The 113,467-nt window shown below is 72.3% G+C and carries 103 protein-coding genes, 2 tRNA genes, 1 pseudogene and 1 riboswitch (1 of these 107 only partly in view); of the genes and pseudogenes, 20 read left to right on the forward strand and 86 right to left on the reverse strand.

What is annotated here, in order from left to right:
* The 3 genes from ACIQFX_RS17460 to ACIQFX_RS17470 all read right to left on the reverse strand — a co-directional run.
* Nucleotides 1-838 carry the 5' portion of a phosphotransferase family protein gene (locus ACIQFX_RS17460; protein ID WP_402463947.1) on the reverse strand. The gene continues 251 nt to the left of window position 1, outside the view, so only the first 838 of its 1,089 coding nucleotides appear in the window; it begins with the start codon at nt 836-838; its stop codon lies off the left edge, out of view.
* A gap of 10 nt (nt 839-848) precedes the next feature.
* A complete protein-coding gene (locus ACIQFX_RS17465) occupies nt 849-1,985 on the reverse strand; it encodes a hypothetical protein (RefSeq protein ID WP_402463949.1) in 1,137 nt (378 codons plus the stop codon).
* Nucleotides 1,986-2,219: 234 nt separating this feature from the next.
* On the reverse strand, nt 2,220-2,516 hold the full coding sequence (locus ACIQFX_RS17470; protein WP_402463951.1) for a hypothetical protein: 297 nt from the start codon (nt 2,514-2,516) through the stop codon (nt 2,220-2,222).
* Between ACIQFX_RS17470 and ACIQFX_RS17475 the strand changes: the two genes are divergently transcribed.
* Complete coding sequence (locus ACIQFX_RS17475; RefSeq protein WP_402463954.1) at nt 2,494-2,835, forward strand: hypothetical protein; 342 nt, start codon at nt 2,494-2,496, stop codon at nt 2,833-2,835. The genes ACIQFX_RS17470 and ACIQFX_RS17475 overlap by 23 nt on opposite strands.
* Here the strand turns inward: ACIQFX_RS17475 and ACIQFX_RS17480 are convergent.
* From ACIQFX_RS17480 to ACIQFX_RS17490, 3 genes are all read right to left on the reverse strand, one after another.
* Entirely contained in the window at nt 2,798-4,024 is a 1,227-nt protein-coding gene (locus ACIQFX_RS17480; protein WP_402463956.1) for an acyl-CoA dehydrogenase family protein, read from the reverse strand. The genes ACIQFX_RS17475 and ACIQFX_RS17480 overlap by 38 nt on opposite strands.
* Before the next feature lie 174 nt (nt 4,025-4,198).
* Nucleotides 4,199-4,345, reverse strand: a complete 147-nt coding sequence (locus ACIQFX_RS17485) for an SCO1431 family membrane protein (RefSeq protein ID WP_376489491.1) — start codon at nt 4,343-4,345, stop codon at nt 4,199-4,201.
* 75 nt (nt 4,346-4,420) lie between these two features.
* The gene (locus ACIQFX_RS17490; protein WP_402463958.1) at nt 4,421-5,815 is read right to left on the reverse strand and encodes a peptidase C39 family protein; all 1,395 of its coding nucleotides are present in this window, start codon (nt 5,813-5,815) and stop codon (nt 4,421-4,423) included.
* Nucleotides 5,816-6,051: 236 nt separating this feature from the next.
* On the opposite strand from ACIQFX_RS17490, the gene ACIQFX_RS17495 reads away from it, so the two are divergent.
* Nucleotides 6,052-6,681 carry a uridine kinase gene (locus tag ACIQFX_RS17495; protein ID WP_402463960.1) on the forward strand — a complete coding sequence of 210 codons (630 nt, stop codon included), beginning with the start codon at nt 6,052-6,054 and terminating at the stop codon, nt 6,679-6,681.
* A gap of 330 nt (nt 6,682-7,011) precedes the next feature.
* Entirely contained in the window at nt 7,012-8,925 is a 1,914-nt protein-coding gene (locus tag ACIQFX_RS17500) for an AAA family ATPase (protein ID WP_402464617.1), read from the forward strand.
* A gap of 3 nt (nt 8,926-8,928) precedes the next feature.
* On the opposite strand, the gene ACIQFX_RS17505 is transcribed toward ACIQFX_RS17500, so the two are convergent.
* The 10 genes from ACIQFX_RS17505 to ribD form a co-directional block, all read right to left on the reverse strand.
* Complete coding sequence (locus ACIQFX_RS17505; protein ID WP_402463963.1) at nt 8,929-9,975, reverse strand: hemolysin family protein; 1,047 nt, start codon at nt 9,973-9,975, stop codon at nt 8,929-8,931.
* Nucleotides 9,972-11,348, reverse strand: a complete 1,377-nt coding sequence (locus ACIQFX_RS17510) for a hemolysin family protein (protein WP_402463965.1) — start codon at nt 11,346-11,348, stop codon at nt 9,972-9,974. The genes ACIQFX_RS17505 and ACIQFX_RS17510 overlap by 4 nt, the downstream gene beginning before the upstream one ends.
* 240 nt (nt 11,349-11,588) lie before the next feature.
* Nucleotides 11,589-12,041, reverse strand: a complete 453-nt coding sequence (locus ACIQFX_RS17515; RefSeq protein ID WP_402463967.1) for a PH domain-containing protein — start codon at nt 12,039-12,041, stop codon at nt 11,589-11,591.
* Between the two features lie 41 nt (nt 12,042-12,082).
* Nucleotides 12,083-12,931, reverse strand: coding sequence for an ATP phosphoribosyltransferase (gene hisG, locus ACIQFX_RS17520; protein ID WP_017242191.1), 849 nt, complete (start codon nt 12,929-12,931; stop codon nt 12,083-12,085).
* Nucleotides 12,932-12,981: 50 nt separating this feature from the next.
* Nucleotides 12,982-13,254 (reverse strand): phosphoribosyl-ATP diphosphatase, encoded by a 273-nt coding sequence (locus ACIQFX_RS17525; protein ID WP_030551960.1) that lies wholly within the window; start codon nt 13,252-13,254, stop codon nt 12,982-12,984.
* Nucleotides 13,255-13,289: 35 nt separating this feature from the next.
* Nucleotides 13,290-13,775 carry a 6,7-dimethyl-8-ribityllumazine synthase gene (gene ribH / locus ACIQFX_RS17530; protein WP_402463969.1) on the reverse strand — a complete coding sequence of 162 codons (486 nt, stop codon included), beginning with the start codon at nt 13,773-13,775 and terminating at the stop codon, nt 13,290-13,292.
* Between the two features lie 29 nt (nt 13,776-13,804).
* On the reverse strand, nt 13,805-15,082 hold the full coding sequence (locus ACIQFX_RS17535; protein ID WP_402463971.1) for a bifunctional 3,4-dihydroxy-2-butanone-4-phosphate synthase/GTP cyclohydrolase II: 1,278 nt from the start codon (nt 15,080-15,082) through the stop codon (nt 13,805-13,807).
* Nucleotides 15,079-15,717, reverse strand: coding sequence for a nicotinamide riboside transporter PnuC (locus ACIQFX_RS17540; RefSeq protein ID WP_402463973.1), 639 nt, complete (start codon nt 15,715-15,717; stop codon nt 15,079-15,081). The genes ACIQFX_RS17535 and ACIQFX_RS17540 overlap by 4 nt, the downstream gene beginning before the upstream one ends.
* On the reverse strand, nt 15,714-16,322 hold the full coding sequence (locus tag ACIQFX_RS17545) for a riboflavin synthase (RefSeq protein ID WP_402463975.1): 609 nt from the start codon (nt 16,320-16,322) through the stop codon (nt 15,714-15,716). The genes ACIQFX_RS17540 and ACIQFX_RS17545 overlap by 4 nt, the downstream gene beginning before the upstream one ends.
* A 2-nt stretch (nt 16,323-16,324) precedes the next feature.
* A complete protein-coding gene (gene ribD, locus ACIQFX_RS17550) occupies nt 16,325-17,413 on the reverse strand; it encodes a bifunctional diaminohydroxyphosphoribosylaminopyrimidine deaminase/5-amino-6-(5-phosphoribosylamino)uracil reductase RibD (RefSeq protein WP_402463977.1) in 1,089 nt (362 codons plus the stop codon).
* Nucleotides 17,414-17,586: 173 nt separating this feature from the next.
* A riboswitch (FMN riboswitch) is annotated at nt 17,587-17,716 on the reverse strand.
* A 273-nt stretch (nt 17,717-17,989) separates the two neighbouring features.
* Between ribD and ACIQFX_RS17555 the strand changes: the two genes are divergently transcribed.
* Together ACIQFX_RS17555 and ACIQFX_RS17560 are read left to right on the forward strand one after the other, a co-directional pair.
* Entirely contained in the window at nt 17,990-20,347 is a 2,358-nt protein-coding gene (locus tag ACIQFX_RS17555; protein WP_402463979.1) for a chitinase C-terminal domain-containing protein, read from the forward strand.
* 138 nt (nt 20,348-20,485) lie between these two features.
* On the forward strand, nt 20,486-21,226 hold the full coding sequence (locus ACIQFX_RS17560; protein WP_402463981.1) for an SDR family oxidoreductase: 741 nt from the start codon (nt 20,486-20,488) through the stop codon (nt 21,224-21,226).
* Between the two features lie 16 nt (nt 21,227-21,242).
* On the opposite strand, the gene ACIQFX_RS17565 is transcribed toward ACIQFX_RS17560, so the two are convergent.
* On the reverse strand, nt 21,243-22,370 hold the full coding sequence (locus tag ACIQFX_RS17565) for an ROK family transcriptional regulator (RefSeq protein WP_402463983.1): 1,128 nt from the start codon (nt 22,368-22,370) through the stop codon (nt 21,243-21,245).
* Nucleotides 22,371-22,488: 118 nt separating this feature from the next.
* Here ACIQFX_RS17565 and ACIQFX_RS17570 point away from each other — a divergent pair, with 118 nt between their 5' ends.
* The 3 genes from ACIQFX_RS17570 to ACIQFX_RS17580 all read left to right on the forward strand — a co-directional run bounded on the left by ACIQFX_RS17570 (nt 22,489) and on the right by ACIQFX_RS17580 (nt 26,015).
* Entirely contained in the window at nt 22,489-23,703 is a 1,215-nt protein-coding gene (locus tag ACIQFX_RS17570) for an MFS transporter (protein WP_402463985.1), read from the forward strand.
* Between the two features lie 127 nt (nt 23,704-23,830).
* On the forward strand, nt 23,831-25,225 hold the full coding sequence (locus tag ACIQFX_RS17575; protein ID WP_402463987.1) for a uracil-xanthine permease family protein: 1,395 nt from the start codon (nt 23,831-23,833) through the stop codon (nt 25,223-25,225).
* A 73-nt stretch (nt 25,226-25,298) separates the two neighbouring features.
* Nucleotides 25,299-26,015 (forward strand): DUF5995 family protein, encoded by a 717-nt coding sequence (locus ACIQFX_RS17580; RefSeq protein WP_402463989.1) that lies wholly within the window; start codon nt 25,299-25,301, stop codon nt 26,013-26,015.
* Nucleotides 26,016-26,088: 73 nt separating this feature from the next.
* Here the strand turns inward: ACIQFX_RS17580 and ACIQFX_RS17585 are convergent, their stop codons facing one another.
* Both ACIQFX_RS17585 and ACIQFX_RS17590 read right to left on the reverse strand, forming a co-directional pair.
* Complete coding sequence (locus ACIQFX_RS17585) at nt 26,089-27,786, reverse strand: flavin monoamine oxidase family protein (protein ID WP_402463991.1); 1,698 nt, start codon at nt 27,784-27,786, stop codon at nt 26,089-26,091.
* Between the two features lie 56 nt (nt 27,787-27,842).
* Nucleotides 27,843-28,649, reverse strand: a complete 807-nt coding sequence (locus tag ACIQFX_RS17590) for a carbon-nitrogen hydrolase family protein (protein ID WP_402463993.1) — start codon at nt 28,647-28,649, stop codon at nt 27,843-27,845.
* A 291-nt stretch (nt 28,650-28,940) separates the two neighbouring features.
* Between ACIQFX_RS17590 and ACIQFX_RS17595 the strand changes: the two genes are divergently transcribed.
* Nucleotides 28,941-29,507: a Repetin gene (locus tag ACIQFX_RS17595; protein WP_402463995.1), complete on the forward strand. Its 567-nt coding sequence runs from the start codon at nt 28,941-28,943 to the stop codon at nt 29,505-29,507.
* A gap of 264 nt (nt 29,508-29,771) precedes the next feature.
* On the opposite strand, the gene ACIQFX_RS17600 is transcribed toward ACIQFX_RS17595, so the two are convergent.
* Nucleotides 29,772-30,227, reverse strand: coding sequence for an Lrp/AsnC family transcriptional regulator (locus ACIQFX_RS17600; protein ID WP_015032260.1), 456 nt, complete (start codon nt 30,225-30,227; stop codon nt 29,772-29,774).
* Between the two features lie 10 nt (nt 30,228-30,237).
* Nucleotides 30,238-31,719, reverse strand: a complete 1,482-nt coding sequence (locus ACIQFX_RS17605) for an amino acid permease (RefSeq protein WP_402463997.1) — start codon at nt 31,717-31,719, stop codon at nt 30,238-30,240.
* A gap of 604 nt (nt 31,720-32,323) precedes the next feature.
* On the opposite strand from ACIQFX_RS17605, the gene ACIQFX_RS17610 reads away from it, so the two are divergent.
* Nucleotides 32,324-33,352 carry a GDSL-type esterase/lipase family protein gene (locus tag ACIQFX_RS17610; protein WP_402463999.1) on the forward strand — a complete coding sequence of 343 codons (1,029 nt, stop codon included), beginning with the start codon at nt 32,324-32,326 and terminating at the stop codon, nt 33,350-33,352.
* A 523-nt stretch (nt 33,353-33,875) separates the two neighbouring features.
* On the opposite strand, the gene ACIQFX_RS17615 is transcribed toward ACIQFX_RS17610, so the two are convergent.
* The 7 genes from ACIQFX_RS17615 to fmt form a co-directional block, all read right to left on the reverse strand.
* On the reverse strand, nt 33,876-35,318 hold the full coding sequence (locus ACIQFX_RS17615) for a GuaB1 family IMP dehydrogenase-related protein (RefSeq protein ID WP_402464001.1): 1,443 nt from the start codon (nt 35,316-35,318) through the stop codon (nt 33,876-33,878).
* A gap of 105 nt (nt 35,319-35,423) precedes the next feature.
* Nucleotides 35,424-35,756: a barstar family protein gene (locus tag ACIQFX_RS17620; protein ID WP_402464003.1), complete on the reverse strand. Its 333-nt coding sequence runs from the start codon at nt 35,754-35,756 to the stop codon at nt 35,424-35,426.
* Nucleotides 35,746-36,240, reverse strand: a complete 495-nt coding sequence (locus ACIQFX_RS17625; RefSeq protein WP_402464005.1) for a ribonuclease domain-containing protein — start codon at nt 36,238-36,240, stop codon at nt 35,746-35,748. Before ACIQFX_RS17625 ends, ACIQFX_RS17620 begins: the two co-directional genes overlap by 11 nt.
* A 55-nt stretch (nt 36,241-36,295) precedes the next feature.
* Nucleotides 36,296-37,345, reverse strand: coding sequence for a sugar-binding transcriptional regulator (locus ACIQFX_RS17630; protein WP_402464619.1), 1,050 nt, complete (start codon nt 37,343-37,345; stop codon nt 36,296-36,298).
* Between the two features lie 134 nt (nt 37,346-37,479).
* The gene (gene rpe / locus ACIQFX_RS17635; protein WP_041128223.1) at nt 37,480-38,163 is read right to left on the reverse strand and encodes a ribulose-phosphate 3-epimerase; all 684 of its coding nucleotides are present in this window, start codon (nt 38,161-38,163) and stop codon (nt 37,480-37,482) included.
* A 118-nt stretch (nt 38,164-38,281) separates the two neighbouring features.
* On the reverse strand, nt 38,282-39,694 hold the full coding sequence (locus ACIQFX_RS17640; protein WP_402464008.1) for an RsmB/NOP family class I SAM-dependent RNA methyltransferase: 1,413 nt from the start codon (nt 39,692-39,694) through the stop codon (nt 38,282-38,284).
* 72 nt (nt 39,695-39,766) lie between these two features.
* Nucleotides 39,767-40,699, reverse strand: coding sequence for a methionyl-tRNA formyltransferase (gene fmt, locus ACIQFX_RS17645; protein ID WP_402464010.1), 933 nt, complete (start codon nt 40,697-40,699; stop codon nt 39,767-39,769).
* A gap of 227 nt (nt 40,700-40,926) precedes the next feature.
* Here fmt and ACIQFX_RS17650 point away from each other — a divergent pair, with 227 nt between their 5' ends.
* Nucleotides 40,927-41,445, forward strand: a complete 519-nt coding sequence (locus ACIQFX_RS17650) for a hypothetical protein (RefSeq protein WP_402464012.1) — start codon at nt 40,927-40,929, stop codon at nt 41,443-41,445.
* 76 nt (nt 41,446-41,521) lie between these two features.
* Here the strand turns inward: ACIQFX_RS17650 and ACIQFX_RS17655 are convergent, their stop codons facing one another.
* The 14 genes from ACIQFX_RS17655 to pyrR all read right to left on the reverse strand — a co-directional run bounded on the left by ACIQFX_RS17655 (nt 41,522) and on the right by pyrR (nt 58,157).
* Nucleotides 41,522-43,651, reverse strand: a complete 2,130-nt coding sequence (locus ACIQFX_RS17655; RefSeq protein ID WP_402464014.1) for a primosomal protein N' — start codon at nt 43,649-43,651, stop codon at nt 41,522-41,524.
* A gap of 93 nt (nt 43,652-43,744) precedes the next feature.
* Nucleotides 43,745-44,953, reverse strand: coding sequence for a methionine adenosyltransferase (metK, locus tag ACIQFX_RS17660; protein ID WP_402464016.1), 1,209 nt, complete (start codon nt 44,951-44,953; stop codon nt 43,745-43,747).
* A 260-nt stretch (nt 44,954-45,213) separates the two neighbouring features.
* On the reverse strand, nt 45,214-46,479 hold the full coding sequence (gene coaBC, locus ACIQFX_RS17665; protein ID WP_402464019.1) for a bifunctional phosphopantothenoylcysteine decarboxylase/phosphopantothenate--cysteine ligase CoaBC: 1,266 nt from the start codon (nt 46,477-46,479) through the stop codon (nt 45,214-45,216).
* Nucleotides 46,480-46,546: 67 nt separating this feature from the next.
* Nucleotides 46,547-46,819 carry a DNA-directed RNA polymerase subunit omega gene (rpoZ, locus tag ACIQFX_RS17670; RefSeq protein WP_017242218.1) on the reverse strand — a complete coding sequence of 91 codons (273 nt, stop codon included), beginning with the start codon at nt 46,817-46,819 and terminating at the stop codon, nt 46,547-46,549.
* Between the two features lie 63 nt (nt 46,820-46,882).
* Nucleotides 46,883-47,470: a guanylate kinase gene (gene gmk / locus ACIQFX_RS17675; RefSeq protein ID WP_402464021.1), complete on the reverse strand. Its 588-nt coding sequence runs from the start codon at nt 47,468-47,470 to the stop codon at nt 46,883-46,885.
* Between the two features lie 49 nt (nt 47,471-47,519).
* A complete protein-coding gene (locus ACIQFX_RS17680) occupies nt 47,520-47,843 on the reverse strand; it encodes an integration host factor (protein ID WP_362572758.1) in 324 nt (107 codons plus the stop codon).
* Between the two features lie 352 nt (nt 47,844-48,195).
* Nucleotides 48,196-49,032, reverse strand: a complete 837-nt coding sequence (pyrF, locus tag ACIQFX_RS17685) for an orotidine-5'-phosphate decarboxylase (protein ID WP_402464024.1) — start codon at nt 49,030-49,032, stop codon at nt 48,196-48,198.
* The gene (locus ACIQFX_RS17690; protein ID WP_402464621.1) at nt 49,029-50,138 is read right to left on the reverse strand and encodes a quinone-dependent dihydroorotate dehydrogenase; all 1,110 of its coding nucleotides are present in this window, start codon (nt 50,136-50,138) and stop codon (nt 49,029-49,031) included. The genes pyrF and ACIQFX_RS17690 overlap by 4 nt, the downstream gene beginning before the upstream one ends.
* A 76-nt stretch (nt 50,139-50,214) precedes the next feature.
* Nucleotides 50,215-53,523, reverse strand: a complete 3,309-nt coding sequence (gene carB, locus ACIQFX_RS17695; protein WP_402464026.1) for a carbamoyl-phosphate synthase large subunit — start codon at nt 53,521-53,523, stop codon at nt 50,215-50,217.
* Entirely contained in the window at nt 53,516-54,664 is a 1,149-nt protein-coding gene (gene carA, locus ACIQFX_RS17700; RefSeq protein WP_402464028.1) for a glutamine-hydrolyzing carbamoyl-phosphate synthase small subunit, read from the reverse strand. The genes carB and carA overlap by 8 nt, the downstream gene beginning before the upstream one ends.
* Nucleotides 54,661-55,239 (reverse strand): hypothetical protein, encoded by a 579-nt coding sequence (locus tag ACIQFX_RS17705; RefSeq protein WP_402464030.1) that lies wholly within the window; start codon nt 55,237-55,239, stop codon nt 54,661-54,663. The genes carA and ACIQFX_RS17705 overlap by 4 nt, the downstream gene beginning before the upstream one ends.
* Entirely contained in the window at nt 55,236-56,522 is a 1,287-nt protein-coding gene (locus tag ACIQFX_RS17710; protein WP_402464033.1) for a dihydroorotase, read from the reverse strand. The genes ACIQFX_RS17705 and ACIQFX_RS17710 overlap by 4 nt, the downstream gene beginning before the upstream one ends.
* 2 nt (nt 56,523-56,524) lie before the next feature.
* Complete coding sequence (locus tag ACIQFX_RS17715; RefSeq protein ID WP_402464035.1) at nt 56,525-57,505, reverse strand: aspartate carbamoyltransferase catalytic subunit; 981 nt, start codon at nt 57,503-57,505, stop codon at nt 56,525-56,527.
* 85 nt (nt 57,506-57,590) lie between these two features.
* Nucleotides 57,591-58,157, reverse strand: a complete 567-nt coding sequence (gene pyrR, locus ACIQFX_RS17720) for a bifunctional pyr operon transcriptional regulator/uracil phosphoribosyltransferase PyrR (RefSeq protein WP_402464037.1) — start codon at nt 58,155-58,157, stop codon at nt 57,591-57,593.
* A gap of 246 nt (nt 58,158-58,403) precedes the next feature.
* Between pyrR and bldD the strand changes: the two genes are divergently transcribed.
* A complete protein-coding gene (gene bldD, locus ACIQFX_RS17725) occupies nt 58,404-58,904 on the forward strand; it encodes a transcriptional regulator BldD (RefSeq protein ID WP_017242229.1) in 501 nt (166 codons plus the stop codon).
* 300 nt (nt 58,905-59,204) lie between these two features.
* Here the strand turns inward: bldD and nusB are convergent, their stop codons facing one another.
* The 15 genes from nusB to ACIQFX_RS17800 all read right to left on the reverse strand — a co-directional run bounded on the left by nusB (nt 59,205) and on the right by ACIQFX_RS17800 (nt 72,935).
* Nucleotides 59,205-59,642, reverse strand: coding sequence for a transcription antitermination factor NusB (gene nusB, locus ACIQFX_RS17730; RefSeq protein WP_402464039.1), 438 nt, complete (start codon nt 59,640-59,642; stop codon nt 59,205-59,207).
* Nucleotides 59,643-59,644: 2 nt separating this feature from the next.
* Nucleotides 59,645-60,211, reverse strand: a complete 567-nt coding sequence (gene efp, locus ACIQFX_RS17735; protein WP_402464041.1) for an elongation factor P — start codon at nt 60,209-60,211, stop codon at nt 59,645-59,647.
* Nucleotides 60,212-60,261: 50 nt separating this feature from the next.
* A complete protein-coding gene (locus tag ACIQFX_RS17740) occupies nt 60,262-61,374 on the reverse strand; it encodes an aminopeptidase P family protein (RefSeq protein WP_402464043.1) in 1,113 nt (370 codons plus the stop codon).
* Between the two features lie 75 nt (nt 61,375-61,449).
* Nucleotides 61,450-62,520 (reverse strand): AAA family ATPase, encoded by a 1,071-nt coding sequence (locus ACIQFX_RS17745; protein ID WP_402464046.1) that lies wholly within the window; start codon nt 62,518-62,520, stop codon nt 61,450-61,452.
* A 113-nt stretch (nt 62,521-62,633) separates the two neighbouring features.
* Nucleotides 62,634-63,080 carry a type II 3-dehydroquinate dehydratase gene (gene aroQ, locus ACIQFX_RS17750; RefSeq protein ID WP_402464048.1) on the reverse strand — a complete coding sequence of 149 codons (447 nt, stop codon included), beginning with the start codon at nt 63,078-63,080 and terminating at the stop codon, nt 62,634-62,636.
* Nucleotides 63,077-64,171, reverse strand: a complete 1,095-nt coding sequence (gene aroB / locus ACIQFX_RS17755) for a 3-dehydroquinate synthase (protein WP_402464050.1) — start codon at nt 64,169-64,171, stop codon at nt 63,077-63,079. The genes aroQ and aroB overlap by 4 nt, the downstream gene beginning before the upstream one ends.
* The gene (locus ACIQFX_RS17760) at nt 64,168-64,689 is read right to left on the reverse strand and encodes a shikimate kinase (protein ID WP_402464052.1); all 522 of its coding nucleotides are present in this window, start codon (nt 64,687-64,689) and stop codon (nt 64,168-64,170) included. The genes aroB and ACIQFX_RS17760 overlap by 4 nt, the downstream gene beginning before the upstream one ends.
* Complete coding sequence (gene aroC / locus ACIQFX_RS17765; protein WP_402464054.1) at nt 64,686-65,870, reverse strand: chorismate synthase; 1,185 nt, start codon at nt 65,868-65,870, stop codon at nt 64,686-64,688. Before aroC ends, ACIQFX_RS17760 begins: the two co-directional genes overlap by 4 nt.
* 113 nt (nt 65,871-65,983) lie before the next feature.
* On the reverse strand, nt 65,984-66,211 hold the full coding sequence (locus ACIQFX_RS17770; RefSeq protein ID WP_402464056.1) for a hypothetical protein: 228 nt from the start codon (nt 66,209-66,211) through the stop codon (nt 65,984-65,986).
* Between the two features lie 44 nt (nt 66,212-66,255).
* A complete protein-coding gene (locus ACIQFX_RS17775) occupies nt 66,256-67,083 on the reverse strand; it encodes a shikimate dehydrogenase (RefSeq protein WP_402464058.1) in 828 nt (275 codons plus the stop codon).
* Complete coding sequence (gene mltG / locus ACIQFX_RS17780; RefSeq protein WP_402464060.1) at nt 67,080-68,903, reverse strand: endolytic transglycosylase MltG; 1,824 nt, start codon at nt 68,901-68,903, stop codon at nt 67,080-67,082. The genes ACIQFX_RS17775 and mltG overlap by 4 nt, the downstream gene beginning before the upstream one ends.
* 101 nt (nt 68,904-69,004) lie before the next feature.
* On the reverse strand, nt 69,005-69,469 hold the full coding sequence (gene ruvX, locus ACIQFX_RS17785) for a Holliday junction resolvase RuvX (RefSeq protein ID WP_402464623.1): 465 nt from the start codon (nt 69,467-69,469) through the stop codon (nt 69,005-69,007).
* 2 nt (nt 69,470-69,471) lie between these two features.
* Complete coding sequence (gene alaS / locus ACIQFX_RS17790; protein WP_402464062.1) at nt 69,472-72,141, reverse strand: alanine--tRNA ligase; 2,670 nt, start codon at nt 72,139-72,141, stop codon at nt 69,472-69,474.
* Nucleotides 72,141-72,491, reverse strand: coding sequence for a DUF6167 family protein (locus ACIQFX_RS17795; protein WP_402464064.1), 351 nt, complete (start codon nt 72,489-72,491; stop codon nt 72,141-72,143). The genes alaS and ACIQFX_RS17795 overlap by 1 nt, the downstream gene beginning before the upstream one ends.
* A 6-nt stretch (nt 72,492-72,497) precedes the next feature.
* A complete protein-coding gene (locus ACIQFX_RS17800; protein ID WP_402464066.1) occupies nt 72,498-72,935 on the reverse strand; it encodes a DUF948 domain-containing protein in 438 nt (145 codons plus the stop codon).
* A 169-nt stretch (nt 72,936-73,104) separates the two neighbouring features.
* On the opposite strand from ACIQFX_RS17800, the gene ACIQFX_RS17805 reads away from it, so the two are divergent.
* A complete protein-coding gene (locus tag ACIQFX_RS17805) occupies nt 73,105-75,333 on the forward strand; it encodes an ATP-binding protein (RefSeq protein WP_402464068.1) in 2,229 nt (742 codons plus the stop codon).
* A gap of 34 nt (nt 75,334-75,367) precedes the next feature.
* On the opposite strand, the gene rpsD is transcribed toward ACIQFX_RS17805, so the two are convergent.
* From rpsD to ACIQFX_RS17830, 5 genes are all read right to left on the reverse strand, one after another.
* Entirely contained in the window at nt 75,368-75,982 is a 615-nt protein-coding gene (gene rpsD, locus ACIQFX_RS17810) for a 30S ribosomal protein S4 (protein WP_015032311.1), read from the reverse strand.
* Nucleotides 75,983-76,382: 400 nt separating this feature from the next.
* A complete protein-coding gene (locus ACIQFX_RS17815; protein ID WP_402464625.1) occupies nt 76,383-77,738 on the reverse strand; it encodes a replication-associated recombination protein A in 1,356 nt (451 codons plus the stop codon).
* A gap of 42 nt (nt 77,739-77,780) precedes the next feature.
* Nucleotides 77,781-78,404 (reverse strand): vitamin K epoxide reductase family protein, encoded by a 624-nt coding sequence (locus ACIQFX_RS17820; protein WP_402464070.1) that lies wholly within the window; start codon nt 78,402-78,404, stop codon nt 77,781-77,783.
* A 141-nt stretch (nt 78,405-78,545) separates the two neighbouring features.
* A complete protein-coding gene (gene hisS, locus ACIQFX_RS17825; protein ID WP_402464072.1) occupies nt 78,546-79,808 on the reverse strand; it encodes a histidine--tRNA ligase in 1,263 nt (420 codons plus the stop codon).
* Between the two features lie 8 nt (nt 79,809-79,816).
* A complete protein-coding gene (locus ACIQFX_RS17830) occupies nt 79,817-80,524 on the reverse strand; it encodes an MBL fold metallo-hydrolase (protein ID WP_402464074.1) in 708 nt (235 codons plus the stop codon).
* A 164-nt stretch (nt 80,525-80,688) separates the two neighbouring features.
* On the opposite strand from ACIQFX_RS17830, the gene ACIQFX_RS17835 reads away from it, so the two are divergent.
* The gene (locus tag ACIQFX_RS17835; RefSeq protein WP_402464076.1) at nt 80,689-81,486 is read left to right on the forward strand and encodes a peptidylprolyl isomerase; all 798 of its coding nucleotides are present in this window, start codon (nt 80,689-80,691) and stop codon (nt 81,484-81,486) included.
* Nucleotides 81,487-81,684: 198 nt separating this feature from the next.
* Nucleotides 81,685-82,914: a DUF349 domain-containing protein gene (locus ACIQFX_RS17840; RefSeq protein WP_402464078.1), complete on the forward strand. Its 1,230-nt coding sequence runs from the start codon at nt 81,685-81,687 to the stop codon at nt 82,912-82,914.
* Nucleotides 82,915-82,978: 64 nt separating this feature from the next.
* On the opposite strand, the gene ACIQFX_RS17845 is transcribed toward ACIQFX_RS17840, so the two are convergent.
* The 16 genes and pseudogenes from ACIQFX_RS17845 to pgsA all read right to left on the reverse strand — a co-directional run bounded on the left by ACIQFX_RS17845 (nt 82,979) and on the right by pgsA (nt 98,858).
* Complete coding sequence (locus ACIQFX_RS17845; protein WP_402464080.1) at nt 82,979-85,462, reverse strand: RelA/SpoT family protein; 2,484 nt, start codon at nt 85,460-85,462, stop codon at nt 82,979-82,981.
* Nucleotides 85,463-85,670: 208 nt separating this feature from the next.
* Nucleotides 85,671-86,222 (reverse strand): adenine phosphoribosyltransferase, encoded by a 552-nt coding sequence (locus tag ACIQFX_RS17850; RefSeq protein WP_402464082.1) that lies wholly within the window; start codon nt 86,220-86,222, stop codon nt 85,671-85,673.
* The gene (gene secF / locus ACIQFX_RS17855) at nt 86,219-87,295 is read right to left on the reverse strand and encodes a protein translocase subunit SecF (RefSeq protein WP_402464084.1); all 1,077 of its coding nucleotides are present in this window, start codon (nt 87,293-87,295) and stop codon (nt 86,219-86,221) included. Before secF ends, ACIQFX_RS17850 begins: the two co-directional genes overlap by 4 nt.
* Nucleotide 87,296: 1 nt before the next feature.
* A complete protein-coding gene (gene secD, locus ACIQFX_RS17860; protein WP_402464086.1) occupies nt 87,297-89,051 on the reverse strand; it encodes a protein translocase subunit SecD in 1,755 nt (584 codons plus the stop codon).
* Nucleotides 89,052-89,195: 144 nt separating this feature from the next.
* Nucleotides 89,196-89,669, reverse strand: a complete 474-nt coding sequence (gene yajC / locus ACIQFX_RS17865; RefSeq protein ID WP_402464088.1) for a preprotein translocase subunit YajC — start codon at nt 89,667-89,669, stop codon at nt 89,196-89,198.
* Between the two features lie 165 nt (nt 89,670-89,834).
* Nucleotides 89,835-90,923, reverse strand: a complete 1,089-nt coding sequence (gene ruvB, locus ACIQFX_RS17870; protein ID WP_402464090.1) for a Holliday junction branch migration DNA helicase RuvB — start codon at nt 90,921-90,923, stop codon at nt 89,835-89,837.
* A 52-nt stretch (nt 90,924-90,975) separates the two neighbouring features.
* The gene (ruvA, locus tag ACIQFX_RS17875) at nt 90,976-91,608 is read right to left on the reverse strand and encodes a Holliday junction branch migration protein RuvA (protein ID WP_402464093.1); all 633 of its coding nucleotides are present in this window, start codon (nt 91,606-91,608) and stop codon (nt 90,976-90,978) included.
* Nucleotides 91,605-92,168 (reverse strand): crossover junction endodeoxyribonuclease RuvC, encoded by a 564-nt coding sequence (gene ruvC, locus ACIQFX_RS17880; protein WP_362564850.1) that lies wholly within the window; start codon nt 92,166-92,168, stop codon nt 91,605-91,607. The genes ruvA and ruvC overlap by 4 nt, the downstream gene beginning before the upstream one ends.
* A 110-nt stretch (nt 92,169-92,278) precedes the next feature.
* Complete coding sequence (locus ACIQFX_RS17885) at nt 92,279-93,031, reverse strand: YebC/PmpR family DNA-binding transcriptional regulator (RefSeq protein WP_367820379.1); 753 nt, start codon at nt 93,029-93,031, stop codon at nt 92,279-92,281.
* Nucleotides 93,032-93,093: 62 nt separating this feature from the next.
* Nucleotides 93,094-93,687, reverse strand: a complete 594-nt coding sequence (pdxT, locus tag ACIQFX_RS17890; protein ID WP_402464095.1) for a pyridoxal 5'-phosphate synthase glutaminase subunit PdxT — start codon at nt 93,685-93,687, stop codon at nt 93,094-93,096.
* Nucleotides 93,688-93,693: 6 nt separating this feature from the next.
* Nucleotides 93,694-94,608 (reverse strand): pyridoxal 5'-phosphate synthase lyase subunit PdxS, encoded by a 915-nt coding sequence (pdxS, locus tag ACIQFX_RS17895; protein WP_402464097.1) that lies wholly within the window; start codon nt 94,606-94,608, stop codon nt 93,694-93,696.
* Nucleotides 94,609-94,724: 116 nt separating this feature from the next.
* A complete protein-coding gene (locus ACIQFX_RS17900; protein ID WP_384897068.1) occupies nt 94,725-95,267 on the reverse strand; it encodes a hypothetical protein in 543 nt (180 codons plus the stop codon).
* Between the two features lie 11 nt (nt 95,268-95,278).
* Nucleotides 95,279-95,665, reverse strand: coding sequence for an MBL fold metallo-hydrolase (locus ACIQFX_RS17905; RefSeq protein ID WP_402464100.1), 387 nt, complete (start codon nt 95,663-95,665; stop codon nt 95,279-95,281).
* Between the two features lie 285 nt (nt 95,666-95,950).
* Nucleotides 95,951-97,102, reverse strand: a complete 1,152-nt coding sequence (locus tag ACIQFX_RS17910; protein ID WP_402464102.1) for a glycosyltransferase family 4 protein — start codon at nt 97,100-97,102, stop codon at nt 95,951-95,953.
* Nucleotides 97,103-97,299: 197 nt separating this feature from the next.
* Nucleotides 97,300-98,196: pseudogene (locus tag ACIQFX_RS17915) on the reverse strand (phosphatidylinositol mannoside acyltransferase); the annotation flags it as partial.
* Complete coding sequence (pgsA, locus tag ACIQFX_RS17920) at nt 98,193-98,858, reverse strand: phosphatidylinositol phosphate synthase (RefSeq protein ID WP_402464104.1); 666 nt, start codon at nt 98,856-98,858, stop codon at nt 98,193-98,195. The gene pgsA and the pseudogene ACIQFX_RS17915, both read right to left, overlap by 4 nt.
* Before the next feature lie 270 nt (nt 98,859-99,128).
* On the opposite strand from pgsA, the gene ACIQFX_RS17925 reads away from it, so the two are divergent.
* Complete coding sequence (locus ACIQFX_RS17925; protein WP_402464106.1) at nt 99,129-101,324, forward strand: elongation factor G-like protein EF-G2; 2,196 nt, start codon at nt 99,129-99,131, stop codon at nt 101,322-101,324.
* Nucleotides 101,325-101,512: 188 nt separating this feature from the next.
* On the forward strand, nt 101,513-103,168 hold the full coding sequence (locus ACIQFX_RS17930) for a hypothetical protein (RefSeq protein ID WP_402464108.1): 1,656 nt from the start codon (nt 101,513-101,515) through the stop codon (nt 103,166-103,168).
* A 27-nt stretch (nt 103,169-103,195) separates the two neighbouring features.
* On the opposite strand, the gene ACIQFX_RS17935 is transcribed toward ACIQFX_RS17930, so the two are convergent.
* Complete coding sequence (locus ACIQFX_RS17935; RefSeq protein ID WP_402464110.1) at nt 103,196-103,759, reverse strand: HIT family protein; 564 nt, start codon at nt 103,757-103,759, stop codon at nt 103,196-103,198.
* Between the two features lie 65 nt (nt 103,760-103,824).
* On the opposite strand from ACIQFX_RS17935, the gene ACIQFX_RS17940 reads away from it, so the two are divergent.
* The gene (locus ACIQFX_RS17940) at nt 103,825-104,526 is read left to right on the forward strand and encodes a potassium channel family protein (RefSeq protein WP_402464112.1); all 702 of its coding nucleotides are present in this window, start codon (nt 103,825-103,827) and stop codon (nt 104,524-104,526) included.
* 24 nt (nt 104,527-104,550) lie between these two features.
* Here the strand turns inward: ACIQFX_RS17940 and thrS are convergent, their stop codons facing one another.
* The 3 genes from thrS to ACIQFX_RS17955 form a co-directional block, all read right to left on the reverse strand.
* A complete protein-coding gene (thrS, locus tag ACIQFX_RS17945) occupies nt 104,551-106,527 on the reverse strand; it encodes a threonine--tRNA ligase (protein ID WP_402464114.1) in 1,977 nt (658 codons plus the stop codon).
* Nucleotides 106,528-106,665: 138 nt separating this feature from the next.
* Complete coding sequence (locus ACIQFX_RS17950) at nt 106,666-107,982, reverse strand: hypothetical protein (protein ID WP_402464116.1); 1,317 nt, start codon at nt 107,980-107,982, stop codon at nt 106,666-106,668.
* Complete coding sequence (locus ACIQFX_RS17955) at nt 107,982-108,548, reverse strand: DUF4365 domain-containing protein (protein WP_402464118.1); 567 nt, start codon at nt 108,546-108,548, stop codon at nt 107,982-107,984. Before ACIQFX_RS17955 ends, ACIQFX_RS17950 begins: the two co-directional genes overlap by 1 nt.
* A gap of 121 nt (nt 108,549-108,669) precedes the next feature.
* Between ACIQFX_RS17955 and ACIQFX_RS17960 the strand changes: the two genes are divergently transcribed.
* Nucleotides 108,670-109,398, forward strand: a complete 729-nt coding sequence (locus tag ACIQFX_RS17960) for a 3'-5' exonuclease (RefSeq protein ID WP_402464120.1) — start codon at nt 108,670-108,672, stop codon at nt 109,396-109,398.
* Between the two features lie 47 nt (nt 109,399-109,445).
* Here the strand turns inward: ACIQFX_RS17960 and ACIQFX_RS17965 are convergent.
* Together ACIQFX_RS17965 and ACIQFX_RS17970 are read right to left on the reverse strand one after the other, a co-directional pair.
* A tRNA-Val gene (locus tag ACIQFX_RS17965) sits at nt 109,446-109,517 on the reverse strand.
* Nucleotides 109,518-109,556: 39 nt separating this feature from the next.
* Nucleotides 109,557-110,054 carry an SRPBCC family protein gene (locus ACIQFX_RS17970; RefSeq protein ID WP_402464122.1) on the reverse strand — a complete coding sequence of 166 codons (498 nt, stop codon included), beginning with the start codon at nt 110,052-110,054 and terminating at the stop codon, nt 109,557-109,559.
* Between the two features lie 83 nt (nt 110,055-110,137).
* On the opposite strand from ACIQFX_RS17970, the gene ACIQFX_RS17975 reads away from it, so the two are divergent.
* Complete coding sequence (locus ACIQFX_RS17975) at nt 110,138-112,777, forward strand: SCO7613 C-terminal domain-containing membrane protein (RefSeq protein WP_402464124.1); 2,640 nt, start codon at nt 110,138-110,140, stop codon at nt 112,775-112,777.
* Nucleotides 112,778-112,829: 52 nt separating this feature from the next.
* On the opposite strand, the gene ACIQFX_RS17980 is transcribed toward ACIQFX_RS17975, so the two are convergent.
* Both ACIQFX_RS17980 and ACIQFX_RS17985 read right to left on the reverse strand, forming a co-directional pair.
* Nucleotides 112,830-112,904 (reverse strand) — tRNA-Val (locus ACIQFX_RS17980).
* 54 nt (nt 112,905-112,958) lie between these two features.
* On the reverse strand, nt 112,959-113,381 hold the full coding sequence (locus ACIQFX_RS17985; RefSeq protein WP_402464126.1) for a TIGR02611 family protein: 423 nt from the start codon (nt 113,379-113,381) through the stop codon (nt 112,959-112,961).
* Nucleotides 113,382-113,467: the final 86 nt, after the last annotated feature.

The following is a 113,467-nucleotide window of genomic DNA, read 5'->3' on the forward strand; positions in this document are numbered from 1 at the left end:
AGCCCACGGTGAGGTCCTGGAAGAAGCGGTGGAGGTAGACCGCCCAGCCGAGGTCGACCTCGCGCGGGACGCAGGCCGCCATCTCCCAGTCGAGGACGGCCGCGGGCGTGAACCCGTCGTAGACGATGTTCCCGATCCGGGCGTCGCCCCAGCCGAGCACGGCCTCGCCCTCGTCGGCCGGCCAGTGCGCCTCCAGCCAGTCGAAGGCCGACTCGATGAGCGGTGACGGGGCGAGCCCGTCCACCACCCAGGTGTAGTAGGCGCGTTGGGCGTCGACGTGTCGGCGCAGTGGGCTCCCGGCGCCCTCCGCAAGCAGGAACTCGGCCTCTTTCACCGGGAACTGGTCGTGCAGCCGCGCGAGGACGGCGACGGATTCCGCTTCGAGCCGGGCGCGTTCGGCGTCGGTGGCGGCGTGCAGCCAGTTCCCCTCGTACGTGTAGGGCATGACGTCCGGCGGCACCCGGCCCTCGGCGCGGGCCATCACGAAGAAGGGGGCGCCGAGCGGTTCCGGGTCCTCCTCCAGCCAGAGCACGCGCGGCACGGGGACGTCCGTGTGCTCGCCGACCAGGCGCATGACCCGGTGCTGACGGGCCATGTCGTACACGGGGAAGACGGTGTACGCGGCGGGGTCGGCGGCCAGCCGCAGCGCGCAGCCGCGCACGGGGGCGTCCGGGTGGTCGACGTCGAAGAGCAGGGTCTCGCTCGACATGCCGTTGGAGCCGGGGACGGCGAGGCCGGAGACCTCGGCCCCCGGCAGGTGCCGGTCGATCCAGGCGGCGAGCCGGCGGCCGAGCTCCTCGGGGTCACGGGTGGTGGTGCGGGGGCGCGGTGTGGTCACGTCGGCCTCCTCAGCGCGCCGTCGACGTGTGGTCGGCGAAGCCGCTGGGGTCGTGGCGGCCGAAGGAGCCGTGTTCGAAGATGCCGTAGCCGGTGTGGCCGTCGAGGGTGAAGCGGGCCGCGTGGTCGGTGACGCCGTACGCGGCCATGGGGTGGGCCGCGGGGTCCGCGAGGTCGTAGACGCGCCGGTCCGTCCAGCCCCGGCCCTGCCAACTGCCGTGCTGCCAGTCGGTGGCGGGCGGGTAGCCGGCGCCGACGGCGAGCGGGGAGGAGGCGAGGATCTCCACGCCGATCTCCAGGGGCTTTCCGGCCGGGTCCGCGAGGTGGACGACGGCCCGTTCCGGATGGCGGGTGCCGGGGCGGTACGTGATGTCGGTGCGAGGCCAGCCGAGCTGGGTGTCGCGTCGGCCGTTCCGTACGAGCAGGGCCTCGTTGAGCGTGCGGTAGCCGTCGGCGTCCTCCTGGGCGACGACCATGAGGAAGCGGTCCTCGAAGCGCATCGGGATCCAGAGCCAGTGGAACCCCTCGGGGCGGAACTCGGCGGCGCGGCCCGGCTCCTCGCCGGGAAGGGGGCGTACTCCCCAGCTGCGGTCGCGCGTGCCGGTCCACTCCCCCGCGGTGACCGCGAACTCCTCGCCGCCGGCCCTGATCGTGCCCTCGCAGTGTCCGGCCTGGACGAAGCGGCGGCCTTCGAGGGTGAGTCGGCCGCCGTGGCGCTGGGTGTGGTGGGGTTCCCAGACGGTGGGGAAGTCACCGGTCCAGACGAGGTCGAAGGAGAGCCCGTCGGGGTCGTCCGGATCGGCCTCGCACCGCAGGGTGAGCCGCTTGAGGGGTTCGTCGACGGTGATGGACAGGGGGCCGACGGAGAGGTCCATCCGGTCGTCGCCGAGGGCGTCGGAGGCCCGGACGGCGTGCAGCCGGTCGCCGGTGCGCAGGGTGGCGTAGGCGTCGACGACCCCGGTGTTGGGATAGACGCCGAGACCGGCGATGAGCAGCGCGCGGCCCTCGTGGTCGAAGACGTGGAAGATGCACCGGTCGTAGGCGTTGCGGTCGCCGCTGACGTGGTGCTTCATCGAGAGCGGTGCCTGGTGCACGGGGTACTCGTCGAGGGCGACGGGTCGGTCGTCGGCGTGCCGGTGCACGGACATGGCTGACCTCCTGGTCGGCGTGCGCGCTTCCGCGAGAAGATCTGACGGTACGTCAGTTGCGGGACGGGGGGCCAGAGTCGTGCACCGAGTACCGGGCGAACTGCCTCTCGAATCCGTCCGGCGGTGACCCTCACCGCCGGAGCGCGTTGGTCCCGGTATGACCAGGCTGTACACGACACCCAGCGGTTTCGGTCGGCACCGGCAAGCCGACCCGCACACTGAAGAATCGGTTCTTCACCCGACGCAGGCCCCCGCCGCGGCCCCGCCCGCGCCCGCCGCGTCGGCCCCGCCGGCGGTCCCCGCCTCGACACCCACACCGACGCTCGTCCCGGAGGCGACGCCGCCGCCCGCACCTCCTGCGCCCACACCCGCGTCCGCACCTGCGCCCACACGGGCGCAGGTCTCCGCGCCGGTGCCGGTGCCCGTCCCCGCGCCGGTGTCCTCGCCCGCACGGGTGTCCTCGCCTGCGCGGGTGTCCTCGCCTGCGCGGGTGTCCTCGCCTGCGCCGGTGCCTCCGCAGACGCAGGTCATCGCGCCCCCTCCCGCGCCCGCACCCGTGCCGGACCCCGCCCCCACACCGCCGCAGACGCAGATCACCGCGCCCCCGGCCGCGCCCGTCCCGGTTCCCGTCCCCGTGCCCGTCGCCGCGCAGACGCAGGTCTCCGCACCCGTCCAGACCCCGCCGGACCCGCCCATCTACCAGGACGTGCTGTCGCTGTGGGCCAGCCACGGCCGCACCCTGCCCGGCCATCGCGACCAGGAGTGGATCCGGCTGGCCTCGGGACCCGTCTGGGTGGACCGGACCGTGCGGGTCAGCGGGATTCTGGTCCGACAAGGTGACGCGCGATGACCACCCGCTGGATCTGATTGGTCCCCTCGACGATCTGCAGCATCTTGGCCTCGCGCAGATAGCGCTCCACGGGGAAGTCCGCCGTGTAGCCGTACCCGCCGAGCACCTGCACCGCGTCCGTCGTGACCTGCATGGCGGCGTCCGTGCAGAAGAGCTTGGCCATCGCCGCGTGCCGCCCGAAGGGCCGCCCCTCGTCCCGGCGCCGCGCCGCCTCCAGGTACAGCGCCCGGCCCGCCTCGACCCGGGTCGCCATGTCGGCGAGCAGGAAGCGGAGTCCCTGGAAGTCGGCGATCGGCCGGCCGAACTGGCGGCGCTCCCCGGCGTACGCGACGGCCTCGTCCAGCGCGGCCTGGCCCAGCCCCACGGCACAGGCGGCGATGCCGAGCCGCCCCGAGTCCAGGGCGTCGAGCGCGATGGTGAACCCCTGTCCCTCCCGTCCCAGGCGCCGCGCGTCCGCGACCCGTACCCCGTCGAAGTGCAGCTGCGCGGTGGGCGAACCCTTCATCCCCATCTTCCGCTCGGGAGGAGCCGCGGTCAGCCCCGGCGCGTTCCCCGGCACCAGGAACGCGGAGACGCCCCGCGCACCGGGACCGCCCGTACGTGCCATCACCGTGCAGAAGTCCGCGATCCCGCCATGGGTGATCCACGCCTTGGTGCCGTCGATCACCCAGTCGCCACCGTCACCGGCACCCTCTCCCGCCCCGCCGTCCCCGCTCTCCCCGCCCTCCCCGCCTTCCCGGACGGCCCGGGTCCGCAGCGCCGCGGCGTCCGATCCGGCGGAGGGCTCGGAGAGGCAGTACGCGCCGAGCAGGCCGCCGCCGAGCATCGCCGGCAGGTGCGCCGACCGCTGCTCGTCAGTGCCGTAGCCGGCGAGCGCGTGGCAGGAGAGCGTGTGCACGCTGACGCCGAGCCCCACGGTGAGCCGGGCCGCCGCGAGCTCCTCAAGGACCTGGAGGTAGACCTCGTACGGCTGACCGCCCCCGCCGTACGCGGGATCGTAGGGCAGTCCGAGCAGCCCGGACCGGGAGAGCAGCGTGAACAGCTCGCGGGGGAAGTGCCCGGCCGCCTCCTCCTCCGCGGCGTGCGGGGCGATCTCCCTGCGCGCGATCTCGCGCACCAGGGCGAGCAGCTCCCGCGCCTCGTCGCTCGGCAATCGGCGTTCCACGCCGTCCGGTGTGCTCTCGGCCATCGCCGGACGCTCCTCCCTGCCGGGCGCGAGCGGTACGCGCGCGCGGGGTGCCGGAATCGCGGAGAGTATGCCCGTTCGCACCCCTGTCCTCACGCCGTCACGGCGGAATCACACGCCCGGCAGCGGAAGGCGCGCTCCCGTGCGGCGGGCCTCCGCCCACCGCACGCCCCCGTCTCACATGAGGCCGGCCCTCGTGACGAACACGGCGAGCAGGACGACCAGCGTCCAGCCCAGCACGTGCTCCAGGATCTTGGGGCCGTCGTCGCGGGGCCCGCCCGTCCGTGCGCGGGTCAGGAGGCGGGCGTACGTGGTGGAGGTCATGGCGACCACCTTGCGCCACGGGAGCGGCCCCGCGGTAGAGACGTCGGTCACGCCCCCGGAGCCGCCCCCGCCCCCTCACCCGATGCCGAGAGCCCCGAGCGCCTTGCGCTGCGCGGGCGAGGGCCGGTCGGGAAAGTAGAGGTAGCAGACCCCTCCTGTGCCGGAGACCACTTTGCCGCTCGCGTTGTAGCGCTTCGTCCGCAGCCAGATGTTCTCCCACTCGCGGCGCTGGTAGACGCGGCGGACGGCGGGGTTGGTGGGGGACGCGGGGTCGTTGGCGATGACGTCGCCGTCGGGGGTGAAGCCGATGACGGTCATGAGGTGGCCGGAGGTGCCGTAGCCGGCGCCGGTGAGTTCCTCCTTGCGGAAGGACTGGGACGTTATGGCGGGGATGCCGGCGCGGATGAGGGATTCGAGCTCGGTGAGGGAGCGGAGCCGGGTGACGACGGCGTTCATGTCGGGGTAGGTGGCGGCGTAGGCGGCGTTGAAGGGCCAGTTGCCGCAGCCCTGGTACTGGTGGTCGTAGGTGAAGCGGGCGGCGTGGCAGACCTGGGGGTCGGCGAAGGCGGGGTCGACCCAGGCGAGGTCGTCGGCGGAGGGCCGGCGGCCCCAGTACTCGACGATCATCTGGGAGGAGGTGGGGCTGCACCACGCCTCGCCGCCGTTGTCGTACTCGGGGTACTGGCCGATGTGGGTGTTCTGCGAGTAGCGCGGCACGATGAGCTCGTGGGAGAGGCCGGGCGTGGAGGCCGGGACGGTGAAGCGGTCGGGGACGTCCGAGGCCATGGCGCCGACGCGCCACACCATGGGGGTGAGGCCGCTGTCCGGGGTGCGGTAAAGCGTCAGGCGGAGGCGGTAGGAGAGCAGGCGGAGGCCGCTCGCCGTGTCGTCGATCGCGAACGTGTCCGTCCACACCGTGCTCCTGCCGTCGGTCTGGTCGTCGACCGAGGTGCGCCGGATGTCGCCGTCCCCGGACGCCCAGCGGCCCATGACGTACCAGGGGGTCGCCGTCCCGTCGGAGTAGGCGCCCGACAGTTCGACCTGGAGCCAGGTGCCGGGTGGCGTGCGGGCGTTCCAGGAGGCGATGACCTCGGTGGCCGGCACGGTCGCGGTGTGGACCGGGGAGGTCCACGTCGCGTACTCCCACGTGGCGGTCAGCCCGGTGTGCGGGTCCGTGTGGTCGACGCGCCCGGCGGCGGTGGCGAGGACCAGGCCGGGGCGGAGGCCGGCGACCGCCTTCGTGCCGGCCGAGGCGCCGCACCGCCAGTCCGTGTACGAGGACCAGAAGCGGTTGTCGACGAGCCCCTGTGCCGGTGCGTGGCCCCGGTCGGCCGTGTCGGCCGGCGACGCGTCCGGGCAGTCGGCCGTGGAGCAGTCGGACGCGGCGGCGGGGGCGGCGGCCGCGGCCGTTCCCGCGGCGGCCGCGAGAGCCGCGGCGAGGACGGTTCTGCGCGGGGTGGAACTGGTCATGGGCGGTGACCCCCAGTCGAGAACGGTGGGCGTACGGGCCTGTGGGCGCGCGGAGGAAACGGGGAGCGCTTGCCGGTCGGTGGGTGTACGGACGTGCCGCGCGGGCCCACTATCGCGGCTCGCGTGGGCTGTCCGCCAGCACTTCGGCTCGCGTCGCCGTACCAATATTGGTCTCGACCACTGGCGGCGGCACCTCGCTGACCTGCGGAGGTCGTCGCACCCCCTACGCTGGGGCCATGAACGACCTCGATCGCGCGGCTGACGCGCTGCTCCGGCTGCCGCCGTCCTGCGGGCCGGTCAGGCTGGTGGCGGTCGACGGGCACGCGGGATCGGGGAAGTCGACGCTCGCGGGTCGGCTCGCCGCCGCGCTGCGCGACGCGCCCGTCCTGCACCTCGACGACCTCGCCACGCACGAGGAGCTGTTCGCATGGACGGGTCGGCTGCGGGAGCAGGTGCTCGCGCCCCTGTCGCGGGGGGAGACGGCCGTCTACCACCGGTACGACTGGGGGGCGCGGCGCTTCGGGGAGGCCGTGGAGCTGGCGGCGGCCCCGGTGGTGCTCGTGGAGGGGGTCGGCGCGGGGCGGCGTGCGGTGCGGCCGTTCCTGGCGTGGCTGCTGTGGATGGAGCGGGGCGCGGAGGAGTCGTGGGAGCGGGGCCGGCGCCGGGACGGTGCGGAGCAGGCCGCGTTCTGGGACGGCTGGACCGTGGCGGAGACCCGCCATTTCGCGGAAGACCCTTCGCGCGCCGCCGCGGACACCTTGGTACGGGAGTGCGAGGAGGGGTACGACTGGCTCCCCGGGCCCGCTGTGACAGCGGTCGCGGACCAGATCATCACACACCGTGACGGCTTCATGTCCGTGAACTGAGCGGCCGGAAGTCCACTTCCGCAAGTGCCTCAACTCCGCTTGACCCAAGGGGCGTACTGGTCTTACGTTCTGAATGTGCGGCTTTTCGGAGCCGCCGCAGACACGAAGCCCCCGGTTGTTCCCCCGTGATCGGGGGCTTCGTTCTGCCCTCAAGGGCCTTCCGAGGCCCCTCCGAGGCCTCCCCGAGGGCCTTTCGCGACCCCTGATGCTCACCCAGGGTCACCGCTTCCGGATCATGTGCTTCTCCTTAAGCACACACCCCCTGCGCAGGTACGATGCCCGCAGGTGCGGTCAAATCCCGTCCATGCGATGACGGTTGTGGGGGACCCGATGGACATCGGCACGCAGGGCTCGCAGGCCCCGGCCGAGCTCGCCTGGCTGCGCGGAGTCGACGCCTACACGATGGGCGCCTATCCGCAGGCGGAGGACGAGTTCCGGACGGCGGTACGGATCGATCCCGGGATGGCGGACGCCTGGCTCGGGCTGCACGCGCTCCGGGTCGACACCACGACCGCGCTGCTGCGCATGTACCGCAACCGCGAGCGCTTCGGCGAGCAGCGGTCCCGGTACCGGCGCACCCTGAACTCCTGGTACTGGCTGGGCTGGTGGGTGCAGCCCGTCCTGGAGAGCCCGCGCGACCTGCTGCTCGCGCACGCCTCCCACTGGCTCGACGGGCGGCACGTACCGGAGTTGGACCGGGCCCTCGCGGGGCTCCCGCCGGTCGACACCGACCCGCAGGTCCGCTTCCTGCACGCCTGCCGCGCCTATCTCGTGAAGGACTGGGACCAGCTCGTCCGGCACACCGAGACCCTCGTCGACGACCCGCTGCTCGGCATCGAGGCGGGGCTCTTCGGGGGGATGGCCCGGGTGCGCCTGGAGATGTACAGCCAGGCCGAGCCGCTGCTCTCCGCCTCCCTGATGCGCTGCCGCAGCGAACAGCCGCAGCGCAAGGAGCTGCGCTACTGGCTGGCCAGGGCCCACGAGGGCACCGGCCGCAGCGCCGCAGCGCTGCCGCTCTACCGGGCCGTGCACCGGATCGACCCGGCGTTCATGGACACGGCGGCCCGGCTCGCGGCGATCGCCGAGTACGACGGTTTCGAGGGCTACGACGGCGTGGACGACCCGGCCGGGTTCGCGACGGTCGCCCTGGGCACCCTCGGCGGGGGCCTCGGCCAGGACGCCGGGGACACCGTGCCGGGCGCCGAGCCCGACGCCGGCGGTCTCGGCGACGGGCTGCGGCTCGCCCCCGAACCCGTACCTCCGGTCGCGCCGGTCACCCCGCCGGAGACCGTACGGCAGAAGGCGCCGGCCCCCCGCCGGCCGCAGCGCTTCCCGGCCGGACCCACCGATCCGGCGCTGCTCGCGGAGGCGCTCGCCGAGCTGGAGGGCATGGTCGGCCTCGAACCGGTGAAGCGGCAGGTCAAAGCGCTCTCGGCGCAGCTGGAGATGGCGCGCCTGCGCGCCGGGCAGGGGCTTCCGGTGCAGCCGCCCAAGCGGCACTTCGTCTTCTCCGGCCCCTCGGGCACCGGCAAGACGACCGTCGCCCGGATCCTGGGCCGGGTCTTCTACGCCCTGGGGCTGCTCGGCGGCGACCACCTCGTGGAGGCCCAACGGGCCGATCTGGTCGGCGAGTTCCTGGGGCAGACGGCCGTCAAGGCCAACGAGCTGATCGACTCGGCCGTCGGCGGCGTGCTCTTCGTGGACGAGGCCTACGCCCTCTCCAACACCGGCTACAGCAAGGGCGACGCCTACGGTGACGAGGCCCTCCAGGTGCTCCTGAAACGGGCCGAGGACAACCGCGACCACCTGGTGGTGATCCTGGCCGGCTACCCCGAGGGCATGGACCGGCTGCTCAACACCAACCCCGGGCTCTCCTCGCGCTTCACCACCCGGGTCGACTTCCCCTCGTACCGGCCCCTGGAGCTCACCGCCATCGGCGAGGTGCTCGCCGCGGCCGACGGCGACGCCTGGGACGAGGAGGCCCTGGACGAGCTGCGCTCCATCAGCGGGCACGTCGTCGAGCAGGGCTGGATCGACGAACTGGGCAACGGCCGCTTCCTGCGCACCCTGTACGAGAAGTCCTGCGCCTACCGCGACCTGCGGCTCTCCGGCTACCCGGGCACCCTGACGCGGGAGGACCTCGCCACCCTCCGGCTGCCCGACCTCATGCAGGCGTACGGCGAGGTCCTGTCGGGCCGCGGTCCGGTGGACCGCGGCCCGCAGCAGGAGCCACCCGGGTACTAGGCCCTAGGGCGCGGACACCGGCTGCTGTACGCGGTGGGCGGGGTCGCGGACCTCGCCCACCAGCATCTCCAGGACGTCCTCCAGGGCGACGAGGCCGAGGACGCGGCCGGAGCCGTCGGCGACCTGCGCCAGGTGGGTCGCGGCGCGGCGCATCACGGTGAGGGCGTCGTCGAGCGGCAGCTCGGCGCGGAGCGTCGCCATCGGCCGCCAGAGCCGCTGCGGCACCGCCCGCTCCCGCTCCTCCAGGTCGAGGACGTCCTTCACGTGCACGAAGCCCATGAAGGTGTGGTGGGTGCCGGCGCGGACCGGGAAGCGGGAGTACCCGGTCCGCACGGTCAGCTCCTCGATCTCGCGCGGGGTGACCGACGGCGGGACCGTCACGAGGGACGCCGGGGCGATGAGGACGTCCGTGACGGGGCGGGTGCCCAGCTCCAGCGCGTCCTCCAGGCGCTCCTGCTCGACGGGGTCGAGCAGTCCGGCCTGTCCCGCGTCCTCCACGAGCCGACCGAGCTGGGCGCTGGTGAAGACCGCCTCCACCTCGTCCTTCGGCTCGACCTTGAACGCCCGCAGGACCAGCCGGGCGCAGGCTCCGAGCGCGGTCGTCACCGGCCGGCAGAGGCGGGCGAAGCCGACCAGGCCGGGGGCGAGCCACAGCGCGGTCCGCTCGGGTGCGGCCATCGCCAGGTTCTTCGGGACCATCTCGCCGATGACGAGGTGGAGGAAGACGACCGCGGCGAGCGCGATGACGTAGCCGAGCGGGTGGATCAGCGCCTCCGGCACCCCGACCGCGTGGAAGACGGGTTCGAGGAGGTGGGCGACGGTCGGCTCGGCGACGGCGCCGAGCGTCAGCGAGCAGACGGTGATGCCGAACTGCGCCGCCGCCATCATCTGCGGCAGGTTCTCGAGGCCGTGCAGGACCTGCTTGGCCCGGGCGCCGCCGAGCGGCTCGATCTGGCTGCGCCGCACGGAGACGAGCGCGAACTCGGCCCCGACGAAGAAGCCGTTGGCGAGCACCAGGAGGACGGCGAAGAGGAGTTGGAGGGTGCTCATCGGGCGCCTCCCGAGACCAGCGGGGCGGTGGACGAGGACCCGGTGGGGTCCGCGTCCGGGCCGGTCTCCGTCCGTACGATCCGGACGCGCTCGGCGCGGTAGCGGTCGACCTGGCGCACCGAGAGCCGCCAGCCGGGGAGTTCGGCCCGGTCCCCCGGGGCGGGGATCCGCCCGAGGAGGTCGGCGACGAGCCCGGCGACCGTCTCGTACGGCCCGTCGGGCACGTCGAGGCCTATCCGGCGCAGGGTGTGGACCCGGCAGGAGCCGTCGGCGTCCCAGGCCGGGCGGCCGTCCTCGGCGGGGGCGGCGGCCAGTTCGGGGCGTCCGTCGGCGAGGGTGTCGTGCTCGTCGCGGACCTCGCCGACGAGTTCCTCGACGATGTCCTCCAGGGTGACCACGCCGGCCGTACCGCCGTACTCGTCGACGACCACGGCGATCGGCTGTTCGCGGCGCAGCCGCTCCAGGAGGGTCTGCGCGGGCAGTGTCCCGGGGACGAGGAGCGGCGGGACCGCGATCCGGCCGACGGGGGTGCGCAGCCGGGCGTGCGGGGCGACGGCGAGCGCGTCCTTGAGGTGGACCATGCCGACGACCTCGTCGATGCGGTCGCGGTAGACGGGGAAGCGCGAGAGGCCGGTGGCCCGGGTGAGGTTGAGGACGTCGGCCGCGGTGGCGTCCCACTGGAGGGCGCTCACCTTCACGCGCGGGGTCATGACCCGCTCGGCGGTGAGGCCGCCGAGGGACAGCGTCCGGACGAAGAGGTCGGCGGTGTCCTGTTCGAGCGTGCCGGCCAGCGCGGAGTGCCGGGCGAGCGAGACGAGCTCGCCGGGGGTGCGGACGGAGTCGAGCTCCTCGGTGGGCTCGACGCCGAGGAGCCGGACCAGCCGGTTGGCGACGCGGTTGAGCAGGGAGATCACCGGCCGGAACAGCGCGGAGAAGCGGCGCTGCGGGGTGGCGACGAAGCGGGCCACCTGGAGCGGCCGGGAGACCGCCCAGTTCTTCGGCACGAGCTCGCCGATCACCATCTGGACGGCGGAGGCGAGCAGCATCCCGATCACCACCGCGATCCCGGAGACGGCCCCTTCGGGCAGTCCGGTGGCGGTGAGCGGCCGGTGCAGCAGTCCGGCGAGCGCGGGCTCGGCGAGCATGCCGACGACGAGCGAGGTGATCGTGATGCCGAGCTGGGTGCCGGAGAGCTGGAAGGAGAGCTCGCGCAGCGCGGTGACGACGGTGCGGGCCCGCCGGTCGCCGGCGGCCGCGGCCCGCTCGGCCTCGGCCCGCTCGACGGTCACGAGGCCGAACTCGGCGGCCACGAAGAAGCCGTTGGCGAGGATCAGGAGGAAGGCCGCGAAGAGCAGCAGAAGGGAGATGATCATGCCGCCGCCTCCTGGGAGGGGGCGGCGCAGGTACTACCGGACGATCCGTCCATTGCTGGAGGGAGTCACTCCTCGGGTCGAAGGGTGGTCTCGCGGGCCGCGGTTGCGGCCCTGCACACGCGAGACGGTGGTGCCGCTGGGCACCACCGTCTCCAGAGTAGTCACGTGAACGCCCCGAGGGGCAGGGGGTCGGCCCCGGATGGGGGACGGATCGGGGATTCCCCCCGGTCTCCCCGGGACTCAGCGGGTTTCCGCACCCGATCCGCGGCTGTCCGCGAGGTCCCGCAGGGCGCGGGCGTCACGGATGGCCGCTTCCTTGGCGATGCCGGGCTGGATGCCGAGCGCGGGCAGGCTCGTGCCGTCGCTCAGGTCGAGGAAGACCCAGGGGTCGCCGGGGCGGAGGTTGACCTTGAGGATCTCCGCCCAGGCGAGGCGCCGGGTCCTGGTGATGTTGACGACCGTGACGCCCTGGTCGTCGGCGACGACCTTGGGCCGGCTCAGCAGGACGAGGACCCCGGAGAGCAGCGCGGCGGTGAAGACGAAGCTGACGCGCTCCCCCGGTCCCAGCCGCTCCAGCATCAGCGCGACGCCGGTGACGACCACGAACATCGCCGCGCTCATGGTCAGCAGGACGGCCCGGGTGCGCCCGGGACGGAAGGTGACCGGGAGGGCGGGCGTCGTCGGTTGGGACATCGGGGTTCCTCGGTGCCTGGTGGGAGGTGCGGGCCCGGCCGTCAGAGGCGGCAGGCGTGGATGGCGGTGGTGAGGATGGCGCGGGCGCCGATCTCGTACAGGTCGTCCATGATCCGCTGCGCCTCCTTGGCGGGGACCATCGCGCGGACCGCGACCCAGCCCTCGTTGTGCAGCGGGGAGACGGTGGGCGACTCCAGGCCGGGGGTGAGGGCGACGGCCTGCTCCAGGTGCTCGGCGCGGCAGTCGTAGTCCATCATCACGTACGAGCGGGCGACGAGGACGCCCTGGAGGCGGCGGAGGAACTGCTGGACCTGCGGGTGGTCGTCGGAGGCGCCGTGGCGGCGGACGACGACGGCCTCGGAGGTGAGGATCGGCTCGCCGATGACCTCCAGGCCGGCGTTGCGCAGGCTGGTGCCGGTCTCCACGACGTCCGCGATGACCTGGGCGACGCCCAGCTGGATCGCTGTCTCGACGGCGCCGTCGAGGTGGACGACGGAGGCGTCGATGCCCTGGTCGGCGAGGTGCTTGGCGACGATGCCCTCGTAGGAGGTGGCGATCGTCATGCCGCCGAAGTCCTCGGGTCCGTTCGCCGTGCCCGGGCGGGTGGCGTAGCGGAAGGTGGAGCGACCGAAGTTCAGCGGGAGGATCTCCTCGGCGCTGGCGCCGGAGTCCAGGAGCAGGTCGCGGCCGGTGATGCCGATGTCCAGCTTGCCGGACGCGACGTAGATCGCGATGTCCTTCGGCCGCAGGTAGAAGAACTCGACCTCGTTGTCGGGGTCGATGACCACCAGTTCCTTGGACTCTTTGCGCTGGCGGTAGCCGGCCTCATGGAGCATTGCCGACGCAGGTCCGGAGAGGGAACCCTTGTTGGGAACGGCGATGCGCAGCATGGGGTGAGCTTCCTTTGCCTGGGAGTTTTCGGGACGGTGGGGCGGTGTGCTCAGAGGTGGGCGTAGACGTCGTCGAGCGAGATCCCGCGGGCGACCATCATCACCTGGACGTGGTACAGCAACTGCGAGATCTCCTCGGCGGCCGCTTCCTTGCCCTCGTACTCGGCGGCCATCCAGACCTCGGCGGCCTCCTCGACGACCTTCTTGCCGATGGCATGGACGCCCTTGTCCACCAGCTCCGCGGTGCGGGAGGTGGCCGGGTCGCCGGTCTCGGCCTTGAGCTTGAGCTCGGCGAAGAGCTCTTCGAAGGTTTTGTTCGCCATGATGGTCCTAAGAGTACGGGGTGAGGGGGGCGTGCTCAGCGCCAGGGTTCGCTCACCGTGCGCAGCGTGGTCGCGGTGGCGACGGCGGCGGTGACGGCCTCGTGGCCCTTGTCCTCGGTGGAGCCTTCGAGGCCCGCGCGGTCCAGGGCCTGCTCCTCGGTGTCGACGGTGAGGACACCGAATCCGACGGGTACGCCGGTGTCGATCGAGACCTGGGTGAGGCCGTGGGTGACGCCCTGGCACACGTACTCGAAGTGCGGCGTTCCGCCGCGGATCACGACGCCGAGCGCCACGATGGCATCGTAGCCGCGCCCGGCGAGGACCTTCGCCACGACCGGGAGCTCGAAGCTGCCGGGGACGCGCAGCAGCGTCGGTTCGTCGATGCCGAGCTCGCCGAGGGCGCGCAGGGCGCCGTCGACGAGGCCGTCCATGATCTTCTCGTGCCACTGCGCCGCGATGACCGCGACCCGGAGGTCGCCGCAGTTCTTCACGCTGAGGACGGGTGCGCCCTTGCCGCTCATGATTCTCCTAGCCGGTCGTACGTACGTTCTTACTGGTTGCCGCAGGTGGAGGCCGGGGAGCCGTCCAGCCAGGGCAGGTCGTGGCCCATCCGGTCCCGCTTGGTGAGCAGGTAGCCGAGGTTGTGCTCGCCCGCCGTGACCGGCATGGGCTCGCGGCCCTCGACGGTGAGGCCGTGGCGGGTGAGGGCCTGGACCTTGTCGGGGTTGTTGGTCATCAGGCGGAGGCTGCGGACGCCGAGGTCGGCGAGGATCTGCGCGCCGGCCGCGTAGTCGCGGGCGTCGGCGGGCAGCCCGAGCTCCAGGTTGGCGTCGAGGGTGTCGCGGCCGCGCTCCTGGAGCTCGTACGCGCGCAGCTTGGACAGCAGGCCGATGCCGCGGCCCTCGTGGCCCCGCAGGTAGACGACGACGCCGCGGCCGGTCTCGGTGATCCGGTCCATGGAGGCGTGCAGCTGGGGGCCGCAGTCGCAGCGCTGCGACTGGAAGATGTCGCCGGTCAGGCACTCGGAGTGGACCCGGACGAGGACGTCCTCGCCGTCGCCGATCTCGCCGTGGACGAGGGCGACGTGCTCGACGCCGTCGACGGTGGAGCGGTAGCCGTACGCGGTGAAGTCGCCGTGCGCGGTGGGGAGCCGGACCTCGGCCTCGCGGCGGACGGTCGGCTCGGCGGAGCGCCGGTAGGCGATCAGGTCCTCGATGGAGATGATCGTGAGGCCGTGCTTGCGGGCGAAGGGGACCAGCTCCGGGAGGCGGAGCATGACGCCGTCCTCGCCGGCGATCTCGACGATCGCGCCGGCCGGGCGGAGGCCCGCGAGGCGGGCGAGGTCGACGGCGGCCTCGGTGTGGCCGTTGCGGACGAGGACGCCGCCGGGCTTGGCGCGGAGCGGGAAGACGTGGCCGGGGCGCACGAAGTCGGAGGGCTCGTGGCGGCCGCTCGCCAGCATCCGCAGGGTGGTGGCGCGGTCGGCGGCGGAGATGCCGGTGGTGACGCCGTGGGCCGGGCCCGCGTCGACGGAGACGGTGAAGGCCGTCTGCATCGACTCGGTGTTGTACGCGACCATCTGCGGGAGCTGGAGGCGCTCCAGTTCGTCGTCCTCCATGGGGGCGCAGATGAGACCGCGGCACTCGCTCATCATGAAGGCGATGATCTCGGGGGTCGCCTTCTCGGCGGCGATGACGAGGTCGCCCTCGTTCTCGCGGTCCTCGTCGTCGACGACGACGACGGGGCGGCCGGCCGCGATGTCCCTGATGGCCTGCTCGACGGGGTCGAGGGCGAGGTCGGTGTCGTCCCAGAGGTGGTGCGCGTTCATGCGTGTGCTCCTTCCAGGACGCTGGTGGTGCGGGAGCGCAGCCACCAGTCGCGCATGCCCCACAGGACGAGCGCGCCGTAGATGACGTAGACGAAGCCGGAGAAGGCGTAGCCGTTGGCGAAGTTCAGCGGGACGCCGACGAGGTCGACGAGCAGCCAGGCGAACCAGAACTCGACCATGCCGCGCGACTGGGCGTACATGGCGACGACGGTGCCGACGAAGATGTACGCGTCGGGCCACGGGTCCCAGGACAGGCTCGGGAAGGCGGTGAAGAGCATCGCGACGGCGACGGTGCCGAGGGCTGCGGCGGCGACCAGCAGGCCGCGCTCGCGCCAGCTGGCGAAGCGGACCGCGATGGAGCCGTCCTGGGCGTTCTGCCGGCCGCGGTTCCACTGCGCCCAGCCCCAGGCGGCGACGAGCATGACGACGACCTGCTTGCCGGCGCTGCCCGCGAGGTGGCCGGCGGCGAAGGCGACGAAGAGGATGACGCCGGAGAGGAACTGGGCGGGCCAGGTCCATATGGACCGGCGCCAGCCGAGCGCGAGGGCGATCAGACCGATCGTGTTGCCGATCATGTCGGACCACTTGATGTGCTGGTCGAGGACCGTGAACGCCTCGGAGTTGAGCCAGTTCACTTCTCATTCTCCTTGGCGTCGGCGCCGAGCAGCCGCTCGACGTACTTGGCGATGACGTCCACTTCGAGGTTGACCGGGTCGCCGGACCGCTTGATGCCGAGCGTGGTCAGGTCGAGCGTGGTGGGGATGAGGCTGATGGTGAACCAGTCGTCGGCGACCTCGACGACGGTGAGGCTGACGCCGTCGACCGTGATCGAGCCCTTCTCGACGACGTACCGGGAGAGGTGGGCGGGCAGGCCGACCTTGACGAGCTCCCAGTGCTCGGACGGGGTCCGGTCGAGGATGGTGCCCGTGCCGTCGACGTGGCCCTGGACGATGTGACCGCCGAGGCGGCCGCCGACGGCCATGGGGCGCTCCAGGTTGACCCGGGAGCCGACGGAGAGGGCGCCGAGGCTGGACCGCTTGAGGGTCTCGGCCATGACGTCGGCGGTGAACTCGCCGTCGCCGAACTCGACGACCGTGAGACAGACACCGTTGACGGCGATGGAGTCGCCGTGCTGGGCGCCTTCCGTGACCAGGGGACCGCGCAGTCGGAAGCGGGAGGCGTCCTCCAGCTGCTCGACGGCGACGACCTCGCCCAGTTCTTCGACGATTCCGGTGAACACGGTCAGGCTCCCTTGAAGGTGGCGGTGATGCGGAGGTCGGGGCCGATGCGGACGGTCTCGGTGATGTCGAGCCGCAACGCTTCGGTGATGGTGCCGATTCCCGCGGCGGCCAGTGCCTGGGGGCCGGCGCCGAGCAGGACGGGTGCGAGGTAGCCGACCACCTGGTCGACGGCGCCCGCGGCGACGAAGGCGCCCGCGAGGGTGGGGCCGCCTTCGAGGAGGACGGAGCGGACGCCGCGTGCGTGCAGGGCGTCCAGGAGGGCGGGGACTTCGATGCCGCGTTCGGCCCTGGGGAGGCGTACGACCTCGATGAGCGGGGTCTCGGCGAGCGGGGTCCCGGCGTCCTCGGCGACGGCGATCAGGGTGGGTGCGGCGTCGTCGAGGACCCGGGCGCCGGGCTTCACGGCGGTCGCCTCGGTGTCGACGACGACCCTCAGCGGCTGGACGGCCTCGTCGATCCCGCGTACCGCCAGATGGGGGTCGTCGGCGCGGGCGGTGCCGGAGCCGACGACGACGGCGTCGGCCTCGGCGCGCAGCCGGTGGACGTCGGCGCGGGACTCGGCGGAGGTGATCCAGCGGGAGGTGCCGTCGGCGGCGGCGATCCGGCCGTCGAGGGTGGCGGCGTACTTCCAGCGGACGAAGGGGCGGCCGTGGCGCACGGAGGTGAGCCAGGCGATGTTGCCGGCCTCGGCCTCGTCCTCCAGGAGGCCCTGGGCGACCTCGACGCCCGCGGCGCGCAGGGTGTCGGCGCCGCCGGTGGCCTGCGGGTTCGGGTCGCCGACCGCGTAGACGACCCGGCTGATCCCGGCCTCGACGAGGGCCTGGGCGCAGGGGCCGGTGCGGCCGGTGTGGTTGCAGGGTTCGAGGGTGACGTACGCGGTGCCGCCGCGGGCCAGGACGCCGGCCTCGCGCAGGGCGTGGACCTCGGCGTGCGGGCCGCCGGCGCGCTGGTGCCAGCCCTCGCCGACCGGGTGGCCGGAGGCGTCGGTGATGACGCAGCCGACGACGGGGTTGGGGCTGGTCGCGCCGAGTCCGCGTGCGGCGAGCTCGACGGCGCGTCGCATGGCGGTGATGTCGGCCTGCTGGGCCACCGGGTCCTCCTGCCTCTTCGGGCACGGACTCCGGGGCTGTCGATGACGACAGGGAGCGGGTGGGACGCCTCGCGCAGGGTGCGCCGGAGGCCGGGTCCTGCGGGTACGCCGATCCGTTGCGGTACGGCGACCAGCGGACGTACGGCCGGCACACCCCTGAGGGGGTTCACCCGCCGCGCACTGCCTCCCATCCGGACTTTCACCGTCGGTCCAGGAATCTCACCTGGTCAACCGGCCGCTGGCTGCGGACGGGTCGCGGACTATACCGCCGGTTCGGAATTACACCGACCCCGGAGTGCGCTGCTGCTGATACAGGGCCAGTGTGCCACGGACGCCGCGAGGCGTGTGGCCGAGTCCCTGTGGGCTGGCTCACAGCATCCCATGAACACCTTCTATGGTCCAGACCTATTGACGCACTGGTCTAGTCCTCTTAATCTCCGTGTCACCTCAGAGGTAACGGCCCGTCGGCGTGCGCACTCCACGGGCCCAACACGACCCACCCCCTTGTTCGTTGCCTTTTGCACTCCCCCAACGCCCGGAAGGCGCGGGGGGACTCCACCTCAGGAGGACCCGATCGTGTTGTCCCCCACCGCGAAGAGAGCGTCGCTGCTCGCTTCGGGCGCGGCCGTCGCCGGACTGCTGCTCAGCTCGCTCGCCGGCGGCGTCTCGTACGCCGCCGACAACGAGTCCTGTCGCCCCGACGGGCTCTACAAGACCCCGGGCGTCGACGTCCCGTACTGCTCGGTCTACGACACCGAGGGCCGCGAGAAGATGGGCGCCGACCACCAGCGCCGCGTCATCGGCTACTTCACCGGCTGGCGCACCGGCAAGAACGGCCAGCCCGCCTACCTGGCCAAGGACATCCCGTGGGAGAAGATCACCCACATCAACTACGCCTTCGGCCACGTCGGCGGCGACAACAAGCTGTCCGTGGGCACCGACGGCCCCGACAACGCCGCCACCGGGATGACCTGGCCCGGAGTCGCGGGCGCCGAGATGGACCCGGCGTACTCCTACAAGGGCCACTTCAACCTGCTCAACAAGTTCAAGAAGCAGCACCCGAACGTCAAGACGCTGATCTCGGTCGGCGGTTGGGCGGAGACCGGCGGCTACTTCGCGGACAACGGCGACCGGGTCGACTCCGGCGGCTTCTACTCGATGGCCACCAACGCCGACGGTTCGGTCAACCAGGCCGGGATCGACACCTTCGCCGCCTCGTCCGTCGACTTCATCCGCAAGTACGGGTTCAACGGCGTCGACATCGACTACGAGTACCCGACCACGATGAAGGACGCGGGCAACCCGCTCGACTGGCAGCTCGCCAACGCGCGCCGCGCCGGACTCGTCCAGGGCTACGCGGCCCTCATGAAGTCCCTGCGCGAGAAGCTCGACGCGGCGGGCGCCGCCGACGGCAAGCACTACATGCTCACCGTCGCCGCCCCCTCCTCCGGCTACCTGCTGCGCGGCATGGAGACCTTCCAGATGCAGAAGTATCTGGACTACGTCAACATCATGTCGTACGACCTGCACGGCGCCTGGAACGAGTACGTCGGCCCCAACGCCTCGCTCTTCGACGACGGCAAGGACGGCGAGCTCGCCGCCGCCAACGTCTACGGCTCCTCCCAGTACGGCGGCATCGGCTACCTCAACACCGACTGGGCGTACCACTACTTCCGCGGCTCGATGCCGGCCGGCCGCATCAACATCGGCCTGCCGTACTACACCCGCGGCCACAAGAACGTGCAGGGCGGCACCGACGGCCTGTGGGGCAAGGCCTCCGCGGCCACCTGCCCCGCCGGCGCCGGTCTGACCAAGTGCGGTGACGGCGCCGTCGGCATCGACAACCTGTGGCACGACAAGGACACCAACGGCGTCGAGTCGCCCGCGGGCTCCAACCCGATGTGGCACGCCAAGAACCTCGAGAAGGGGATCGTCGGCGACTACGTCACCCAGTACGGCTTCCCGGCGAACACCACGCTGACCGGCACCTACGCCCGCAAGTACGACTCGACCCTGGTCGCGCCGTGGCTGTGGAACGCGCAGAAGAAGGTCTTCCTCTCCACCGAGGACGAGCAGTCGGTGGCCGCCAAGGCCGACTACGTGGTCAGCAAGGGCATCGGCGGCACGATGGTCTGGGAGATGGCCGGCGACTACGGCTGGAACGCGACCAAGGGCCAGTACGAGATGGGCTCCACGCTCACCTCGCTGATGTACGACAAGTTCAAGGCGGCCGCCCCGTACGGCGCGAAGAAGTCCAACGCGACGCTGCCGACCCAGGCCGTGAAGATCGACACCCAGTTCACCGAGTTCAAGCTGGGCGACTCGAACTACCCGATCACGCCGAAGATCAAGATCACCAACAACACGGCGGCGACGCTGCCCGGCGGCACCGAGTTCCAGTTCGACTACGGCACCTCGGCCCCGGCCAACGCCTCCGACCAGTCCGGCTTCGGCACGAAGGTCATCAGCAGCGACCACACGGGCAGCAACGTCGGCGGCCTGAAGGGCGACTTCCACCGCGTCTCCCTGAAGCTCCCGGCCTGGCAGTCGCTGGCCCCCGGCGCGACGATCGACCTGGCGTTCAACTACTACCTGCCGGTGTCCACCCCCTCCAACTGGACGGTGAACATCAACGGCACGACGTACGCCCTCGCCGGTGACCTGGCGCGCGGCACGACGGTCGTGGAGCCCGGCTCCACCACGCCGCCGACCACGCCGCCCACCACCCCGCCGACGACTCCCCCGACCACGCCTCCGACGACGCCGCCCACCACGGGCTGCACCACCGCGGCGTACGTGGCCGGCAACGTCTACAACGCGGGCAACGAGGTCTCCCACAAGGGCCGCAAGTGGAAGGCCAAGTGGTGGACCCAGAACGAGGAGCCGGGCACGACCGGCGACTGGGGCGTCTGGCAGGACCTCGGCGCCTGCTGATCCCCACCCCCTGAAAGACCCCCCGGCGGCGGACGCTCACGGCCCTTGCCCGCCGCCGGGCTCCGTTCCGCGCCGCGCCCCCCCTGTCCGGGGCGCGGCGCGGACGCGTTCCCGCTCCCGGGCGGTCAGACTGAAGGCATGAGCACGATCCTGGTGACCGGCGGCACGGGAACCCTCGGACGGCCCGTCTGCGAGCGACTGCGCGCGGACGGCCACGAGGTCCGGGTACTCAGTCGGCACTCAACGCCCTACGCCGTCGACCTGCGGCGGGGCGGACCATTGCTCGACCGGGCGGTCGACGGGGTGGACGCGGTAGTCCACTGCAGCAACATCCTCCGCGGCGACAAGGACGCAGCCCGCGTCCTGATCGACGCCGCGCGGCGGGCTCGGGTGCCGCACCTGGTGTACATCTCGATCGTCGGCGTCGACCGGGTTCCCCTCGGCTACTACCGGACCAAATACGCCGTGGAGCGCATGATCCGCGCCTCCGGCATCCCGTGGACCCTGCTGCGCACCACCCAGTTCCACGATCTGGTCCTGCAGCTGCTCCAGGGCCTCTCCAAGCCGCCCGTGATGCTGCTCCCCAAGGACGTCCGGGACCAGCCACTGGAGGTCACGGAAGCGGCCGCACGCCTCGCCGAGCTGGCCGTGCGGCCGCCGGCGGGCCGGGTGGAGGACATGGGCGGTCCGGAGATCCTCGCCTTCACGGAGCTGGCCCACGCCTATCTGAAGGCGACCGGGCGCCGGCGCCGCCTCGTGGAGGTGCCACTGCCGGGCCGCGTGTACCAGGGGCTGCGCCACGGTCACCATCTGGCACCGGAACGGGCGGTGGGCCGAACGACCTTCGAGGAGTTCCTCGTGCGGCGCTTCAGTCCCTGACCCAGCCGGACGAGCCCTACGGGAACAGTTCCTCCTGGGCCGCGTCCCGTGCTCGGAGCAGGGCGCCGCGGAGGACCGCCGCGTCACCGAGGGCCGTGGCGCGGACCTCCGTGCGCAGGGGGGAGAGTGCCGCGAGGCCGGCCTCCACGCGCGCGGCGAGGCCGGGGCCGCCCGCGTGGCCGGTCTCACCGGCCAGGACGACGCAGCCGGGGTCGAGCACGGAGACGACGGCGGCCGCGCCGACGGCGAGGCGGCGGGCGAGGGCGTCGAGGAAGGGGCCGTGGCCGGAGGTGAGCGCGTCGGCCGGGTCGAGGCCGTGGGCGGCGGCGAGGGAGGCGACGGCGGCCGAGCAGGCCAGCTCGTGGAAGCCGCCGTCGCAGCCGGTGGCGGAGGGGAGGCCGGAGGTGCCCGGCACGGGGAGGAAGCCGATCTCGCCGGCGCCGCCGGAGGCTCCGCGGCGCAGTCGCCCGCCGAGGACGACGGCGGCGCCGACGCCCTGGCCGAGCCAGAGCAGCACGAAGTCGGCGCGGTCGCGGGCGGCGCCCTCGCGCAGTTCGGCGACGGCGGCGAGGTTGGTCTCGTTCTCGACCAGGACGTGGGCGGGGAGCCGTTCCTGGAGGACCGCGACGAGGCGGCGGTGCCAGGCGGGCAGCCCGGAGGAGTCGCGCAGTTCGCCGGTGGCGGGGTCGATGAGCCCGGGGGCGCCGACGGCGACGCTGTGCAGCCGGTCGGCGCCCGCCTCCGCGACGGTCCGCTCCAGGAGGGCGACCGCCCGCTCGACGGCCCCGTCGGTCCCGCCGCCGTCGTCCCCGACGGGCACGGAGGCCTCGGCGAGGGTGGTGCCGAGCAGGTCGGCGACGGTGACGGAGACCGAGCGGGTCCGTACGTCCAGGGCGGCGAGGTGGGCGCGGTCGGCGACGATCCCGTACAGCTTGGCGTTGGGGCCGCGGCGTTCGGCGCCGGACTCGCCGACGACGTGGACCAGGCCGGAGCCCTGGAGCCGCTCCACGAGGTCGGCGACGGTCGGCCGGGAGAGCCCGGTGAGGGTCTTCAGCTGAGTGGCCGTCAACGGACCTTCGTCCTGGAGCAGTCGCAGGGCGGACCGGTCGTTGATGGCCCGTGCGGTGCTCGGGGATGCGGCCATGCGGCGATCCTCTCAGACTCGTTCCCGGGTGCGTTCCGGCCCGGGCCTTCCCTGCGGACTATTTATCAGGCAGGGTTCCTGATAGTTTACGCGCCACACCACGACACCGGGAGGGCCCATGGCGGCGGAGACCGTCACCAGCACCGAACGCCTGCGGCGGGCGCGCTTCGCCATCGCCGCCGTCTTCTGCGTCCACGGCGCGGTCACCGGCAGCTTCGCGACCCGGATCCCCTGGATCCAGGAGCACGCGGGGGTCAGCGCCGGCCAGCTCGGGCTGGCGCTCGCCTTCCCGGCGCTCGGCGCCTCCCTCGCGATGCCGCTCGCCGGGGCCGTGTCCCACCGCTTCGGCGCCCGCACGGCGCTGCGCGGTCTGCTCTCGCTCTGGACGCTCGCGCTGATCCTGCCGTCGCTCGCCCCGAACATCTGGGGGCTGTGCGGCGCGCTCCTCGTGTACGGCGCCACCGCGGGCATGTCCGACGTGGCGATGAACGCGCTCGGCGTCGAGACCGAGACGCGGCTCGGCAAGTCCATCATGTCGAGCCTGCACGGCATGTGGAGCGTGGGCGCGCTGCTCGGCTCCGCGGCGGGCACCGTCGCCGCCCACCTCGGCGGCGACGCCCGGATCCACCACCTCTTCGCGGCCCTGATCCTCACCGCGCTCGGCCTCGTCTTCTGCCAGGGCGTCCTGGACGTGCGCAGCACCCCGGACGAGGAGCCGCCGCCGCGCTTCTCGCTGCCGCCGAAGTCGGCGCTGGTCATCGGCGCCATCGGCTTCTGCGGGGTGTTCGCCGAGGGCGCCAGCCTGGACTGGTCGGCGGTCTACCTGCGCGACGAGCTGGGCAGCTCGGCCGGGCTCGCGGCCGCCTCCACCACCGCCTTCGCCCTGACGATGGCCGTCGCGCGGCTGGTCGGCGACCGGGTCGTGGACCGCTTCGGCGCGGTCCGCACCGTACGGACCGGGGGCGCCGTCGCCACCCTCGGCGGACTGATGGTGGTCCTCGCCCCGCACGCCGCCGTCGCGATGGCCGGATTCGGTCTCATCGGGCTCGGGATCGCGGTCGTCGTCCCGCTCGCCTTCGCCGCGGCCGGACGCAGCGGGCCGAACCCCAGCCAGGCCATCGCGGGCGTCGCCACCATCACGTACACCTCGGGGCTCATCGCCCCCTCGGCGATCGGCGGCATCGCCGACGCCACCTCGCTCGTGGTCTCCTTCGGCCTGGTCACCCTGCTCGCCTTCGGGCTCGTGCTCGGCGCGGGCGTGCTCAGGGCCGGCGGGCGGGAGTCGGAGCCGGCCGCGCCCGTGCCGGCGAAGAGTGCGGGACCGGTCGGGTAGCCCGGGCGCCGTACGACCGCTCCCGGGCGGCGGTCGAACGTGCCCGTCCGGCGGCGGCGCATAGCATGTGGCTGATCTTTTGCGGTCGCGACACGGCCGCCGAACACCGGAGAACGGGAGCGACCTCATGAACCTCGGCGTGCGCTGGGCCCTGCACGGCGACGGGAGAACACCCGCTCCGGGAGCAGTCGTCCGGCCGGACGAGCGGCTCTCCTGGCCCCGTACGGTCGGGCTCGGCGCCCAGCACGTCGTGGCGATGTTCGGTGCGTCCTTCGTGGCCCCGGTCCTGATGGGCCTCGACCCGAACCTCGCGATCATGATGTCCGGCGTCGCGACCGCGATCTTCCTCCTGGCGACCCGCGGCACCGTTCCGTCCTACCTGGGCTGCTCGCTCTCCTTCGTCGGCGTCGCCGCCGCGATCCGCGCGTCCGGCGGCACCAGCGCCACCGTGACCGGTGCGGTCCTGGTCGTCGGAGCGGTGCTCTTCCTGGCGGGCCTGGCGGTACGGAAGTTCGGCGCGCGGATCATCCACGCGGCGATGCCGCCGATCGTGACCGGCGCCGTCGTGATGCTGATCGGCTTCAACCTGGCCCCTGTCACCGCCTCCACCTACTGGCCGCAGGACCAGTGGACGGCGCTGCTCGTGATGCTGTTCACCGGCCTGGCCGTGGTCTGCCTGCGCGGCTTCTGGTCCCGGATCGCGATCTTCCTCGGCCTGGTCTTCGGCTACGCCGTCTCGTGGATCCTCGACCTGGTCTTCGGCAAGATCCACTCGATGTCGCCGGCCGGGCAGGTCACCGACCACTGGCGGCTCGACCTCTCCGGCGTCTCGCAGGCCGACTGGGTCGGCCTGCCGTCCTTCCACGGCCCGAGCTTCGAATGGTCCGCGATCCTGGTCGCGCTGCCGGTGGTCATCGCGCTGGTCGCGGAGAACGCCGGCCACGTCAAGGCCGTCGGCGAGATGACCGGCGACAACCTGGACGACAAGCTCGGCACCGCCATCGCCGCCGACGGCGCCGCCTCCGTGCTGTCCACGGCCGTCGGCGGTCCGCCGAACACCACGTACTCCGAGAACATCGGCGTCATGGCCGCCACCCGGGTCTACTCGACCGCCGCCTACTGGGCCGCGGCCGGCTTCGCGCTCCTCTTCGGCCTCTGCCCGAAGTTCGGCGCCGTCGTCGCCGCCATCCCCGGCGGCGTCCTCGGCGGCATCACCGTGATCCTGTACGGCATGATCGGCCTGCTCGGCGCCCAGATCTGGATCAACGCCGAGGTCGACCTGCGCAACCCGCTCAACCTGGTCCCGGCCGCCGCCGGCATCATCATCGGCGTCGGCGGCGTGAAGCTGACCTTCACCGACAGCTTCGAGCTCGGCGGGATCGCCCTCGGCACGATCGTCGTCATCACCGGTTACCACGTGCTGCGGGCCTTCGCCCCGGCCCACCTGAAGGAGCAGGAGCCGCTCCTGGACTCCGGCACCAGCTCGTACGAGACGAACGCGGACGGCGCGTCGAAGAGCTGAGTGATTCGCCCGTTCTGGGTAAGCCGGGCCCGGGAGGTTCCCTCCCGGGCCCGGCGCCTGGGAGCCTGCCCCCATGGCGCAGACCCAGCAGATCGGACAGCAGACCGAGCGGATCGGGCCGTTCCTGGCGGTCGACCCGGTGGTGGACCGGATGCGGTCGCTCCGCTCGACCTGGCACCCGGCCGACGGGGTCGCCGTCTTCAACCGGGTCTACCTGACCGTCACCGAGGAGATCGGCCACGCCATCGAGGCCGGCACCTTCGCCGACCGGCGGGCCGCCGCCACGCTCGACGTACGGTTCGCCGAGCGGTACCTCGCGGCGGTCGACGCGGCCGCCACCGGCTTCCCCGCCCCCGCCTGCTGGCGGCCGCTCTTCCACTACCGGCGCCACCCCGGCGTACGGCCGCTGCAGTTCGCGCTGGCCGGGATCAACGCGCACATCGGGCACGACCTGGCGCTCGCCGTGGTCGACGCCTGCCGGATCCTGGACTGTGCCCCCGCCGACATCGAGGACGAGTTCGACCGGGTCGGCGACATCCTGGTCCTCCTGGAGGAGCGCATCCGGGAGGAACTGATGCCGGGCCCGGACCTCCTGGAGGTCGCGGACCCGCTGACGCATCTGCTCGGCTGCTGGAGCCTGGACCGGGCCCGGGACGGGGCCTGGCTCGCCGCGCGCTCGCTGTGGCAGCTGCGCGGGCTGCCCGACCTCGCCGCCGAGTTCACGGAGCGGCTCGACCGGTCGGTGGGCCTGGTGGGACGCATGCTGCTCACGCCCCTCGCCAGGCCCTGACCTCACCCCGCACGGGGGGGGATCGGGCCTCGGGCCGGATCGGTCCGTACCCCGGATCAGACCTTGCGCCGGATCAGTCCTCCGGCAGCTCGACCGGGGCGATCTCGTCGTACACGTCGCCCGGACCGGGGTTGGTGCCGTCGGTGCTGCCGCCGAAGTGGTGCATCACGCCCCACACCGCGTTGAGCGCCGTCTGCACCGCGCCCTCGGCCCAGCCGGCCGTCCACGAGATGTCGTCGCCCGCCAGGAAGATGCCCCGCTTGTCCTCGGGCAGCCGGTCCTGCATGAAGTGGGTGAACAGGCGCCGCTGGTAGCGGTAGTGGCCCGGCAGGTTGGCCTTGAAGGCGCCCATGAAGTAGGGCTCGTTCTCCCAGGAGACCGTCACCGGGTTGCCGATGATGTGCTTCCGGATGTCGACCTTCGGGTAGATCTCGCCGAGCGACTTCAGCATGACCTCCATCCGCTCGTTCGCGGACAGCGGCAGCCACTTCAGGCTGTCGTCGCACCAGGTGTACGACAGGCAGATCGTGGCCGGCTTGTCCGGGCCGTCGTCGAGCAGGTAGGTGCCGCGGGTCATCCGGTCGGTCAGCGTCATCGACATGACGTCCCGGCCGGTCTCCTCGTCCTTGTCCAGCCAGAACGGCCGGTCGACGGGCACGAAGAGCTTGGACGACTCCATGTAGTGGGTCCGCTCGATCGCCGTCCAGTGGTCGATCGGGAAGAGCGAGTCGTCGCAGGCGATCTTGGAGAGCAGCATCCAGGACTGGGCGGTGAAGATCGCCGCCGGGTACGTGCGGATGTCGCCGGAGGCGTCGGTGACGGTGATCCGGTTGCCGGCGGTCCGGTTCAGCCGGGTGACGGCCGGCTTCGGGGTGCCCTCGTGCAGGGAGCTCAGCGAGGTGCCCTGCGCCCAGTGGATGATCTTCTCCGGCTCGCGCTCCCACAGGCGCAGCGGCAGCTGCTGCGAACCGCCGACGATGCCGCGGTGGTGGTCGTCGGCCTCGGTGTAGACGACGCGGAGGATCTCCAGGATGGAGTTCGGGAAGTCGGTGTCCCAGCCGCCGGTGCCGAAGCCGACCTGGCCGAAGATCTCGCGGTGGCGGAAGGACTTGAAGGCCTCCGACTCGCAGAGGAAGCCGTAGAAGGTCTGGTTGTCGAGCTTCTCGACGAGCTTCGACCAGATCTCGCGGATGCGCGGGACGTCGCGCTCGCGCATGGCCTGGTTCATGTCGGAGAAGTCGGCGCCCTCGTCGAGGCAGGCGTTCCACGCGTTCATCACGTCGCGGTAGACCTGCGGCAGGTCGTCGACGGTGGTCGCGTAGTGCGACTCGCCCTTGAGGTCGACGACGGTCGACGGGGTCGACTCGGCCAGCGGGTTCGGGAAGGGCGTGGTCTCCAGACCGACCAGGTCGATGTAGTGCTGGAGCGCGGTCGAGGAGGGCGGGAAGCGCATGGCGCCCATCTCGGCGGTCAGGCCCTCGGTGGCGGTGCCCTCGAAGCCCACGGTGCGCAGCCGCCCGCCGATCTGGTCGGCCTCGTAGACGACGGGCTTGAGGCCCATCTTCATCAGCTCGTACGCGGCGATGATGCCGGAGAGACCGCCACCGATGACGGCGACCTCGGTGCCGTGCTCGGTGGCCGGTATCTGGCCGAGCCCGGCCGGGTGGGCCAGGAAGTCGTCGTAGGCGTACGGGAAGTCCGGACCGAACATGGTGATCGGCGGCTGGCCGTCGCTGTGCGGGACGGCGGTCGTGGGCACCGTGGACGTCATGGGGTACGGACTCCTTGCACGGAAAGAAGTGATGAGGCGGGGAGGAGGGGGCGGGCTCAGACGAGGGGGCCGTAGAGGCCCGGGCGCCGGTCGCGGAGGTAGGGGTTCTCCGCGCGGGAGGCCGCGAGGAAGGCCGGGTCGACGTCACCGAGGACCAGGTCCTCGCCGCGCCCGGCGCGGGCGCGGGCGGTGCCGTCGGGACCGGCGAGCGTGGAGAGGCCGACGAACTCGAAGTCGCCCTCGGGGCCGGTCCGGTTGGCGTACGCGATGTACAGCTGGTTCTCGAAGGCGCGGACCGGCACCACGGACAGGGGCACGATCTCGGCGGGGTGCATGAGCGCGGTCGGTACGAGGAGGAGGTCCGTGCCGGCCAGCGCGTGCGCCCGTACGTTCTCCGGGAACTCGACGTCGTAGCAGATCATCATGCCGACGGTGAGCCCGCCGAGCTCGGCCTGGACGACCGCCTGGTCACCGGGGGTGAACCAGGTCGTCTCGAAGCCGCCGAAGAGATGGGTCTTGCGGTAGTTCGCGAGCGGGACCCCGTCGGGGCCGATGAGCTGCGCCGCGTTGTACAGGACCCCGTGCCGCTCGGTGTCGCGCTCCGGGTAGCCGTAGCCCACGGCCAGTCCGTGGCGGACGGCGACGGCCGCGACGGCGCGGGCGGAGGGGCCGTCGGCCGGCTCGGCCAGGCGCGCCATGTCGGCGCCGATGGCGTACCCCGTGAGGAACAGCTCGGGGGCGAGCAGCAGGTCCGCCCCGGCGGCCGCGGCGCGGGCGGCGGCCTCGTCGAGGATCTTGAGGTTGGCGGCCACGTCACCGAGCTCACCGGAGCTCTGGAGCAGGGCGGTGCGCAGCGCGGGCATGGGCGATCCTCGGGGGGTCGGAGTACAAGGGGAAGACGTCAAAAACGGTACGGTTTCGCGCTCCTTCCGGACAAGGCGGGAGCGTTGCGGACCGACCGTCGAACCGTTGCGCGATCGGAGGCCACGACGGCGATTCGTTGCGCACGGCTCCGCCCGGGGTCGTACGGCTCCCCCGCCGCGCGGCGGAGACGAGGACCGTCCCACGGCCCGACGCCCCGGCGGAGCCCGCGCGGAAGAGTGGTGGTCGTCCGGAGGACACCCCGGACGACCTGCCGAAAGGACTCGGACGCAATGAACCGTCGCACGAAGACCCTCGCCGTCGCTGCGGCCGTGCTGCTCACCCTGGGGGCCGGGGGCATCGCCGCCGCCTCGGCGGACGACGCGCCCGCTCCGGCCGCCGCCCGGGCCACCGGCAAGGAGGCCGCCGCGCTGACCGGCACCGCGAAGCTGTACCGGCCGGCCGGGGACGACATCACCTTCAGCTTCGACGCGCATCTGGCCGACCAGGACCGGCAGGATCCGATGAAGGCCACCGGCACGTTCCGGTTCAGCCACTACAAGGGCGACTGGGGCGGCTACGCGAAGGTCGAGGTCGACTGCCTCACCACCGGCGGGAAGGTCGCCGTCGTGTCGGGCACCGTCGTCGAGACCGACGTGAAGGAGTTCCGGAAGGCGCGCGTCGGCGTCACGGTCCACGACGACCCCACCGGGGACCGGCTCGGCTACACCTGGATGACCGCCGACCCGCAGAAGGACAAGGTGCCGCCGTGCGTCAGCGGCGCACCCTTCGAGAAGGTCAGGGCGGGGACGGGCGACTTCCGGGTCGTGCCCTGGGAGTTCGTCCACCCCACCGAATAGGCCGCCCCACAGGGGTGGGCGGGGCGCGGGGCGGTGCGGGAACCACGGCCCGCACCGCCCGGCCGCCCTCGAACCCCTGGGGCAGCGGGCCCGGGGCCGGGGCCTGTGCCGGCGGACCCGGGGTGGGTCCTACGTCGGCGAACCCGGGGCCGGGTCGAGTGGCGGCGGGCCCGGGGCCGGGTCCTACGCCGGCGAGCCCGGGGCCGGGTCCTACGCCGGCGAGCCCGGGGCCGGGTCCTACGCCGGCGAGCCCGGGGCCGGGTCCTACGCCGGCGAGCCCGAGGAGAAGCGCCGCAGCAGTGGCGAGAGCACCAGGACGGACTTGGTGCGCTCCACGAAGGGCTCGCCCGCGATGCGCTCCAGGACCCGCTCGAAGTGGCGCATGTCCGAGGCGAAGACCTGGACGACGGCGTCCGCGTCACCGGTGACGGTCGACGCGGACACCACCTCGGGATACCGCTCCAGACCCCGCCGGATGTCGTCCGGCGAGGTGTTGTGGCGGCAGTAGATCTCGACGAAGCCCTCGGTCTCCCAGCCGAGCGCGGCCGGGTCCACCCGTACGGTGAAGCCGGTGATCGCCCCCTCGGCCCGGAGCCGGTCCACGCGCCGCTTCACGGCGGGCGCCGAGAGTCCGACGAGCGAGCCGATGTCGGCGTAGCTGCGGCGGGCGTCCTCCGCGAGGGCGTGGACGATGCGTTCGTCGAGGTCGTTGAGTCGCACTACGGGTGGATCACTTCTCTGCTGGTGCTGCTGACCCTGCGGTGGCCAGTCGGGAGCGGCGCATGCCGTACAGGAAGTAGAACACGAGCCCGGCGACCATCCATCCGCCGAAGACCTTCCAGGTGACCGCGTCGAGGCTGAACATGTTGTACGCGCAGAAGAGCAGGCCGAGCACCGGGAAGACCGGGCCGAACGGCACCTTGAAGGTGCGGTCCATGTCCTTGCGGGTGTAGCGGAGGACGACGACCGCGATGTTGACCAGGCCGAAGGCGAAGAGCGTGCCGATGCTGGTGGCGTCGACGAGCTTGCCGAGCGGGATGACCGAGGCGAGGGCGGCGCAGAAGAGCGACACGATCACCGTGTTGACGCGCGGGGTGCCGGTCTTGCCGCTGACCTTGCCGAAGGCCTTGGGGACCAGGCCGTCGCGGGACATCGCGAAGAGGACGCGGGTCTGGCCGTAGAGCACGGTGAGGACGACGCTGGCGATGGAGATGACGGCGCCGGCGGCGAGCAGGGTGCCCCAGAAGGTCTGGCCGGTGACGTCGTTCATGATCGCGGCCAGGGTGGCCTCGGCGCCGTCGAAGGCCTTCCAGTGCCAGGCGCCGACGGCGACGGCGGCGACGAGGACGTAGAGCACGGTGACGATGAGCAGCGAGAGCATGATGGCCCGCGGCAGGTCGCGCTTGGGGTTCTTGGCCTCCTCGCCGGCCGTGGAGGCGGCGTCGAAGCCGATGTACGAGAAGAACAGGCTGGCGCTCGCGGCGCCGACGCCGGCCATGCCGAGCGGCATGAAGTCCTTGTAGTTGCCGGACTTGAAGCCCACGAAGCCGATCGCGCAGAAGAGCACGAGGGCGACGATCTTCACCACGACCATGATGGTGTTGATGACGGCGGACTCACGGGCGCCGCCGAGCAGGAACAGCATGGCGAGCAGGACGACGATCAGGCCGGGCAGGTTGATGACGCCGCCCTCGCCCGGGGCCGAGGAGACCACGTCGGGGAGCGTGACGCCGATGGTCCCGTCGAGCAGCTCGTTGAGGTACTCGCCCCAGCCGACCGCCACGGCGGCGACGGACACGCCGTACTCCAGGACCAGACACCAGCCGCAGACCCAGGCGACCAGTTCACCCATCGTTGCGTACGCGTACGAGTAGGAGGACCCGGCCACCGGTATCGTGCCGGCCAGCTCGGCGTACGAGAGCGCGGAGAACAGCGCCGTGAGACCGGCGATGACGAAGGCGACCGTGACCGCGGGGCCCGCCTTCGGGACGGCGTCGCCGAGGACGACGAAGATGCCGGTGCCGAGCGTCGCACCAATGCTGATCATGGTCAGCTGCCACATGGAGAGCGAGCGGCGGAGCGTGCCGCCCTCACCCTGCCCACCCTCCGCGACCAGCGCTTCCACCGGCTTGCGCCGGACGAGTGCGCCGAGGGCGGAGGTCTTCGGGGTGGTCGTTTCGACGACCGGCGGGGCTGCGCCTTGATCCAGCACTGCGGAGGCTCCTTATCGCTGCCTGTGGGGACGGAGACGACCGCGGCGGTACGAGGGCATGCCGGAGCAAGCCCACGGGGGAAGGGGAACCGCCGAGCAGGCGGTCGCCGCCACTCCTGGTACGGGGCACGAGCCTAAGGGTCCGGGGTTCGCACTCGTAATGCAGGGTTGTTGCGCAGTGCCGGATGATCATTGCGCGCTTCGGGCGCAGACGCGTAAACATTGCGCTCCCCCGCATGAATCGACACATCAGGTGTGAACCGGCCCCCGCACGCGTATGGACACCTCACGACCGATGCCCCACCCTGCGAGGTCCCGACACCTCGTGCCCGACGCCCCACCCGGCGAGGCCATGACGCCTCGCAGCCGACGACCCGCCCTGCAAGGTCCCGACACCGCGCGCCCGACGACCTACCCTGCGAGATCCCGACACCTCGCGGGCCGATGCCTTTCCCCCGCGAGATCCCGACACCTCGCGCCCGACGACCTACCCTGCGAAGTCCCGACGCCTCGCGGGCCGATGCCCCCCCCGGCGAGATCCCGACACCTCGCGGTCGGCGTCCCACCCCGCGAGGTCCCGACGACCGCACGATCGGAGGCCCCGGTGGGCTGGCTCGACCCGGTACCGTTCCTGCGCGGCACGGCCTGGCTGGACGGGCGACGACCCGTCCGTGCCGACCCGGACGACCTCGAACGGCTCCCCTGGGACATCGCCGCCCGGGCCGCGCTGCCCATCGGCGTCCGCATCGAGTTCACCGCCGCACCCGGCACCCGCGCGGTGCGGCTCCACTACCGCGCGGACGTCCCGCGCCCCGACGACCCCCTCGCCGCGCTGCGCCACTGCTTCGCCCTCTGGCAGGACACCCGGCTCGTCGGCGAGACCTTCGCCGCCCCGGCCGCCGAAGCCACCGTCACCGTCCCGCTGCCCGCAGGCGGCGGCACCTTCACCCTCCACCTCCCCGAGGGCCAGTCACCCCTGCCGCTCGCCCTGCGGGCCGTCGGCGGCGCCCTCTCCCCCGCGCCGCCCCGACCCCGCTGGCTCGTCCACGGCGACTCGATCACCGAGGGCTGGTGGTCCACCCGCCCCGCCCACTCCTGGCCCGCCACGGCGGGCCGCCTCCTCGGCCTCGACCCGGTCAACCTCGGTTACGCGGGCGGGGCACGCGGCGAACTCCCCCTCGCCGAACACCTCGCCCGGCTCCCCGGCGACGTCATCACCCTCGCCTTCGGCACCAACTGCTGGAACCGCGTCCCCGCCACCCCCGACTGGCTCTACGCCACCGTCCGCGCCTTCGTCGGCCTCGTCCGCCGCGGTCACCCGGTCACGCCGCTCCTGATCCTCTCCCCCGTCCTCCGCCCCGCGGCCGAGCACACCCCCAACCCCCTCGGCGCCACCCTCACCTCGCTGCGCCGCGCCATGGAACGCGCCGCGCACGACCTCGCGGTCGGCGATCCCCACGTCCACCTGCTCCCCGGCCGTCCCCTCCTCCGGCCCGAGCACCTCGCGGACGGTCTCCACCCCAACGACGCCGGCCACGCCCGCATAGCCCAAGCCATCACCACCACCCTCCCCACCCCCCTGCCCCCCGCGGCCCACACCCCCCGCCACGTGGCCGCACCACCCGCCGTGTAAGAGCCCGCGTCGGCCGGCGCGCCACCCAGGCCCACCCCCTCGTGGGCCCGCGCGCCACCCCGACCCCCCGTGTGGGTCCGCGCGCCGCCCCGGCCCACCCCCTCGTGGGCCCGCACGCGCCGGCCCGGCCCGCCTCCTCCGCGTGGGCCGCGCTCTGGCCTCGCCCACCCCCGTGTGGGCCCGCACTCTGGCCGCCGGCCCGCCCACCGTGTGGGCCGCGCCCGCCACCCTGGCCCACCCTCCGTGTGGGCACTCGTCCCGCTGGGGCGGGGTGGGCCCGTCCCTGGCGGGCGGTTGCCCGCAACGGGGTGGGCCAGGCCCAGCCGGGCCGGGCGGGGTGGGCACCGCCGCCGCAGCGGGGCGATTGCCCCCAACGAGGTGGACCGGGCCCGGCCCTCCGTTGCGCCACAACAGGGTGGGCCCCGGCAGGGAAGACCCGGAGGGGGTAGGTCCCCCGGCGGGCGTGGGGGAACGCCACGGGCCCCCGAGAGCGGTGCTCTCGGGGGCCCGGGGAGGGAGGGTGTCAGCTCCAGCTGGCGTGGAGGGGCTTGCCCTCGGCGTAGCCGGCGGCGGACTGGACACCGACGACGGCCTTGTCCTCGAACTCCGCGAGGGACCCCGCACCGGCGTAGGTGCAGGAGGACCGGACGCCCGCGATGATGGAGTCGATGAGGTCTTCGACGCCCGGGCGGGCCGGGTCGAGGAACATGCGCGAGGTGGAGATGCCCTCCTCGAACAGCGCCTTGCGGGCCCGGTCGTAGGCGGACTCGTCGCTGGTGCGGTTCTTGACGGCTCGGCCGGAGGCCATGCCGAAGGACTCCTTGTAGAGGCGCCCGTTGGCGTCCTGCTGGAGGTCGCCGGGGGACTCGTACGTCCCGGCGAACCAGGAGCCGATCATGACGTTGGACGCACCGGCGGCGAGCGCCATGGCGACGTCGCGCGGGTGGCGGACACCGCCGTCGGCCCAGACGTGCTTGCCGTACTTCTTGGCCTCGGCGGCGCACTCCAGGACGGCGGAGAACTGCGGGCGGCCGACGCCGGTCATCATGCGGGTGGTGCACATGGCGCCGGGGCCGACGCCGACCTTGATGATGTCGGCGCCCGCCTCGATGAGGTCCTTGACGCCCTCGGCGGCGACGATGTTGCCCGCGACGATCGGGACCTGCGGGTCGAGCGCCCGCACGGTGCGGATCGCGTTGATCATCGACTCCTGGTGGCCGTGCGCGGTGTCGATGACGAGCGTGTCGACGCCCGCGTCGAGCAGCTGCTTGGCCTTGCCCGCCACATCGCCGTTGATGCCGACGGCGGCGGCGATGCGCAGCTTGCCGGCCTTGTCGACGGCGGGGTTGTAGAGGGTCGCGCGCAGCGCGCCCTTGCGGGTGAGGATGCCGACGAGCTTGCCGTCCGCGTCCACGGCGGGGGCGTAGCGGCGGTTGGCGGCGTCGAGGGTGTTGAAGGCCTCGCGCGGGTCGATGTCGGCGTCCAGGAGCAGCAGGTCCTTGGACATGACCTCGGAGAGCTGGGTGAAGCGGTCGACGCCGGAGAGGTCGGCGTCGGTGACGACGCCGACGGGGCGGCGGTTCTCGTCGACGACGACGCCGGCGTCGTGGGCGCGCTTCGGCAGCAGCGACAGCGCGTCGGCGACGGTCTGGTGCGGCTCGAGGACGATCGGGGTGTCGAGCACGTGGTGGCGGCTCTTGACCCAGGTGATGACGTCGGTGACGACCTCGATGGGGATGTCCTGGGGGATGACGACCAGGCCGCCGCGGCGGGCCACGGTCTCGGCCATCCGCCGGCCGGCGATGGCGGTCATGTTGGCGACGACCAGCGGGATCGTCGTCCCGGTCCCGTCGGGCGAGGAGAGGTCCACGGCCTGGCGGGAGCCGACGGCCGAGCGGCTCGGCACCATGAACACATCGTCGTACGTCAGGTCGTAGGGCGGCTTGACGTCATTGAGGAAACGCACGTGCTGACATCCCAGTCGTTCGGATCGGCCCCTATGCATTTCAGCCAGGGGAAAAAGCACGTAGTTCATTGTCCCACGCCCCTACGCATACCAGTCCAGGGCGAATCATCCGAGGCTTGCGGCAGGTGGTTCGTCGGATCCTCCGAAGCTCTCTCCCAGGGCGAGGAGGACGGTGAGGCGGGTGGGGCGCTCGTCGACGGCGGTGGCGAAGACGTCCTGGGCGGTCCGCCACTCACGCGGGCGCGTGTCGGCGTACTCCCGCCAGCCGGTGACGACGAGGGTGACGGGCTCGGTCAGGTCGGTGAGGCAGTCGGCGAGGGCGTCCCAGTTCCGGCCGAACCAGTCGGGCAGGGCGAGCGCGGTGGCGCACCGGTCCATGAGGCCGGCCTTGTCCGTGACCCCGGTCAGGTCGAGGACGACGGGGTCGTCACGTCTCATCCGTGACCACCTCCCGGAACGTCTCGTAATGGTCGTCGGTGTAGTAGGTCTCGTCGTTCCGCCCGGTGACGATCCGGCGGGCTCCGCGGCCCTGGGCGCCGGGGGTCTTCACGGTGTACTCGTGGTAGTAGCCGCGTTCCTCGCGGGGCAGGACCTGCTCGAAGTTCGAGAAGACGGTGCCGTCCTTGGCGTACGGGAAGGGGCCGCCGCTCGCGATGAGGCCGAGCGTCGTCCGTGCCTCGGGGGGCAGGTCGGCGACCCGTACGGTGGGGAGCCCCGAGGTGCCGGTGGGTGCGGGGGCGGCGGCGGTGTGCGAGGGGGCGGTGCGGGTCGGGACCGCGGTGCGGGCCTCGGTCGCGGTCGCGGTGCGACTTCCGGTGACGGTGCCGGTCGCGGTGCCGGTCCCGCCGCTCGCCGAGGAGCACCCGGCCAGGAGGACGGCGAGGACGAGCGCGAGGAGAACGCGCGGGGGCCGGAGCAACATGTCCCGAACGTACCGTTACGGGATGGCTCCGGCCCCTGGAAGTGCGGCGGTCGTGTCAGCTGCCGTCGGGGTCCCTGCGGTCGAGCGCCGGGTGGGTTCCCGGGCTGGACTCGGTGAGCAGGTAGTCGGCCGCGGCGCGGTCCGTCACGAGGCTGGTGACGAGTCCGGAGCGGAGCACCGCGCCGATCGCCGCCGCCTTGCGCTGGCCGCCGGCGATGGCCACGACCTCGGGGATGCGGCGCAGCCGGTCCGCCTCGACGGTGATGCAGCGCTCGCCGAGGTCGCGGCCGACCCGCCGGCCCTCGGCGTCGAAGAGGTGGGCCGACATCTCGGCGGCGACGCCCAGCGAGGCGTAGTGGGCCCGCTCGGCGTCGGAGAGCATGTCGTGGACGGTGGAGATGCCCGGCTCCCAGGAGCCGATGGAGACGCAGGCGACGGTCACCTTGTCGAAGTACTCGAAGGCCCGCGCGATGCCGGTCTGGCTGCGCAGCGCCGCCGCGGTCGCCGGGTCGGGGAGCAGCATGGGCGCGTAGATGGGGTGCGCCTCGCCGCCGGAGACCTGGGCGGCGCGGCGGACCGCCTCGACGGAGCCGCGCTCGGCGGTTCCGGCGTCGTACACGCCGGTGAGCTGGACGACGGTGCAGGGCGGCAGCCGGTCGAGCGCCGCCGCCATGTGGATGGTGGAGCGGCCCCAGGCGAGGCCCAGGACGTCGCCCTCGGTGACGAGCTCGCCGAGGAGGTCGGCCGCGACCTCGCCGAGGTTCTCCGGGTCGGGCGATTCGTCGTCGCCCTCGGCCGGGGACTCGACGACGACGGCATGGCGGAGCCCGTAGCGGGCGCGGAGCGCGTCGGAGCGCTCGGCGTCCAGCTCGGCCGGTACGCGGATCTCGATCCGTACGAGGTCGCGCTCCAGGGCGGTCTCCAGGACCCGGGCCACCTTGAAGCGGCTCACGCCGAACTCCTCGGCGATCTGGATCTTGGACTTGCCCTCGAGGTAGAAGCGGCGGGCCATGGCCGCCGCCTGCACCAGCTCCGCGGGGCCCATCCGCAGGGCTGACCGTCCCGCCGACATTCCCGCCACCGCGATCTCCTCACTGCTGTTCACGTACCGCTGTTCACGTACGGAAGTCACGTTCCGATGTCGTTCACACTCTGGACTCGCCGTTCATCCTGTCAGATCCGGCGGCCCTTGATCAGTCCTGTCGACGGCCCGACGGACCGCGTTCATCCGCCGGAGGCTCAGTGGCCACACGCCCACGCGGCGGAGGCCGTGGCGGCCTCGGCGCGGGCCCGCAGCGAGGCGACGGCGGCGGCCGGGTCGGCGGCGCCGTACACCGCGGAGCCCGCGACGAAGACGTCGGCGCCGGCCTCGGCGCACCGCTCGATGGTGGACTCGGCGACGCCGCCGTCGACCTGGAGCCAGAGCTCCAAGCCGTGCTTGGAGATCAGCTCACGGGTGCGGCGGATCTTGGGCAGCATGATGTCGAGGAACGCCTGGCCGCCGAAGCCGGGCTCGACGGTCATGATCAGCAGCATGTCGAGCTCGGGGAGCAGGTCCTCGTACGGCTCGATGGGCGTGGCCGGCTTGAGCGCCATGGAGGCGCGGGCGCCCTTGGCCCGGATCTCCCGCGCGAGCCGTACCGGCGCGGCGGCCGCCTCGACGTGGAAGGTGACCGAGCCGGCGCCCGCCTCCACGTACTGCGGGGCCCAGCGGTCCGGGTCCTCGATCATCAGGTGGCAGTCGAGCGGGGTGTCGGTCGCGCGGGCCAGGGACTCGACGATCGGCACCCCCAGCGTCAGGTTGGGCACGAAGTGGTTGTCCATCACGTCGACGTGCAGCCAGTCGGCACCGCCGACGGCCTTCGCCTCATCGGCGAGCCGGGCGAAGTCCGCGGACAGGATGCTGGGGTTGATCTGCGCCATGTGCCAAGCCTCCCACGTTCTTGGGTACTTCTTTGCCGCTGAGCGGTTTCGAATCCGGTCCAGACCAATTTCGGTACGAACCGACGAGTCTGGACCGGGACGGACCGGGAGATTGCGGTCAGGCGGTGCGGCGCAGCAGCGCCAGGTACATCGCGTCCGTACCGTGCAGATGCGGCCACAGCTGGACGTCCGGGCCGTCGCCGAGCGCAGGGACGCCGGGCAGCAGCGGGCGGGCGTCGATCAGCTCGGCGCCGCCGATCTTCTTCAGGACGTCGTCGACGACCACCCGGGTCTCCGCCAGGTGCGGCGAGCAGGTCGCGTACCCCACCACGCCGCCGACACGGACGGCGCTCAGCGCCTCGGTGAGCAGCGCGCGCTGGAGCGGCGCGAAGCCGTCCAGGTCCTCGGGGCGGCGCCGCCAGCGGGCCTCCGGGCGGCGGCGCAGCGCGCCGAGGCCCGAGCAGGGCACGTCCATCAGGACCCGGTCGAAGGAGCCGGGGCGCCACGGCGGGCGGGTGCCGTCGGCGGCGATCACCTGGTACGGGCCGGGGTTGCCGGCGAGCGCGCGCTCGACGAGGCGGGCGCGGTGCGGCTGCTTCTCCGAGGCGAGCAGGGCGGCGCCCCGCTCGGAGGCCAGCGCGGCCAGCAGGGCGGCCTTGCCGCCCGGGCCCGCGCAGCCGTCGAGCCAGCGGGTGTCGGAGCCCTCGACCGGCGCGTTGGCCAGGGCGACGGCGACGAGCTGGCTGCCCTCGTCCTGGACGCCGGCCCGGCCCTCCTTCACCGCCTCGATGGCACCGGGCTCGCCGCCCTCGACCATCCGCAGGGCGTACGGGGACCAGCGGCCCGGCAGCGTCTCGGTGGCCGCCGAGAGCTCCTCGGTGGTGACGCGGCCGGGCCGGGCGACGAGGGTGACCTCGGGGCGCTCGTTGTCGGCCTCCAGGAGGTCCTCGATGCCGGCGCGCCCGCCGCCGAGGGAGTCCCAGAGCGCCGAGACGACCCAGCGGGGGTGCGAGTGGACGACGGCGAGGTGGTCCTCGGGGTCCTCGTCGTACGGCGGCGCGACCTGCGCGACCCAGGCGTCGAGGTCCTGCTGGGAGATCTTCCGCAGGACGGCGTTCACGAACTTGGCCCGGCCGTCGCCGAGCACCACACGGGCCAGCTCGACGCTGGCGGAGACCGCCGCGTGGGTGGGGATCCGCGTCCCGAGCAGCTGGTGCGCGCCGAGCGCCAGGACGTCGAGGACGGGCGGGTCGACCTCGCGCAGCGGCCGGTCGATGCAGGCGGAGATGATCGCGTCGTACGTGCCCTGGCGCCGCAGCGTCCCGTACACGAGCTCGGTCGCGAGCGCCGCGTCCCGACCGTCGAAGTCGCCCTTCTCGCGGGCCTTCCGCAGCAGCGGCGGCAGCACCAGGTTCGCGTACGCGTCGCGCTCGTCCACCGCCCTCAGCGCCTCGAAGGCCAGCATCCGGACCGGGTCCTTCTGGGGCCTCCGGTAGGGCTTGTGGGGACGGCGACGTGCCTGCTCGCTCAAAGGTGCTCCGCGTGACGAAATGAAGAGGGTCGAACGCTCCCAGCCTACGTCGCCCGCGGAGCCGCCCGTGCCCTACGCCCCGAGGCCCTCTCCAGGGGCGATCCGCACCCCGCGGGCCCAGTCCGCGGCCTTCATCGGCTTCTTGCCCTGGGGCTGGACCCAGAGCAGTTCGACCGCGTGGGAACCGGTGCCGGCGTAGACGTTGTTCTTGCCGACCGAGAGCTCCCCGGGGGCGAGGTCGGTGCGGTCGGGAAGGGGGGTGACCTGGACGAGCTTGAGGCGCTCGCCGCGGAAGAGGGTCCAGGCGCCGGGCGCGGGGGTGCAGCCGCGGACCACGCGGTCCACCCGCAGGGCGGGGACGGCGAAGTCGACGTGGGCGTCCTCGACCTGGATCTTGGGGGCCAGGGTGATGCCCTCGACCGGCTGCGGGACGGCGTGGAGGCTGCCGTCCTCGATGCCGTCCATGGTCGCCGCGAGCAGTCCGGCGCCCGCGAAGGCGAGCCGGGTCAGCAGGTCGCCGCTGGTGTCGGTGGGGCGGATGTCCTCGGTGACGACGCCGTAGACCGGCCCCGAGTCGAGGCCCTCCTCGATGAGGAAGGTGGACGCGCCGGTCACCTGGTCTCCGGACATCAGGGAGTGCTGCACGGGGGCCGCGCCGCGCCACGCGGGCAGCAGCGAGAAGTGCAGGTTGACCCAGCCGCGGGCGGGGATGTCGAGGGCGACCTTGGGCAGCAGCGCGCCGTAGGCGACGACCGGGCAGCAGTCCGGCGCGATCTCCCGCAGCCGGGCGAGGAACTCCTCGTCGCGCGGCCTGGCCGGCTTGAGGACCTCGATCCCGGCCTCCTCCGCCCGCTGGGCCACCGGGCTGGCCACGAGCCGCCGGCCGCGTCCCGCCGGGGCGTCCGGCCGGGTGACCACGGCCGCCACCTCGTGCCGGCCGGAGGCGAGCAGGGCGTCCAGGGCGGGTACGGCGACCTCGGGGGTGCCTGCGAAGACGAGCTTCATGGGTGGCGACTGCCTGTCTCTCCGGGGGCTTTGCGGGCAGCGCACCAGTCTAGATGCCCGCGGTGAAGGGGGCGTACGTGAGGACGAGCGCCCTGCGCATATGCGCGTACGCCCCCGCAGCGTGACCCAACTCCCGGTGGCGCGTTGGTCAAGAGAGATTGACCGAATCGGGTCGCCGTTCCCCCCTGCGACCCGCCCCCTTAAACGCCGGTTCGAGAGGCTTTCACATGGCCGACCACGCAACCCACGACGCCCAAGCCCGGGCGAGTCTGCACCTGTTGGTGCGGGACATCGAGCGGGTCCGGCGGCAGGTGGACGCACTGCGCACGCTCACGGCCCAGCTGGGCAATGTCTACCGCCCTCGCCGCTCCGGCCCGTCGACGGGCTTCGTCGTCTACGGGCGCGCGCCCGCCCCGACCGTCCGACTCGCGCAGGAGCTGCGGGACAGCGTCGAGACCCTGGTGACCGCCGCGGTCGACTTCGACCGCTCGCTCGGCTTCTCGTGGGACGCGGTCGGTTCCGCGCTCGGAGTCACCAAGCAGGCCGTCCACCGCCGTTACGGTGCCCGGCGCGCGCCCCAGCAGGGCATCGCCGTGGAGCAGGAGCACACGGTGGAGCCGGGCGTGACCCGCACGCTCCCCTCGGTCCCCGCCGCCCGCTCGATGCCCCCGCAGCCCACCTCGGGCAGCGCCGCCCTCCGCGAGGACCCCCGCCCGTCGGCCTTCCCCGGCCCGCGCGGCGGCTGACCCCGCACGGCCCCGGTGGCCGCCCGTCCCCCGCGCGGGGGCGGGCGGTCGTCGTGTCCCCCGCGGGAGCCGGCGCTCAGCCGATGTCCGGCGGGTCGACCCGGATCCGTACGGGCTCCCCGCCGCCGCGCGCCGTCCGGGCGGCCCGCGCCTGCTTGAGGGCGGCCGCCAGGGCCGCGCCGCTCCCCGGCGGGACCCGGACCAGGGCCCGGTCCCACTGCTCGCCCGGCGGCGGGTCGCCGGGTCTGCGGGGGCCGCCGGGACGGACGACGGGCAGCGGCACCGGGCCGAGGATCTCGGCGTCCGCGGGCAGCCCGGCCGCCGCGAGGAACCCTTCGACGGCCTCCGGCGGGCCCGACACCGCGGCCATCCGGGAGACCGGCGGGAAGCCGAGTTCGGCCCGCTCGGCCAGCTCGCGCTGGGCGTGCCCGACCGGGTCCCAGCGGACCAGCGCCTGCACCGGCCGGAGCGTCGGCTCGGCGACCACCACGACCGTGCCGCCCTCGGCCTGGCCCCGCACCAGCGAGGCGGCGTCGATCCAGCGGCGCAGTGCCTCCTCGCCGGCCCGCAGGTCGGGGCGCCCGAGCATGGCCCAGCCGTCGAGGAGCAGCGCCGCCGCGTAGCCTCCGTCGGCGACGGGTTCGGCACCGGGGGTGGAGACGACGAGCGCCGGGCGGCCGGGCACGCTGTCCAGGACGTGGTCGCGTCCCGAGGTCCGCACCGGAACCGCCGGGAACGCCCGGCCCAGTTCCTCAGCCGTCCGGCGCGCGCCCACGACCCGGGCCCGCAGCCGGTTCGACCCGCACGCCACGCAGTGCCAGTCGGGCGCGCCCCGCCCGCACCAGCCGCACCGCAGTTCCTGCTGGTCGGGCGCTTCCAGGGGGCCTGCGCAGTGGCGGCAGCGGGCGGGCGTCCGGCACCGCTCGCAGGCCAGCTTGGGCACGTATCCCCGCCGGGGCACCTGGACGAGCACCGGACCGGTCTTGAGCCCCTCCCGCACGGTCTGCCAGGCGAGCGAGGGCAGCCGGGCCGCGCGGGCGGCCTCGTCGCGGGCGAGCTCCCCGTCGCCGACCGTCCGGATCAGCGGGGCGGCCCTGCGCACCTGCTCGCGTCCGGCGGTCAGCGCCTTGGCCCAGCCGGACTCGACGAGCTGGGCGGCCTCGACGGTGCAGCTCGTGCCGCCGAGGAGGAAGGCGCACCGGTCGAGGCCGGCGCGCAGGATCAGCACCTCGCGCGCGTGGGGCTGCGGGGCGTGCGGCTCGCTGTGGCTGCCGTCGCCGTCGTCCCAGACGACCACGAGCCCGAGGTCGCGTACGGGGGCGAACATGGCGGCCCGGGTGCCGACGACCGCCCGCACCGCGCCGCGCCGCACGGCCAGCCACTGCGCGTATCGCCTCTCCGGCCCGGCCTCGGCGGTCAGCAGCGCGTGCCGCCCCTCCCCCAGGACCTCGGTCAGCGCCGCGTCGACCCGGCCGGCCGCCCGCCCGTCGGGGACGACGACGAGCGCGCCCCGGCCCGAGGCGAGGGTCGCGCCGACGGCCCGGGCGATCTCCTCGGCCCAGTACGGCCCCGGGAGCGCGTTCCACACGGCCCGGGGCGCCCCGCCGCGGGCCAGGGCGTCCAGGAACGCCGTCCCCCGCTCGTACCGCGTCCAGCTGCCCGGCTCCGGCGCGCGCGGCGGCGGCAGCGGCTCCGGCGAGGGGCGGCCCTCGGCGCGGGCGCTGCGCGGCGGCACGGCGAGCTGGAGGACGTCCGCGAGGCTGCCCGCGTACCGGTCGGCCACGGCGCGGGCGAGTCCGAGCAGCTCGGGTCCGAGGACCGGCTCGGGCGAGACGACGTCGGCGAGCGCGGCCAGCGGTCCGGAGTAGTCCGAGGCGGCCCGGCGCTCGACGAGGAAGCCGTCGATCAGCCGACCGCCCTCCCGCCGCCCGTTCTTGACCTGGTGGGCACCGGCGCCGAACCGCACGCGCACCCGTACTCCGGGCCGCGCTGCCTCGTCGAGCTCCTCGGGCACCGCGTAGTCGAAGAACTGGTCGAGGTGGAGCGCCCCCTTGTTCACCACGACCCTGGCGACCGGCAGCTCCTTCGCCAGCGCGGCCCCCCGCCAGGTCCGCGGCTTGGCCCGCGGCACCTTCGCCGTCCGGACGGTCTCCCGAATGAGCGCGAGCTGCTCGGGTTCGTCGGACTTCTCGTTCTCGCTGCTCACAGCCCCATACCTACCAGACCCCACCGACAGCGGGAGAAGGCCGAAGCCCGGCACCCCTCCAGGGGGTACCGGGCTTCGGGCGCGTCCGGGCGATTACAGACCGGCGGCCGTCCTCAGGGCGTCCACGCGGTCCGTGCGCTCCCAGGTGAAGTCCGGCAGCTCGCGGCCGAAGTGGCCGTAGGCGGCGGTCTGGGAGTAGATCGGGCGGAGCAGGTCGAGGTCGCGGATGATCGCGGCCGGGCGGAGGTCGAAGACCTCGGCGATGGCGTTCTCGATCTTCTCGTTCTCGACGGTGTTGGTGCCGAAGGTCTCGACGAAGAGGCCGACGGGCTCGGCCTTGCCGATCGCGTAGGCGACCTGGACCTCGCAGCGCGAGGCGAGGCCCGCGGCGACGACGTTCTTGGCGACCCAGCGCATGGCGTAGGCGGCCGAGCGGTCGACCTTGGACGGGTCCTTGCCGGAGAAGGCGCCGCCGCCGTGGCGGGCCATGCCGCCGTAGGTGTCGATGATGATCTTGCGGCCGGTGAGGCCGGCGTCGCCCATCGGGCCGCCGATCTCGAAGCGGCCGGTCGGGTTCACCAGGAGGCGGTAGCCGTCGGTGTCGAGCTTGATGCCGTCCTCGACGAGCTGCTTGAGCACGTACTCGACGACGAACTCGCGGATGTCGGGCGCGAGCAGCGACTCCAGGTCGATGTCGGAGGCGTGCTGCGAGGAGACGACGACCGTGTCGAGGCGGACGGCCTTGTCGCCGTCGTACTCGATGGTGACCTGGGTCTTGCCGTCGGGGCGCAGGTACGGGATGGTCCCGTTCTTGCGGACCTCGGTCAGGCGGCGGGACAGGCGGTGCGCGATGTGGATCGGCAGCGGCATCAGCTCGGGGGTCTCGTCCGAGGCGTAGCCGAACATCAGGCCCTGGTCGCCGGCGCCCTGCTTGTCGAGCTCGTCCTCGTCGCCCTCGACCCGCTTCTCGTACGCGGTGTCGACACCCTGGGCGATGTCCGGGGACTGGGATCCGATGGACACCGACACGCCGCAGGAGGCGCCGTCGAAGCCCTTCTTGGAGGAGTCGTAACCGATCTCCAGGATCTTGTTCCGGACGAGGGTCGGGATGTCCGCCCACGCCTTGGTGGTCACCTCACCGGCGACGTGCACGAGGCCGGTGGTGATCAGCGTCTCGACGGCGACGCGAGAGGTGGGGTCCTCCCGCAGCAGTGCGTCGAGGATGGTGTCGCTGATCTGGTCAGCGATCTTGTCGGGGTGCCCCTCGGTGACGGACTCCGAGGTGAACAGACGACGGGACACAACGCTCCCTGGGGTTGCAGCGGCTGCTGGCTACTCGTGACGCGGACCGGCAGGGGGCTGCGCCCCGCGACGTTCCACGAACAGTCTATCGGTCGTGGTCGGGGTGTGGACCAGGTGTCTCGACAGACGAATGCCCAGGAGGCGCGGAACCCCCCTCCGACAAGGCAGAGATCACCCTTTCGGTGGGACGCACATCACTCGCGGACCGGCGTTTCCCGCCTCCGATGCGTCACCTCCCGCCCCGGGGCGGGAGGGGCCCGTCAGGTCGCGGGCCGCAGCCGCGGCAGGACGAGGTCCCACACCGTCTCGGCGAGCGCTTCCTTCGGTCCGTACGGTACGGGTGTCTCGGCGCCGTCCGAGGCGAGGACGACGGCCTCGTTCTCCTCGGAGCCGAACGTCTTGCGCTCCCCCACCTCGTTGACGACGAGCAGGTCGCAGCCCTTGCGGCGGAGCTTCTCCCGCCCGTTGGCGAGGACGTCGTCGGTCTCGGCGGCGAAGCCGACGACCACCTGGCCGGGCAGGGCGCGGTCGGCGGACAGCTCGGCCAGGATGTCGGGGTTGCGGACGAGCTCGACGGTGGGAGCTCCGTCGTCGCCCTTCTTCTTGATCTTCCCGGTGGCGTAGACGGCCGGGCGGAAGTCGGCGACGGCCGCGGCCATCACCACGGCGTCCGCGTCCGCGGCGGCCTTGAGCACGGCCTCGCGGAGCTGGACGGCGGTGCCGACGTGGACCACGTCCACGCCGGCCGGGTCGGGGATGCCGGTGTTGGCCTCGACCAGGGTCACCCGGGCGCCGCGGGCCGCCGCGGCCCTGGCGAGCGCGTAGCCCTGCTTGCCGGAGGAGCGGTTGCCCAGGTAGCGCACGGGGTCGAGGGGCTCGCGGGTGCCGCCCGCGCTGACCACGACGTGGCGGCCGGCGAGGTCGGGGCCGGTGACGCCGCGCGCGAGGATCCGCCGGCAGACCTCGAAGATCTCCCCGGGGTCGGGCAGCCGGCCCTTGCCCGTGTCGACGCCGGTGAGGCGGCCGACGGCGGGCTCGACGACGACGGCGCCGCGGCGGCGGAGGGTGGCCACGTTCTCCTGCGTGGCCGGGTGCTCCCACATCTCGGTGTGCATCGCGGGGGCGAACACGACCGGACAGCGCGCGGTGAGCAGGGTGTTCGTGAGGAGGTCGTCGGCGAGGCCGTGGGCGGCCTTGGCGAGCATGTCGGCGGTGGCGGGGGCCACGACGACGAGGTCGGCGCCCTGGCCGATCCGCACGTGCGGCACCTCGTGGACGGACTCCCACACCTCGGTCGAGACCGGGTTGCCGGAGAGCGCCGACCAGGTGGCCGCCCCGACGAAGTTCAGGGCCGAGTCGGTGGGCACCACGCGGACGTCGTGGCCCGACTCGGTGAACCGGCGCAGCAGCTCGCACGCCTTGTAGGCGGCGATGCCGCCGCTGACCCCCAGAACGACCTTCGGTTCGGCCACGACGTTCCACCACTCCCCGCACTCGGACGCGCACTCGGATGCGTACGACTCCATGAGACACCACAGGCCCGGCGGATGTTCCGCCGGGCCTGTGGTGACAACCGTTACAAGCGATACGTGCTTACTGAGCCGGGCCCTCGATGGCCTCGGACGTCAGCAGACCCGCGTTGATCTCCCGCAGGGCGATCGAGAGCGGCTTCTCGTGGACGTGGGTGTCGACGAGCGGACCCACGTACTCCAGCAGGCCCTCGCCGAGCTGGGAGTAGTACGCGTTGATCTGACGCGCGCGCTTGGCCGCGTAGATCACGAGGCTGTACTTCGAGTCCGTGGCCTCGAGCAGCTCGTCGATCGGCGGGTTGATGATGCCCTCGGGCGCAGTCATGGAAGAGGACACGCTCTACCTTCCGAAGATGGAGAAAAAAATCAGACATGCTGTGAAGTTCGGGAGCCCACGGCGTCAGCCGTTGTTGTCCAGGTCCCCAGATGACAGCAGCATCAACGTTAGCAGCTCGCGTGCGACGTCCTCGACGGAGGTGTTGACGAGCGTGGTGTCGAACTCCGCCTCGGCGGCCAGCTCGACCTTCGCGGCCTCCAGGCGGCGGGCGATCACCTCGGGCGACTCGGTGCCCCGGCCGGTGAGCCGGCGGACCAGCTCCTCCCAGCTCGGCGGAGCCAGGAAGACCAGCTGGGACTCCGGCATGGAGTCCTTGACCTGACGGGCGCCCTGGAGGTCGATCTCCAGGAGGACGGGCTCCCCGGAGTCCAGGCGCTCGAGGACGGCGCCCCGGGGGGTGCCGTAGCGGTTGCCCGCGAACTCGGCCCATTCGAGGAGCTCACCGTTGGCGATCAGCTTGTCGAACTCGTCGTCCGTCACGAAGAAGTAGTGGACGCCGTGCTTCTCGCCGGGGCGGGGCTTCCGTGTCGTCGCCGACACTGAGAGCCAGACCTCGGGGTGGACCTTGCGCATATGAGCGACGACCGTGCTCTTGCCGACCCCTGAGGGGCCGGAGAGCACGGTCAGCCGCGGACGTACCTCTGCTGCCATGCAGCGATTATTCCAGCTTTACCGGTGTGCCCGGGACGCGCGTCCCGGATCAGGCGCCGGTGCTGCCGAACTCACGCTCCAGGGAGGCGATCTGGTTCGAGCCGAGACCGCGGACGCGGCGGCTCTCGGAGATGCCGAGGCGCTCCATGATCTGCTTGGCGCGGACCTTGCCCACGCCCGGCAGGGACTCGAGGAGCGCGGAGACCTTCATCTTGCCGATGACGTCGTTCTCCTGGCCGGTCTTGATGACCTCCTGCAGGGAGGCGCCGGAGTGCTTGAGTCGATTCTTGATCTCGGCCCGCTCCCGGCGAGCCGCGGCGGCCTTCTCGAGCGCGGCTGCGCGCTGTTCAGGGGTAAGGGGCGGAAGAGCCACGCCTACGTCACCTCGGATGTCGATCTGTCGGATACGGACCGGTGAGGAACCCAGCGCCCCACACCAGTGGAGCAACGTCCAACGGAGTGTCGCTGAACGCCTGCTCTGCCCCGGAGACTAGCGGCCGAGGCCGCTCCCGTCAGCGAGAACAGCGGAAAAGTCCTGGTCAGCATCGACCGACCAGGACTTTTCCGGCATAACGACCCGGTTTTGAGCCAAGTTTTCGTCAAGTAGTGAGACGGCCCGGCGGGACGGGGAGTCCCACCGGGCCGAAAAGGCTCCCACCTGCGACTTGGTCCGGCACCCCGGATCGGATCGCCCGGGAGCCCGGCGAGGATCGCCGGCGGACCCGCTACGCGCCGACGGCCGCCCGGACCTCGTCCGCGTACCGGTGAGCCGAGTCCCGCAGGGCGGCCGCGTCCGGTCCGTGCCTCAGGACTCCGCGGCTGACGTTCGGGACCACGTTGCGGACCGCCGCGCCGAAGACGGCGGGGAGGTCGGCCGGGGTCGCGCCCTGGGCGCCGATGCCGGGGGCGAGCAGCGGCCCGTTGATGTCGAGGTCGAACGAGGACAGGTCGCCGAGGGTGGCGCCGACGACCGCGCCGAAGGAGCCCATGGGCGTCTCCCCCGCGTTCTCCGCCGCCAGGTGGCCCAGCATCGTCGCACCGATGGTCCGGCCGTCCTCGCGGACCGCCCGCTGGACCTCGGCGCCCTCCGGGTTGGAGGTGAGGGCCAGCACGAAGAGGCCGGCGCCGGACTCGCGGGCCAGGTCGACGGCCGGCTTCAGGGAGCCGTAGCCGAGGTACGGGGAGACCGTGAGCGCGTCGGAGAAGAGCGGGGAGTCCTTGCGCAGGAAGGCCTCGGCGTAGGCGGCCATGGTGGAGCCGATGTCGCCGCGCTTGGCGTCCATGACGACCAGGCCGCCCGCGGCGCGCAGGTCGGCGACGGCGCGCTCCAGGACCGCGACGCCGCGCGAGCCGAAGCGCTCGAAGAAGGCGGACTGCGGCTTGAAGACCGCCACGGTGTCCGCGAGCGCCTCGACGACCGTGAAGGTGAAGCGCTCCAGACCGGCGATGTCGTCGGTCAGGCCCCAGGAGTCGAGCAGGGCGGCGTGCGGGTCGATGCCGACGCACAGGGGGCCGCGCTCGTCCATGGCGGAGCGCAGGCGGGTACCGAAGGAGAGGGTCACTTGGCGGCCTTTCGGTTGTCGGCGCCGACGGCCTCGGCGAGGGTGGCGTACGGGGAGGCGGCGAGGCGCGCGGCGAGCCCCTTGTGGATCGCGCGGGCGTAGAACGGGCCCTCGTAGATGAAGGCGCTGTAGCCCTGGATCAGCGTGGCGCCGGCCAGGATCCGCTGCCAGGCGTCCTCGGCGTTCTCGATGCCGCCGACGCCCACCAGGACCAGGCGGTCGCCCACGCGCGCGTGGAGGCGGCGCAGGACGGCCAGGGAACGCTCCTTGACGGGCGCCCCGGACAGGCCGCCGGTCTCCTCGACCAGCGCGGGGTCGGACTTCAGGCCCAGGCCCTCGCGCGCGATGGTGGTGTTGGTGGCGATGATGCCGTCGAGGCCGAGCTCCAGGGCGAGGTCGGCGACCGCGTCGACGTCCTCGTCGGCCAGGTCGGGGGCGATCTTGACCAGCAGCGGGACCCGGCGGCCGGTGACCGAGCGGTCGGCGGCCTCGCGTACGGCCGTGAGCAGCGGGCGCAGGGACTCGGTGGCCTGGAGGTTGCGCAGGCCCGGGGTGTTCGGCGAGGAGACGTTCACGACGAGGTAGTCGGCGTGGGCGGCGAGGCGCTCGGTGGACTTCACGTAGTCGGCGGCGGCCTCCGCCTCCGGCACGACCTTGGTCTTGCCGATGTTGACGCCGACGACCGTCCTGAAGACCGGCACGCGCGCGTGGAGGCGCTCGGCGACGGCGGCGGAGCCCTCGTTGTTGAAGCCCATGCGGTTGATCAGGGCGCGGTCCGGGACCAGCCGGAAGAGGCGCTTCTTCGGGTTGCCGGGCTGGGCCTCGCCGGTGACGGTGCCGATCTCGATGTGGTCGAAGCCGAGCATCGACATGCCGTCGATGGCCACGGCGTTCTTGTCGAAGCCTGCGGCGAGGCCGAAGGGGCCGTGCATCCGCAGGCCGAGGGCCTCGGTGCGCAGCTCCTCGTACCGGGGCGCGAGGACGGCGGCGACGAAGGTCCGCAGCACCGGGACGCGGGCGGCGAGCCGGATCCAGCGGAAGGCCAGGTAGTGGGCCTCCTCGGGGTCCATGCGCTTGAAGACGAGGTTGAAGAAGAACTTGTACATGTGCTCCGGTCCGGGTCTGCTCATGACGAGGGGGACACCGCAGATCCTGCCGGTGTCCCCCTCCTCTGACGGGCTGCTAGTCGCGTGCCGCGATCAGGTGCTCCGCGTGCTCCTGGAGCGAGCGGACGCCGACGTCGCCGCGGTTGAGCGCGTCGATGCCCTGGACGGCGGCGGCGAGCGCCTGGACCGTGGTGAGGCACGGGACGCTGCGGGCCACCGCGGCCGTACGGATCTCGTAGCCGTCGAGGCGGCCGCCGGTGCCGTACGGGGTGTTGACGATCAGGTCGACCTGGCCGTCGTGGATGAGCTGGACGATCGTCTTCTCGCCGTTCGGGCCCTCGCCCTCGCTGAGCTTGCGCACGACCGTCGCGTTGATGCCGTTGCGCTTGAGGACCTCGGCGGTGCCGGAGGTGGCGAGCAGCTCGAAGCCGTGGGCGACGAGCTCGCGGGCCGGGAAGATCATCGAGCGCTTGTCGCGGTTGGCGACGGAGATGAACGCGCGGCCCTTGGTGGGCAGCGGGCCGTAGGCGCCGGCCTGCGACTTGGCGTACGCCGTGCCGAAGACCGCGTCGATGCCCATGACCTCGCCGGTGGAGCGCATCTCCGGGCCGAGGACGGTGTCGACGCCGCGCCCGTGGATGTCGCGGAAGCGGCTCCACGGCATCACGGCCTCCTTGACGGAGATCGGCGCGTCGATCGGCAGGGTGCCGCCGTCGCCGGTCTTCGGCAGCAGGCCCTCGGCGCGCAGCTCGGCGATGGTGGCGCCCAGCGAGATGCGGGCGGCGGCCTTCGCGAGCGGCACGGCGGTCGCCTTCGAGGTGAAGGGGACGGTCCGGGAGGCGCGCGGGTTGGCCTCCAGGACGTAGAGGATGTCGCCGGCCATGGCGAACTGGATGTTGATCAGGCCGCGGACGCCGACGCCCTTGGCGATGGCCTCGGTGGAGGCGCGCAGCCGCTTGATGTCGAAGCCGCCGAGGGTGATCGGGGGCAGGGCGCAGGCCGAGTCGCCGGAGTGGATGCCGGCCTCCTCGATGTGCTCCATGACGCCGCCGAGGTAGAGCTCCTGGCCGTCGTAGAGCGCGTCCACGTCGATCTCGATGGCGTCGTCGAGGAAGCGGTCGACCAGGACCGGCCGGGTGGGGCTGATCTCGGTGGACTCGGCGATGTACGACTCGAGGCGGGTCTCGTCGTACACGATCTCCATGCCGCGGCCGCCGAGCACGTACGACGGGCGCACGAGGACGGGGTAGCCGATCTCGTCGGCGATGGCCTTCGCCTCGGAGAACGTGGTCGCGGTGCCGTGCTTCGGGGCCGGGAGGCCGGCCTCGGCGAGGACGCGGCCGAAGGCGCCGCGGTCCTCGGCGGCGTGGATGGCCTCCGGGGAGGTGCCGACGACCGGCACGCCGTTGTCCTTGAGCGCCTGGGACAGACCCAGCGGGGTCTGGCCGCCGAGCTGGACGACGACACCGGCGACGGGGCCGGCGAGGGTCTCGGCGTGGACGATCTCCAGCACGTCCTCGAGCGTCAGCGGCTCGAAGTACAGGCGGTCGGAGGTGTCGTAGTCCGTCGAGACGGTCTCCGGGTTGCAGTTGACCATCACGGTCTCGTAGCCGGCGTCGCTCAGCGCGAAGGAGGCGTGGACGCAGGAGTAGTCGAACTCGATGCCCTGGCCGATGCGGTTCGGGCCGGAGCCCAGGATGATCACGGCGGGCTTGGTGCGCGGCGCGACCTCGCTCTCCTCGTCGTACGAGGAGTAGAAGTACGGGGTCTTGGCAGCGAACTCGGCGGCGCAGGTGTCGACCGTCTTGTAGACCGGGCGGACGCCGAGGGCGTGCCGGACCTCGCGGACGACGTCCTCGCGCAGGCCGCGGATGTCGGCGATCTGGGCGTCGGAGAAGCCGTGGCGCTTGGCCTCGGCGAGGAGCTCGGGCTCCAGCTTCTCGGCGGCGGCCAGCTCGTCGGCGATCTCCTTGATCAGGAAGAGCTGGTCGACGAACCACGGGTCGATCTTCGTGGCGTCGAAGACCTCCTGCGGGGTGGCGCCGGCGCGGATGGCCTGCATGACGGTGTTGATGCGGCCGTCGGTCGGGCGGACCGACTCGCGCAGCAGCTCGGCCTTGTCGCCGGGCTCGCCGACGAAGGTGAACTGCGAGCCCTTCTTCTCCAGGGAGCGCAGGGCCTTCTGGAGGGCCTCGGTGAAGTTGCGGCCGATGGCCATGGCCTCGCCGACCGACTTCATGGTCGTGGTGAGGGTGGAGTCGGCCTGCGGGAACTTCTCGAAGGCGAAGCGCGGGGCCTTGACGACGACGTAGTCGAGCGTGGGCTCGAAGGACGCCGGGGTCTTCTCCGTGATGTCGTTCGGGATCTCGTCCAGCGTGTAGCCGACGGCGAGACGGGCCGCGATCTTGGCGATCGGGAAGCCGGTCGCCTTGGAGGCGAGCGCGGAGGAGCGGGAGACGCGCGGGTTCATCTCGATGACGATGATCCGGCCGTCGACCGGGTCGATCGCGAACTGGATGTTGCAGCCGCCGGTGTCGACGCCGACCTCGCGGATGATCGCGATGCCGATGTCGCGGAGCCGCTGGTACTCGCGGTCGGTGAGGGTCATCGCCGGGGCGACGGTGATCGAGTCACCGGTGTGGACGCCCATCGGGTCGAAGTTCTCGATGGAGCAGACGACCACGACGTTGTCGGCCTTGTCGCGCATCAGCTCCAGCTCGTACTCCTTCCAGCCGAGGATGGACTCCTCCAGGAGCACCTCGGTGGTCGGGGAGAGCGTGAGGCCCTGGCCGGCGATGCGGCGCAGCTCGTCCTCGTCGTGGGCGAAGCCGGAGCCGGCGCCGCCCATGGTGAAGGAGGGGCGGACGACGACGGGGTAGCCGCCGAGCGTCTCGACGCCCTTGAGGACGTCGTCCATGGAGTGGCAGATGACCGAGCGGGCGGACTCGCCGTAGCCGATCTTGGCCTTGACGGCCTCGACGACGCCCTTGAAGAGGTCGCGGTCCTCGCCCTTGTTGATGGCCTCGACGTTGGCGCCGATGAGCTCGACGCCGTACTTCTCCAGGACGCCCTGCTCGTGCATGGAGATCGCGGTGTTGAGCGCGGTCTGGCCGCCGAGGGTGGGCAGGAGGGCGTCGGGGCGCTCCTTGGCGATGATCTTCTCGACGAACTCGGGGGTGATCGGCTCGACGTAGGTGGCGTCGGCGATCTCCGGGTCGGTCATGATCGTGGCCGGGTTGGAGTTGACCAGGATGACCCGCAGGCCCTCGGCCTTGAGGATGCGGCAGGCCTGGGTGCCGGAGTAGTCGAACTCGGCGGCCTGGCCGATGACGATCGGGCCGGAGCCGATGACCAGGACGGACTGGATATCGGTGCGCTTAGGCACGCTCGGCCTCCATGAGGGATACGAAGCGGTCGAAGAGGTACGCGGCGTCGTGCGGGCCCGCGGCCGCCTCGGGGTGGTACTGGACGGAGAAGGCCGGCTGGTCGAGCAGCTGGAGGCCTTCCACCACGTCGTCGTTCAGGCACACGTGGGAGACCTCGGCGCGCCCGAAGGGGGTGTCGGAGATCCGGTCGAGGGGCGCGTCGACGGCGAAGCCGTGGTTGTGCGCGGTGACCTCGACCTTGCCGGTGGTGCGGTCCTGGACCGGCTGGTTGATGCCGCGGTGGCCGTACTTCAGCTTGTAGGTGCCGAAGCCGAGGGCGCGACCGAGGATCTGGTTGCCGAAGCAGATGCCGAAGAGAGGGGTCCTCCGCTCCAGGACGGCGCGCATGACGGCGACGGGACCGTCGGCCGTGGCCGGGTCGCCGGGGCCGTTGGAGAAGAAGACGCCGTCCGGGTTCACCGCGTAGATGTCCTCGGCGGTGGCGGTGGCGGGCAGCACGTGGACCTCGATGCCGCGCTCGGCCATCCGGTGCGGGGTCATGCCCTTGATGCCGAGGTCGACGGCGGCGACGGTGAACTTCTTCGTGCCGATCGCGGGGACGACGTACGTCTCCTTGGTGGCGACCTCGGCGGAGAGGTTCGCGCCCTTCATCTGGGGCTGCTCCTGCACCTTGGCGAGGAGGGCCTCGTCGCGGACGCCGGTCCAGGCGTCGCCGGAGAAGATGCCGACGCGCATGGCGCCGCGCTCGCGCAGGTGGCGGGTGAGGGCGCGGGTGTCGATGCCGGAGATGCCGACGACGCCCTGGCGCTCCAGCTCCTCGTCCAGCGAGCGCTGGGCGCGCCAGTTGGAGGAGACGCGGGCGGGGTCGCGGACGACGTAGCCGGAGACCCAGATGCGGCCGGACTCGGGGTCCTCGTCGTTGACGCCGGTGTTGCCGACGTGCGGGGCGGTCATGACCACGACCTGGCGGTGGTACGACGGGTCGGTGAGGGTCTCCTGGTAGCCGGTCATGCCGGTGGAGAACACGGCCTCGCCGAAGGTCTCCCCCACGGCCCCGTAGGCGCGGCCGCGGAAGATGCGGCCGTCCTCCAGGACGAGTACGGCGGGAGTCTTGGCGGCTCCCCTGGTGGAGGTCGTCATCGTGCGATGCCTTCCGTCGTGATGGTGTGGTTCATGGAGTTGACGGCTTCGACCCAGGCGGTGTGCTCGGCCGCCCGGTCGGAGCGGAAGCCGGAGTCGAGCAGTTTGTCGCCGTGCGCCCAGGTGACGATCAGCAGGCCGCCCTCGGCGAGGACCTTGCCGGCGATGCCCTTGTCGAGGCGTGCCTCGCGCAGGGCGTCGGCCGGGACGAAGAAGTCGTTCGCCCCGGGGCGTACGACCTCGATCCCGGCGTCGGTGAGCGTGAGCTCGACCCGGCTGCGGGTGCCGAGGCCGTGGGCGACGATCCGGTCGAGCCACTGCCCGGCGGTGGTGGACCCGTGGTAGCGCCCGCTGAGGGTCAGTCTCGCCGCACCGGGCTCCTGCGGCGCGGTGGGCAGCTCGGGAAGGTCCGACTGGAGGCTGCCGCGCCACTTCCATCCCTGGCGCATCAGCCAGTAGACGAAGGCGACGAAGAGCAGCAGGCCGACGACCCAGCCGATCCTGCCGGCCCAGTCGGTCACCTCCGCCGACTTCTGGTCTGCCGCCTGTGCGGCGATTGCGATGAGTGGTGTCACGCCAGCTTCCCGTCCACGACCGTTGCCCGGCCCCGCAGGAAGGTGTGGGTGACGCGTCCCGGCAGCTCACGACCCTCGTAGGGGGTGTTGCGGCTGCGGGAGGCGAAGTCCGCGGGGTCCACGACACCACGGTATGCCGGATCGACCAGCGTCAGGTTCGCGGGCTCACCAGCCGAGACGGGTCGTCCGTGGCCGGAGGCCCGTCCGATGCGGGCGGGTGCGAAGGACATGCGGTCGGCGACGCCGGCCCAGTCGAGGAGGCCGGTCTCGACCATCGTCTGCTGGACGACGGAGAGCGCGGTCTCCAGGCCGACCATGCCCATGGCGGCCGCGGCCCACTCGCAGTCCTTGTCCTCGTGCGGGTGCGGGGCGTGGTCGGTGGCGACGATGTCGATCGTGCCGTCGGCCAGCGCCTCGCGCAGGGCGAGGACGTCCTTCTCGGTGCGCAGCGGCGGGTTGACCTTGTAGACCGGGTTGTACGAGCGGACCAGCTCGTCCGTGAGGAGGAGGTGGTGCGGGGTGACCTCGGCGGTGACGTCGATGCCGCGGGACTTGGCCCAGCGGACGATCTCGACGGAGCCGGCGGTGGAGAGGTGGCAGATGTGGACGCGGGAGCCGACGTGCTCGGCGAGGAGGACGTCGCGGGCGATGATCGACTCCTCGGCGACGGCGGGCCAGCCGCCGAGTCCGAGTTCGGCGGAGACGACGCCCTCGTTCATCTGGGCGCCCTCGGTGAGGCGGGGCTCCTGGGCGTGCTGGGCGACGACGCCGTCGAAGGCCTTCACGTACTCCAGGGCGCGGCGCATGATCACGGCGTCGTCGACGCACTTGCCGTCGTCGGAGAAGACGGTGACGCCGGCGGCGGAGTCGTGCATGGCGCCGAGCTCGGCGAGCTTCTTGCCTTCGAGGCCGACGGTGACGGCGCCGATGGGCTGCACGTCGCAGTAGCCGGACTCCTTGCCGAGCCGGTAGACCTGCTCGACGACACCGGCGGTGTCGGCGACCGGGTGGGTGTTGGCCATGGCGAAGACGGCGGTGTAGCCGCCGGAGGCGGCGGCGCGGGTGCCGGTGAGGACGGTCTCGGAGTCCTCGCGGCCGGGCTCGCGCAGGTGGGTGTGGAGGTCGACCAGGCCGGGCAGCAGGATCTGGCCGTCGGCCTCGATCACGGTCGCGCCCTCGGCGGAGGGGCCGGTGCCGACCTCGGCGATGGTCTCGCCGTCGACGAGGACGTCCTGGATGTCGCCGCCGAGGACCTTCGCACCGCGGATAAGGATCTTGCTCATGGTTACTTGCTCTCCTCGGTACGGGTGTGGCTGACGGCGGACTCGTTGCCGCCCAGAAGCAGGTAGAGGACGGCCATCCGGACGGAGACGCCGTTGGCGACCTGCTCGACGACCGTGCAGCGGTCGGAGTCGGCGACCTCGGCGGTGATCTCCATGCCGCGGACCATCGGGCCGGGGTGCATGACGATGGCGTGTTCGGGCATCTTCGCCATCCGCTCCCCGTCGAGCCCGTAGCGGCGCGAGTACTCGCGCTCGGTCGGGAAGAAGGCGGCGTTCATCCGCTCGCGCTGCACACGAAGCATCATCACCGCGTCGGACTTCGGCAGCACGCCGTCGAGGTCGTACGACACCTCGCAGGGCCAGGTCTCGACGCCGACGGGGACCAGGGTGGGCGGGGCCACCAGGGTGACCTCGGCGCCGAGGGTGTGCAGCAGGTCGACGTTGGAGCGGGCGACCCGGCTGTGCAGGACGTCGCCCACGAGGGTGATGCGCTTGCCGGCGAGGTCCCGGCCGAGGCCGGCGTCGCGGCCGACGAGGCGGCGGCGCATGGTGAAGGCGTCGAGCAGGGCCTGGGTGGGGTGCTGGTGGGTGCCGTCGCCGGCGTTGATGACGGGGGCGTCGATCCAGCCGGAGGTGGCGAGGCGGTACGGGGCTCCGGAGGCGCCGTGCCGGATGACGACCGCGTCGACGCCCATGGCCTCCAGGGTCTGCGCGGTGTCCTTGAGGGACTCGCCCTTGGAGACGCTGGAGCCCTTGGCCGCGAAGTTGATGACGTCGGCGGAGAGGCGCTTCTCGGCGGCCTCGAAGGAGATCCGGGTGCGGGTGGAGTCCTCGAAGAACAGGTTGCAGATGGTCCGGCCGCGCAGGGTCGGCAGCTTCTTGATGGGCCGGTCGGCCACCCGGGCCATCTCTTCGGCGGTGTCGAGGATCTGGACGGCGTCGTCGCGGGTGAGGTCGGCGGCCGAGATGAGGTGACGCATCATCGGGGTGTCTCTCCGTGGTGGGGAGGTGTGCGGACATGCGGGGGCGCAGGGGTGTGCCCCGGGCCCCGCGGGGAAGCCGGTCCGGCTAGGAGGCGGGCCTGGTGCCGAGCAGCACGGTGTCGCGACCGTCCTCCTCGGCGAGCTGGACCTTGACCGTCTCCCGCAGCGACGTGGGGAGGTTCTTGCCGACGTAGTCGGCGCGGATCGGAAGTTCGCGGTGGCCGCGGTCGACGAGGACCGCGAGCTGGACGGCGCGCGGGCGGCCGATGTCGCCGAGGGCGTCGAGGGCGGCGCGGATGGTGCGTCCGGAGAAGAGCACGTCGTCGACGAGGACGACGAGGCGGCCGTCGACGCCGTCACCGGGGATCTCGGTGCGGCCGATGGCGCGGGCGGGCTTCAGCCGGAGGTCGTCCCGGTACATGGTGATGTCGAGGGAGCCGACCGGGATCTTCGCACCGGTGATCGACTCGAGCTTCTCGGCGAGCCGGCGGGCGAGGAAGACGCCGCGGGTGGGAATGCCGAGGAGGACCACGTCGTCCGCGCCCTTGGCGCGCTCGACGATCTCGTGGGCGATGCGGGTCAGGACCCGCGCGATGTCGGGGGCCTCGAGGACGGGCCGGGCGTCATCGCCGTACTGCTGCTGGGTGTCCATGGAAAACGGACCTCCTTCTCCGCCTCACGGGACGGTTCTTAAAGGACGTCGGAATTGCGCCGTTCACTTTACCAGGGGTGGACGGGTGTACGACGCGCACCCCGGCGCGCCACTCCGTGCGCCGTCCCCCGGGAGGAGGCGGTACGGACCATTCGGCTTGACGGGAAAGAGTAACGCTGCGTAACCTCACAGTGAGTTACCAGCCGCGCGGCGCAGCCGCATGTCGTCACAGCGTCCGGGAGCGTTATGTCCAGCGAATACGCAAAGCAGCTCGGGGCCAAACTCCGTGCCATCCGCACCCAGCAGGGTCTGTCCCTCCACGGGGTGGAGGAGAAGTCCCAGGGCCGCTGGAAGGCCGTCGTGGTCGGCTCGTACGAGCGCGGTGACCGTGCGGTGACCGTGCAGCGCCTTGCCGAGCTGGCCGATTTCTACGGGGTGCCGGTGCAGGAGCTCCTGCCGGGCACGACCCCCGGCGGGGCGGCCGAGCCGCCGCCGAAGCTGGTCCTCGACCTGGAGCGCCTGGCGCACGTCCCCCAGGAGAAGGCCGGCCCTCTGCAGCGCTACGCGGCGACGATCCAGTCGCAGCGCGGCGACTACAACGGCAAGGTGCTGTCGATCCGCCAGGACGACCTGCGCACGCTCGCCGTCATCTACGACCAGTCCCCCTCGGTCCTCACCGAGCAGCTGATCAGCTGGGGCGTGCTGGACGCGGACGCGCGCCGCGCGGTCGCCCACGAGGACAACTGACCCCTTACGAGGGCACAGCAGAAACGTACCGCCGGGCCCGTGGACGTCATCGGACGTCCACGGGCCCTCGGCGTTCCCCCGGCCGTACGCGAGCGCCCGGGGAGAGCCCTGAACGCCGGGGAGAGCCCTGAACGGCCGCAGGAGCACCGCGAGGACGCCGCACGGCCCGCGCGGCCTCGTACGCGGCCTGCAACGGCGCCCGGAGCAGCCAGGAAGCCGTAACCCGCCCGGGAAACGCCGAAGGGCCCGCAGCGCGTGTGCTGCGGGCCCTTCGGCGTGGGTGGCCGTCCTGCGCGGGACTCAGTCGTCCGCGTCGCGGCGCAGACGCGGCTTCAGGTCCTTGAAGCGCGCCAGCAGGCCGTTGACGAAGGTCGGGGACTCCTCGGTGGAGAACTCCTTGGCGAGCTGCACCGCCTCGTCGATCGCGACCGCGTCCGGCGTGCCGTCCTCCCAGATCACCTCGTACGCACCGAGGCGCACGATGTTCCGGTCGGCGACGGGCATCCGGTCGAGGTCCCAGTCCACCGCGTAGGTCGCGATGAGCTCGTCGATCCGCGCCACGTGGGCCGCGTACCCCTCGACCAGCTGCATGGTGAAGTCGCTGACCGGCGGCTGGCGGTCGTCCGACCGCGCGTGCCGGACCTGGTCCGCGAGAACCTCCTGGACGGAGGCACCGCGCTGGTCGGCCTCGAAGAGGATCTGGAAGGCGCGCTTGCGCGCCTTGCTCCGAGCGGCCACGGTTAGCTGTTCACCCGGCCGAGGTAGTCGCTGGTGCGGGTGTCGACCTTGATCTTCTCACCGGTGGTGATGAAGAGCGGGACCTGGATCTCGTGGCCGGTCTCCAGGGTGGCGGGCTTGGTGCCACCGGTGGAGCGGTCGCCCTGGACGCCCGGGTCGGTGTGCTGGATCGTCAGGACGACGGCGGCCGGGAGCTCGACGTAGAGCACCTCGCCCTCGTGCTGCGCGACGGAGGCGCTGAAGCCCTCGATGAGGAAGTTGGCGGCGTCGCCGACGGCCTTGCGGTCGACGTGCAGCTGGTCGTAGGTCTCCTCGTCCATGAAGACGAAGTAGTCGCCGTCCATGTAGGAGAACTGCATGTCGCGGCGGTCGATGGTGGCCGTCTCGACCTTGACGCCCGCGTTGAAGGTCTTGTCGACGACCTTGCCGGACAGCACGTTCTTGAGCTTGGTGCGCACGAAGGCCGGGCCCTTGCCGGGCTTGACGTGCTGGAACTCGACGACGGACCAGAGCTGGCCGCCTTCGAGCTTGAGCACCATGCCGTTCTTGAGGTCGTTCGTGGAAGCCACGGTTGCGGAATCTCCTGGACTGACGTGGGACCTGGGAGGCGTACGCGCCTTTACAGCGCGAGCAGCTCCTTGGTCGTGATGGTGAGTAGCTCGGGTCCGCCGTCCGCCTCCTGGCGCACGACGAGCGTGTCATCGATCCGGACCCCGCCCCGGCCCGGGAGGTGGACCCCCGGTTCGACGGTGACCGGCACACAAGCGTCCAGTTTACCCATGGCCGAGGGTGAGAGCTGCGGGTCCTCGTCGATTTCGAGCCCCACCCCGTGCCCGGTGAGCGGCGCGGTGGCCTCCGCGTGGCCCGCCGAGTCCAGGATCTGCCGGGCCGCCCGGTCCACGTCCCGGTACTCGGCGCCGGGTGCGAGGGACTCCCGTCCGGCGCGCTGAGCGGCGAAGACGAGCTCGTACAGCTCGATCTGCCAGTCGGCGGGGGTGGTGCCGATGACGAAGGTGCGGCCGATCTCGCACCGGTAGCCGCGGTAGTCGGCGCCGAGGCAGACGGAGAGGAAATCCCCTTCCTCGACGCGGCGGTCGGTCGGCCGGTGCCCGCGGCGCCCGGAGTGCGGGCCGGTGGCGACCGAGGTGGGGAAGGCGGCGCCGTCGGCCCCGTGGTCGACGAGCCGGCGCTCCAGCTCCAGGGCGAGGTGGCGCTCGGTCCGGCCCACCAGGATCGACTCCAGGAGCTCGCCGAGGGCCTGGTCGGCGATCTCGGCGGCGATCCGGAGGCAGGCGATCTCGTCCTCGTCCTTGACGATCCTGAGCTGCTCGACGGCCAACGCGAGGTCGGCGAGGCGCAGTCCGGGCGCGACGGAGCCCATGGCGCGGTGCCTGGCCACCGTCAGGTCGTGCTCCTCGACGGCGAGGGCGTCCGCGCCGGCCCGGCGGGCCAGGTCGACGGCCGCGACCGCCGGGTCGCCGTCGCCCGCGGGCACGACCTGCTGTCTGAGCAGCTCGTCGAGCCGCCCGTCGGCCGGTTCGCCGCCGGGCGCGACGGGGCGGAGCAGGACGTCCGTGTCCGGCTCCGGGCCCACGAGCAGCACCGCGCCGGGCGGGGAACCACCCGCGAGGTAGCGCACGTTGGCGGGGCGGGAGACCAGGGCCGCCGGGCTGCCCGCGGCCGCGCACCGGTCGCGCAGCCGTACACGGCGGTCCGCATACACCTCTGACATGCTCCGAGCCTACGAGCACCGCGCCGCGGCGGCCTGTTCTGCGCGGCCGACCGGGCGTGCCGGCCCGCCGCCGGGTCACCAGGTGGGCGGACTCGCTATCGCGCGGGCCAGGACGTCGTCGAGGACGCGGGCGGTGGTCTCGACGTCGTACGTGGAGTTGTCGATGATCGGCAGCCCCGAGCCGTACCAGCCGGCCATCCGGCCGTGGATGGCGGCGACCTCCTCGTCCGAGAGGCGCCGGTTGCCGCTGCGCTCCGCGTTGCGCTCCAGGACGATCTCCAGGCCGGGCAGCAGGACCACCGGGAGCAGGCCGGGGCCGACGTGGCGCTTCCACCCGCCGAGGCCGACGACGGGCCGGTCGGGGAAGACGGCGTCGTCGACGATGCAGGAGATCCCGTTGGCGAGGAAGTTGCGCGCGGCGAAGCCGCAGGTGCGGCGGGCGAGGCGGTACTGGGCCTCGGAGTGGTCGTTCCAGCCCGACTGCGGGTCGGCGAAGCCGGAGCAGACCCACTCTCGGACGTCGTCGAGGCTGATGTGCGCCGTGGGCACCCGGCGGCGCTGCGCCCAGTGCCGCGCGACGGTCGTCTTGCCGGCCCCGGCGGGCCCGATCAGCAGCACCGCGAGCGTGGCCGTGCCGGTCCCGCCGTGCTCGGCGGCGGGCGCCGGCGGCGCCCCCACGGGCGGCAGCGGCACGTGCCCGGTCAGGTCCGCCCGCTGCGGCGCGGCCGGGTAGGGCGACGCGGTCTGCCCCTGCGGCGCCCCGTGCTGCGGTACGGCCCCGTGCCCGCCCCACCCCGGCCCCGCGGGGCCGGACGGCGGCGCTCCGGGTGCCGCGTGCGGCGGCGGCCCCTGCGGATGCCGGGGAGCGCCCGCCTGGACGGTCCGGTGCACCCCGAGCCGGGGCGCGGCGGACGGCGGTCCCGCGGGCGGTGCGGCGGGCGGGGGCCCGACCGGCAGCGGCCCTCCGGTCGGCGCCGGACCGGACGGGTGGCCCGGGTACGGGGTGCCCTGGGGAGGCGTCGGCGGGACGGGCGGATGCGCGCCCTGGGCGCCACCGCCCGCGCCGGCTCCTGGTCCCCGAACGGGGTCGGGCGTCTGCCCCGGCCGTTCGGGCGGTGGCAGCGGACCCCCCACTGCGTGCTGCATCCGGTGCCACTCCGTCTCGTACGCCTGTCGGCCTCTGGTAACCGTGGACGCCGGAACGTTACCGTCCCCGGCCCCCACAAGGGCAACGGCCGGGAACGCCTTCTGGTGCCCCGTCAGCCGGCGAGTTCCTCGGCGAGCGCCCTGAGGGCGAGCCGGTAGGAGCCGATTCCGAAGCCGGCCACCGTCCCGGTCGCCACGGCCGCGATGACCGAGGTGTGCCGGAACTCCTCGCGGGCGTACGGGTTCGAGATGTGCACCTCGATCAGGGGCGCGGTCCGCTGGGCGGCCGCGTCCCGCATCCCGTACGAGTAGTGCGTGAACGCGCCGGGGTTGATCACGACCGGGATCGAGCCGTCCGCCGCCTCGTGGAGCCAGCGGATCATCTCGCCCTCGTCGTTGGTCTCCCGGACGTCGACGTCGAAGCCGAGCTCCGCGCCGAGCGTCCGGCAGGACTCGACGAGCCCCTTGTACGAGGTGGCGCCGTAGATGTCGGGCTCGCGGGAGCCGAGCCGGCCGAGGTTCGGGCCGTTCAGCACGAGGACCGGGCGAGCCTCGCTCACGCCGACACCTCGCCGTACGCCGCGATCAGCACCGCCGGGTCCGGGCCCTCCAGGACGGTCGGCTTGCCGATCCCGTCGAGCACGATGAAGCGGAGCAGGTCGCCGCGGGACTTCTTGTCGACCCGCATCGTCTCCAGGAGCTTGGGCCACTGGTCACCGCGGTAGGTGAGCGGCAGGCCGACGGACTCCAGGATCGCGCGGTGCCGGTCGGCGGTGGCGTCGTCGAGGCGCCCGGCCAGTCGGCCGAGCTCGGCGGCGAAGACCATGCCGACGGAGACGGCGGCGCCGTGGCGCCACTTGTACCGCTCGTTCTTCTCGATGGCGTGGGCGAGGGTGTGGCCGTAGTTGAGGATCTCCCGGCGGCCGGACTCCTTGAGGTCGCCGGAGACGACCTCGGCCTTGACCTTGATCGAGCGGACGAGCAGCTCGGCGGTGTGCGGACCTGCCGGGGTGCGGGCGGCCTGCGGGTCCTCCTCGATGAGGTCGAGGATCACCGGATCGACGATGAAGCCGGCCTTGATGATCTCCGCGAGACCGCTGACGTAGTCGTGCACCGGCAGCGAGTCCAGCGCGGCGAGGTCGCAGAGGACGCCGGCCGGCGGGTGGAAGGCGCCGACGAGGTTCTTGCCCTCGGCGGTGTTGATGCCCGTCTTGCCGCCGACGGCCGCGTCGACCATGGCGAGGACGGTGGTCGGCACGGCGATCCAGCGCACCCCGCGCAGCCAGGTCGCGGCCACGAAGCCGGCCAGGTCCGTGGTGGCGCCGCCGCCGACGCCGACGACGACGTCGCTGCGGGTGAAGCCGGTCTGGCCGAGCGCCTTCCAGCAGTAGGCGGCGACCTCGGCGGTCTTCGCCTCCTCGGCGTTCGGCACCTGGATGGCGACGGCCTCGTAGCCCTGGTCGGCGAGGTCGGCGCGGAGCGCCTCGCCGGTGTCGGCGAGCGCCTCCGGGTGGATCACGGCGACCCGCTTGGCCTGGGGGCCGATCAGCGCGGGGAGCTCGCCGAGCAGCTGCCGGCCGACCAGCACGTCGTACGCATCGGTGCCCGCGCTGCCCGCGACGTGGATGCGGGTCGTTTCCTGGTCCGTCATGCGTCCTTCTTCAGATCCAGTGCCGAGAGGACCGCGTCCGCGACCTCTTCGGGGGTGCGGTCGTCGGTGGCGACGACGACCCGGGCTACTTCGGTGTACAGGTGGCGGCGCGCCTCCATCAGCTCGCGCCACTGGCGGCGCGGGTTGACGGCGAGCAGCGGCCGCGCGGTGTTGAGGCCGACGCGGCGGACCGCCTCGTCGACGTCCATCGAGAGGTACGCGACGGGCTGCCCGGCCAGCAGGGCGCGGGTGCCTTCGTCGAGGATGGCGCCGCCGCCGAGGGCGAGGACGCCCTCGTGCTCGGCGACGGCCGCGGCGACCGCGGCCCGTTCGAGGGCGCGGAAGCGCTCCTCGCCGTCCTCGACGAAGATGTCGGAGATCTCGCGTCCCTCGGCGGCGACGATGTCGGCGTCGGTGTCCCGGTAGGGCGCGCCCAGCCTCTCGGCCAGGAGCGCGCCCACCGTGGACTTGCCGGAGCCCATGGGCCCGACGAGGACGATCAGGGGACCGCCGGTCACCGGATGTGCAGGTTGTCGAGGTACGACTGCACGTTGCGGCGGGTCTCGGGGACGCTGTCGCCGCCGAACTTCTCGACGACCGCGTCGGCGAGGACGAGCGCGACCATGGCCTCGGCGACGATGCCGGCGGCGGGGACGGCGCACACGTCGGAGCGCTGGTGGTGGGCGGCCGCGACCTCGCCGGTGGCGACGTCGATGGTGGCGAGCGCGCGCGGCACGGTCGCGATGGGCTTCATCGCGGCGCGGACGCGCAGCAGCTCGCCGGTGGTCAGGCCGCCCTCGGTGCCGCCGGAGCGGCCGGAGGTCCGCTTGATGCCGTCCTCGGTGCGGACGATCTCGTCGTGCGCCTTCGAGCCGGGCACGCGGGCGAGGTCGAAGCCGTCGCCGACCTCGACGCCCTTGATGGCCTGGATGCCCATGAGCGCGGCGGCCAGGCGGGCGTCGAGACGCCGGTCCCAGTGGACGTGCGAGCCGAGGCCGACGGGCACGCCGTAGGCGAGGACCTCGACGACGCCGCCGAGGGTGTCGCCGTCCTTGTGGGCCTGGTCGATCTCGGCCACCATCGCCTTCGACGCGTCGGCGTCGAGGCAGCGGACCGGGTCGGCGTCGAGCCGCTCGACGTCGCCGGGGGTCGGGTAGAGGCCGTACGGCGCCTTGGCGGCGGCCAGCTCGACGACGTGCGAGACGATCTCGATGCCGGCGGCCTCCTTGATGAAGGACCGGGCGACGGCACCGAGGGCGACGCGGGCGGCGGTCTCCCGGGCGCTGGCGCGCTCCAGGATCGGCCGGGCCTCGTCGAAGCCGTACTTCTGCATGCCGGCGAGGTCGGCGTGGCCGGGCCGGGGCCGGGTCAGGGGCGCGTTGCGGCCCGTCTCCTTGAGCTCCGACGGGTCGACCGGGTCGGCCGACATGACCTTCTCCCACTTGGGCCACTCGGTGTTCCCGACCATGACGGCGATCGGGGAGCCGAGCGAGAGTCCGTGGCGGACGCCGCCGAGGAAGGTGACCTCGTCCTGCTCGAACTTCATCCGGGCGCCACGCCCATAGCCGAGGCGTCGCCGCGCGAGGTGGTCCGCCACCATCCCAGTGGTGACCGGGACGCCGGCGGGAAGACCCTCCAGCGTCGCGACCAGCGCGGGTCCGTGGGATTCCCCAGCGGTCAGCCAACGCAACCTGCTCAACGATGCTCCTCATGCTCGCGCCTGGGCACTGCGACGACGCGGCCGGGTGCGCGGCCCTGGCCCGCCGCCCCGATCCTTTCACGTCCCGGGGACGAACCCGCCCTCCCGTCCAGCTATCGGACGGGGGCGTCGTATTCCCGGACAGGCCGCTCGTCGTCCCGCGCCTCGCCGAAGCGGGTCCGCAGCCATCCGAGACCGGCGTGGACGGCGAGGGTGGAGCCGGCCGCGATCAGCGGGGAGCGCAGCCATTCGGGCAGGTGGCCGAAGACCACCAGCCTGAAGAAGTTCACGACGTCGAACGCCACGTCCCACCTGGACGCGAGCGTCAGTGACTCAGCCATGCTCGCCGCACTCCCCCGTGATCCGCTCGGCGTCGCGGTGCAGCCTACCGGGCGGCCAGCGCCCGCTCCCCCGCCGCCCGCATCGCCGCGAGCGGGGCGGGCGCGCGGCCCGTCATCTGCTCGACCTGGAGCACGGCCTGGTGGACGAGGAGGTCGAGGCCTCCGACGACCTTGCCGCCGCGCTCGGACCAGGCCGCCGCGAGGGCGGTCGGCCAGGGGTCGTAGAGGACGTCGAAGAGGGTGCCGGGGCGTTCGGGGACCGCGGCGGCCAGCGCGTTGGTGGTGCCGGCCGGGGTCGTGGCGACGACCAGCGGGGACGCGAAGGCCTCGGCCGCGCGCTCCCAGTCCTCGGTACGGACCTCCACGCCGAGCCGCTCGCCCCAGCCGCGCATCTCCTCGGCCCGGGCCTCGCTCCGCACGTAGGCGGTGACGGGGCCGACGCAGATCCGGGCGAGCGCGGCGAGCGCGGAGGACGCCGTGGCGCCGGCGCCGAGGACCGCCGCCGACTCCACCTTCTCGACGCCCCGCTCGCCCAGGGCGGCGATCATGCCGGGGATGTCGGTGTTGTCCCCGATACGCCGGCCGTCCTCCCGGAGGACGACCGTGTTGACGGCCTCCACGGCGGCGGCCGTGTCGCTGATCTCGTCGAGCAGCGGGATGACCGCCCGCTTCAGCGGCATGGTCAGCGACAGGCCCGCCCACGTGCCGTCCAGCTGGGCGACGAACCCGGGCAGTGCCGCCTCGTCGACCTCGAACCGCTCGTACGACCAGTCGTCGAGGCCGAGCTCGGCGTAGGCGGCCCGGTGCAGCACCGGGGAGAGCGAGTGCGCGATCGGCGAACCGAGGACGGCCGCGCGGTGCTGCCTGCTCACTGTCCCGACTTCCGTTCCTTCTCGTACTCCGCGACGTTCCGGTTGTGTTCCTTGAGGGTCACGGAGAAGACGGTCTTGTTCTCGTTGATCGACACGAAGTAGTACCACGGGCCGTCGGCGGGAGACATCGCCGAGTTCAGCGCCTCGATGCCGGGGTTGCTGATGGGACCGGGGACGAGGCCCTTCACGTCGTACGCGTAGGTGTTGTACGGGTCCTTGATCTTGCGCATGGCCTCGACGGATCCCACGTCGAGGGTGCTGGTGCCCCTCAGGTAGTTCACCGTGGAGTCGAACTCCAGGCGTCCCGCCGTCTCCGCGTTGTCGGGCTGGAGGCGGTTGTAGACGACGCGCGCCACCTTGTCGAAGTCGTGCTTGTACTTGCCCTCGACCTGCACGAGGCTGGCGACCGTCAGGAGCTCCCACGGTCCCTTGACGCCCACGGCCTTCGCCTTCGCGTCCAGGTCCAGCTTCGTGTACTCCTGGTTCGCCCGGGAGACCATCTTGCGCAGGGCGTCCTCGGGCTTGCTGCCCTTGGCGACGGGGTAGCTCGCCGGGAAGAGGAAGCCCTCCAGCGGGTCCTTGATCTCGGCGTGGTTCTTGGCCCAGTCGGGCAGTCCGAGGGAGTCGGCCTTCGCGAGCGCGACCTCCTTGGTGGTGCCCTCCTTGAGGTCGAGGCGCTTGTCGAGCTGCTCGTAGACCCAGGAGTTCCGCTTGCCCTCGGGGATGACGAAGTTGGCCTGGCTCACCGGGTCGAGCATGAGCGTGACGGCGCTCTCGGCCGACATCTCCTTCTTCAGCATGTAGACGCCGGCCTGGATCGAGAGGCCCTTGGGGTTGCGTCCCTGCGCGGAGACGAAGGCGTCGACGCTCTTGACGACGCCCGCCTTCTTGAGGATGTTGCCGATCTCGTAGCCGCCGGCGTCCTTCGGGATCTCGACCTGGACCTCGCCGGTGCCGGTGCCGGCGAAGTCCTCGGCGGCGCCGAACTGGCCCTGCCAGAACTCGTAGCCGAAGTAGCCGATGCCGCCGACGCCGCCCGCGAGGACGAGCGTGACGACGAGGCAGGCCATGCCGTTCTTGCCCTTGCGCTTCTTGGCCTTGCTGCGGCGTTCGCGGTCGCCGCCGCGGGAGCCCCGGCCGGCCGGCTCCTCGTCGTACTCGTCGTACTCGTCGCCGTGGTCGCGGTTGCGGTCGCGACCGTCGGAGTCGTCCTCGCCGGTGAAGAAGGGGTGCTTCTCCTCCTCCGGCTCCGGGCTCGCCTCTTCCTCCGGGGCCCAGTCGACCACCGGCTCCGGCGGGGTCCGGCGGCGGCCGGGGGGTTGGGGCGGCGGGTAGGCCTCGGGGGTGCCGTAGAGGTCCGGGGTCTGGCCGCCGTACGGATCGGCCTGCGGGGCGCCGTACGCCATCGAGGACTGGCCGGTCTCCCAGTTGCCTTCGTACTGTTGTCCGAGGTTCCCGGGCGTGTCGTAGCCGCCCTGGTACCCGGCCCCGTACTGCTGCTGGGGCTGCGCCTGCTGTTGCTGCTGCGGGTGCTGCGCCTGCTGCTGGTACTGCTGGTACTGCGGGTCCACGTAGCCCTGCGGCTGCTGCTGTTGCTGCTGGTAGTACTGCTGCTGAGCCTGCTGCTGGTACGGATCGCCCTGGTGGCCCTGGCCTGCCTGGCCGTACGGGTCCTCGTAGCCGTGGCCGCCCTGGCCGTACTGGCTCGCCTGCTGCGGATGCGGGTACTGCTGCTGCTGGCCTTCCCACCCCTGGTCCCCGTACAACGGGTCCCCGGGGTGCCACGGTTCGGAGCCGGGGCCCCGGCCATACTCAGTCATCGATCCCCAAACAGCCGCGAGGCTTCCGGACGATCCGCCTCTACGTAGTGCGGCAGTTGTTCGAACACCGCCGCATCGCGCGGAACGTTACCGTATCGCGATCAGATGACCACTTCGACGCCCTCGCCGGGCGGATTACCTGATACCCGTTCGGACTCAAGAGCGTTCTGAAGGATGATCACAGCGGCGGCCTGGTCGATCACGGACCGCCCCTTCTTGGCCTTCACGCCGGAGGCGCGGAGCCCCTGGGTCGCGGAGACCGTGGTCATCCGCTCGTCGACGAGACGGACCGGCACCGGGGCGATGCCCTTGGCCATCTCGCGGGCGAAGGCCCGCACCTTGGTCGCGGCCGGGCCCTCCCGCCCGCTGAGCGAGCGGGGCAGGCCCACGACGACCTCGATGGGCTCGTACTCCTCGACGAGCAGGCGGAGCCGCCGGTGGGCGGCCGGGACGTCACGTCCCGGCACGGTCTCCACCGGCGTCGCGAGGACCCCGTCGGGGTCGCACGAGGCGACCCCGATCCGGGCGTCCCCGACGTCGACCGCGAGACGGCGGCCGCGGCGCATCGTCACGCCGTCTCCACCACGAGCCGCTCGACGGCGGCGATGGCCTCGCCGACCGCCTCCGGGTTCTGGCCGCCGCCCTGGGCGACGTCCGGCTTGCCGCCGCCACCGCCGCCGAGGGTCTTGGCGGCCGTGCGGACCAGCTCGCCGGCCTTGAGACCGCGCTCGCGGGCGGCCTCGTTGGTGGCGATGACCGTGAGCGGCTTGCCGTTGACCGTGGTGAACAGGGCGACGACGGCCGGACGGTCGGACGGGATGCGGCCCCGCACGTCGAGGACCAGCTTGCGCAGGTCGTCGGCGCCGGTGCCGTCCTGCACCCGGCCCGTGACCAGGGCGAGGCCGCGGATGTCCTGGGCGGAGTCGACGAGACCGGCGGCGGCCTGGAGGACCTTCTCCGCGCGGAACTTCTCGATCTCCTTCTCGGCGTCCTTCAGCTTGCCGAGCATGGTGGAGATCTTCTCCGGCAGCTCCTCCGGGCGGCCCTTGACCAGCTCCTGGAGCTGGGCGACGACCGTGTGCTCGCGGGCGAGGAAGTTGTACGCGTCGACGCCGACGAGGGCCTCGATGCGGCGCACGCCGGAGCCGATGGACGACTCGCCGAGCAGCTTCACCAGGCCCAGCTGGGCGGTGTTGCCGACGTGCGTGCCGCCGCACAGCTCCTTGGAGAAGTCACCGATGGTGACGACGCGGACCTGCTCGCCGTACTTCTCGCCGAACTCGGCGATGGCGCCCTGGCGCTTGGCCTCGTTGATCGGCATGACCTCGGCGTGGACCTCCAGCTCGCGCGAGAGGACCTCGTTGATCTTCTGCTCGACGTCGGTGAGCACGGCGCCGGGAACGGCGTTCGGCGAGCCGAAGTCGAAGCGGAAGCGGCCGGGCTGGTTCTCCGAACCGGCCTGGGCGGCCGTCGGGCCGAGGGCGTCGCGCAGCGCCTGGTGCGTCAGGTGGGTGGCCGAGTGGGCACGGGCGATGGCCCGGCGGCGGCGCACGTCGATGGTGGCGTAGGCGGTGGCGCCCACGGTGACCTCGCCGACCTGCACGGAACCCTTGTGCACGGAGACGCCGGGAACGGGCTGCTGGACGTCGCGGACCTCGATGACCGCGCCGCTGTGCAGCTTGATCCGGCCCTGGTCGGCGATCTGGCCGCCGCCCTCGGCGTAGAACGGGGTCCGGTCGAGGACGACCTCGACCTCGTCGCCCTCGGAGGCGGCCGGCGAGGAGACGCCGTTGACCAGGAGACCGACGACCGTGGTCTCGCCCTCCAGGTTGGTGTAGCCGGTGAACTCGGTGGCGCCGTTGCTGTCGGCGATCTCCCGGTACGCCGTCATGTCGGCGTGGCCGGTCTTCTTGGCCTTGGCGTCGGCCTTGGCGCGGTCCCGCTGCTCCTTCATCAGACGGCGGAAGCCGTCCTCGTCCACGGAGAGGCCCTGCTCGGAGGCCATCTCCAGGGTGAGGTCGATCGGGAAGCCCCAGGTGTCGTGGAGCAGGAACGCCTTGTCGCCGGAGAGGACCGTGCCGCCGGCGGCCTTGGTCTCGGTCACGGCGGTGTCGAGGATGTTCGTGCCGCCCTTGAGGGCCTTCAGGAAGGCGGCCTCTTCGGCGAGGGCGACGGTCTCGATGCGCTTGCGGTCGGTGACCAGCTCCGGGTACTGCTCGCCCATCGTGTTGATCACGGTGTCGACGAGGTCCTGGACGACCGGGCCGGTGGCGCCGAGCAGGCGCATGTTGCGGACGGCGCGGCGCATGATGCGGCGCAGCACGTAGCCGCGGCCCTCGTTGCCGGGGGTGACGCCGTCGCCGATGAGCATGACGGACGTGCGCATGTGGTCGGCGACCACGCGGAGCGACACGTCGCTGTCGTGGGCCTTGCCGTAGGCGACGCCGGTGAGCTCGGTGGCCTTGTCGATGACGACCTGGAGGGTGTCCGTCTCGTACATGTTCTGGACGCCCTGGAGGATCATCGCCAGGCGCTCCAGGCCGAGGCCCGTGTCGATGTTCTTCGACGGCAGCTCGCCGAGGATCGGGAAGTTCTCCTTGTCGGAGCCCTCGCCGCGCTCGTACTGCATGAAGACCAGGTTCCAGATCTCCACGTACCGCTCGTCGTTGACGGCCGGGCCGCCCTCGACGCCGAACTCGGGGCCGCGGTCGTAGTTGATCTCGGAACACGGGCCGCAGGGGCCGGGGACGCCCATCGACCAGTAGTTGTCCTTCTTGCCGAGGCGCTGGATGCGCTCGGCCGGGACGCCGACGACGTCGCGCCAGATCTGCTCGGCCTCGTCGTCCTCCTGGTAGACGGTGATCCAGAGCTTCTCCGGCTCCAGCCCGTAGCCGCCGTGCTCCACCGGGGTGGTCAGCAGCTCCCAGGCGAGCTTGATGGCGCCTTCCTTGAAGTAGTCGCCGAAGGAGAAGTTGCCGCACATCTGGAAGAACGTGCCGTGGCGGGTGGTCTTGCCGACTTCCTCGATGTCGGGCGTGCGCACGCACTTCTGCACGCTGGAGGCGCGCGTGAACGGCGGCTTGACCTCACCCAGGAAGTAGGGCTTGAAGGGCACCATGCCGGCGGGGACGAGCAGCAGAGTCGGGTCGTCCGCGATGAGCGACGCCGAAGGGACGACGGTGTGCCCGCGCTCCTCGAAGAAGCTCAGCCAGCGGCGGCGGATTTCAGCCGACTCCATCAGTGGTCCTCATTCCGGTTGTACGAGATCGTGGAAATTGAATGCGTGGTCGGGTGCGGCGCGCGGCCGAGCGGGGTCGTGCGACGGGGCTCCGGGAGCTCCCGGCCGGTGCCGGGCTCCACGGGGGCGTCGAGCCCGAGCGCCTCGCCCAGTTCGGCCTCGCGCTGGAGCATGCCCGCCCTCACGTCGAGGGCGAAGTCCTTGAGGCGGTGTCCGGTCTCGAGCGCCTTGTTCGCCGCCTGGGCCGCGAGGCTCTCGGGGGTCAGCTGCTTCAGCTTGCGGTTGACCTTGGTGGTGGCCCACACACCGGCGGCTGCGCCGGCCGTGAACCAGAACGTGCGGCGGAACATCGCGGCTCAGCCCTTCTGCTTCCGGCGTCTCGAGGACGGCACGGTACGGCCGACGATCACAGTGCGTCGCACGGAGTCCCGCGGCGCGTCCTCCCCGTCCCGGCCCCGGCCGAGCGCCTTGCGCACGCCGTAGCCGAAGGCGGCCACCTTGACGAGCGGGCCGCCGAAGGTGGAGGCGACGGTGGAGGAGAGCGCGGAGGCGTTGGAGGTGACCTCCTGGACGTCCGACGCGATGGCGTCGACCCGGTCGAGCTGGGTCTGCGCGGAGCGCACGGTCGCGGAGGCGTCGGCCAGCAGCGGGACGGCCTGCTCGGTCACGTCCGCCACCATCCTCGTGGCCGCCTTGAGCGTCTGCGCCAGCCTCACCAGCACCACGGCGAGGAAGGAGACCAGGATCGCCCAGAAGACGGCCACCAGGATGCCGGCAACCTCTCCACCGGTCACTCTGCACCGCTCCCTGTGTCGTCGGATCTGTCGTCGGGTTCTTGCCAAAAGTAGTCCCCCGACCCTATCGCGCCCGGGCTGGCCCGCCGTACCGCATTACCGCCCGCGGGACGGGAGTTCGGGGAACCGATTGTACGGAGAGCGCGCGGATGGGTACGCTCCGTGTCCCATGCGACGGAGCAATCTCCCGGCGGATCTGAACCGGTTCGTCGGACGGGCCGCCGAGCAGGCCGCCCTGACGGCGCTCCTCGAGACGTACCGCCTGGTCACGGTCGTGGGAGTGGGCGGGGTCGGCAAGACCCGGCTGGCGCTCCGGGCTGCCGCCGAGGCGCAGAAACGCTACGTCGACGGGGTGCGCCTCGCCGATCTCGCGCCGCTGCGCGACCCGGACCTGGTGGCGTACGCCCTCGTCGAGGCGCTCGGCCTGACCGACCACACGCTGCGCGCCCCGCGCGAGGTGCTCGTGGAGCACCTCGCCGACCGCCGGCTGCTGCTGGTGGTCGACGGGTTCGAGCACCTGGTGGAGAGCTGCGCGCCGCTGGTACGGGACCTCCTGGCGCACGCCCCCGGCCTCACCGTCCTCGCGGTCGGGCGCCGGGCGCTGCGGGTGGCGGGCGAGAGCGTGTTCACGCTGGCGCCGATGGGCGAGGCGGACGCGGTGACGCTGCTCGCCGAGCGGGCGGCGGAGGCGGGTGCGCCGATGACGCCCGCGCCTCCCGCCCCGGCACCACCCGCCCCGTCCGCCCCGGCGGCGTCCGAGTGCCCTCTCCTCCCCGGTCCCCCGGCGGCCGTGCGGGAGCTGTGCCTGCGGCTCGACGGCATCCCGCTGGCCCTCGAGCTGGCGGCGGGACGGCTGCCGCTCCTCTCCGTCGAGCAGATGCTGTGCCGCCTCGACGACCGGTTCCGGCTCCTCACGGACGGCGGGCGCGGCACGCTCCCCCGGCACCAGACGCTGCGGACGGCGATCGGCTGGAGCCACGAGCTGTGCACCCCCGAGGAGCGGCTGCTCTGGGCGCGGCTCTCGGTGTTCGCGGGCCCCTTCGACCTGGAGGCCGTCGAGTACGTGTGCGGGGGCCCGGAGCTGCCTCCCGAACACATCCTGGACCTGCTCGGAGGACTGCTCGCGCAGTCGCTCCTGGCACGGGAGGACGGTCCCGCGGGTCCCGCCTACCGGCTCCTGGACACGGTCGCCGCGTACGGGGCGGAGTGGCTGGCCGCGCTCGGCGACACGGAGCGGATGCGGCGGCGGCACCGCGACTGGTACATGGGGCTCGCCACCTGGTGCGAGCTGGAGTGGTTCAGCCCCCGCCAGGGCGAGGTGGCGGCCCGCACGGACGCGGCGCTGCCGAACATGCGCGCGGCCCTCGACCTGTGCCTCGAACTCCCGGAGGACGCGCACCTGGCCCAGCACCTGGCGGGCACGCTCTGGTTCGCGTGGGTGGGCTGCGGCCGGCTCTCGGAGGGCCGTCACTGGCTGGAGCGGGCGCTGGCCCTGGAGTCGGGGCACGAGGAGGCACGGCTGAAGGCGCTGTGGGTGCTCGGGTACGTGGCCGTCCTCCAAGGGGACGGCACGGCCGCGGTGGCGGCGCTCCACGAGTGCGGGGAGCGGGCCAGGGCCTCGGGGAACGCCCTGGCGGAGGCGTACGCGACGCACCGGATGGGCTGCCTGGCGCTACTCTCGGACGACGTGCCGCGCGCCGAGGAGCTGATCGGACGGGCCCTCGACGCCTACCGGGAGCTCGGCGAGCTCAACAGCAACGTGCTGATGGGGCAGGTCGAACTGGCCATGGCGCGGGCCTTCCGGGGGGACCTGGAGGGGGCGGTCGCGATCTGCCGTGACGTGCGGGAGGTGTGCGAGGAGCGCGGGGAGCGGTGGACCCGGGCCTACGCCCTGTACGTCCTGGGGTTCTCCGCATGGACCCGGGGCGCGTACGAGGAGGCGCGGGAGCTGCTCGACGAGTGCGTGTCGATCAACCACACCTTCCACGACCTGGTCGGTCTCGTCCTCGCCATCGAGCTGCTCGCCCTGGTGACGGTGAGCGAGGGGAACGCGGCGGAGGCCGCGGTCCTCCAGGGGGCGACGGTGCCGGTGTGGGACGCGGTCGGCATCCGGCTCTTCGGCTCGGCGACGTTCGGCGGGCCGAGGGCGCTGTGCGAGCAGCGGGCGGGCGAGGCGCTGGGCCCGGAGGCGTACGCCGTCGCGTTCCGGGAGGGCGAGGGGCTCTCGCTCGACGCGGCCGTGGAGCGCGCGCTCGCCGGCCGCCGCGATCCGGCCGTCGGCGGCCCGGCCGGGCCCGCGGCCCCGCGTCCGTTCCGTACGGCCAGGTCGGCGGCGGTCCCGGGAACGCGGAAGCCCGCCGGCTCCCCCACCGGTAAGGGCGGGGAAGCGGCGGGCTGAACACCGCGTGGGTGGTACTACGGCCGTGCTGGGATCAGCGGGCGTAGTACTCGACGACCAGCTGCTCGTCGCAGATGACCGGGATTTCCTTGCGGTTCGGGTCGCGGTCGAGGCGGAAGGCCAGGGCCTTCAGGTTGACCTGCAGGTAGCGCGGGGTCTCGCCGTCGGCGGCGAAGCCACCCTCGCGGGCCATCTCGAACAGCGGCTTGGTGCGGCTGCGCTCGCGGACCATCACGACGTCGTCGGGACGGACGCGGAACGACGGCTTGTCGACCTTGCCACCGTTGACCTGGATGTGGCCGTGGACGACCATCTGGCGGGCCTGGTAGATGGTGCGGGCGATGCCCGAACGCAGGACCAGGGCGTCGAGGCGACGCTCGAGCTCGACGACCAGCGCCTCGCCCGTCTTGCCCTCGGCCTTCTTGGCACGGTCGTAGGCGCGCGCCATCTGGCGCTCGCTGATGTCGTACTGGGCGCGCAGACGCTGCTTCTCGAGCAGACGGACCTTGTAGTCCGAGTTCTGCTTGCGGCCACGGCCGTGCTCGCCCGGCGGGTAGGGGCGGGCCTCGAAGTACTTGACGGCCTTCGGGGTCAGCGCGATGCCGAGGGCACGCGACTTCTTGACCTTGGGACGGGACTGGTTCGGCATGAACCAACCTCTCTCATTGATACGAAAACGGCTTCACCAGGGTTAGGGGAGGTCGCATCCGCAGCCGGGAAACCCGCCTGGTCCGTACGGGACGGACCTGCCGGGCAGCCGCTCCCAGGTCTGGGCACATACGTGCAGCACGCGAACGACCCACCGCCGCTCCCGGGAACCGGGTGGTGATGGGTGGCACGCGACACCTTCGAAGGTGCGCGACGCTCCTGGAAACCCCGCCCGAGGGCCGGGTCTCCGGCTGACTGTCCCGTTCTGGTGGCGCCGGCCGAAGCCGGACACGGGACGCAGCAATCCGGACCAGTGTACCGGTTCCGGAAGGTCCGCTCGCACGGAGGCCGCCCGCCGCCGGGGGCGGGCGTCCAGGGGCTCCCGGACCCGCGGCCTGCGGCTAGCCGCCCTCGCCCCGCAGGCGCTCGCGGACGCGCTCCACCACGTCCGCGTACCGCGCCTCGGCGCCGTAGCGGGTGGGCTCGTAGTACCGGCGGCCGTGGATGGAGTCGGGGGCGTACTGCTGGGCGGCGATGCCGCCGGGGACGTCGTGGGGGTAGACGTAGCCCTGGGCGTGGCCGAGCTTGGCGGCCCCCTTGTAGTGGCCGTCGCGGAGGTGGGGCGGGACGGAGCCCGCGAGGCCGTTGCGGACGTCGGCGAGGGCGGCGCCGATCGCGGTCGTGGCGGCGTTCGACTTGGGGGCGAGGGCCAGGGCGATGGTGGCGTGGCTGAGGGTGAGCGCGGCCTCCGGGAAACCGATCATGGCGACGGCCTGGGCGGCGGCGACCGCGATCGGCAGGGCGTTGGGGTCCGCGAGGCCGATGTCCTCGCTCGCGGAGATCATGAGCCGGCGGGCGATGAAGCGCGGGTCCTCCCCCGCCTCGATCATCCGGGCCAGGTAGTGCAGGGCCGCGTCGACGTCGGAGCCCCGGATGGACTTGATGAGGGCGCTGGCCACGTCGTAGTGCTGGTCGCCGTCCCGGTCGTACTTCACGGCCGCCCGGTCGACGGTCTCCTCGACGGTCTGGAGGGTGATCTCCGGCTCGCCCTTGGCGATGGCGGCGCCGGCCGCCGCTTCGAGGGCGGTCAGGGCGCGCCGGGCGTCGCCGCCGGCGACCCGCAGGAGGTGTGCCTCGGCGTCGGGCGGCAGGGTCACGGCGCCGCCGAGCCCCCGGTCGCCGGTGAGCGCCCGGGACATCAACCCGCTCAGGTCCTCGTCGGTCAGCGGCTCCAGGGTGAGGAGCAGCGAGCGGGAGAGGAGCGGGGAGATGACGGAGAAGTAGGGGTTCTCGGTGGTGGCGGCGATCAGCGTCACCCAGCGGTTCTCCACGGCGGGCAGCAGGGAGTCCTGCTGCGCCTTCGAGAAGCGGTGGATCTCGTCGAGGAAGAGGACGGTCTCCTTGCCGTAGCCGCCGACCGCGCGCCGGGCGCCGTCGATGACGGCCCGGACCTCCTTGACGCCCGCGGTGATCGCGGAGAGCTCCACGAACCGCTTGTTGGTCGCCTTCGAGACCACGTACGCCAGGGTCGTCTTGCCGATGCCCGGCGGGCCCCAGAGGATCACGGAGGAGGCTCCGGCGGGGCCGCCGTCGCCGTCTCCCACGAGCCGGCGCAGCGGTGAGCCGGGCTTGAGCAGGTGCTGCTGGCCCACCACCTCGTCGAGGGTGCGGGGGCGCATCCGGACGGCCAGCGGGCTGCTGGCCGGGTCCTTCTCCTGGCGGTCTTCGGCTGCTGCGGTAAAGAGGTCGGGCTCCACGGTCATGAAGCCTAGGTCACCGCGCCGACAACGCGGTCGCCGTCAGCTGGTCCAGAAGTCCCACCAGCGCGTGAGGATCAGCATGCCGATGATCCCGATGTGGAGGACGGGCAGGACCCAGGTGAACTCGTCGAAGAAGGTCCGCACGCCGCGCGGGGCGGGGATGACGCCGTGGCGGACGTTGTGCGAGGTCACATACCAGAACATGACGATGGTGGCGACCCAGGCCAGGCAGCACCAGAGGCAGAGCGAGTTGATCTCGTAGAGCGACTGGTACATGAGCCAGGTGCAGAAGCCGACGCCGAACAGCGTGCCGGCGTTGAGGCCGAGCCAGTACCAGCGGCGGTAGCGGGCGCCGGCGAGCAGGGCCACGCCGATGGCGATGACCATGGCGTAGGTGACGAGGCCGAGCATCGGGTTGGGGAAGCCGAAGACCGAGGCCTGCTCGCTCTTCATGATGTTGCCGCAGGAGACGATCGGGTTGAGGCTGCACCCCGGGGTGAAGTTCGGGTCCTCCAGGAGCTTGAACTTGTCGATCGTGATGACCCAGGCGGCGAGCAGTCCGGCCGCCCCGGTGATCACGAGGAGCCAGGCGAAGGCCCGGCTCGCCCCGATCGTGCCGCCGTCCCGGCCGGACGCGGTCTCGTCCACCGCTGCCTTCGTCATGTCGCTCGTTTCCCTTGCTCGCGGGCCTCGTGGGCAGGGTCATTCTGCAACACCTGTACGGCTCCGCACCGTTCGCTGGGGATAAGGACGGGGCCCGGACCACCGTGGGTGGTCCGGGCCCCGTCCGTGCGTGCGGGCCGGTCAGGCCAGCTTGGCCTTGACGGCGTCGACGAGGCCGTCGACCGGGACGGCCTGCTGCTCGCCGGACTCCATGTCCTTGAGCTGGACGACGCCCTCGGCGAGGTCGCGCTCGCCGGCGACGACGGCGAGGCGGGCGCCCGAGCGGTTGGCGTCCTTCATGGCGCCCTTGAGGCCCTTGCCGCCGAAGGAGAAGTCGGCGGCGACGCCCTCCCGGCGCAGCTCGGTGACCTTGCCGAAGAGCAGGCGGCGGGCCTCGTCGCCGATCGCCACGGCGAAGACGCTGGTCGCGGCGGGGATGTCGAGCTCGACGCCCTCGGCCTCCAGGGCGAGGACCGTGCGGTCCACGCCGAGCGCCCAGCCCACGGACGGCAGCGCGGGGCCGCCGATCATCTCGGAGAGGCCGTCGTAGCGGCCGCCGCCGCCGACCGCCGACTGCGAGCCGAGGCCGTCGTGGACGAACTCGAAGGTGGTGCGGGTGTAGTAGTCGAGGCCGCGGACCAGCTTGGCGTCGTCCTCGAAGACGACGCCCGCCGCGGTGATCAGGGCGCGCACCTCCTCGTGGTACGCCTTGCACGCGTCGCACAGGTAGTCGCGCAGCAGCGGCGCGCCGACCAGCTGCTTCTGGACGGCCTCGCGCTTGTCGTCGAGGACGCGCAGCGGGTTGATCTCGATGCGGCGGCGGGTCTCCTCGTCGAGGTCGAGGGCGCGGAGGAAGTCCTGGAGCGCCTCGCGGTAGACGGGGCGGCACTCCTTGTCGCCGAGCGAGTTCAGCAGGATGCGGAAGTTCCGCAGGCCGAGCGAGCGGTACGCCTGGTCGGCGAGGATGATCAGCTCGGCGTCGAGCGCCGGGTCCTCGGCGCCGATCGCCTCCGCGCCCACCTGGGAGAAGTGGCGGTAGCGGCCCTTCTGCGGGCGCTCGTAGCGGTAGTACGAGCCGGAGTACCAGAGCTTGACCGGCAGGTTGCCCTGCTTGTGGAGGTTGGACTCCAGGGCGGCGCGCAGCACGGAGGCGGTGCCCTCGGGACGCAGGGCGAGCTTGTCGCCGCCCTTGGTCTCGAAGGCGTACATCTCCTTGCTGACGATGTCGGTGGACTCGCCGACGCCGCGGGCGAAGAGGTTCACGTCCTCGAAGCCGGGGGTCTCGACGTAGCCGTAGCCGGACTTCCGCAGCGGCTCGGCGATGGCGTCGCGGACCGCCAGGTACTTGGCGGAGAAGGGCGGGATCAGGTCGTACGTGCCCTTGGGGGCCTTGAAGGTGCTCACGAAAGTCGTCACATTCCTCGTCGGGGAGCGTCCGTGCTCCCGAGGCCGGCCGCCACGTCCCGCAGATAGGGGTTGGTGGCGCGTTCCTGGCCGATGGTCGTCTGGGGACCGTGTCCCGACAGCACCACGGTCGAGTTGTCGAGCGGCAGGCACACACGGGCCAGCGAAGCGAGCATCTCGTCCATGTCACCGCCGGGAAGGTCGGTGCGTCCGATGGAGCCGGCGAACAGCAGGTCCCCCGAGAAGAACACGGACGGGATCTCCGTGGTCTCGGGCATCCTGAAGGTCACCGACCCCTTGGTATGACCGGGCGCGTGGGCGACGGAGAAGTCCATACCGGCGAGCTTCAGTTCGGCGCCGTCGGTGAGCTCGCGCACGTCGTCGGGCTCGCCCACGGTCAGTTCGCCCATGAGGGGCATACCGATGGAGCGGCCGAGGGCCTTCTCCGGGTCGCTCATCATGTAGCGGTCGGACGGGTGGATCCACGCGGGGACGTCATGGGCGCCGCACACCGGGACGACGGAGGCGACGTGGTCGATGTGTCCGTGGGTGAGGACGACGGCGACGGGCTTGAGCCGATGCTTCTTCAGCGTCTCCTCGACACCCTGGGCGGCCTGGTGGCCGGGGTCGATGATCACGCACTCCTCGCCTGCGGCGGGGGCGACCAGATAGCAATTGGTCCCCCAGGCCCCGGCGGGGAACCCGGCAATCAGCACGTTCGTCCTTAGATGTCGTCCGGCACGGGGGCGCGGAACTCGCGGAAAACACGGAATGCGGCAGATCAGAGCCTACCGGCGGTGCCGGTTCCACAGCCAACCCGTATACGGTACGGGCACATCCGGCCCGGACGGGAACAGACGAGCGACAAGGAGCGGAACCGGTGGTCACCAGCGATCAGCGACGGCGGCAGCTTGCCAGGGAGAAGTACGCGCGGCAGCAGCAGCGGCGGGAGGAGAACCGGCGCAAGGCGAAGCGCCGCAACACCGTCATCGCGGCCGGCCTCGCGGTGGTGCTGGCGGCGGGCGCTGCCGTGTACGCCTCCGTGGAGCTGACGGGCCCCGACAAGGGCAAGGACAACGCGGTGGGCGACACGCCGACCACGGCCGCGCCCACGCCCACGAAGAGCGAGGCGGCGAGCCCGGAGCCGAAGCTGACCGTGGACGCGAAGGCCACGTACGCGATGTCCCTGAAGACGAACGAGGGCGCCATCACGATCACCATGGACGCGGCGAAGACCCCGCGCACGGTGAACTCCTTCGCGCACCTCGCGGACAAGAAGTACTTCGACGGGACCAAGTGCCACCGGCTCACCACCCAGGGCATCTTCGTGCTCCAGTGCGGTGACCCCAAGGGCGACGGCACCGGCGGCCCCGGCTACACGATCCCCGACGAGAACCTGGGTGCCCTCGGCAAGGCGGGCGCGGACGGCACGGTGACCTTCCCGGCCGGCACCGTCGCCATGGCCAACACGGGCCAGCCGGGCACCGGCGGCTCGCAGTTCTTCCTCGTGTACAAGGACACCAAGCTGCCCCCGACGTACACCCCGTTCGGCAAGATCGACGCGGCCGGTCTGAAGGCCGTCCAGGACGTCGCCGCGGCCGGTGTCGACGGCGGCGCCTCGGACGGTGCTCCGAAGAAGGCCGTCACCATCGAGAAGGCGACCGTCGCCAAGAAGTGACCCCGGACGTCCGCACTCGCGCGACCCTCGAATCTCGGTCGCGCTGAGTGCGGACAGCCGGGCCGCGGTTCGCCTAGATTGGCGTTGTGCAGCGTGGGCCTTCGGGCGCGCTGCGGAAGGCGGGCGAGGCCCGCCGGGAAACTGTGGACGATGCCCGGGGGGTACGACCCCGCGACGGCATCATGGTGAGGAGGCGCTGTGAGCAGCGACCCGTGGGGCCGCGTCGACGAGACGGGCACCGTGTACGTGCGGACGGCCGAGGGCGAGAAGGTCGTCGGATCGTGGCAGGCCGGCACCCCTGAGGAGGCCCTGGCCTACTTCGAGCGCAAGTACGAGGGCCTGGTGGTCGAGATCGGCCTCCTCGAGAAGCGCGTGAGGACCACCGACCTCTCGGCGAAGGACGCCACCGCGGCGATCGAGCACATCCGGCAGCAGGTCGACGAGCACCACGCCGTCGGCGACCTGGCCGCGCTCGCCGCCCGGCTGGACAAGCTCGTCGAGTCGGTCGACTCGCGCCGCGAGGAGCGCAAGGCCCAGAAGGCGAAGCAGACCGACGAGGCCCGCTCCGCCAAGGAGAAGCTCGTCACCGAGGCCGAGGAACTGGCCCAGAGCGAGCAGTGGCGTTCGGCCGGCGAGCGGCTGCGGGCGCTCGTGGACACCTGGAAGGGCCTTCCCCGGCTCGACCGCAAGTCCGACGACGAGCTGTGGCACCGCTTCTCGCACGCCCGCTCGGCGTTCTCGAAGCGCCGCAAGGCACACTTCGCCTCCCTGGACGCCCAGCGCGAGGACGCCCGCAAGGCGAAGGAGCGTCTGGTCGCCGAGGCGGAGTCGCTGTCGAACTCCACCGACTGGGGCACCACGGCGGCCCGCTACCGCGACCTGATGACGGAGTGGAAGGCGGCCGGCCGCGCCCAGCGCGAGCACGAGGACGACCTGTGGAACCGCTTCCGCGGCGCCCAGGACGTCTTCTTCGCGGCGCGCAGCGAGGTCTTCGCCGAGCGGGACGCGGAGCAGACCGAGAACCTCAAGCTGAAGGAGGAGCTCGCGACCGAGGCCGAGAAGCTGGTGCCGGTGACGGATCTGAAGGCGGCGCGCACGGCCTTCCGCTCCCTCAACGAGCGCTGGGAGGCCATCGGCCACGTCCCGCGTGACGCCCGTCCCAAGGTCGAGGGCCGGATGCACACGGTGGAGCGGGCGATCCAGGAGGCCGAGGAGGCCGAGTGGCGCCGGACGAACCCGGAGGCGCGCGCGCGTGCCGCGGGTCTGACCGGCCAGCTCCAGGACGCCGTGGAGAAGCTGCGCAAGCAGATCGACGCGGCCCGTGCCGCCGGCAACGACGCGAAGGCCGACAAGCTCTCCCGCGAGCTCGAGGGCCGTCAGGCCCTGCTCGACCAGGCCCTGAAGGGCCTGGAGGAGTTCGGCGGCTGAAGGCCGTAGCACGTACGAGGAAGGCCCCCGGCAGCGCGCCGGGGGCCTTCCTCGTGGGGTCGCGCTACGGGCGTCGGGCGCTGGTCACGCGGTACACGTCGTACACGCCCTCCACGCCGCGCACCGCCTTGAGGACGTGGCCGAGGTGCTTCGGGTCGCCCATCTCGAAGGTGAAGCGGGAGGTGGCCACCCGGTCGCGGGAGGTCTGGACGGCCGCCGACAGGATGTTGACGTGCTGGTCCGAGAGGACCCGGGTGACGTCCGAGAGCAGCCGGGACCGGTCGAGCGCCTCGACCTGGATGGCGACGAGGAAGACCGACGACTGGGTCGGGGCCCACTCGACGTCCAGGATCCGCTCCGGCTCCCGGGACAGCGACTCCACGTTGACGCAGTCGCTGCGGTGGACCGACACGCCGCTGCCGCGGGTGACGAAGCCGATGATCGGGTCGCCGGGGACGGGGGTGCAGCAGCGGGCCAGCTTCACCCAGACGTCCTCGACGCCCTTGACGACGACACCGGGGTCGGCGTTGGAGCGGCGCTTGGAGCGGCCGCGGGTCGGCGGGGCGGCCTCTTCGATGTCCTCGGTGGCGGCCTCCTCGCCGCCGAGCGCCTGGACCAGCTTCTGCACGATGGACTGGGCGGTGACGTGGCCCTCGCCGATCGCCGCGTACAGCGAGGAGATGTCGGTGTAGCGCAGCTCGTGGGCGAGGGTGACGAGCGAGTCGCCGGTCAGGATCCGCTGGATCGGCAGGTTCTGCTTGCGCATGGCCCGCGCGATGGCGTCCTTGCCCTGCTCGATGGCCTCGTCGCGGCGCTCCTTGGAGAACCAGGCGCGGATCTTGTTGCGGGCGCGCGGCGACTTGACGAAGCCCAGCCAGTCGCGGGAGGGCCCGGCGCCGGCGGCCTTGGAGGTGAAGACCTCGACCAGGTCGCCGTTGTCGAGGGTCGATTCGAGGGGCACGAGCCGCCCGTTGACCCGCGCTCCTATGGTGCGGTGGCCGACCTCGGTGTGGACGGCGTACGAGAAGTCGACGGGGGTGGCGCCCGCGGGCAGCGCGATGACGTCGCCCTTGGGCGTGAAGACGAAGACCTCGTTGCGGGAGAGGTCGAAGCGCAGGGACTCCAGGAACTCGCTGGGGTCCTCGGTCTCCTTCTGCCAGTCGAGGAGCTGGCGGAGCCACGCCATGTCGTTGAGGTGGTCGTCCTTGCCGGCCTTCTTCGGCACGTCGGCGCGGACCTTGGAGGCGCCGGCGACGGCCTCCTGCTTGTACTTCCAGTGTGCGGCGATGCCGTACTCGGCCCGGCGGTGCATGTCGAAGGTGCGGATCTGGAGTTCGACGGGCTTGCCGTTGGGTCCGATGACCGTCGTGTGCAGCGACTGGTACATGTTGAACTTCGGCATCGCGATGTAGTCCTTGAACCGGCCGGGGACCGGGTTCCATCGCGCGTGGACGGTGCCGAGGGCGGCGTAGCAGTCCCTGACCGTGTCGACGAGGACACGGATGCCGACCAGGTCGTAGATCTCCGCGAAGTCACGGCCGCGGACGATCATCTTCTGGTAGACGCTGTAGTAGTGCTTGGGGCGGCCGGTGACGGTGGCCTTGATCCGGGCGGCGCGCAGGTCGGTCTGGACCTCGTCGGTCACTATGGCGAGGTACTCGTCCCGCTTGGGGGCGCGCTCGGCGACGAGCCGGACGATCTCGTCGTACATCTTGGGGTAGAGGATCGCGAAGGCGAGGTCCTCCAGCTCCCACTTGATGGTGTTCATGCCCAGGCGGTGGGCCAGGGGCGCGTAGATCTCGAGGGTCTCGCGGGCCTTCTTCTCCTGCTTCTCCCGCTTGAGGTAGCGCATGGTGCGCATGTTGTGCAGGCGGTCGGCGAGCTTGATGACCAGGACGCGCGGGTCCTTGGCCATGGCGACGACCATCTTGCGGACCGTCTCGGCCTGCGCGGCCTCGCCGAACCTGACCTTGTCGAGCTTGGTGACGCCGTCGACGAGCAGGGTGACCTGGTCGCCGAAGTCGCGGCGCAGGTCCTCCAGGCCGTACTCGGTGTCCTCGACGGTGTCGTGCAGGAGGCCGGCCATAAGCGTCGCCGGGTCCATGCCGAGCTCGGCGAGGATCGTCGTGACCGCGAGCGGGTGCGTGATGTACGGGTCGCCGCTCTTGCGCTTCTGGCCGCGGTGCCAGCGCTCGGCGACCTGGTAGGCGCGCTCGACCTGGCGGAGGGTCGCCGTCTCGATCTTGGGGTCGTTGGAGCGGACGATCCGCAGCAGCGGTTCGAGGACCGGGTTGTACGGGGAGGAGCGCTGGACGCCGAGGCGGGCGAGGCGGGCGCGGACCCGGTTGGAGGAGCCTCCCGAGCGGGCGGGGGCGGCCGGTGCGGGCCGGGCAGTCGAGGCCGGGGCGGGCGCGGGCGCCGGTGTGGGCGCCTCCGGCGCGGGCCGGGTCTCCGCGGGCTTGTTCTGGGGCGCGCCGGTTCCCGTCGCGGCCTTGTCGGCCTTCGGGTCGGGCTGCGCGGCGGAGAGTGACTGGGCCTCGTCTGGCAAGAGCGCTCCTCGTGCGGTGCCGGGTCCCCCGGTCAGGCCCGGAAAGGCCATGGTATCGAGCCACGCGTCCGGATGCGCACGCGCCCGGGTCGGCGGCGGCCCCGGCGGGGACGAAGCGCGCACACCGGGCGCCGTACCGGGTCACAGGGGAAAACGACGGGGGCGCCCCGGGGATTCCCCGGAGCGCCCCCGTGCACGGGCCGTGGTGTCAGACCGTGATCAGCGCGTTGAGCGGTGCGCCGCCCAGGGCCGGCTCCAGCCGGGCGCGGCCCGGCAGGAAGCTCAGCTCCATGAGGACGGCGACGCCCGCGACCTCGGCGCCGGCACGGCGGATGAGCTCGATCGAGGCCTCGGCCGTGCCGCCGGTGGCGAGGACGTCGTCGATGACCATGACGCGGTCGCCCGCGGCCAGGTCCTCGGCGTGCACCTCGATCTCGGCGGTGCCGTACTCCAGCTCGTACGCCTGGCTGAGCGTGGCCCCGGGGAGCTTGCCGGCCTTGCGGACCGGGATGAATCCCAGGCCCGCGCGGACGGCCACCGGAGCGGCCAGGATGAAGCCGCGCGCCTCGAGGCCGACGATCTTCGTCGCGCCGTGCGCGGTGCACAGCCCGGCGAGGGTGTCGGTGAGGGCCGTGAACGCCGCCGGGTCCGCCAGCAGCGGCGTGATGTCCTTGAACAGCACGCCCGGCTTCGGGTAGTCGGGGACGTCGCGGATGCGGCTGAGCAGGAGCTCGGTGACGTCCTGGGCCTCGGCGGTCATCCTCGGTGCTCCTGGGTGCCCCGACGGCTCACGCGGGGGCCGACGACGGCGGTCTCGGCGTCGTCGGACAGCACGTCCGCCTCGTCCGCCGACTCGCCCTTGGCGGCGGCGCTCGCGCGCTTGGCCAGGATGCGCTTCTTCAGGGCCTTGATCGACGGCTCGCGCTCCTTGAGGTCGGCGACGAGCGGGGTGGCGATGAAGATCGAGGAGTACGCGCCGGCGGCGAGACCCACGAACAGCGACAGCGAGATGTCGTTGAGCATGCCGGCGCCGAGGACGCCGCCACCGATGAAGAGCAGGCCGGCGACCGGCAGCAGCGCGACGACGGTGGTGTTGATCGAACGGACCAGGGTGCCGTTGATCGAACGGTTGGCCAGCTCGCTGTAGGTGAAGCGGCTCTGCTTGGTGATGTCCTTCGTCTGCTCCTTGAGCGAGTCGAAGACCACCACCGTGTCGTACAGCGAGTAACCGAGGATCGTCAGCAGACCGATGACCGTACCGACGGTGACCTCGAAACCGACCAGCGAGTAGATGCCGACGGTGATGGTGAGGTCGTGGATGAGGGCGATCAGTGCCGCGACCGCCATTCTCCACTCGAAGGCGATGGCCAGGTAGATCACCACGAGGATCATGAAGACCGCCAGGCCGGTCCAGGCCTTGTTGGCGATCTGCTCACCCCAGCTGGGGCCGACCAGCTCGGCCGCGATCTTGTCCTCGGCGACCTTCAGGTCCTCGGCGAGCTCCGCGCGGACCTGGTCGGACTGGGCGGTGTCGAGACCGCCGACCTGGATGCGCAGGGAGCCGTTGCCGAGCTGCTGGACGATCGCGTCGTGGCCGGAGGCCTCTTCCGCGTACTCCTGCGCCTGGCTGACGGAGACGTCCGTCTTCGGGGTCGTGAAGACGGCACCGCCCTGGAACTCGATGCCCATGTTGAGGCCGCGGACGGCCAGGGCGACGATGGCGGTGATGGTGATCAGGATGGACAGGCCGTACCAGATCTTGCGGTTGCCGATGAAGTCGTAACCGACCTCACCGCGGTGGAGCCGGGCGCCGAGATCGCCGAGCTTCGACATCTCACGCCTCCTTCGCGTCGACGGGGGCGTGGGCACGGCGGGTGCGGCGCAGCGGCGGCTTGGCACCCAGGCGCTTCGGGTCCAGGCCGGACCACGGGTGGCCGTTGCCGAAGAACTTGGTCCGCGCCAGGAGCGTCATGACCGGCTTGGTGAAGAGGAACACCACGACGATGTCGAGCAGGGTGGTCAGGCCGAGCGTGAACGCGAAGCCCTGGACCTTGCCGACGGTGACGATGAACAGCACGGCCGCGGCCAGGAACGACACGAAGTCGGAGACCAGGATGGTGCGGCGGGCGCGCGGCCAGGCGCGCTCGACGGCCGGGCGGAGCGTCCGGCCCTCGCGGAGCTCGTCGCGGATGCGCTCGAAGTACACGATGAACGAGTCCGCGGTGATGCCGATGGCGACGATGGCGCCGCAGACGGCCGGCAGGTTCAGCGCGAAGCCGATGGCCGGGCCGAGCAGGGCCATGATCACGTAGGTGAGGAGCGCCGAGACGCCGAGGCTGAGGATGGCGATCAGCGACAGGCCGCGGTAGTAGGCGACCAGGTAGATGATGACCAGCGCGAGGCCGATGGCGCCCGCGATGAGGCCCGCCTCCAGCTGGTCGCCGCCGAGGGCGGCGGTGACGGTGTCGACGCTCTGCGTCTCGAACGTCAGGGGCAGGGCACCGTACGACAGGATGTTGCCGAGGTCCTGGGCCGTCTGCTGCGTGAAGTTGCCGGAGATCTCCGCGCTGGCGCTCAGCGTCTGGCGGACCGACGGGGCCGAGACGACCTCGCCGTCCAGGACGATGGCGAAGCGGTTCTGCGGGTCCGTCTGCGCCGACAGCTTGCTGGTGATCGCCTGGAACTTCTTCGAACCCGCGTCCGTGAAGTCCATGGTCACGATCCACATGCCGCGCTGCTGGTCGAGGACGCCCTTGGCGTCGTCGACGTCACGGCCGCTGACCTCGGCCGGGCCGAGCAGGTACTTCGACCACACGCCGGGGGCGTCCTCGCCACAGGCCACGGTGGGCTCGGTGGGCTTGACGCGCTGGCCGGCGGCGGTGCGCTGCTTGGGGTCGAGGCAGTTCAGGGCGGTGAACTTCTGCTCGAGCGCCGCGGTGGCGGGGTCGGGCTTCGGGGTCGCCTGGGGGGTCCCGGTGGCCGACGGCTTCGCGGAGGCCGAGGTGGTGGGCGTCGGGCTCGGGGCCTTGAGGGCCTCGGTGAGCGCGCGGCCCTGGGTGGAGGCGGTGGCCGTCGGGGTCGCCGACTTCTTCTCGCCCGCGGTGGCACCGGTGGCGGACGCCGACGGCTTGGCCGAGGGGGAGCCCGAGGGCGTGGCGCTCGGGGCCGCCTGCGGAGCACCGTTCGTCACGGCGAGAACGGGCCGGAAGTAGAGCTGGGCGGTGGTGCCGACCTGCTCACGGGCCTGCTTCTCGTTCGTCCCGCGAGGGATGTTGACGATGATGTTCTCGCGGCCCTGCGTCTGGACCTCGGCCTCGGAGACACCCAGGCCGTTGACACGGCGCTCGATGATGCCGACCGCCGTGTTCATGTTGGTCTCGTTGACCGCGGACTCCTGGCCGGGATCGGCCTTCGCCTTGAGCGTGATCGACGTACCGCCGGCGAGGTCGATGCCGAGGCGCGGGGTGGTGTGCCCCGACCAGAACATGCCGCCGGTGAGTGCGACCATGGCGATCAGGATGATTGCCAGGGCGCGGCCCGGACGGCTCTGTCCCCCCGCCGGCCTTCGGCCCTTCTTCGGTGCTGCCACCTGTCGTATCTCCCTGTCCAACCGCCCCGCGCCGGGTGTGCGCGAGGCGGCCACGAAGTGTGTGTGGGGACCTGCCCCCGCAGACGTGGAACCGTTCCGGGGGCCGCGCTCGCCGGTGGGCGGGCGCGCGGTCCCCGGCCGCGACTACTTCGCGTCGGTCTCGCCGTCGGCCTTGCCGTCCTTCTGGCCCTCGGTGCCGGCCTCGGCCGCGTCCGACTTCTTCGTCAGATCGGCCTTCGGCGCGTCGGCGTCCTTCTTCGTGCCCTCGGCGTCGGCGGCCTCGGTCAGCGAGGAGGCGTCGTCCGGGACGACGGTGTCGGAGTCGGACTCCTCCTCGTCGCCGTGGACGATGCGGTTGTACTCGGAGTCCTCGAGGACCGCGCCGATCGCGTTCTTGGCGTAGACCGCGTGCACGCCGGGGGCGACCTCGAGGAGGACGGTCTCGTCGCCGATCTCCTTGACGGTGGCGTACATCCCCCCGATCGTCCGTACGCCGGTGCCGGGCTGCATCTCGTTGCGCATCTGCGCCGCTGCCTGCTGCTTCTTCTTGGCAGAGCGGGTCATCAGGAACATGGCCCCGATGAGGACGATGAAGGGGAGGAGGGTCACGATGTTCACGGGACGGGATTCCTTCGCATGGTCGCGGAGAACCCGCGGCCTGATCTTCGGGGGTGGGCGCGCCGACCGGAAAGGGCGGCATCGGCGGAGTCTAGGCGAGTCCGCATCGATGGAACAACGTCCAGCATCGCACCCTGGTTCCGGTCCGGGCGAGTGTCGGCACCGTCACGCCCCGAAGAGCCCCTGTTGTCCGCTTCCGTGTGCTCCCGGGCCGCCTGCCTGCGGCGGAACCAGTCCGAGGTGGGTCCAGGCCGCCGGTGTGGCGACCCGACCACGGGGCGTACGGGCCAGCAGTCCCTCCCGTACGAGGAAGGGTTCGGCGACCTCCTCGACGGTCTCGCGCTCCTCCCCCACGGCGACGGCGAGGGTGGACAGACCGACCGGTCCGCCGCCGAAGAGCTTGAGCAGGGCCTCCAGGACCGCGCGGTCGAGCCGGTCGAGGCCGCGGCCGTCGACCTCGTACACGCTGAGGGCGGCCTCGGAGATCTCGCGGGTGATCGATCCGTCGGCCTTGACCTGCGCGTAGTCGCGGACGCGGCGCAGCAGGCGGTTGGCGATGCGGGGGGTGCCGCGGGAGCGGCCGGCGATCTCGGCGGCGCCGGCCGGGTCGATCTCGACGTCGAGGAGTCCGGCGGAGCGGTGGATCACCCGCTGGAGCTCGCCCGGGTCGTAGAACTCCATGTGGGCGGTGAAGCCGAAGCGGTCGCGCAGCGGGGGCGGCAGGAGTCCGGCCCTGGTGGTGGCGCCGACCAGGGTGAAGGGCGGGAGCTCCAGCGGGATGGCGGTGGCGCCGGGGCCCTTGCCGACGATGACGTCGACGCGGAAGTCCTCCATCGCCATGTAGAGCATCTCCTCGGCGGGCCGGGACATCCGGTGGATCTCGTCGAGGAAGAGGATCTCGCCCTCCTGGAGGGAGGAGAGGATCGCGGCGAGGTCGCCGGCGTGCTGGATGGCGGGGCCCGAGGTGATGCGGATCGGGGCGTTCATCTCGGCCGCGATGATCATCGAGAGGGTGGTCTTGCCGAGGCCGGGGGCGCCGGAGAGCAGCACGTGGTCGGCGGTGGCACCGCGCTGGCGGGCGGCCTTGAGGACCAGGTCGAGCTGCTGGCGGACCTTCTCCTGGCCGACGAACTCGCTGAGGTCCTTGGGGCGCAGGGCCGCCTCGACGGCCTGGTCGTCCCCTTCGGCGGAGGCGCCGACGATGCGCGCCTCGGCCTCGGGTGCCTCGGCGGTGATGTCGTCGTCCCAGTTCACGGTGATGCCTTCTCGTTCGTACGGTCTGGTCGGCGGGGCAGCGGACGGCGGGTCAGCGGGTGCGGTTGAGGGTCTGCAGCGCCGCGCGGAGCAGCTGCGGCACGGGGGCGGTGCCGGTCTCGGCGAGGGCGGCCTCGGCCTGCGGGGTGACGGCGCTGACCGCCTCCTCCGCCTCGCGGCTTGCGTAGCCCAGGCCGATCAGCGCGGCGGAGAGCTGCTCGGTCCACGGTGCCGGGCCGGAGGCCGCGGCGCGCTGGGCGCCGACCAGGCCGCTGCTGCCGAGTGGGGCGCCGAGCTTGTCCTTGAGTTCGAGGAGGAGCTTCTGCGCGCCCCGCTTGCCGATGCCGGGGACGGCGGTGAGGGCCTTCTCGTCGCCGGTGGCGAACGCGAGGCGCAGGGCGTCGGGGCTGTGCACGCCGAGCATCGCCTGCGCGAGGCGGGGGCCGACGCCGCTGGCGGTCTGGAGCAGCTCGAAGACCTGCCGCTCGTCGTCGTCGGCGAAGCCGTACAGGGTGAGGGAGTCCTCGCGGACGACCAGGGAGGTGGCGAGCCGGGCGTCCTGGCCGACCCTCAGCGCGGAGAGGGTGCTCGGCGTGCACTGGACGGCCATGCCGACGCCGCCGACCTCGATCACGGCGGTGGTGGGGGCGAGCGCGGCGACCGGGCCGCTGACGAAGGCGATCATCGGGTTCGGCCTTTCACTGCGGACGCCTGCTGGGCGACCGCCTGCTGGAGACGGTTCTGTGCGACGGCCTGCTGGAGGCGGTTCTGCGCGGGGGCCCGCCAGATGTGGCAGATGGCGAGGGCGAGCGCGTCGGCGGCGTCGGCCGGCTTGGGCGGGGCGGAGAGCCGGAGCAGCCGGGTCACCATGGCGCCGACCTGGGCCTTGTCGGCGCGTCCGCTGCCGGTGACGGCGGCCTTGACCTCGCTGGGGGTGTGCAGGGCGACGGGGATGCCGCGGCGTGAGGCGCACAGCATGGCGACCGCGCTGGCCTGGGCCGTGCCCATCACCGTACGCACGTTGTGCTGGCTGAACACCCGCTCGACGGCGACCAGTTCGGGCGAGAAGCGGTCGAGCCACTCCTCGATGCCGCGCTCGATGCCGACGAGCCGCACGCCGATGTCCGCGTCCGCGGCCGTCCGCACCACGCCGACGCCGAGCATGGTCAGGGGCCGTCCGGCGACGCCCTCGACGACGCCGACGCCGCACCGGGTGAGGCCGGGGTCCACCCCGAGTACGCGCACGGTGCTCCTCCCTGTTCGCAAGTCTGTTTGTGCAGGCTATCGGGTGGCACTGACAACGCAGCGGGCCGACGGGGTGTGTCCCGTCGGCCCGCTGCTGTGCAAGACCTCGATCAGGCGTCGACCTTGGCCATGACCTCGTCGCTGACGTCGAAGTTGGCGAAGACGTTCTGCACGTCGTCGCTGTCCTCCAGCGCGTCGATCAGCTTGAACATCTTGCGCGCGCCCTCCTCGTCCAGCTCGACCTGCATCGTCGGAACGAAGCTCGACTCGGCGGAGTCGTAGTCGATGCCGGCCTCCTGGAGCGCGGTGCGGACCGCGACCAGGTCGGTGGACTCGCTGATGATCTCGAACGACTCCCCGAGGTCGTTGACCTCCTCGGCGCCGGCCTCGAGCACCGACTCCAGCACGTCGTCCTCGGAGAGCTCGCCCTTGGGCAGCACGATGACGCCCTTGCGGTTGAACAGGTACGAGACCGAGCCCGGGTCGGCCATGGAGCCGCCGTTGCGGGTCATGGCCACGCGCACGTCAGAGGCGGCGCGGTTGCGGTTGTCGGTGAGGCACTCGATGAGCACCGCGACACCGTTCGGACCGTAGCCCTCGTACATGATCGTCGCGTAGTCGGCACCGCCGGCTTCGAGACCCGCACCGCGCTTGAGCGCGGAGTCGATGTTCTTGTTCGGGACCGACTGCTTCTTCGCCTTCTGGACGGCGTCGAAGAGCGTCGGGTTGCCGTCGAGGTCGGCGCCACCGGTGCGGGCCGCGACCTCGATGTTCTTGATCAGCTTCGCGAAGAGCTTGCCGCGCTTGGCGTCGATCACGGCCTTCTTGTGCTTCGTCGTAGCCCATTTAGAGTGGCCGGACATCTGCCTGTCTCCTTCGCGTAACCCATTTCTGAACGAACCCCAGAGATCCTACCGGGATCGGATCAACCCGCGGCGCGCACCATGTCGACGAACAGGGCGTGGATCCGGTGATCCCCCGTGAGCTCGGGGTGGAACGAGGTCGCCAGGGCGTTGCCCTGCCGTACGGCGACGATGTGGCCGCCGTGCTCGGCGATGACCTCGACCTCGGCGCCGACGGACTCGACCCACGGGGCGCGGATGAAGACGCCCTCGACGGGGCCGTCCTCGATGCCCGTGACGGTGACGCCGGCCTCGAACGACTCGTTCTGCCGCCCGAAGGCGTTGCGGCGGACGATCATGTCGATGCCGCCGAAGGTCTCCTGGCCCGAACGCGGGTCGAGGATCTTGTCGGCCAGCATGATCAGGCCGGCGCAGGTGCCGTAGACCGGCATGCCCGCGGCGATGCGCTCGCGGAGCGGCTCCATGAGGCCGAAGAGCACGGCCAGCTTGGAGATGGTGGTGGACTCACCACCGGGGATGACCAGGCCGTCGACCTCGGCGAGCTCCTCGGGGCGCCTCACCGGCCTGGCCACGGCGTCAGCCGCGGCCAGGGCGATCAGGTGCTCCCGTACGTCGCCCTGGAGGGCCAGGACACCAATCACGGGAGAGGCGTTCATCGGTGCTTACCAGCCCCGGTTGGCGTAGCGCTCGGACTCGGGGAGGGTGTCGCAGTTGATGCCGACCATGGCCTCGCCCAGGTTGCGGGAGGCGTCCGCGATGACCTTCGGGTCGTCGTAGAAGGTGGTGGCCTTCACGATGGCGGCGGCGCGCTTGGCCGGGTCGCCCGACTTGAAGATGCCGGAGCCGACGAAGACGCCCTCGGCACCGAGCTGGCGCATGAGCGCGGCGTCGGCCGGGGTGGCGACGCCACCGGCGGAGAACAGCACGACCGGCAGCTTGCCGAGCTCGGCGACCTCCTTGACGAGCTCGTACGGGGCGCGCAGCTCCTTGGCGGCGGCGAACAGCTCGTTGTTGTCGAAGCCGCGCAGCTTGGCGATCTCGTTCTTGATCTGGCGCAGGTGGCGGACGGCCTCGACGACGTTGCCGGTGCCGGCCTCGCCCTTGGAGCGGATCATGGCCGCACCCTCGGCGATGCGGCGCAGGGCCTCGCCCAGGTTGGTGGCGCCACAGACGAAGGGGGTCGTGAAGGCCCACTTGTCGGAGTGGTTGATCTCGTCGGCCGGGGTCAGGACCTCGGACTCGTCGATGTAGTCGACGCCGAGGGACTGGAGGACCTGGGCCTCGACGAAGTGACCGATGCGGGACTTGGCCATGACCGGGATGGACACCGCGCCGATGATCTCTTCGATCATGTTCGGGTCGGACATGCGGGCCACGCCGCCGTCCTTGCGGATGTCCGCGGGGACCCGCTCCAGGGCCATGACGGCCACGGCGCCGGCGTCCTCGGCGATCTTCGCCTGCTCGGCGTTGACCACGTCCATGATCACGCCGCCCTTGAGCTGCTCGGCCATGCCGCGCTTCACACGGGCGGTGCCGGTCTCGGGGGACTGGGGGGAGGGGGAAGGCGTGGTGGACACAAGTACCTCACTCGTGACAACAGCGATTGACGACAAGAGTGAGGAAACAGTCCACCTGCGGTCCACAGCAAGGGCCAATGTGGATCCAGTGGATCGTTTTCGCAGGTTACGGGCTGTCAGGCCGGACGATCGGCAAGGGCCACAGGCGGCTCGTCATCCATTTCGAAGGCCAGCGGGAACGGCGCGTGGCCCGCGAGCCGGAACCAGCGGACCTTGCGGTGGCGGCGCAGCGCACGGGCCGCCCGCACCGCGTCGTTGTGGAAACGGCGGGCCATCGGCACCCGGCGCACCGCCTGCGCGAGCTCCCCCGCCGCCTCCTCGCCCCCGGGCGCCTCCCGTACGAGCTCCACCTGCTCCGGCTCTCCGAACACCGCCCGCAGCGCCTGGCTCAGTTCGCTCTCGGCGACCTCCCGGTGGTCCTCCTCGGCCTGCCGGGCCGCGTGCGCCGCCTCGTACAGCACGATCGACGCGGCCGGATCGAGCACACCCGACGTCGCGAGCTCCTGGGTGACCGAGGCCCGGCGCAGCAACTGCGCGTCCAGGGCCGCGCGGGCCGCGTCGATGCGGGAGTGCAGCCGGTCGAGCCGTCCGGCGGTCCAGCTGAGATAGACGCCGATGAGAATCAGCGCCACGACGGTCCAGATCAGGGTTTCGGTCACGGGCGCACAGGCTACCGGGGCCGCGGCAGCATCCCTTTCCAAAGGTCGCGGTCATGGGCGAACAGGACACGCACCGGGCGCCCCGCCGCCCGCTCCTTCCGCTGCACCAGGACCGGCGTCTCCGGGAACCCCTGATTGCCGCCGATGTGATCGAAGTGCAGATGGCAGTTCACCACCAGGTCCACGTCGGCCGGGCCCACGGGGAGGCCGCGCCGCACCGGGCGGTAGTGCGCGTCCGTCTCCAGGGAGCCCTCGCCCACGCCCGTGTCGAACAGCAGCCGTACGGCGGGGTGCCGCAGTACGTAGCCCAGGACCGGCTCCACCCTCGGGTGCGGGCCTCCCCACTCCTCCCCCGGCCTCGACGACTCCCCCAACTCGACCCTCTCGATCATCCCCATCCCCCGACCCTCCCCCGCCCTGCCCCCACCCACACCGCCCACCGCCCGGACCGGCCGTCCGCACCGCCGCCCACCCCCGTGTGGGCCCGCGCTCTGGCCGCCGGCCCGCCCACCGTGTGGGCCGCGCCCGCCACCCCGTTGTGGGCACCGCGCCTGGCGGACGAGTGCCCACAAGGGGGTGGCGGAAGCGGGTGCGGCGTCCGGTGGGCCCGCAACGGGGTGCGGGGGCACGCCGTACGCCCCGCCCTCGGCAGGAGAGGCGGGGCGGACGGCGTGGGGGTCGGGTCAGAGGCCCAGGCGGGCTCGGAGGCCGACGCGTTCGTCGGTGTCGACGGCGGCGGCCCCGTCGGCGACGGTCTCGTACACGGCGAGGATGTCCGCACCGACGGTGGACCAGTCGAACCGGCGGACGTGGGCGGAGCCACGGGCGCTGAGCTCGGCCCGCCGCGGCGCGTCGCCGAGGAGCCGGATCGCGGCGGAGGCGAGCGCGTCGGCGTCCTCGTTGGCGAAGAGCTCGCCGGCCCCGCCCTGGTCGAGGACCTGGGCGAACGCGTCGAGGTCGGCGGCGAGGACGGGCGCACCGGCCGACATGGCCTCGACGAGGATGATGCCGAAGCTCTCGCCGCCGGTGTTGGGCGCCACGTACACGTCGACGCTGCGCAGCAGCCGCGCCTTGTCCTCGTCGCTGACCATGCCGAGGAACTCCACGCGGGAGCGCATCTCGGCCGGCAGCGACGCCACGGCCTCCTCCTCGTCGCCGCGTCCGGCGACGAGGAGCCGGGTCCCGGGGCGTTCGGTGAGGATGCGGGGCAGGGCCCGCATGAGGACGGGCAGGCCCTTCCTCGGTTCGTCGATCCGGCCGATGAAGCCGAGGGTCTCGCCCTGCCACTCCCTCTTCGGTTCGGCGCGGGCGAAGAAGTCCACGTCGACGCCGTTGGGGATGAGGACGGCGTCGCCGCCGAGGTGCTCGACGAGCGTGCGGCGCGCGTACTCGCTGACCGCGATGCGCGCGCTGATCTTCTCCAGGGCGGGCTGGAGGATCGGGTACGCGGCGATCATGGCGCGCGAGCGCGGGTTCGAGGTGTGGAAGGTGGCCACGATCGGTCCCTGGGCGGCCCAGCAGGTGAGCAGTCCCAGGGAGGGCGACGTCGGCTCGTGGATGTGGACGACGTCGAAGGTGCCGTCGTGCAGCCAGCGGCGCACCCGGGCGGCGGAGAGGAACCCGAAGTTCAGCCGGGCCACCGAGCCGTTGTACGGCACGGGCACGGCCCGGCCGGCCGAGACGACGTACGGCGGGAGCGGGGTCTCGTCGTCGGCGGGTGCCAGCACGGAGACGTCGTGACCGAGCCGGATGAGGTGCTCGGCGAGGTCTCGGATGTGGAACTGGACGCCACCCGGCACGTCCCAGGAGTACGGGCAGACGATCCCGATCTTCACGGCTGCCGTTCCTCCCCGCGCTCGGCCGGGACACCGCGCTCTACCGGGACACCGTCCGAGGCCGGGGCCCCGTCCGCGACCCGGATCCCGTCCGCGACCCGGACCTCACGGCCGTCCGAAGTCGTGTCCCCTGCACTGGCAGCGACGCCGGAACCGGCAACGGGCTCAGCCCCAGCGTCCGCCCCCGCCCCGTCCCCCCGTTCCTCCAGGTCCGCGAGCCACAGCCGCTGCAGCATGTGCCAGTCCTCCGGGTGGTCGGCGATGCCGCCGGCGAAGGCGTCGGCGAGCTGCTGGGTCATCGCGGCGGTCTTGTCGGTGCGGGTGCCGGATTCGGGGACGTCGACGGGCGGGTGGATGCGGCCGCGCATGACGGCCGTGTCGTCGTACCAGAGGGTCACCGGCAGGAGGAGCGCGCCGGTCTGCTGGGCCAGTATGGCCGGGCCGGCGGGCATGCGGGCGGTGTCGCCGAAGAAGGAGACCTCGATGCCGGAGGCGGAGAGGTCGCGGTCGGCGACGAGGCAGACGAGGCCGCCCGCCCGCAGGCGCCGCGCGAGGGTGCCGAAGGCGGAGCCGCCGGTGTGCGGCAGGACCTCCATGCCGAGGGATTCCCGGTAGGCGACGAAGCGGTCGTACAGGGTCTCGGGCTTGAGGCGTTCCGCGACGGTGGTGAAGGGGATGCCGAGGGAGCGGGTCACCCAGACGCCCGCGAGATCCCAGTTGGCCAGGTGCGGGAGGGCGAGGACGACCCCGCGGCCGGCGGCGAGGCCTTCCTTGAGGTGGTGGGCGCCCTTGATGTCGACGCCCTGCTCGACCCGTTCCTTGGTCCAGGTCGGCAGCCGGAACGACTCCATCCAGTACCGCATGTACGAGCGCATGCCGGCCTTGGACAGTTCGGCGAGCCGCTCGGGCGTGGCGTCGGGCACCACGCGCGCGAGGTTGGATTCGAGGCGCAGGACGCTCTTGCCGCGCCGCTTCCACGTCAGGTCGGCGATCCGGCGGCCGAGGCCGGTGGCCACCGGCTCGGGCAGCTTCTTCACGGTCGCCCAGCCGAGGCCGTACAGCCCGTCGCTCAGTCGGTCCTTGAACTCGCTCATGATGTCGCCCCGCCCCCCTGGGCGGCCGCGGCGGCGTCCGCCTCGGCCGATTCCCGCCGTACCGTCACGACCCGCTGCCCCAGGGTCACCGCGCTGCCGACGGCCACGATCCACAGGGCGATCGGGAGCAGCACCTGGACGCCGGGCACGCCGAAGGCGTGCAGTCCGGCGAGACCCGCGGCGACCAGCGAGATCACGAGCCGCTCGGCGCGTTCGATCAGTCCGTTGACGGCGACCGGCAGGCCAATCGATTCGCCTCGGGCCTTCGTGTACGAGACGACCTGGCCGCTGGCGAGGCAGAAGATGGCCACGGCGCACAGCACGTTGTCGTCGCCCTCGCCCGCGTACCAGAGGGCGAAGCCGCCGAAGATCGCCCCGTCGGCGACCCGGTCGAGGGTCGAGTCGAGGAAGGCGCCCCATCGGCTGGAGATCCCCGCCTGCCGGGCCATGTTGCCGTCGACGAGGTCGGAGAAGACGAAGAGGGTGATGACGATCGTGCCCCAGAAGAACTCCCCGCGGGGGAAGAAGATCAGCGCACCGGCCATCACCCCCGCGGTGCCGATGAGCGTGACGGCGTCGGGGCTGACGCCCCGGCGGAGCAGAAACGCGGCGAACGGTGTGAGGACACGCGTGAAAAAGGCACGCGCGTACTTGTTCAGCATGGCCTTCCCGAGGTTCGGTGGGCCGCGCGGCCCCTACGACCACCGGCTCACCCATCGTAGCCACGCGCGTCACGCCGCCGTGGCGGGCACCCGCCCCCGCCGCGTCGGGGTCCCCCGCGGGGCCCGTGGGTGTACGACGTATGGACGCGTCACGGCGGCGGTGCAAAGCTCGAAGGACCACCGCGGGCACCGCAGGAGCCGTACCGCGACACACCACTCCCCCGCGCCCGCGTCCCGCCGCACCGTGCGAGCAGTCGGGAGGAACACATCATGGGTGACAAGGCGAACACGCCCGCCGGGGCCGCCGGCAGGGCTCCGACGGCCGACCGGCCCCAGGCCGTGCGCAACGTGGTGCTGGTCGGCCACAGCGGATCGGGCAAGACGACCCTCGTCGAGGCCCTCGCGCAGACCGCCGGGGCGCTCAACCGGCCCGGCCGGGTCGAGGACGGCGCCACCGTCTCCGACTACGACGAGATCGAGCACCGCCAGCACCGCTCCGTACAGCTGTCGCTCGTCCCGGTCGGCTGGGACGACTACAAGATCAACTTGCTCGACACCCCCGGATACGCCGACTTCGTCGGGGAGCTGAGGGCCGGTCTGCGCGCGGCGGACGCGGCCCTCTTCGTCGTCTCGGCCGCTCAGGAGGCCGACGCCGTCGCCGCCTCCACCCGCATGATCTGGGAGGAGTGCGCCGCCGTCGGGATGCCCCGCGCCATCGTCGTCACGCACCTCGACACCGCCCGCACCGACTTCACCGAGCTCACCGCCGTCTGCGCCGACCTCTTCGGCCGTGACGACCCGGACGCCGTCCTGCCGCTCTACCTGCCGGTGCGCGGCCCCGAGGGCGCCGACGGGCACGCGCCCGCCACCGGTCTCGCCGGGCTGCTCTCGGAGCGGATCTTCGACTACTCCACGGGGGTGAGGCGGGAGGACGCGCCCGACGAGGGCCAGCGCGAGCTGATCGCGGAGGCCCGCGCCCGGCTCATCGAGGGGATCATCGCCGAGAGCGAGGACGAGACCCTCATGGACCGCTACCTGAGCGGCGAGGAGATCGACCTGAAGACGCTCGTCGACGACCTGGAGAAGGCCGTCGCCCGGGGCGCCTTCCACCCCGTGCTCGCGGCCGCGCCCGCCGCGGACGGCGGCACGCAGGGCCTCGGCACCCTCGAACTCCTGGAGTTGATCACCGGCGGCTTCCCCTCTCCCCTGGAGCACGAGCCGCCCGCCGTCACCACTCCCGACGGCCGGCCCCGCCCCCCGATCGCCTGCGACCCGGAAGGACCGCTGGTCGCCGAGGTCGTCAAGACCGCGGCCGACCCCTACGTGGGCCGGATCTCCCTGGTCAGGGTCTTCTCCGGCACGCTGCGCCCCGACGAGACCGTGCACGTCTCGGGTCACGGCCTCGCCGACCGGGGGCACGAGGACCACGACGTCGACGAGCGGATCGGCGGGCTGACCTCACCGTTCGGCAAGCAGCAGCGCCCGCAGGCGCACTGCATCGCGGGCGACCTCGCCTGCGTCGCCCGGCTCGGCCGCGCGGAGACCGGCGACACGATCTCCGCCAAGGACGACCCGCTGCTCATCGAGCCGTGGAGCATGCCGGAACCCCTGCTCCCGCTCGCCGTCGAGGCCCACGGCAAGGCCGACGAGGACCGGCTCTCCCAGGGCCTCGCGCGGCTGGTCGCCGAGGACCCGACCCTGCGCCTCGAACAGAACCGGGACACCGGGCAGGTCGTGCTGTGGTGCCTCGGCGAGGCCCACCAGGACGTCGTCCTGGAGCGCCTCCGCGGCCGGTACGGAGTGCAGGTCGACGCCGTCCCGTACAAGGTGCCGCTGCGGGAGACCTTCGGCGCGGCCTCGGCGGGCCGGGGCCGGCACGTCAAGCAGTCCGGCGGCCACGGCCAGTACGCCATCTGCGAGATCGACGTGGAGCCGCTGCCTCCGGGGAGCGGCATCGAGTTCGTCGACAAGGTGGTCGGCGGCGCCGTCCCCCGCCAGTTCGTCGCCTCCGTCGAGAAGGGGGTACGGGCCCAGGCGGCCCGGGGCGTGTCCGCCGGATACCCGCTCGTCGACATCCGGATCACCCTGCGGGACGGCAAGGCCCACTCGGTGGACTCCTCCGACGCGGCCTTCCAGACGGCCGGCGCGCTCGCGCTGCGCGAGGCGGCCGCCGACGTGCCGGTCCACCTCCTGGAGCCGGTCGCCGAGGTGCAGGTCCTCGTCCCCGACGAGTACGTGGGGCCGGTCATGAGCGACCTGTCGGGGCGGCGCGGCCGGGTCGTCGGCACCGACCAGGCCGGCCCGGGCCGGACCCTGGTGCGGGCCGAGGTGCCGGAGATCGAGATCGGGCGGTACGCGATCGACCTGCGCTCGGTGTCGCACGGCACCGGACGGTTCGACCGCAGCTACGCCCGGCACGAGCCGATGCCGCCGCAGCTGGCGCAGCGGATCCGCGAACAGGCCTGAAAAGGCTCCCGGTTGACGCGGCGACAGGGCCGCACGTCCGCCCGGCGGCTGCCGGGCGGACGTCATTCGGCCGTCAATATCCACAGGCGGTGACGCATCCGCCGGTACCCGGTTACGCTGTGGTGCCCAGCTCAGAAGATGTGCGGGGCGCGGCAGTTGGGAACAGCCCGCACAGGTACTCGCGCGCGATGGGGGCGGCAGTGGCGATCGACGGATTCGGACCCGGGGCACAGATTCCCCTCCAGGGCTCCGGCGGTGGTACGGCGGCGACGAACGCGCTCGCCTCCGCCGCGTACCGGGACAGCCCCCTGGAGACCATCAAGGAAGCGGACAACGACCTCTACAAGACCACGGTCAAGGAGGGGAAGTGGGGGCTCTTCAGCCCCGACCTCGGCGAGGCCTTCTCCCGTGCGGTGCAGGTCCGGATGCTCGGCGGCGCCCGCAAGGCCCTCATCCAGTCCTTCGGCGCCGAGCCGCAGCCCGTCGTCGAGCACTGCCTGGCCGCCACCCACCTCCGCCGGCAGCGCGACATCAAGCTGACCCTGGTCACGTTCTTCTGCGGCGTCCTCTTCCTGCCCGGTCTGCTGCTCTGGCTCGGCGTCATCCAGCTCCGCCGTCTCGTCGCGGGCGCCGACAACAAGCGGCACGGCGCCCTCGGCACCGCCCTCCTCTGGGCCGCCGGGATCTTCGCCGTGCTCGTCCTGATCAAGCTGCCCTTCGACGGGATCCTGCCCAACTACCTGCGCGCGATGGTCATCGCCCCGGTGGTCGGCTGGTACCTCGCGAGCCGGATCTGCCTGAAGGCCGCCATCGACCTGCGCGAGCGCTGGACCGGCCTGCTCGGCGGCGGCGGGGTCGGCCCCCACGTCCCCAAGTCCGTCCCCCAGGACCCGGGCGAGAAGTCGGCGGAGGCGCTCCGGGTCAACCTGGAGAAGCTCGCCGCTGAGCAGCAGTCCAACATCGTCTTCTACGCCGGCACCAAGGGCATCCTCGGCCTCGGCACCCGCTGGGGCAGCTGGGCGCTCGCCGAGGCGCTGGTCCCCCAGCCCGGCCGGGAGATGCACGCCTTCCGCGCCTGGGACGTCATCCGCAGGATCCACGACGAGCTGGCGCTCCTGGAGCGCGGCGCCCTGAAGACCGGCTTCCCGAAGCCGACCGTCAAGCACTGGATCGTCTCGCCGGTCGGCGAGGGCGCCGACGAGGTCGCCCGCCCGGAGGGCGACAATATCGTCCACTTCCAGGTCAAGCCGCACGAGATACAACGCATCTGCAACGACCAGCAGTTCGACGCGGGCAACCGGCACTACCTCGGCGTGCAGTTCACGCTCTGGGGCGGCAACCTGGTCCTCACGATGATGGTGACCGTCACCTCGCTGCACGACACGCTGCGGATCGAGGTCACCGGCCACGCGCTCGGCCCGGTGCACGGCCTCTTCACCACGAAGCCGAAGGCGAAGACCAAGGAGGTCTCCAAGACCGTCCGCTTCTGGGAGACGAAGGAGATCCAGCAGCCGCTGCTCGGGACCAACGACATCGTCCGGCTCGCGGTCCGCGCCCCGCTCTCCTGGTACCCGCCGATACTGGAGTACCTGGGCGGCAAGATGAGCCTGCCCGAGCCGTTCGGCCTGCGGCACGTCTGGGCAGGTCCGCTGTGGAAGAACCGCTTCATGGCCGACGACGCCATCCGCATGGCGACGCCGGTGCTCCGCGCCGTCCACTCCGCCACCATCAAGGTCCTCGACGAGCACAACGTCGACACGGAGCGCTTCACCAACCGCGCGCTGTTCCTCAGCGGCGGCGTCCAGGACCCGGGCCCGAAGAAGGCCGACGTCTACGACGCCTGACCCGGGTCCCCGGCGGGAGCCGAAGGATCAGACGGTGGCCGGCCAGGCGTCGGCCAGCATCTTCCGGGTGTCGGCGAGCAGCTGCGGCAGCACCTTGGTGTGGCCGACGACCGGCATGAAGTTGGTGTCGCCGCCCCAGCGCGGCACCACGTGCTGGTGCAGGTGGGCGGCGATCCCGGCACCCGCGACGGCGCCCTGGTTCATGCCGATGTTGAAGCCGTGCGCGCCGGACGCGGCCCGCAGCGCGACCATCGCGCGCTTCGTGAAGTCGGCCAGCTCGACGGTCTCCGCCTCGTCGAGGTCGGTGTAGTCGGCGACGTGGCGGTACGGGACCACCATCAGGTGGCCGCCGTTGTACGGGTAGAGGTTGAGCACGGCGTACACGGCCTGGCCGCGCGCGATCACCAGGCCGTCCTCGTCCGACTTCGACGGAATCGAGCAGAACGGACAACCGTCCTCGGCGCCCGGCCCGGTCGGCTTGTTCTCGCCCTGGATGTATGCCATCCGGTGAGGCGTCCACAGGCGCTGGAACGCGTCCCGCGTCCCCACTCCGATCTGCTGTTCCGGCTCAGTCGTCATGCTGTGCAGCATATTGCGTCGCCCGTTCGGAACGTGTCGCCGGGGCGGAAGATCCATGCAGCCGCCATGCTGATCCGATGAGCGTCAGGCCACCGAAACCACCGCGGCAGGAGCACTGGGACCGCCTCATGGAGATCCCGCTCGCCGTGGCCTCCCTCGTCTACCTGGCGGGCTACGCGGTCCGGATCCTCGCCGACCACCACCTCTCCCAGGGCTGGCTCGACCTCTGCCTCGCCGTGACCCTGGTCGCCTGGGCGGTCTTCGGCGTGGACTACGCGGTACGGCTCCGGCTCAGCGGCCAGGGCCCGCTGCGCTTCCTCCGCACCCACCTCCTCGACACCGTGGTCCTGATCCTGCCGCTGCTGCGGCCGGTGCGCATGGCGAACCTCTACTACCGGCTCCAGGGCCGCCGGAACGCACCCCGGTTCAGCCTCTACGGGCGGGTGATGGTCTACGCCGGCCTGAGCGCGTCCCTGCTGGGCTTCGCGGGGGCCCTCACCGTCTACCGGTACGAGCGGGACGCCCCCGGCGCCACGATCGTCACCTTCGGCGACTCGGTCTGGTGGACCTGCGCGACGCTCGCCACGGTGGGGTACGGGGACGTGACGCCGGTGACCCCGATGGGCCGGCTGGTCGCGGTGGGCATGATGGCCTGCGGCCTGGCGCTCCTGGGCGCGGTGACGGGTTCGTTCTCCTCCTGGCTGATCCAGGTGTTCACCCGCGAGGACGAGAGGGACGACGTGCAGAGGCCCCCGGGGGATTCCCCGGGGGCCTCCTGAACAGCTCGGGTCACGCCCGGGTCATCAGACCTGGACGCGGTCCTCGACGATCTTGGCGATCTTGGCGATGGCCTCGTCGGCGGGGATGCCGTTCTCCTGCGAACCGTCGCGGTAGCGGAAGGAGACGGCGCCGGCGGCCATGTCCTCGTCACCCGCGATGATCATGAACGGGACCTTCTGCTTCTGCGCGTTCCGGATCTTCTTCTGCATCCGGTCCGAGGAGGAGTCGACCTCCACCCGCAGGCCCTGCTTCTTCGCCTTGGCGGCGAACTCGTGCAGGTAGTCGACGTGCGCGTCGCCGATCGGGATGCCGGTCGCCTGCACCGGGGCCAGCCACGGCGGCATGGCGCCCGCGTAGTGCTCCAGGAGCACCGCGAAGAAGCGCTCGATGGAACCGAAGAGCGCACGGTGGATCATGACCGGGCGCTGCTTGGTGCCGTCGGGGGCGGTGTACTCCAGGTCGAAGCGCTCCGGCAGGTTGAAGTCGAGCTGGACGGTCGACATCTGCCAGGTGCGGCCGATGGCGTCCCGCGCCTGCACCGAGATCTTCGGGCCGTAGAACGCCGCGCCGCCCGGGTCGGGGGTGAGCGGGAGGCCCTGCTTCTCGGCGACCTGCTGGAGGACGGCGGTGGCCTCCTCCCAGATCTCGTCCGAGCCGACGAACTTCTCCGGGTCCTTGGTGGACAGCTCCAGGTAGAAGTCGGTCAGACCGTAGTCGCGCAGCAGGTTCAGGACGAAGGTGAGGGTCTTGTCGAGCTCCTCCGCCATCTGCTCCTTGGTGCAGTAGATGTGCGCGTCGTCCTGGGTGAAGCCGCGGGCCCGGGTCAGGCCGTGGACGACGCCGGACTTCTCGTACCGGTACACGGTGCCGAACTCGAAAAGGCGCAGCGGGAGTTCACGGTAGGAGCGGCCGCGCGCGTCGAAGATCAGGTTGTGCATCGGGCAGTTCATGGGCTTGAGGTAGTAGTCCACGCCCTCGTCGAGCTGCATGGGGGGGTACATGCCCTCGGCGTACCAGTCCAGGTGGCCCGACTTCTCGAAGAGCTTGCCCTTGGTGGCGTGCGGCGAGTAGACGAACTCGTAGCCCTCCTCCTCGTGGCGCTTGCGCGAGTAGTCCTCCATGACCCGGCGGATGATGCCGCCCTTGGGGTGGAAGACCGCGAGGCCGGAGCCGATCTCGTCCGGGACGGAGAAGAGGTCGAGCTCGTTGCCGAGCTTGCGGTGGTCGCGCTTCTCGGCCTCGGCGAGGAAGTCGAGGTGGGCCTTCAGCTCGTCCTTCGACGGCCAGGCGGTGCCGTAGATGCGCTGGAGCATCGGGTTCTTCTCGCTGCCGCGCCAGTAGGCGGCCGCGTTGCGCATCAGCTTGAACGCCGGGATGTTCCGGGTGGTGGGCAGGTGCGGACCGCGGCAGAGGTCCTTCCAGCACAGGTCGCCGGTCTTGGCGTCGAGGTTGTCGTAGATGGTCAGCTCGCCGCCGCCCACCTCGACGTTCGCGCCGTCGTCGGTCGACGCGGAGCCCTTGATGCCGATGAGCTCCAGCTTGTACGGCTCGTCGGCGAGCTCCTCGCGGGCGGCCTCGTCGGTCACCACGCGGCGGGCGAAGCGCTGGCCGCGCTTCTGGATCTCCTGCATCTTCTTCTCGATGACCTTGAGGTCCTCGGGAGTGAAGGGCTTCTCGACGTCGAAGTCGTAGTAGAAGCCGTCCCGGACCGGCGGGCCGATGCCCAGCTTGGCCTCGGGGAAGAGCTCCTGCACGGCCTGGGCCATGACGTGCGCGGTCGAGTGGCGGAGGATGTCGAGACCGTCCGGGGAGGAGATCTCGACGCCCTCGACGACGTCGCCGTCGGCGAGCTCGTACGAAAGGTCCTTCAGCTCGCCGCCCACGCGGGCGGCGATGACGGTGCGGTCGTCGGCGAAGAGGGCACCGGCGGTGGTGCCCGCGCTCACCGCCCTCTCCTCTGCCTCCGAGGCGGACTGGACGGTCACACGGACTTCAGACACTGGTGTTCTTCTTCCTTCGGGGCGCAGGCAGACACGAGGTGCCGGCGCCGGCGGTGCGCAACAGAGACGAGGTGCCGCGCACCGCCGATGTTACCGAGCCGTCCGCGCCCTCCGCGAAACGGTTTCCCCCGGCTCCGTTCAGTCGTCGTCCGGTCCGCACGCCTCCTCGAAGAAGTCGAGGTTCTCGTGGAGGGACTTCATCAGCCGGTCGCGTTCCGTCTCGTCGACCTGGACCGGGACGACCCCGGAGGCGTCGGTGAGCCGGCGGAATCCGCCCCGGCTCTCCAGGCGGCCGACGACCCGGATGGGGAGGCCGACGAGATGGGCGTGGCCGGCGGTGCGGTACGCCTCCTCGTCGAGGGCGACGCGGACGTGCGGGACCTCCGCACCGGCGAGGACCCGGAGGCGCACGGTCCCCTCGCCGCGCGGTCCGGAACGGCGCATGCGGACGACGGCTCCGGTGAGCCGGACGGGTACGGAGGGCTCGTCGGTCAGATAGCGGGCGCTCGCCTCGCGCAGGGCGGGCAGGTCGCCGGGCGAGAACTCGACGGGTTCGGGTCGGGCCGCGCACCCGTCGGGTGCCCCGGCCGCCGGGGCCCAGGCGAGGGCGACGCGGGCGCCCTCGGTGCCCCGGACGAGGGCGACGAGGGCCTCGGTGAGCTCCCGGCTGACACCTGCCGCGACGGCGGCGTCGAAGGCCTCCGTCCCGCCGGTGGCGCGCTGGTAGTCCGTGGCCTCGCGGGCCGCGTGGAGCGCGTGGTAGAGCCGTACGGCGATCGGCCGGCCCGGTTCGACGGGCAGGAAGGCGGTGAGCCCGCGCCCGCCGGGTGCCGCGCCGACGACGACGGTCTCCAGGGAGGCCTGGGCGGCGCGCCGGTGCCGGGCGCCGTAGTAGCCGGCCCGTCCGCGTGCGGCCAGGGCGCCGGCGAGGAGGAGCTGGCGGGCGGCGGACCTGAGCTGTTCCTGTTCGGGCCAGGGGACGGTCCCGGCCGGGCCGGGGGGCACGTCGCGCCACCAGCGGATCTCGTCGCTGGACACGGACAGGCCGGTGAGGACCTCGCGGGCGGAGGGCGTGGCGCTGTGGGCGAGGGCGGCGAGCGCCTCGCCGAGCAGGTCCTCGCAGTCGGGGAAGGCCCGGCTCTCGGGGACGAGGAGGCTCGTGCCGCCGTGGGCTCCGCTGCCGGGCGGCGTCCAGCGGCTGTACCGCCCAGCGGCTCCGCCGCGCCGCCGCCAGCCGTGCCGGGCGAGCAGGGCGCCGAGGACGCGCGGGTCGACCCGGCCGGGGTCGGGCGCGCCGTGGACGTCGGCCCAGGGCCCGACGGGCGGGGCGGGGATGCCGGTCCAGGGGCCGGGGGCCTCGCCGGGCGCCGGGTGGGGGCGGTAGGGCGGGGGAACGGGGCCGCGCCCGGCCCCGTCCCCCTCCCCGGACCCCGGTTCGTCGATCGGCCGGTGCATCAAGGTCTCCCTCCCACGCCGACCCGGGTCATGATCTCGCAGAGCGCCCGGTCGTCGAAGATCCGCGCCGTCGGGACGCGCACGGTGGTCCGGCGCCGTCCCGTGACCGGGTGTCCGGCCAGGTTGGTCCAGTAGCAGCAGTGCCGCAGGTCGAGCCGGTCGTGACTCGCCCTCAGCCAGTCCTCCTGGGACCTCGGTACGAGCATCACGACCAGGATCTTGTGCACGGACACGGGGGTCCGGGCGAGTTTCACCAGGTGGTCGTTGTCGAGGGTGAAGGAGAACGCGCTCCCCGGCGGGCGGGGAGGTACCTGGTAGGTGCACTTGAGCTGCACCTTGATGGTGACTTCGTCGTCGACGGTGTGTCCGGGCGAGCCGTGGCTCACGTGCCAGTCGATGCCGTTGTCCGGAAAGGGCTGGGACAGCGAGCAGCCGGCCGCGGCGGCGACGGCGTGCAGGTATCCCACCTGGAGGGTCTCCATGCATGCGGTGGTGGCGAGTGAGCCGCGCGTCGGTGCCAGCCGCTGGGGCGGCAGCCCTCCCGACTCGGGCTGGGCGAGCGCCATGTCGTTTTTCCTTCCCCGTCCCCTCTGTTGTGACCGGTCCGCGTACGGCGCAAACAGTGCGGGTATCACCGTTTCGGGCAGGGGGTTGGCCATCTGCCGCACGTGTGCGAGGAGTTCGGGGATGACGACGCACTGGTACGAGGGGCCCCTGGCCGCTTTCGACACGGAGACCACGGGAGTCGACGTCGAGGGGGACCGGATCGTCTCGGCCGCCCTGGTCGTGCAGGACACCGCCGGGGCGCGGCCCCGGGTGACGCGCTGGCTGGTCAATCCGGGCATACCCGTGCCCGCGGAGGCCACGGCGGTGCACGGCCTGACGGACGATCACCTGCAGCGCAACGGCCGGTGGCCGGCTCCGGTGATGGAGGAGCTGGCGCGCGCGCTGGCCGAGCAGACCGCGGCGGGGCGCCCGCTGGTGGTGATGAACGCGCCGTTCGATCTGACGATCCTGGACCGCGAGTTGCGGCGGCACCGGGCGTCCTCGCTCGGCACGTACCTGGAGGCCGCGCCGCTGTGCGTGCTCGATCCGCGGGTCCTCGACAAGCACTTGGACCGCTACCGGAAGGGCCGTCGGACGCTGACGGACCTGTGCGCGCACTACGGGGTGGAGTTGGCGGGGGCGCACGACGCGGCGGCGGACGCGACGGCCGCGCTGGACGTCGTGCGGGCGGTGGCACGCCGGTTCTCGTCGCGGCTGGAGCGGCTGACGCCGTCGGAGCTGCACACGCTCCAGGCGGTGTGGCACGCGGCGCAGGCCCGGGGGCTCCAGGCGTGGTTCAGTCGGCAGGGGACGCCGGAGACGGTGGATCCGGCGTGGCCGCTGCGGCCGGAACTGCGCACGGCCGCCTGAGAGATGACAGAGGCCGGTCCGTCTTTCGACGGACCGGCCTCTCCCGGTGGGCGATACTGGGATCGAACCAGTGACCCCTTCGGTGTGAACGAAGTGCTCTCCCGCTGAGCTAATCGCCCGGGAACGGGTTGAACCATACAGGGCTTCGCGCCCCGGGTTCAAACCGGCCCGCCCGCCGTCCGACCGCGGCCCCTCGTCGGCGCCCTCCGGTCGGCGGCCCTCGTCTCGGCCGCGAGCCCGCGCCGTCCCCCGCGCATCATCAGGGTGTGGTTGGCGCGGAAGAGGGGCCGGCCGGGGAAGGCGAGGAGGCGCAGGAGCCGGGCGCGCACCTCGACCTCCTGCTCGTACACGGCGAGGGTGCCAGCGCCGGCCGCCGTGATCGTCCAGCGGGCCCAGCCCTCCAGGTCGCCGCCTAGCCCGATCTCCAGGACCCGGGCCGCCGGGTCGCGGCGCAGGGCGCGGGCGGTGACGACGAGGTCGTACGGGAGGAGGGAGCGGAAGCGGGCGGTGCCGGTGGTGTCGTCGAGGGGGACGACCTCGCGGACCTGGGGCCACCAGCGGGGGTAGTCCTCGGCGCGTTCGAGGACGGCGTAGACGGCGTCGGGCGGGGCGGGCAGCCGCCAGACGCTGCGGAAGCGGTACCGGCACCAGTCCATGCCTCCAGTGTGGGGGTACTCAGGCGCGGATCTGAGTACGTGGACGCATTCCCGCCGCGTGTGGCCGGGGCCACACTCCGGGTATGGACACTTCCCTGCCGCCCGCGGACGAGCTGGCGCTCGTCGACCGCGAGCTGGCCCAACTCGACGCCCGCCGGTCCCAGTTGCTGGCCAGGCGGGCCTGGCTGATCCGGGCGCTGTACCAGCCGGCCGGCGCCGTGGCGCCGTCGTGGCAGCCGCGTCCGCCGGTGGCGGACTCGACGCCGCGGAGCGCGCAGAACGTGCTGCTGACGCTGGGCGGGACGCTGCTGACGATCGCGGCGGTCGCCTTCACCCTGGTGAGCTGGGGCTCGATGGGGATCGGCGGCCGCGCGGCGGTGCTGTTCGTGGTGACGTCGGCGGCGCTCGCCGCGCCGGTGGCGCTGCTGCGCAGGGGTCTGGTGTCGACGGCCGAGTCGGTGGCGGCGCTCGGTCTGGTCCTGATGGTGCTCGACGCGTACGCGCTGCGCCGGGTGGCGCTGCCGGACGCGGACGGCCTGGGGTACGCGGCGGTGGCCGCCGCGGTCCTGGCGGGCGCCTGGACGGCTTACGGCGCCGCGCTGTCGCGGCTGCGGATCCCGCTGCCGGTGGCCGTGGTGGCGGCCCAGCTGCCGCTGCCGCTGGGCGTGCTCGCGGCCGGCGGCGGTCCGACGGCGTTCGCCTGGGCCGCTCTCGTGACGGCCGCGGCGGATGCGGCGACGGCGCTGTGGGCCCGGCCGGTCGCGGTCCGGATCACCGCGGCGACGGGCGCGACCGCGCTCGGCGGCTGGTCGCTGCTGACGGGCGGCTGGCTCTCGCTCACCTCGCCCTGGACCGGCGCGCCGCTGCTCCTCGCGGCCGCCGCGCTCGCCCTGTACGTCGCCCGGCGCACGCCCGCAGTCGCGGTCGCGGGTGCCGTGCTCGCCGGTCTGGCCGTGGTCGCGGCCTTCGGCGGCCTCCTCCGCGCGGCCGTCCCGGCGGACTGGGCGGTCCCGGGCTACGTGCTGTGCGGTCTGGCCCTCGCGGCGGTCCTGCTGCTGCCCTCGTCCGCTCCGGCGACGCCGGACGCGGCCGGCGTCCCGGCGCAGGCATCGTCCTCCGGGGCGTGGCTGCCGCGCCCCGTGCGGACGGGTCTGGCCGCCGCGGGTGCCGGGGTCGCGGCGCTCGGGGTCGCGTGGGCGCTGCCGCCGGCGGTGGCGGGGCTCCTCGGGCCGGCGGGCCGCACGACGGACGTCTGGTCGGGCGAGCACGCCGGGCGGGCGCTGACGTCGTACCCGGCGACCGCCGTCCTGGTCCTCGTCGTGGCCGTCGCCGTGCTCGCGGCCGTCCCCCGGCTGTGGGCCCGCTGCGGCGCCCTCGCCCTCGCCTGGGCGCTGCTGACCGCCCTGCCGGTCTCCCTGGACCTGTCCTACCCGGTGACGCTCGCCCTGCAGCTCCTCACCACGGCTTCGGCGCTCTGGTCGGCCGTCCGCCCGGGCCCGCTGACCCGTGGCCTGCGTCGCGAGGAGACGCCTGCGGACACCACGGTCCCGGCAGTGTCGGCCGCCACGGGGACGCCGACCGACAAGGCAGCGCAGGCCGACACGGCGGCATCGCCCGTCACAGGGGCATCGGCCGTCACGGGGGTGGAGCCGCCGGCGCACGCCACCGGTGGTCCCGCTGCCCCGGCGGCCGGCCCCGGGGCTCCCTGGGCCCCCTGGGCGCCCTCCTCGCCCCGTCCTGCGGCGGTCGCCGTCGACGCCGGTACCGCGCTCGGCTGGATCGCGTACGCCGGCGGGCTCGCGTCCGCGGTGAGCGCGGTCGGACTCGCGCTGGACGTGAGGGGGGCGACGTTCGCCGCCCTCGGGGTAATGCTCGGGCTCTTCGCGGGGGTCTCGGTGCTCGGCACCGGTGCGCGCCGGGTGGTCTCCGCCTGTGCGGCGGTGCTCACGGCGACGGGGCTGGTGTTCGCGGTCGCGGCCGCCGGCGGGTTCGAGGACCACTGGACGGCGCTCGCGCTGCTGCTCGTCCCGGCGGCGACGGCCGCGCTCGGCGCCAGGGCGCCGCGCCCGGTGGCCCTGGCGGTGGAGGTCACGGGCGCGGCCGTGGGGCTGCTCGCCCTGGGGATCGCCGCGTCCCGGCCGGCTTTCCTGGCGCTCGCCCTGGCGCTCGGCGGGGTGATCGCGGCGGCGACGGCGGTACGGCCGGAGCGGCGGCGGTTCGCCTCGTGGACGGCGGCGGCGCTGTTCCTGCTGGCCACCTGGGTGCGCCTGGCCGTGTCGGGCGTGACGACCCCGGAGGCGTACACGCTCCCGGTGACGGTGCCGGCCCTGGTCGTCGGGTTCCTGCGGCGGCGCCGGGACGCGGAGGCCTCGTCCTGGACGGCGTACGGCCCCGGTCTCGCGGCGACGCTGCTGCCGAGCCTGGTGGCGGCGTGGACGGACCCGGGGTGGACGCGCCCGCTGGTCCTGGGGATCGCGGCGCTCGTGGTGACCCTGCTGGGCGCGCGGTTCCGGCTCCAGGCGCTGCTCGTGCTCGGCGGTGCGGTGCTGGTCCTGGACGGGCTGCACGAGCTGGCGCCGTACGTGGTGCAGGCGGTGGGCGCGCTGCCGCGCTGGCTGCCGCCGGCCCTCGCCGGGCTCCTGCTGCTCGGGGTGGGCGCCACGTACGAGCAGCGGCTGCGGGACGCCCGGAGGCTGCGGGAGCGGCTGGCCCGGATGCGGTGAGGAACGACGAAGGCCCGGAGACGGTGTTCCGTCTCCGGGCCTTCGTGCCGGGTGGTGGGCGATACTGGGATCGAACCAGTGACCCCTTCGGTGTGAACGAAGTGCTCTCCCGCTGAGCTAATCGCCCGGGCACACCCAGAACATTACCCCATGTCAGCGGGGCTCCCGAACCACCGCGGGATCACTGATCGATCTTCCACGGCATGACGAAGCCGAACTTCCAGAGATAGACGCCGAGCAGGGCGGCGATGATCACCAGGCCGACGGTGGTGAGGATGATGTTCCTGCGGCGGACCTTGGGGTCGAGGGCGCGCTGGGCGGCCTCGGTGACCTTCCGCTTGGTCCAGCGGAGCACGAGCTGCGCCCAGACGAACTCGGTCGCCCAGATCGCCATGCCGCCGAAGATGACCAGCCAGCCGGGGCCGGGGAGCGGCAGCATCACCACGCCGGCGCCGACCACGGCGAGTCCCACGATGAAGACGCCGACCTGCCAGCTCACATGCAGGCTCCGCCGCGATTTGATGAACTCCGGTGCGCGCGATCCCAGCTCGGCCTCCTGGCCGCCTGCGGACTCCTCGGCGCGCTCGTCACTCTCCGCATTCATGCACTCCAACCTACCGGACCGGAGAGCACCACCGGAATGGCGGTATTACCCAAAGTTACACGCGCCCATACGAGCTACCTGAACGA

The sequence above is a fragment of the Streptomyces sp. NPDC093089 genome (assembly GCF_044754405.1).
Classification (GTDB): Bacteria; Actinomycetota; Actinomycetes; order Streptomycetales; family Streptomycetaceae; genus Streptomyces.

Bases quoted from the DNA above. Each gene is read 5' to 3' on its own strand.
- rpe (WP_041128223.1), bottom strand. From the start codon at position 38,163: ATGGCGCAGATCAACCCCAGCATCCTGTCCGCGGACTTCGCCCGGCTC.
- ACIQFX_RS17490 (WP_402463958.1), bottom strand. From the start codon at position 5,815: ATGACCAGTTCCACCCCGCGCAGAACCGTCCTCGCCGCGGCTCTCGCG.
- ACIQFX_RS17465 (WP_402463949.1), bottom strand. From the start codon at position 1,985: ATGTCCGTGCACCGGCACGCCGACGACCGACCCGTCGCCCTCGACGAG.
- ACIQFX_RS17575 (WP_402463987.1), top strand. From the start codon at position 23,831: ATGAACCTCGGCGTGCGCTGGGCCCTGCACGGCGACGGGAGAACACCC.
- ACIQFX_RS17805 (WP_402464068.1), top strand. From the start codon at position 73,105: ATGCGACGGAGCAATCTCCCGGCGGATCTGAACCGGTTCGTCGGACGG.
- ACIQFX_RS17970 (WP_402464122.1), bottom strand. From the start codon at position 110,054: ATGGACTGGTGCCGGTACCGCTTCCGCAGCGTCTGGCGGCTGCCCGCC.
- ACIQFX_RS17620 (WP_402464003.1), bottom strand. From the start codon at position 35,756: ATGAGACGTGACGACCCCGTCGTCCTCGACCTGACCGGGGTCACGGAC.
- ACIQFX_RS17650 (WP_402464012.1), top strand. From the start codon at position 40,927: ATGGCCGACCACGCAACCCACGACGCCCAAGCCCGGGCGAGTCTGCAC.
- gmk (WP_402464021.1), bottom strand. From the start codon at position 47,470: ATGGCAGCAGAGGTACGTCCGCGGCTGACCGTGCTCTCCGGCCCCTCA.
- hisG (WP_017242191.1), bottom strand. From the start codon at position 12,931: ATGCTGCGCATCGCCGTTCCCAACAAGGGTTCCCTCTCCGGACCTGCG.
- ACIQFX_RS17525 (WP_030551960.1), bottom strand. From the start codon at position 13,254: ATGGCGAACAAAACCTTCGAAGAGCTCTTCGCCGAGCTCAAGCTCAAG.
- ACIQFX_RS17510 (WP_402463965.1), bottom strand. From the start codon at position 11,348: ATGATCATCTCCCTTCTGCTGCTCTTCGCGGCCTTCCTCCTGATCCTC.
- ACIQFX_RS17495 (WP_402463960.1), top strand. From the start codon at position 6,052: ATGAACGACCTCGATCGCGCGGCTGACGCGCTGCTCCGGCTGCCGCCG.
- pyrR (WP_402464037.1), bottom strand. From the start codon at position 58,157: ATGGACACCCAGCAGCAGTACGGCGATGACGCCCGGCCCGTCCTCGAG.
- ACIQFX_RS17975 (WP_402464124.1), top strand. From the start codon at position 110,138: ATGGACACTTCCCTGCCGCCCGCGGACGAGCTGGCGCTCGTCGACCGC.
- ACIQFX_RS17885 (WP_367820379.1), bottom strand. From the start codon at position 93,031: ATGTCCGGCCACTCTAAATGGGCTACGACGAAGCACAAGAAGGCCGTG.
- ACIQFX_RS17470 (WP_402463951.1), bottom strand. From the start codon at position 2,516: ATGACCTGCGTCTGCGGAGGCACCGGCGCAGGCGAGGACACCCGCGCA.
- ACIQFX_RS17740 (WP_402464043.1), bottom strand. From the start codon at position 61,374: ATGTCAGAGGTGTATGCGGACCGCCGTGTACGGCTGCGCGACCGGTGC.
- ACIQFX_RS17745 (WP_402464046.1), bottom strand. From the start codon at position 62,520: ATGCAGCACGCAGTGGGGGGTCCGCTGCCACCGCCCGAACGGCCGGGG.
- coaBC (WP_402464019.1), bottom strand. From the start codon at position 46,479: ATGGAGTCGTACGCATCCGAGTGCGCGTCCGAGTGCGGGGAGTGGTGG.
- ACIQFX_RS17690 (WP_402464621.1), bottom strand. From the start codon at position 50,138: ATGTACAAGTTCTTCTTCAACCTCGTCTTCAAGCGCATGGACCCCGAG.
- ACIQFX_RS17580 (WP_402463989.1), top strand. From the start codon at position 25,299: ATGGCGCAGACCCAGCAGATCGGACAGCAGACCGAGCGGATCGGGCCG.
- ACIQFX_RS17715 (WP_402464035.1), bottom strand. From the start codon at position 57,505: ATGATGCGTCACCTCATCTCGGCCGCCGACCTCACCCGCGACGACGCC.
- ACIQFX_RS17485 (WP_376489491.1), bottom strand. From the start codon at position 4,345: ATGACCTCCACCACGTACGCCCGCCTCCTGACCCGCGCACGGACGGGC.
- ACIQFX_RS17585 (WP_402463991.1), bottom strand. From the start codon at position 27,786: ATGACGTCCACGGTGCCCACGACCGCCGTCCCGCACAGCGACGGCCAG.
- ACIQFX_RS17595 (WP_402463995.1), top strand. From the start codon at position 28,941: ATGAACCGTCGCACGAAGACCCTCGCCGTCGCTGCGGCCGTGCTGCTC.
- ruvX (WP_402464623.1), bottom strand. From the start codon at position 69,469: ATGCGCCGCGGCCGCCGTCTCGCGGTCGACGTCGGGGACGCCCGGATC.
- pgsA (WP_402464104.1), bottom strand. From the start codon at position 98,858: ATGCTGAACAAGTACGCGCGTGCCTTTTTCACGCGTGTCCTCACACCG.
- ACIQFX_RS17570 (WP_402463985.1), top strand. From the start codon at position 22,489: ATGGCGGCGGAGACCGTCACCAGCACCGAACGCCTGCGGCGGGCGCGC.
- secF (WP_402464084.1), bottom strand. From the start codon at position 87,295: ATGTCGAAGCTCGGCGATCTCGGCGCCCGGCTCCACCGCGGTGAGGTC.
- ACIQFX_RS17960 (WP_402464120.1), top strand. From the start codon at position 108,670: ATGACGACGCACTGGTACGAGGGGCCCCTGGCCGCTTTCGACACGGAG.
- ACIQFX_RS17770 (WP_402464056.1), bottom strand. From the start codon at position 66,211: ATGGCTGAGTCACTGACGCTCGCGTCCAGGTGGGACGTGGCGTTCGAC.
- carA (WP_402464028.1), bottom strand. From the start codon at position 54,664: ATGACGACCTCCACCAGGGGAGCCGCCAAGACTCCCGCCGTACTCGTC.
- ACIQFX_RS17950 (WP_402464116.1), bottom strand. From the start codon at position 107,982: ATGCACCGGCCGATCGACGAACCGGGGTCCGGGGAGGGGGACGGGGCC.
- bldD (WP_017242229.1), top strand. From the start codon at position 58,404: ATGTCCAGCGAATACGCAAAGCAGCTCGGGGCCAAACTCCGTGCCATC.
- ACIQFX_RS17795 (WP_402464064.1), bottom strand. From the start codon at position 72,491: ATGTTCCGCCGCACGTTCTGGTTCACGGCCGGCGCAGCCGCCGGTGTG.
- ACIQFX_RS17905 (WP_402464100.1), bottom strand. From the start codon at position 95,665: ATGGGGATGATCGAGAGGGTCGAGTTGGGGGAGTCGTCGAGGCCGGGG.
- alaS (WP_402464062.1), bottom strand. From the start codon at position 72,141: ATGGAGTCGGCTGAAATCCGCCGCCGCTGGCTGAGCTTCTTCGAGGAG.
- ACIQFX_RS17925 (WP_402464106.1), top strand. From the start codon at position 99,129: ATGGGTGACAAGGCGAACACGCCCGCCGGGGCCGCCGGCAGGGCTCCG.
- ACIQFX_RS17935 (WP_402464110.1), bottom strand. From the start codon at position 103,759: ATGCTGCACAGCATGACGACTGAGCCGGAACAGCAGATCGGAGTGGGG.
- pdxT (WP_402464095.1), bottom strand. From the start codon at position 93,687: ATGAACGCCTCTCCCGTGATTGGTGTCCTGGCCCTCCAGGGCGACGTA.
- aroB (WP_402464050.1), bottom strand. From the start codon at position 64,171: ATGACGGACCAGGAAACGACCCGCATCCACGTCGCGGGCAGCGCGGGC.
- ACIQFX_RS17515 (WP_402463967.1), bottom strand. From the start codon at position 12,041: ATGTCCCAACCGACGACGCCCGCCCTCCCGGTCACCTTCCGTCCCGGG.
- ruvA (WP_402464093.1), bottom strand. From the start codon at position 91,608: ATGATCGCCTTCGTCAGCGGCCCGGTCGCCGCGCTCGCCCCCACCACC.
- ACIQFX_RS17565 (WP_402463983.1), bottom strand. From the start codon at position 22,370: ATGGCCGCATCCCCGAGCACCGCACGGGCCATCAACGACCGGTCCGCC.
- ACIQFX_RS17500 (WP_402464617.1), top strand. From the start codon at position 7,012: ATGGACATCGGCACGCAGGGCTCGCAGGCCCCGGCCGAGCTCGCCTGG.
- ribH (WP_402463969.1), bottom strand. From the start codon at position 13,775: ATGAGCGGCAAGGGCGCACCCGTCCTCAGCGTGAAGAACTGCGGCGAC.
- ACIQFX_RS17985 (WP_402464126.1), bottom strand. From the start codon at position 113,381: ATGAATGCGGAGAGTGACGAGCGCGCCGAGGAGTCCGCAGGCGGCCAG.
- ACIQFX_RS17955 (WP_402464118.1), bottom strand. From the start codon at position 108,548: ATGGCGCTCGCCCAGCCCGAGTCGGGAGGGCTGCCGCCCCAGCGGCTG.
- fmt (WP_402464010.1), bottom strand. From the start codon at position 40,699: ATGAAGCTCGTCTTCGCAGGCACCCCCGAGGTCGCCGTACCCGCCCTG.
- ACIQFX_RS17535 (WP_402463971.1), bottom strand. From the start codon at position 15,082: ATGAACGCGCACCACCTCTGGGACGACACCGACCTCGCCCTCGACCCC.
- ACIQFX_RS17505 (WP_402463963.1), bottom strand. From the start codon at position 9,975: ATGAGCACCCTCCAACTCCTCTTCGCCGTCCTCCTGGTGCTCGCCAAC.
- ACIQFX_RS17820 (WP_402464070.1), bottom strand. From the start codon at position 78,404: ATGACGAAGGCAGCGGTGGACGAGACCGCGTCCGGCCGGGACGGCGGC.
- ACIQFX_RS17930 (WP_402464108.1), top strand. From the start codon at position 101,513: ATGGGGGCGGCAGTGGCGATCGACGGATTCGGACCCGGGGCACAGATT.
- ACIQFX_RS17625 (WP_402464005.1), bottom strand. From the start codon at position 36,240: ATGTTGCTCCGGCCCCCGCGCGTTCTCCTCGCGCTCGTCCTCGCCGTC.
- mltG (WP_402464060.1), bottom strand. From the start codon at position 68,903: ATGACTGAGTATGGCCGGGGCCCCGGCTCCGAACCGTGGCACCCCGGG.
- rpsD (WP_015032311.1), bottom strand. From the start codon at position 75,982: ATGCCGAACCAGTCCCGTCCCAAGGTCAAGAAGTCGCGTGCCCTCGGC.
- ACIQFX_RS17940 (WP_402464112.1), top strand. From the start codon at position 103,825: ATGAGCGTCAGGCCACCGAAACCACCGCGGCAGGAGCACTGGGACCGC.
- ACIQFX_RS17560 (WP_402463981.1), top strand. From the start codon at position 20,486: ATGAGCACGATCCTGGTGACCGGCGGCACGGGAACCCTCGGACGGCCC.
- ACIQFX_RS17480 (WP_402463956.1), bottom strand. From the start codon at position 4,024: ATGGCCGAGAGCACACCGGACGGCGTGGAACGCCGATTGCCGAGCGAC.
- ACIQFX_RS17850 (WP_402464082.1), bottom strand. From the start codon at position 86,222: ATGACCGCCGAGGCCCAGGACGTCACCGAGCTCCTGCTCAGCCGCATC.
- ACIQFX_RS17710 (WP_402464033.1), bottom strand. From the start codon at position 56,522: ATGAGCAAGATCCTTATCCGCGGTGCGAAGGTCCTCGGCGGCGACATC.
- ACIQFX_RS17590 (WP_402463993.1), bottom strand. From the start codon at position 28,649: ATGCCCGCGCTGCGCACCGCCCTGCTCCAGAGCTCCGGTGAGCTCGGT.